The following is a 112,884-nucleotide window of genomic DNA, read 5'->3' as shown; positions in this document are numbered from 1 at the left end:
AGCCCCCGCGCCCAGGATCAGTTCGGAGACTCCCATGTCCAGTCATATTGAGAAACCGGCAAAGGCCGGCGGCTTTTCCTCCCTGCAGTCCACCTTCAAGCAGGTGCTGCGCAGCCAGAAGACCCGGCAGAACATCAAGAACCTGCTGCGGGTCAACCAGACCGACGGCTTCGACTGCCCGGGCTGCGCCTGGGGTGACAACAAGCAGGGGGCCTTCCAGTTTTGCGAGAACGGCGCCAAGGCGGTGGCCTGGGAGTCCACCGGCAAGACGGTGGGGGCGGCCTTCTTTGCCGAGCATTCGGTGCGCCGCCTCTCTACCCAGAGCGACTACTGGCTCGAATACCAGGGCCGTCTGACGGAGCCCCTGCGCTACAACCCGGCCACGGATCATTACGAGCCGGTAAGTTGGGAGCAGGCCTTTGCTATCATCGCCGACAAGCTCAAGAGCCTGGCCAGCCCCGACGAGGTGGAGTTCTACACCTCGGGCCGTGCCAGCAACGAGGCCTCCTACCTCTATCAGCTGTTCGGCCGCCTCTATGGCACCAACAACTTCCCCGACTGCTCCAACATGTGCCACGAGGCGAGCGGGGTGGGGCTCATCCAGTCCGTCGGGGTGGGCAAGGGCACTGTGGTGCTCGATGACTTCGACGCCGCCAAGGCCATCTTCGTCTTCGGCCAGAACCCGGGCACCAACCACCCGCGCATGATGAATGCCCTGCGCAAGGCGGCGCGCCAGGGCTGCCAGATAGTCACCTTCAACAATTTGAAAGAGGTGGCGCTGGAGCGCTTCGCCAGCCCCCAGAGCCCGGCTGAGCTGCTGACCCCGGCGGCCACCCGCATCAGCCACCAGTACCTCACGCCAAAGCTTGGCGGCGACATGGCGGCGATTCGCGGCATGGCGAAATACATCCTGGAAGAGGAGGGGGGCCGCATCGATCTCGCCTTCATCGAGCAGCACACGGCGCACTTTGACGAGTATCTTGCCAAGGTGAAGGCCACCGACTGGGAGCAGATCGAGGCGCAATCCGGGCTCAGCCGGGAGGCGATCACTCAGGCGGCCAGGATCTTCGCCCAGAGCGAGAGCGTGATCAGCTGCTGGGCCATGGGGATCACCCAGCACAAGCACTCGGTCGACACCATTCGCGAAATCGTCAACCTGCACCTGATGTGCGGCCAGATTGGCAAGCCGGGGGCGGGGCTGTGCCCGGTGCGCGGCCACAGCAATGTGCAGGGCAACCGCACCATGGGGATCAACGAGAAACCCAACGCCGCCTTTATCGACCGTCTGGAGCGCCGCTTCCCGGTGGGCCTCAAGCGCACGCCGGGGCACAACGTCTACGAGGCGCTCAAGGCCCTGCACGGCGGCAAGAGCAAGGTGCTCGTCTGCCTTGGGGGCAACCTGGCAGCAGCGGCGCCTGACACCGACTTCACCTATGAGGCGATGCGCAAGAGCGAGCTCAACGTGCAGATCAGCACCAAGCTCAACCGCAGCCATCTGATGGTGTCCCAGGATGCCCTGATCCTGCCCTGCCTCGGCCGCACCGAGCTCGATCTGCAGCGCAGCGGCATCCAGAAGATCACCGTGGAAGATACCTTCAGCATGGTGCACGCCTCCACCGGCATGAACGAGCCGGTCTCGCCGCTCTGCCTGTCCGAGATCGACATAGTCGCGCGCATGGCCGAGGCGACGCTCGGCAGCGAGCGGGTGGACTGGCTGGCCCTGCGGGACGACTACGCCCTGCTGCGTAACCTTATCGCCGAGACCATAGCCGGCTTTGACGACTTCAACCGCCGCATCGAGCAGCCCAGCGGCTTCCACCTGGAGAACAGTGCCGCCCTGCTGCGCTGGAACACCGCAAGCGGGCGCGCCGAGTTTCGGGCGAGCCCCTTGCCGGACTCCATACTGCCCCAGTGCACCAGCCACGCGGAGCAGATGGTGGGCGAGCCCGTGCTGCTGCTCCAGAGCCTGCGTTCCCACGATCAATACAACACCACCATCTACGGCATGGACGATCGCTACCGCGGCATCAAGGGGCGACGCAACGTGGTCTTCATGAATGAGGAGGATGCCCGCAGGCTGGGGCTGGCCGAGGAGCAGCAGGTGGACATGACCGCCATCTGCAACGACGGGCGCGAGCGGGTGGTGCGCGGCTTTAGCGTCATCTTCTACGAGATCCCCAGGGGCAACATCGCCGCCTACTATCCGGAGACCAACCCCTTGGTGGCCATAGAGAGCATAGGGGAGGGTTCCTTCACCCCCACCTCCAAGTCGGTGCCCGTGCTGGTGACCCCAAGCCAGGCACAGGCCGCCAGCCTCGCCGTCAATCTGTAAGCATCCTCGCCCCGAACCCCTGCCCAGGCAGGGGTTTTTTCATGCCCGCTATTCACCAGGACCTCTCGTTTGCCGAAGCTGTACGGCGATTGTATGGCGCACCATCTTGCTGTGGTCGGGGTCGGGGGATGCCGCTATGCTGCGGCCCTCTTCCGGCCCCTGATGCAAGGCGGCCGGCAACCTGAACCCCGACGTGCCTGCCGAGCAGGGTGGCCCAGCGCCGCCGGTTTGCCGTGCGCGATCCTGTGCGGAACCCACACATGCGCAATGCAATCTCCCCCCTGATGGCCAGCCTGGCCTTTATCCTGGCGGCCAGCCCCGCAATGGCGGCGGATCCCGCCAAGGAAGAGGCGCAGACGCGCGGTGACGAGCGAAAGGCAAAGGCGGCCAAGGAGGGCGAGCGTTCCCCCTGGTTGTTCGTGCCCCTGCTGAGCTCCAGCCCCAAGCTGGACACGGCGGCGGGCCTGATGGTGGGTTACCTGCACCAGTTCGATGAGGGCTCGCGCCCCTCCCTGTTCACCCTGTCCGGCAAGTACACCACCTCGGCGTCCCTCATCACCAGCGCCTTCGCCAAGACGTCGTTCGGGGCGGATCACCACCGCATCGTCGGTGGCGTCATCCTCGGCGACATCAACAACAGCTACCAGGATTACCTCGGCACCGGCCGCGCCCTCGAGACCAACGACAACTTCCGCTCCGCCTTCCTGCGCTACCTCTATCGGGTGGAGGGGGACTGGTTCGTCGGCGGCATGGCGGCCTACTCCAACTACGAGGTGCAGGGACAGGATCTGGAGTCGGATCAGATCCTGGACGAGCTGGGGCTGGAGGGGTTCACCTCGGGGGGGCTGGGGCTGGTGGTGCAGCACGACTCCCGGGACAGCGACTTCAGCGCGACCAGGGGCTGGTATTTGAACGTCAACAACCTGGCCTACCGGGAAGGGCTGGGGGGAGAGGGGGACTTTGACATCTATCGGGTCGACTATCGGGGCTACTGGAGTCACGGGGATGGCAATGTGCTCGCCTGGCGCAATCGCAACCAGTTCTCCCACAACGCGCCGAGCGGCTCCTATTCCCCCATCTACCTGCGTGGCTACACCCCGGGGGAGTACCTGGGTCAGCACATGTCGGCGGTGGAGGTCGAGGAGCGCTACCAGCTCGCCGAACGCTGGACCCTCACCGCCTTCGCCGGGGTGGCCTGCCTCTACGGCGACGCCGTGAACGGGGAGTCCCTCGACTGTGGCGACAGCGACAACATCTATCCCGCCTGGGGGGCGGGCGTCCAGTACCTGCTCAAGCCGGAGGCGGGCATAGTCGCCAACCTCGAGTATGCCATGGGCAAGGACGACAACGCGGGCATCTACCTCAAGATGGGCTACAGCTTCTGACGCCGGGCCTCAGGCGCCGGCCACCACCACGCAGTTGCGGCCCCTGTGCTTGGCCTGATAGAGCGCCTTGTCCGCCTGCTTGAGCACGGCACCGAGATCGCTGGCATCCCCCGGCCAGTGGGCGACCCCGAGGGAGATGGTGATGCACCCGGCCTGCTCCATCTCGTGGTTCGCCACCGTCTGCCGCAGTCGTTCGGCGATCCGCTGCGCCTGCACCAGGGAGACCCCGGGCAGTAGCAGCAGGAACTCCTCGCCGCCGCTGCGGCACAGGGCGGCATCGGCGCGCAGATCCCGCTGCATCAGGGTCGCCAGGGCGACGATGACGGCGTCCCCGACGTCGTGGCCGAAGCGGTCGTTGATGGCCTTGAAGTGATCGATATCCAGGGCGATAACCGCCAGCGGCCGGGACTGCGCCTGATAGTCGTCCAGCATCTGCTGCATGGCCCGCCGGTTGAAGAGGCCCGTCATGGGGTCTGTGTGACTGTCGGTGTGAAGCTGGTCAATCTTGGTGTTGAGCAGCCCCAGCCCCTTGAGGATGGCCTGCTTGAGCTGGGCCGCCTCGAAGTACCAGGCGCGGATGCTGGAGATGTTGGAGGCCGCCTCCTGCTGATCCATCAGCCTGGCCCTGTTGGCCAGCTGCCGCAGGGGGCGGGAGATGATGGTGGCCGAGAGCCAGATGATGAAGAGGATGAAGAGGGTGACCGGGATCATCCCCTTCAGGATGTCGAGCATCTGCTCATCCAGCCCGGCCAGGGTGGCGCTGCGGGGACGCTGGGCCACCACTCCCCAGCCCGCACCGGCCACGGGGGCGAAGCCCGCCAGCATCTCGGTTCCCCGGGAGTTGAGCACGGCTTGCGCCCCCTGGCGCCCCTGCAACACCTCGTCCACCACCACATTGTCACCTATCTTCTGGCCGATGCGCTTGGGGTTGGGGTGGTAGATCAGCGTCTTCTGCCGGTCGACCACGTAGAGATAGGAGCCATCCTGGTAGTAGTGCTGGCCCAGCAGGTTGGAGAGCACGCTGGCGGATTCCAGGTAGATGGTCCCGGCGACATAGCCGAGGTAGCGCCTGTCCGTCGAGAACACCGGATAGGAGAGGCTGATGAGGTAGTTGCCCGAAAGGGAGATAAGAGGGTCCGAGATGGTCGGCTGCTGGTTGGCGAGGGTCTGGCGGGCGCTGCGGGAGCTGAGCTTGGCCCCCTTCACCTTCAGGGTCTCGGGGGAGACGGCGACTATGGTGGACTCGGTGTTGACGACGGCCACCGAGTTGAAGGTGTTGGTGCGCTCGCGCAGCTGGGTCACCTCCTGCTCCAGCCCCGCGATGTCGTTGGCCTGCAGCAGCGGCGCCAGCAGGGTGGCGCTGTAGGCAAGCTGCCCCTGGGCCGCATTCAGCATGGCCTCGGCGGAGGCGGCCAGCTTGGTGGCATAGACACGGTTGGCCTCCAGGGTACTGTCGATCAGCAGCTGTCGCTGTGCCTGATGGATGGCGTAGAAGCTGTTGCCGAAGGTGGCCAGCACGCCGAGCACGGCCAGGGCCAGGATGAGGCGATGGAGATCAAACCTCAGCAGCCAGTGAGATAGCATCGGAGAAACGAGTCCTTGTCGGTTGGCGCCGGGCGCCGGAGCCATGGTGCAATTTTACGGGGGCTGGCTGCGCAAAAGCTACCGTTAATGTGGTTCTCGAACGATGCCGCGTCGTGAATGACAGCCATGGCCGCGTCATGTTCCTGCACTGCCCTGATCACCCAGGGCGGTGAGGGCGGGATCACCGAGCTCGGCCACCGTCTGCCAGAAGGGGGCTATGAGGGGGTTATCCCCTCCCGGCGGGCGAATGAGCCCTATGATCCAGCTCGCCTCGGCCTCCTCCAGGGGCAGGGTGATGACGTCCGGGTGCTCTATGGTGGTGGAGGAGGGCACCAGGGTCCAGGCGATGCCCGCCGCCGCGGTGGCGATGCCGGCGGCGAAGTCGTTGACGTACTGGATATCCCCAAACCTCAGCCCGCTCTGGGCCAGGTAGTGCACGAACTGATCGTGGAAGGAGGGGGCCTTGTCCCGCCGCAGTATGGCGAGGGGCTTGTCCAGCAGATCCGAGAGCCCGCTCACCCCCTGGTAGCCGGCGGGCAGCACGGCGACGAAATGGGCGCGCACCACGGGCAGCACCTGCCAGCCCTTGGGGGCGGGCAGGCGGCAGAAGCCGAGATCCAGCCTGCCCTCGGCGAGCGCCAGCAACTGGTGATGGGTGGAGAGATCGTTGAGCTCTATGCCGACCCCGGGGCGGCTGGCCCGAAAACGGGCGATGGCCGCGGGCACCAGCAGCTTGGTGGCGACCCCGAAGCCGATGCGCAGGGTGCCGCCATTGCCCGCCAGCACGTCGCGGGCGGTGCGACCGAGTTGCTCGCTCTGGGCCACCAGGGCGCAGGCATCCCCGTAGAGGGCGCGCCCGAGGGGGGTGAGCCGGGTGCTGCTGGCGTTGCGCTCGAACAGCTCGCCGCCAAATTCCCCCTCCAGCCGCCGTATCTGCTTGCTCAGTGCCGACTGGGTGATGTGCTGGCGCGCCGCCGCCTGACCGAAGTGCAAGACCTCCCCCAGGGTGACGAAGGCCTTCAGATCCCGCAACTCCATCACGACTCCTTCATTCCTGATTGGAATATTGAATGGCAAAAATTGTCATTGGACGGAATTCTAGAACTGTTCGATGCTGATGCCAATTCGTTTTGACCCCGCCCATGCCCCCAAGGGGAGAGGCGGTACCATCCTCAAGCAGCAGGAGACAAGCCAGATGCACCATCCCAAGTTCAACGACTTCCCCGCAGATTTCCTCTGGGGGGCCGCCTCTGCCGCCTATCAGGTGGAAGGGGCTTGGAACGAAGACGGCAAGGGCCCCTCGGTGTGGGATCTCTTCACCAAGTTGCCGGGCAAGACCTTCGAGGGCAGCAACGGGGACGTGGCGGTGGATCACTACCACAGGGTGGAAGAGGACGTGGCGCTGATGGCCGAGATGGGACTCAAGGCCTATCGCTTCTCGGTGAGCTGGCCGCGCATCTTCCCAAGCGGGCGCGGTGAGGTGAACGAGGCGGGGCTCGCCTTCTACGAGCGGCTCATCGACGCCCTGCTGGCGCACGGCATAGAGCCTGTGCTGACCCTCTACCACTGGGACCTGCCCCAGGCGCTGCAGGACGAATACGGCGGCTGGGAAGACAGGCGCATCATCGACGATTTCGAGCACTACTGCGTCACCCTCTATCAGCGCTTCGCCGGCAAGGTGAAGTACTGGGTCTCCCTCAACGAGCAGAACTACAACCTGACCAACGCCTACCAGCTCGGCACCCATCCCCCCGCGGTGCAGGACAGGAAGCGCTTCTTCGCCGCCAACCACATCGCGTTTCTGGCCAACGCCCGGGTGATCAAGGCGTTCCGTCAGCATGTGCCAAACGGCCTCATAGGCCCGAGCTTCGCCTATTCCCCGGCCTATCCGGCCTCCTGCGCCCCGAGCGACATGCTGGCGTTCGAGAATGCCGAGGAGTTCACCAACCTCTGGTGGCTGGATGCCTACTGCTTCGGCCGCTACCCCCAGGCGGCGCTCGCCTACCTGAGAGAAACCGGCGAGGCCCCTGAGATACTGCCAGGGGATCTCGAGCTGCTGCGCGAAGGCACTCCCGACTACATAGGCGTCAACTACTACTACACCCTGACCTTCACCGACAATCCCCTCGGCGGTCAGACCATGCAGCGCATCAACACCACGGGGCAGAAGGGCACAACGCCATCGAGCGGTGTGCCGGGTCTCTACAAGACCACCCCCAACCCGCACCTGGAGACCAGCAACTGGGACTGGGCCATAGATCCCACCGGGATGCGCATCGCCCTGCGCCGCCTCTCGTCCCGCTACGGCCTGCCGCTGATGATCACCGAGAACGGCCTCGGCGAGTTCGACAAGCTGACCGCGGACGGCCGGGTGCAGGATGACTACCGTATCGCCTACCTGCACAGCCACCTGAAAGCCTGCCAGGAGGCGATGCAGGACGGGGTCGAGCTCATCGGCTACTGCGCCTGGTCCTTCACCGACATCCTGAGCTGGCTCAACGGCTACCAGAAGCGCTACGGCTTCGTCTATGTGGAGCGCGACGAGCAGGGGGGCTCCTTGCACCGCATCAAGAAGGAGAGCTTCCACTGGTACAGCCAGGTGATCGCCTCCGGTGGCAAGACGCTGTAAAGCGTTGACTTAAGGCGCGGGCGCATGGCGCCGCTCCAATGCAAAGGCCCCCGAGGGGGCCTTTTTCGTGGCTCTTTCATGGCGGCGTGCAAGCCTGGGGTGCCCATCCTGCCCTAGATAAACATGCCCCCCGAGGCCTCGATGCGCTGGGCGGTGATCCAGCGGTTGTCATCGGAGAGCAGGGCGGCGATGACACCGCCGATGTCGTCGGGCTGGCCGACTCTCCCCAGCGCCGTCTGGCTCGCGAGGAAGGCGTTGACCCCCTTGTCGTCGCGCACCACGCCGCCGCCAAAGTCGGTCTCGATGGCACCCGGGGCCACCACGTTGACGGCGATGCCGCGGGGGCCCAGCTCCTTGGCCAGATAGTGGGTCAGCACCTCCACGCCCCCCTTCATGGCGGCATAGGCGGCGTAACCCGGCATGGCGAAGCGGGTCAGGCCGGTGGAGAGGTTGATGATGCGCCCGCCATCACGGATAAGCGGCAGCAGCTTCTGGGTCAGGAAGAAGGTCCCCTTGAAGTGGATGTTGAGCAGGGTATCGAACTGCTCCTCCGTGGTCTGCTCGAAGCTGGCATGAATGCCGATGCCGGCGTTGTTGACCAGGTAGTCGAACTGCGGCCGTTGCCACTCCCGGGCGAGCAGTTGCTTCACCTCCTCTGCGAAGGCGACAAAGGAGGCGCTCACCCCCACATCCAGCGCCAGGGCATGGGCCTGGACCCCGAGCGCCCTGGCCTCGGCCACCACGGCGGCGGCCTCGTCGGCCTGGCTGCGGTAGGTGATGATGAGATCCACCCCCTTGGCCGCGAGGGCGAGGGCGCTGTGTTTGCCAAGGCCACGGCTGGCGCCTGTGATGAGGGCTATGGGTCTGGTCATGGTGTGACTCCTGTGGGTGGCAAGGGCTCGGTGCGAGCCGACCGGATCACTGTATTGTTCCTTTATTGCCGGATAAATAGCGTGATAATGAAATCACTGTTCCGTTTGAAGAGACAATCAGGTCATGGATCAACTGGATGCGATGAGGTTGTTCGTGCGGGTCGCCGAACTCGAGAGTTTTACCCGCTGCGCCGAGCAACTGGGCATCCCCAAGGCGACCCTCTCCGCCGCCATCCGCCGGCTGGAGGAGCGCATGGGCACCCGGCTCTTGCTGCGCACCACGAGACGGGTGCAGCTCACCACGGATGGCCAGCTCTGCTACGCCAGGTGCCGGGATCTGCTGGCGGACATGGAGGAGTTTGACGGCCTGTTTCGCCAAGGGGGCCAGATCTCGGGGCAGTTGCGGGTAGACATGCCGAGCCGGATGGCGCGCCATCTGGTGATCCCGGCGCTGCCCGCCTTCCTGGCCCAGCACCCCGACTTGCAGCTGATGTTGAGCAGTACGGACAGGCGGGTGGATCTGGTGCGCGATGGCTTCGACTGCGTGGTGCGGGTCGGGGCGCTGGAGCCCTCCAGCCTGGTGGCGCGCCCCCTGGGTCACTATCGCCAGATCAACTGCGCCAGTGCCGCCTACCTGGCCCGTTACGGGGTGCCGCAGACCCTGGCGGATCTGGCCGGGCACCGGCTGGTTCATTATGGGTCGGGGCAGGGACGCAGCGAGCCGGGCTTCGAGTACCAGCAGGCGGATGGCAGCCGCGCCCTCTTGCCGATGGCGGGGGCCCTGATGGTCAACGACAGCGAGACCTACCTGGCGGCGGCGCTGGCGGGGCTTGGCATCATACAGATGCCGAGGGTGGGGGTGGAGGGGCTGCTCGGGCGCGGCGAGCTGATAAGCCTGCTGCCCCGGTGGCAGGCGCCGCCGCTCCCCATCCACGCCCTCTATGCCCATCGCCGCCAGCTGGCGCCCAGGGTCCAGCTCTTCATCCACTGGCTGGCGGACCTGCTCGCCGGGGCCCTGGCCGGGGAGTCAGAGCCGGCTGCGCCTTGAGCGGTATTCGCTGGGGGAGAGGGCGAACGCCTCCTTGAAGAAGCGGGTGAAGCTGCTCTGGTTGGCAAACCCGAGGCGCCCGCCCACCTCCTGCAGCTGCAGCCCGGGATCCTGCAGCAGACGGCAGGCCTCTTCTCTTCTGACCTGCTCCAGCAATCCTGAGAAGTGGCACCCCTCCTCTCGCAGGTGGCGGTTGAGGGTCCAGCGGGTCAGCCTGAGGGCCTCGCAGATCCCCGCCAGCAGGGTGGGGGAGTCGACGCTCTCCTGCCAGAGCCGCTGGCGGATGAGCCCGAGCACCCGCTCCCTGTAGTGGCTGCTCGGGCGCAACTGCAGCATCTGGCCGTCGAGCTCCCCCAGCAGCAAGGGTTGCAGGGGGCCGTTGCAGCCCCCGTGGGCGAGATCGAGCAAGGCCGCGGGGAAGCGCAGCTCAAAGCCTTCTCCCCGTTGCAGCCGATCCCCCAGCCAGGCCCCCAGCTCGCGCCACAGCCTGGGCCGCACCGGGGTGGGCAGCACCAGCCGCCCCTGGCCTGGGTGGTAGAACTGCAGCAGGGCATAGAGGTGGCCGAGGTTGGCCAGGCTGCTCATGGCGATCACGTCCGGGTGTTCGGACTCCGAATGGTAACTGAGCCTGGCTTGTCCCTCTTCCTCCCGCAGCAGTATCCGGTCGCACTCGCCGATGAGGGGGCGGTAGGCGAGGAAGAAGTGCAGGGCCTGGCGCAGGGTGGCGGCGTTGCAGCAGAGGCTCGCCAGCGGCAGGTAGTCGGCGAAGAGCCCCGAGAGCGAAGGGGGCGACCACTTGTGGGCCATGTCCACATGGGGGGCGACCTGGGTCAGCAGCCGGAAGTGGCGCTGGGCGTCGATCCGCCCCTGGGGGAGCAGCAGCTCTTCTCTGGCAATACCGGCACCTTGCAGGAGCTGGGCAGGATCCCGTCCCTGTCTCTGCCAGTGGTTGAGGCAGTGCAGGGCTATCCGGTTGGAGACTGTCTTCACGGCGAAAATCCTTGTCGGCGGTGGCCCACCATCATCCGCCATTGGCCATGAATTGCCGTGAGCCAGGTTCGGCTTCATGTTTCATAAATGTAACCAAGGGTAACCCTGCAACCCTTTTCACACTTTTCGAACGTGCTCCCAACCGGCAATTCCCTGCACCCGCAGGGCAAGTGAGGCGGGCCGATTTTGCATAGAGTGGCCACTCCTACACACACATGGAAGATAACAATAATGACATACCCCCCCTTCGCTCTGACCCGTCTCACCCTGAGCATGGGCGTCCTGCTGCTGGCAGGGTGCAATGGCAACGACTCCAGCCCCAAGCCGGAGCAGCCCGTCCTGGGGCATCGCACCGTCAGCCTGATCGAGCAGGATGGCCTGCAATTCAAGGATCTCGATGGCAGCGGCGCCCTGACCCCCTATGAAGACTGGCGCCTTGGCGCCGCCGAGCGGGCCCGGGATCTGGTGGGCAGGCTCTCCCTGGCCCAGAAGGCGGGCCTGATGATGCACGGTACCCTGGTGCTGGACGCAGACGGGCGGGTCAACCTCACCGCCATGGACAAGATGCTGCGCGAGGATGGCGTCAATACCTTCATCACCCGCATGGCGGGGGATCCGGCGGCCATCGCCGACGACAACAACCGGCTGCAGGCCCTGCTGGAAGGGGTGGGGCTCGGCATTCCCATGACGGTGAGCACGGATCCCCGCAACCACTTCACCCATGATCCCAACGCCACCAGCATAGGCGCCGGGGCCTTCTCCCAGTGGCCCGAGACCCTGGGACTCGCCGCCATCGGCGATGCCGCCCTGGTGCAACGCTTTGGCGACATCGCTCGCCAGGAGTACAGAGCCGTCGGCATTCACGAGGCCCTCTCCCCCCAGGCGGATCTCGCGACCGAGCCGCGCTGGGGCCGCATCAACGGCACCTTCGGTGAAGACAACCTGCTCGCCAAATCCCTGGTCAAGGCCTACATAGAGGGCTTCCAGCAGGGGAGCGACGGCATAGGCAAGGAGAGCGTGGTCACAGTGGTCAAGCACTTCGCCGGGGCCGGTCCCCAGAAAGATGGCCTGGATGCCCACAACCCCTGGGGCAAGGAGCAGGTCTATCCCGGCGGCCAGTTCGCCTATCACCTGGTGCCCTTCGAGGGGGCCTTCGAGGCCAAGGTGGGGGCCGTGATGCCCTATTACGCCCTGCCCGAGGGGCTGACCCATGAAGGCCAGGCCATCGAGGAGGTGGGCTTTGGCTTCAACCGCCAGATCCTCACCGACTTGCTGCGGGGCCACTTCAAGTTCGACGGCGTGGTGCTGAGCGACTGGGGCATAGTCAACGACTGCAACGCCCGCTGCGAGCAGGGGCTGACCCAGGATGAGGTGACGGCGGGCGTCAGCCCCTGGACTGTGCCCTTTGGCATGTCCTGGGGTGTGGAGAAGCTCACCAAGGCCGAGCGCTACGCCAAGGCCATCGACGCCGGGGTGGATCAGTTTGGCGGCGTGGAAGATCCCGCCCCCCTGCTGGCGGCGGTGCAGAGCGGCCTGGTAACCGAGGCGGCCATCACCACCTCGGCCGAGCGGATCCTGGAGCAGAAGTTCGCCCTGGGGCTGTTCGAAAACCCCTATGTGGATACCCAGGCCGCGGTGGCCCTGGTGGGCAAGGCCGAGTTCCAGCAAGCTGCCCAGGCCGCCCAGGCGGCGTCCCATGTGTTGCTGAAGAACGAGGGGGCCTTGTTGCCGCAGAAGGCGGACGGCAAGCGGGTCTACCTGCACAACGTCAATGCCGAGGTGGCCGCGGCCAACGGCTATACCGTGGTGACTGACCTGGCCCAGGCCGATCTCGCCATAGTGCGGGTCAATGCCCCGGGTGAGCAGGATCCCCGCTTCCCGTTTGGCAGCATCCACTTCGGTCAGCTCGGCTTTGCCAGCGCAGATCAGGTGGTGCAGGAGACGGCCCACGAGGGGATCTACCGCGGTGCGGACGAGTACGCCGCCATCCAGGCCGTCGCGCAGGCCGGGGTACCTATGGTGCTCTCCGTCTATCTGGACAGGCCCGCCATCCTGACCGAGGTGGCACCGGCGGCGCAGGTGTTGCTGGCCAACTTCGGGGCCCTGGATCAGGCGCTGTTCGACGTCATCAGCGGCAAGGCCAAGGCCAGCGGCAAGCTGCCCTTCGAGCTGCCCTCCAGCTGGCAGGCGGTGCAAAACCAGCACCCGGACGTGGCGAAGGACTCCGCGAACCCGCTCTACCCCTATGGTGCCGGTCTGGCCTATTGAGGGCGAGCCCGACATCCATGATCACCAAGGCGCCTGCGGGCGCCTTTTCCATTGGCGCCATCGACAATCCCGGTTTGGCGCAAGGGGTCGGCTTGGGCATAATGACGCCCCATCAGGGTTGCCGCGCCTCGCGACCGCGAGAGGCGAGCGCACCCAGCAAGCGCAGAGGAGACAAGATGAAATTTATCGGAGCCCACGTCAGTGCGGCCGGCGGGGTGGAGAACACCATAGCCCGCGCCCAGGCTATCGGGGCCAACGCCTTCGCCCTGTTCACCAAGAACCAGCGCCAGTGGCAGGCGGCGCCACTCTCCGAGGCCAGCATCCGCGCCTTCAAGGCGGCCTGCGACAAGGGGGGCTTTCGCCCCGAGCAGATCCTGCCCCACGACAGCTACCTCATCAACCTGGGCCACCCGGATCCTGACGGCCTGGCCAAGTCCCGGGATGCCTTCCTGGACGAGATCAGGCGCTGCGAGCAGCTCGGGCTCTGCTATCTGAACTTCCACCCCGGCAGCCATCTCAAGCAGATCCCCGAGGCGGCGAGCCTGAAACTCGTGAGCGAGTCCATCAACTGGGCGCTGGAGCGAAGCCAAGGGGTCACGGCGGTGATCGAGAACACCGCCGGCCAGGGCACCAACCTCGGCTGGTCGTTCGAGCACCTGGCCACCCTGATCGAGGGGGTGGAGGACAAGAGCCGGGTCGGGGTCTGCTTCGATACCTGTCACGCCTTCGCCGCCGGTTACGATCTGCGCACCCCCGAGTCCTGCGCCGCCGTGTTCGCCGACTTTGACCGCATCGTGGGCTTTGAGTACCTCAAGGGGATGCATATCAACGGTGCCAAGTGTACCTTCGGTAGTCGGGTCGATCGCCACCACAGCCTGCGGGAGGGGAACTTGGGGGAGGCCGTGTTCCACCACATCATGAACGATCACCGTTTCGACGGCATTCCGCTGATCCTCGAGACCATAGACGAGACGATCTGGAGTGACGAGATACGCTGGCTGCGCAGCCTGGCCAGGGCCTGAGCCGCAGGGCTGCCTGAACAGAGGCCGGTGCCGCGCCTTCCCCCGCCATAAGGGGGAAGGGCATTACCCATACGAGGAGACGAGATGCAATCACAGGGAACAGCGCCACTGCTGCGCTGGGGGATAGCCGGGGCGGGAGCCATCGCCAGGCGTTTTTGCCGCGACGTCAATCAGTACGCCAGGGGCGGGCGCGTGGTGGCGATCGCCGCCCGGGATCAGGGGCGGGCCGACGAGTTCGCCCGTGAGCTGGGGTTGGGGCTGGCCTATGGCAGCTATCAGGCCCTGGCCGAGAGCCCAGAGGTGGAGGCCGTCTATGTGGCGGTGATCCACCCACAGCATGCCGCCCTGATCAGGCAGATGCTGCTGGCGGGCAAGCACGTGCTGGTGGAGAAACCGGCGGTGACCCGGGTGGCGGATTGGGACGCCCTGGTGGCGCTTGCCCATGAGCGCGGCCTGCTGCTGCTCGAAGCCATGAAGGTGATGTGCTTCCCCGCCATGCGCGCCCTGTTGCAGCGGTTGCCTCTGCTGCCCGCGCCTCGCAGCCTGCGCGCGGCGTTCGGCTCGGCCCCGCCTCCGGTCGGCAAGCTGTTCGATCCTGCCCTGGACGGCGGCGCCGCCTGGGATGTGGGGGTCTATCCGCTCTGGCTCTATGCCGCCTTCTGCGAGCGGCTGGGGCTCGCGACCCAGGCCCCCGAGGTGGCGCTCGACAGGGCGCCGGGGGAGGTGGATCTCGCGGCCCGCTTCAGCTTCGGCGGCCCCTTCTCGGCGGAGCTTGGCGCCTCCATCGTCGAGGATCTCGATCGGGATGCCTGGCTCTCGGGGGAGGCGTGGACCCTGGTCATCGAGGGCAAGTGGTGGAATCCCCAGCACATTCGCTGGCAGGGGGACACGCCACCTGCCGCCTGGCCGGCGGACATCTACCTGCCGGTGCAGGGGGGCGGCATGCAGCACGAGGCGGATCACTTCGCCGATTGCCTGCGCCACCGGCTGCTGGACTCCCCCTGGGTGCCCCATGCCCTGACGCGGCGGGTGCTGGGCTGGGTCGAGGCGGGGCTGCACCGGGGGGGCTGATGGCGCCGCAGGCTGCCTCGCAACACCTTCCTTGAACAACAGAGGGCGCCACGGCGCCCTCTGTTTTTGTTTTAGGGTGACCTTAGGCTCAGGGAGCGGGCAGGGTCTGGGCGCGGCAGAAGGCGAGGAAGCGGCGCAGGGCCGCGGAGTGGAACTTCTGCTTGTGCCAGACGAGGGAGAGCTGGCGGGGGAAGGTCTGGCTCGGGGTGAGCGCCACCAGGCGGCCGCTGTGCAGGCGATCGGAGACAGCGAGGCGGGAGATAAAGGAGATGCCGAGCCCCTTCTCCACCGCCAGCATCACCGCCTCCAGGGTGTTGAGCTCGAGCCCCGCCTGCCAGCGCGGCAGCCTGGGCTGGATCTGCTGCTCGAACTGCTCGCGGCTCCCTGACTGGGGCTCGCGCAGTACCCAGGTTTCGCCTGCGAGCAGGCGAAGGGGCAGCTCCAGCTGCCCGGCCAGGGGATGCTGGGGCGGGGCTATGATCAGCATCTCGTCTTCGAGCCAGGGCTCGCTCACCAGATCCGGGTGATGGTTCTCCCCCTCGATGAGGGCCAGATCCAGCTCGAAGTGGGCAAGGGAGTGGCACAACAGGTGGGTGTTGGCGATGGTCACCCTGGGGGCGGATCCCAGCTCCTGGGCGCCCCCCGCCAGCAGACTGGGCAGCAGGTAGTTGCCTATGGTCTGGCTGGCCCCCAGGCGCAGCTGGCCGCTCGGCTCGGCGTCCGGGCCAAACAGCTGCTCTATCTCCTGCATCCGGGTCAGCAGCTCCTCGGCGGCCGGTTGCAGCAGCCGCCCCTCGTTGTTGAGCTGAAGTCTCGGATGCACCCGATCGAACAGCGGGGTGGCAAGCTGGCGCTCCAGCTCCTGCAACGACTGGGAGACGGCCCCCTTGCTGAGGCAGAGCTCGCTGGCCGCGCCTCCCAGGTTGCCGTGGCGGGCTATGGTGGCGAACACCTTGAGTTGTTGCAGGGTCAGCTTCATGTCGTTTGATTTTCCTAAACGCTTAGTTCAATTCATTTAGATATCGTAAACGATAGACCCTCTTTATCCTATGCACATCGTCATCAACAAGAGGGTACCAGTCATGATCGCACGCACCCGTCGCTCCCTTGCCGCCGCCCCGACCCCCATGGCCGGGCTGGCACTGGGGATCGCCAGCCTCGGCTGGTGTTGGGAAAATGCCGGTCAGTTCGATGGCCGCCTGCAACTGCTGGGGGCCGCCATCGCCGCCGTGCTGCTCCTCGTCCTCACCTTCAAGTTCCTGCTGCACCCGCGTCTGCTGTGGCAGGATCTCGCCCACCCCGTGGTGGGCAGCGTGGTGCCCACCTATGCCATGGGGACCATGGTGGTCTCCAAGGCGGTGGGGCTGCTGGCCCCGACCCTGGGCCAGGGGCTCTGGCTGTTTGCGGTGATCATTCACCTGGTGTTCCTCGCCACCTTCGTCTGGCACAGGGCCAAGGCGTTTGAAATTCACCACATGGTGCCGAGCTGGTTCGTGCCGCCGGTGGGGATCATAGTGGCCGACGTCGCCTACCCGGGTGGCCCCTTCGCCGCCCTGGCCAATGGCCTGCTCTGGTTCGGCATGGCCTGCTACGCCCTGATGCTGCCGCTGATGCTCTATCGCCTCATCTTCAGCCACGAGGTGCCGGATGCCGCCAAGCCCACCATCGCCATCCTGGCGGCGCCTGCCAGCCTGTCGCTCGCCGGCTACCTCACCGTGAGCCAGGATCCGTCGCTGCTGCTGGTGGCCGTGCTGCTGGGGATAGCCGTGCTGATGACAGGCATCATCTACCTGGCCTTCATCAAGCTGCTGCGCCTGCCGTTCTCGCCGGGCTATGCCGCCTTCACCTTCCCCCTGGTGATAGGCGCCACCGCCCTGTTCAAGGTGGGTCACCTGCTGTCGCAGTGGCCAGAGGCGGCCCACTATGCGGCGCAGATCAACCAGCTGGCCTATCTGGAGCTCGGTGCGGCGACCCTGATCGTCGGTTATGTGGCGCTGCGCTACCTGATGTTCTTCCTGCCCCTTGGCCAGGGCGGCATGCTGGAGCAGCCCCTGCGCCGCTAAGGTCGCAGCCGGTCTCGACCAAGAGCAGACCCCGCCTGGCGGGGTCTGTTGCATCCGGGGCCGGTACAAAGCATGAGCAGCGCCCACAGCCTGGGGATCAGGGGGCGCTGTCAATCCGTGAAAAGGCTCAAATTGTCGCTCATTCAGGCGATATTAAGGTGGTTTTCACTGGTATTACCTGTCAGGATTGCCGCAATTGCCCACTTCTACTGTTTGATAGTACCCATGTCCTCCCAAGATCCCGTGTTTGACTCCGCATTCCAGACCCGTTTGCTGCACCCGCGTTACTGGGTGAGCTGGCTTGCCCTCGGCGTGCTCGGCGTGCTCGCCTATGTGCCGCCCCGTTGGCGCGACAAGCTGGCCGACGCCCTGGCGCCCCTGGTGCTCAAGGTCTCGAAAAAGCAGGTCTATATCGCCAGAACCAACCTCGCCATCTGCTTCAAGGAGCAGAGCGAGGCAGAGCGGGACGCCATATTGATGACCTCGATCCGGGTCGGCCTCAAGAGCCTGCTGGGGTTTGGCGAGTTCACCGTGCGCAGCCCCGAGTACCTGATGAAGCGCATCCAGGTGAGCGGATGGGAACACATCGAGGCCGAGCAAGCCGCCGGTCGCCCGGTGATCCTGGTGGTGCCCCACAGCTGGCCCATCGATGCGGCGGGCTACTACTTCTCCCAGCGGGGCCTGCCCATGTGCACCATGATGAAGAGCGCCCGCAACCCTGTGTTCGACTGGCACATCAACCGCGAGCGCGCCAAGAATGGCTGCCGCGTCTATGAGCGCAGCGCCGGCATCAAGCCGGTGATCAAGGCGGTGAAATCCGGCCTGAGCTTCTTCTATCTGCCGGATCAGGATCATGGCCGCGAGGCCAGCCTGTTCGTGCCCTTCTTCAAGCATCCCAAGGCGACCCTGCCGGCCCTGCCACGGCTGGTCAAGCTGACCGGTGCCCGCGCCGTGCCCGTGCTGGCCTGCTATGACGAGGCGGCGCACTGCTACCGGCTGGAGATAGAGGCCCCCTTCGCCGACTACCCGAGCGATGATCTGGTGGCCGACACCTGCCGCATGAACGACAGCGTGGAGCGGCAGCTGACCCGTCACCCGGGTCAGTACATGTGGTTCCTCAAGATCTTCGATACCCGCGAGGATCAGGAGGGAGAAGACGGCCTCTACGAAGAGGGGATAAGGCGCATCCGCAAGGGACTCAGCCCCCATTCCTGAACCGCAACTTAATGCGTCTTTATAGGTGGCCCCATGTGGGCCACTTTTTATTTCTAACTAGTCTGATCAGTGACTTGGAAATCCCGCTTGGGGGATCCTGGGTAGAAAAAATTGTCAGGATCACTAAAATGACGGTCTGTTTTGATGATTCGATGGCGACCATGTCCGCACAAGATCCGGTGTTTGACACCTCCTTTCATCTGCGTCTGCTGCACCCCCGTCTGTGGGGCAGCTGGCTGGCGCTTGCCCTGCTCTCCCTGCTGGCCTGGATCCCGGCCAGCTACAGAGACAAGCTGGCCGATGCCCTGGCCCCCCTGCTGCTGCGCTTCTCCAGGAAGCAGGCCTACATCGCCGAGACCAACCTCAAGATCTGTTTCCCCGAACTGGACGCGGCCGGGCGCGAACGGCTGCTGCTCAAGTCCATCCGGGTTGGTCTCAAGACCTTCATGGGTTTTGGCGAGCTCACCTGGCGCAGTCCCGCCTTCCTGAAAGGGCGCATCAAGGTGCGTGGCTGGGAGCATATAGAGGCCGAGCTGGCCGCCGGGCGCCCCATGATCTTCGTGGTGCCCCACACCTGGGCGGTGGACATGATAGGCCGCTACCTGACCGATGAGGGGGTGCCCCTGTGCACCATGATGAAGAGCCCCAAGGATCAGGTGTTCGACTGGTATATCAACCGCGAGCGCAGCAAGGGCGGGCGTGTCTATGAGCGCAGCGTCGGCATCAAGCCCGCCATCAAGGCCCTGCGCAGCGGCGACAGCTTCTTCTATCTGCCGGATCAGGATCATGGCCGGGAGGCGAGCATCTTCGTGCCCTTCTTCGGCCACCCCAAGGCGACCCTGCCGGCCCTGCCCAAGCTGGTCAAGCTGACCGGTGCCCGGGCCGTGCCCATCCTGGCCTGCTATGACGAGGATCTGGGCTGCTATCGGCTCGAGGTGGAGCCGCCGTTCGACCCTTATCCCACCCAGGATCTGGAGGCGGACGTCAACGCCATGAACCGAATGGTGGAGCGCCAGCTTGGCCGCTTCCCCGAGCAGTACATGTGGTTTCTCAAAATTTTCGAGACCCAGGCGGATAACCAAGGGGAGGATGGCCTCTACGAGGAGGGGATCCGGCGCATCCGCCAGGGGTTGCCCCCCGAGCCTTGAACCACAGGGCTCCCTTGCGGGTCGTTTTGACAGCCAGTGAGAGGCGGTTGGGGCAGGGCACACCAGGCCACCCTCGGCAAGGGGCCGGCGGGGGACCAAAGCGGGGCCCTGTCTGGCCTACCGCCACGCAAACAAGGTGCAAATAAGGTGCAAATAAGGTAAAAGGGCGGTCATGAAAATTCCAAATCGAATCCAACCTCTGGTTGATGACGGCCTGGTCGACGATGTCATCAGCCGGCTGATGAGCGGCAAAGAAGCCGACGTCTATGTGGTGCGCTGCGGCGACGAGATCCGCTGCGCCAAAGTCTATAAAGAGGCCTCCAAGCGCAGCTTCAAGCAGGCCGTGGTCTATCAGGAAGGGCGCAAGGTGCGCAACAGTCGCAGTGCCCGCGCCATGGAGAAGGGCTCCAAGTACGGTCGCAAGCAGCACGAAGAGGTGTGGCAGAACACAGAGGTGGATGCCCTGTTCAAGCTGGCCGCCGCCGGCGTGCGGGTGCCCACCCCCTATGTCTGCCTGGATGGCGTCCTGCTGATGGAGCTCATCACAGATGCCGAGGGCAACGTGGCGCCCCGCCTCAACGACGTGGCGCTCTCGGCCGAGCAGGCGCTCATCGATCACGGCAAGGTGATCCGCTACGTGGTGCGCATGCTCTGCGCCGGCCTCATCCACGGGGATCTCTCCGAGTTCAACGTGCTGGTGGATGCAGAGGGCCCCGTCATCATAGATCTGCCCCAGGTGGTGGATGCCGCCGCCAACAACCAGGCCAGGGCCATGCTGGAGCGGGACGTCAACAACATGCGCAACTACTACGGCATCTATGCGCCCGAGCTGCTCAAGACCCGTTATGCTAGGGAGATGTGGGCCCTGTTCGAAGACGGCAAGCTCACCCCGGAATCTGAGCTGACCGGCCTGTTCGAGGAGAGCACCGAGGCCATCGACATCGATGCCGTGCTGCACGAGATCGAGAGCGCGGAAGAGGAGGCGATGGAGCGTCGGGCCCGCATGAAGGCCGAGCAGGAAGAGGAGTTCTGACGAGAGCCCGGATCCTGTCCATGCAAAGAGCGCCCTTGGCGCTCTTTTTCATTGGGGTGGCGGGCCGGTTCAGCGTCCCGTCCGGGGCGGGGCCTTGAGGCGGGGGCCGGGGTAACCCTTGACCTCGCCGAAGCGGGGATGGCCGCTCTCCCAATCCGAGGCTGCGGTGCGAATGGCCTCCGGGCTGAAGCTCACGAAGTTCCACCAGATCTGCAGCGGCTCGGCCAGGGGCTCGCCGCCGATGAGCAGCAGGCGGGTGCCCGGGCCGAGTGTCACCGCCAGCTCCCGGGTGCCCGGTGGCAGATAGAGGAGCTGCTCGGGGGCGAGCGCTTCCCCTGCTATGGTCGCCTCTCCCTGCAAGGGGAAGAGGCCGTGCTCGAAGGCCGGATCCAGCGGCAGCACTATGTGCCCGCCATGGGGCGAGTGCAAGTCCAGCCCGAGGATGGGGGAGAAGCTGAGGGTGGGGGCTTGGCGCCCGGCATGGTCGCCGATGAGCAGGGTCAGGGTGGTCTCGCTCTCCTGCCAGCTGGGCAGCAGGGGGTAGTGATCGAAGCGGGGTTGGGTGTCCTGATTACGCTCAGGCAGCGCTATCCAGAGCTGGGCGGCGTGCAGGTCGGGGTAGCCCGCCAGGGACTCCTCGGTGTGGGCTATGCCACGCCCGGCGGTCATCAGATTGACCTGGCCCGGGCGGATCACCTGCTCGCTGCCGAGGCTGTCACGGTGCAAAATCTCCCCCGCCAGCATCCAGGTGAAGGTCTGCAGGGCGATGTGGGGATGGGGCCCCACGTCCAGCCCGGGGGCGTCGGGGGCGAAGCGGGTCGGCCCTATGTGATCGAGAAAGCACCAGGGGCCTATGGTGCGCCGCTCCTTGACCGGGAGGGCGCGGGCCACCGGGATCCCGCCCACGTCGGTGAGGCGGGAGGAAATGCGTTGCCACTGTTGAGTCATGTCGTGCTCCTTGCTGGGCGGTGATCCTGCTGCATCAGGATAGTGTATCCCTCGCGCTCGCCGAGAGGGGTGGGGGCTAGCGGCGGCGGCCTCCGCCCCCGAAGCTGCGCATGGGGGTGAAGCCAGGCCTTATCGCCGGCCTGACGGTAGGGGCGCGCACCGGGGTGGCCATGGCGCGGGGAAGGTGCGGTCTGGTATCCACCCTAGGCTGGGTCCCGGTGGGCAAGAGGCCGTTATTTGTCTTGGGCAGGGTGGAGGGGATCAAGAGGCCGCCGTCGACCTTGGGCTGTGCCCCTGGGGTCAGCAGGCCGCTCTCGGCCCTGGGGAGAGTGCCCCCCTTGTCATCTAGCGGTGAGTGCGGGCCCTTGTCCGGGTTGCTGACGCTGGGTCTGTTCTGCCGGTTGTCACGCAGGGCCTGTTGCTGCTCCGGCGTCATGGCATTCCAGCGGCCCGCCAGCTCTCCCCGCAGGGCGGCCACATCGGGCTGGCCATGGTTCTCCTGCCAATCCTGATACTTCTCCTTGATCTCCTGTTGGCGCTCAGGATCGAGCCCGCTCCACCACTTCTTGATCAGCTCGTCAAAATCCCCCTGGTTGTCGCAGCACCAGGGGTAGTAGTCATCCCAATAGCCGTAATAGTCGTCGTACCACCAGTAAGAGGCGCCATAGTGACCGCCGTAATAGTCACCAGCGCCAAGCCCCACGCTGGCGCCTGACGAGGAGGTGTTGCTGCAGCCCGCAAGGGCCAGGGCCAGCAGGGGAATGAGGAGGGCGATGCGCATGATGCTCCCGGTGCCACGAAAGGACGCAATGGACGGATGATAACCTGACTATGCACCAATCCGGCCGCGGATGGCAGACCCTGCCCCCATCAGGCGCCGGGGAGCGAGGATTTCCCCGGCATCGAGGGCAGGAGAGGTTGCGTAGATTACACCCTGCTGCGTGGTCCCGCAGGCTAGTAGCCTGCCATCCGGGTCAAATCGTGCCACCTGATAGCGCGACTATTCCGCCTCGGCACAGTCGACCATATAACGGCGCCAGGTGGCATTCGAAACGGGTCGGTTCTGGTTGGTGCTGTATCTTGATGGTGGTGTCGGCCATTTAATCGGCTGCCACTATCGGCAATGCCATGACGCAGGCCTCTCGGCCCAGGTGGGTCAGCAGACGGCGCACATCGTCGAGGCGGATGAGCAGGGTGGCGGTATTGACCAGCGGGTGGCACTGCACCTGCTCGGCCTGCCAGATACGCTCGTCCACCACCAGCTCCACGGCATGCTCGCTATCGCGCACCATGGCGAGCAGGGTGACCGAACCCGGGGTGAGGCCGAGCACTGCCTCGAGCCGTTCGGGGGAGCCAAAGCTCAGCCGCTTGACCCCGAGCCGTGCCGCCAGCGCCTTGAGGTCGACCCGGCTCTCCTCCGGACTCACCATCAGAAACAGCCGCTCGCTCTTCGGATCGCGCAAAAAGAGGTTCTTGGTCTTGGCAGCGGGCAGGTCGGGCAGCAGCCTGCTCGCCTCCTCGCAGGTGAAAACGGGGGGATGATCGATACGCTGGTAGGGGATGGCGAGCCGATCCAGCAGGGAATAGATTGCCACAGTGACTCCTTTCGTCGGCGAAGCGCGGTAATAAAAGGGTTGATGGGGATGACGACGGGATCGAGCTTACCAGTTTGACTCAGGCCCCGCAGCCTAGGGTGACGATTGCGAGCAGGCACTGTATGAACGTACAATAGTCCCATCCCAAGGCCGACCCCTATTGCCCATGACCGCGACCCAGCCCCCCGTTCCCGCCACCCCGCCCCTCGACGGCTTTATCCTGACCCGCCACGGTCGGGACGTGCGCGGCCGCGACGGGCACGCCGCCACCACCGAAATCGTGATGTGGCTCTGGAGTGCCCAGGGGCCGGTGCGGGTGGTGGTGCCAGGGCAGGAGCCGGTCTTCTTCCTGCCACAGAGCCATATGACCGAGGCCGCCGAGCTGTTCAAGGGCGCCGGGGTGAGGGGGCGGTTTCGCCGTCTGCCGATGCACACCTTCGACGGCCGCCCTGTGGTGGGCTGCTATTTTGCCACCCTGAGCGCCTTTCACCGCGCCATCGAGCTGCTGCTCATTCGCGGGCTGGAGCATTTCGAGGCGGATATACGGCTGCCGGAGCGCTTCCTGATGGAGCGCTTCATCACAGCTGGCGTGCGCTTCGATGGCCGGGCGGTGAAGAAGGGGGGCAGGCAGGGCTACTGGGAGGTGAATGAGGCACGCTGCGCCCCCCAGGCGGTGACGCCGATCCTCTCCTGGGTGTCGCTGGACGTGGAGTGCGCCATGGACGGGGCCCTCTTCTCTGTGGGGCTCTATAGCCGTGAGGATGCGCGGGTCATCATGATAGGCACCCCCGAGGCGGATGCCGACAGCTGGGGTACCCAGGTCGAGTGGGTGGCGGACGAGAACGCCTTGCTCGGCGCGCTGGAGAGCTGGTTCCAGCGGCACGACCCGGATCTGGTGATCGGCTGGAACGTGGTGAACTTCGACTTTCGCCTGCTGCTGCGCCGCGCCGAGCTGGGCAAGCGCCGCCTGCGGCTCGGGCGGGGGCGGGAGCTCTGCTTCTGGCGCTCGTCTCGCAACGACCCCCAGACCGGCAACGTCATCATACCGGGGCGCATGGTGCTGGACGGCATCGATACCCTGAAAAGCGCCACCTGGCAGTTTGCCAGCTACAGCCTGGATGCGGTGGCGAGCGAACTGCTCGGTCGCGGCAAGGACATCGAGGATGTGGCCAATCGGGGGGAGAAGATCACCGAGTTGTTCCACTCCGACAAGGAAGCGCTGGCCCGCTACAACCTGGAAGACTGCAAGCTGGTGTGGGAGATCTTCGATTACTGCCACCTCATCCCCTTCGCCATAGAGCGGGCCTCCCTCACCGGTCTGGAGCTCGACAGGGTGGGGGGCTCGGTGGCGGCCTTTACCAACCTCTATCTGCCGCGGCTGCATCGCGGCGGCTACGTGGCCCCCAATCTGCCCGCCGATGGTGGGCTCGCGAGCCCCGGCGGCTATGTGATGGACTCCAAACCCGGTCTCTATCGCCATGTGCTGGTGCTCGATTTCAAGAGCCTCTACCCCAGCATCATCCGCACCTTCTGCATCGATCCCATGGGATTGGTGGAGGGGCTGCAACACCCGGAACAGGCCATTCCCGGCTTTCGCGGCGCCCTGTTCTCCCGCGAGCGGCACTTCCTGCCGGATCTCATCGCCACCCTCTGGGCGGCGCGGGACAGGGCCAAGGCGGCCAGCAACAAGGCGCTCTCCCAGGCCATCAAGATCATCATGAACTCCTTCTACGGCGTGCTGGGCTCGGGGGGCTGCCGCTTCTACGATCCGCGACTTGCCTCATCGATCACCCTGCGCGGTCACAGCATCATGCAGCAGACCCGGGAGTGGATAGAGGCTAAGGGGTTCGAGGTGATCTATGGCGACACCGACTCCACCTTCGTTCACCTGAACAGGGAGACCAGTCCGCAGCAGGCCGAGCAGACAGGCCGCGAGCTGGCCGCCATGATCAACGACAACTGGACGGCACTGATCAGGCGCGAGTTCGATCTGCCCTGTTATCTCGAGATCGAATACGAGACCCACTACCGCCGCTTCCTGATGCCCACCATCCGCGGGCTGGAGAAGGGGAGCAAGAAGCGCTATGCCGGGCTGGTTGGCGGCGAGGGGCAGGCCGGATCTGAGCAGCTGGTGTTCAAGGGGCTCGAATCTGTGCGCACCGACTGGACCATGCTGGCCAAGCAGTTTCAGACCCGGCTCTACGAGCTGGTGTTTCACGACGAAGATCCCAGCGGCTATGTGCGCACCATGGTGGACGAGACCCGTGCCGGCCTGCACGACGATCTGCTCATCTATCGCAAGCGGCTGCGCCAAAAACTCGAGGAGTATCAGAAGAATGTGCCCCCCCATGTGCGGGCGGCGCGGCTGGCGGACGAGGAGAACCTGCGCCGCGGCCAGCCCCAGCGTTATCAGCACAGGGGCACCATCGCCTATCTGATGACCCTCAATGGCCCCGAGCCGCTGGAGTACAGGCGCAGCGCCATCGACTACGAGCACTACATCGACAAGCAGTTGAGGCCCATTGCCGACGCCATACTGCCCTTTATCGGCGAGTCGTTCGACCGGATCTGCGGCCAGCAGCTGGATCTCTTCTAGCGAGCTAGTCCCCACAGCCGGGGGCTGACCCGGATCAGGAGGGTCGGAAGGGCAGGGAGAAGGCGCAATGCAAAAAGCCCGCTCGATGAGCGGGCTTTTCTAATTTGGTGCGTCCTAGTGGATTCGAACCACCGACCCCCACCATGTCAAGGTGATGCTCTAACCAGCTGAGCTAAGGACGCAGGGTGCGCAATGCGGCTTTTTCATTTGCCAGAAGTGGTGGGTTTAATTGGATTCGAACCAACGACCCCTACCATGTCAAGGTAGTGCTCTAACCAACTGAGCTATAAACCCACATCTGTGTTCAATTGTATTAAAACCAACGACATCGCCTACGCCATGTCAAAGTACTGTTCTAACCAACTGAGCTATAAACCCACATCTGGAATATCTGTATTTCTTTCAAACTGAATGGTGCGTCCTAGTGGATTCGAACCACCGACCCCCACCATGTCAAGGTGATGCTCTAACCAGCTGAGCTAAGGACGCATAATCAGTGTTCTGTAATGGTGCGTCCTAGTGGATTCGAACCACCGACCCCCACCATGTCAAGGTGGTGCTCTAACCAGCTGAGCTAAGGACGCATCACAGAAAAAGTGGTGGGTTTAATTGGATTCGAACCAACGACCCCTACCATGTCAAGGTAGTGCTCTAACCAACTGAGCTATAAACCCACTCGATGAAATGAATTCGAACCAAAGACACAATCTTCACCATGCCAAGTTCATGCTCTGACCAACCGAGCGTTAAACCCACTTCAACTACGCCAGCACTGCTGACGTGGTCGGCATACTACCCATGCCCCCCAAGGCTGTCAACAAGGGACATGCACAAAGGAGACTGTTTGCCCAGTTCTTGCGCAGCCTGTTGATTTTGCAGGCGAGCCGCTCGATTGAGCGGCGCTGTGGCGCCCTTTATTGGGCCCGGGAAAGGGTAGTGCAGGCCTCGGGACTCGCGAAGCGACCATAGATGAATCTCAGCCTTGCACCCAGCATCAGGGCCGCGCCGGTGAGGCCGACGATGAAGCCTACCCAGAAGCCCTGGGGCCCCATGCGCGGCACCACCCAGTCGGTCAGCCCCAGGATCATGCCGGTGGGCAGCCCCAGTCCCCAGTAGGCGACTATGGTGACGTAGAAGATGGCCTTGGTGTCCTTGTAGCCACGCAGGGCCGCGGCCGCCACCACCTGCACCGAGTCCGAGACCTGATAGATGGCGGCGAAGAACAACAAGGTAGCCGCGAGGGTGATCACCTGGATGTCATCGGTGTAGATCCCCGCGATATGTTCGCGCAGCAACACCGTCAGGGCGGCGGTACCGGCGGCCACCGCCATGCCCAGCATCAGGCCGGTACGGGCGGCGACGCGGGCGTGCTCCGGCTGGCCTTCCCCTATGCTGTGGCCGACTCTGATAGTCACGCCGACGCCGATGGAGAGCGGCAGCATAAACACCAGGCTGGAGAAGTTCAGGGCTATCTGGTGGCTCGCCACCGTCTCGGCGCCGAAGGGGGCCAGCATCAGGGCCACCACGGTAAACAGGGTCACCTCGCAGAAGATGGCCATGGCGATGGGGAAGCCTAAGCGAAACAGGCGCCAGATCCGGCTGCCGTTGGGGCGCGCGAGCTGGGCGAACAGATTGATCTTCTTGAAGTGGGGGGAGAGCTTCACGTAGGCAATCATCGCCAGCAGCATGGCCCAGAGCACTATGGCGGTGGCCACGCCGCAGCCGACACCGCCGAGCTTGGGCATGCCGAAGTGGCCGTGAATGAAGATGTAGTTGGCGGGGATGTTGACCGCCAGTCCCACGAAGCCAATCACCATGGTGGGCATGGTGTGGGAGAGCCCCTCGCTGAAGTTGCGCAGCACCTGGAACAGCACGAAGGCGGGCAGACCCCACAGGATGGCGTGCAGGTAACCGGCGGTCTTGTCCGCCATCACCGGATCCACGTCCATGAACTGCAGCGCCAGCGGGCTGAAGTAGAGCGCCACCATGGCGATGGGGGTCACCATCAGCGCCAGCCAGAAGCCCTGGTGCACGGCCGGGCGGATCTCGTCCCGCTTGCGGGCCCCGTTGAGCTGGGAAACGATGGGGGTGAGCGCCATGATGATGCCCTGCACCAGCAAGATGATGGGCAGCCAGAAGCTGGAGGCGACCGACACGGCAGCGAGATCCACGGCGCTGACCTGGCCCGCCATCACGGTATCGACGAAGTTCATGGCGATCTGGGCCACCTGGGCCACCAGTATGGGGCTGGCTAGACGAACGAGCTGCTTCGCCTCGGTCCAATAACGTTGCACTGACACCTCCGAGTGGATCAGATAAAAGAGAAAAGAACGGGTAAATGAGAGGGGCTTTTATCTCCTGCCGGGAGGAGACAAAACGCGGGGGTGTCATTCTAGCCTGAAAATCCGCCAACGGGGAAGGTTGGCGGCGCATTTCTACCGGGGATCAGGCGTCCTCGTGATCGCTGATCAGCAGGTTGGCGGCGGCGTAGGCGGCCTGCTCGCGCAGATCTGCGGGCACCCTATCGTCGCTCGCCACGGCGTTGAGCGCCCGTATGCTGGCGGCGATGGCCTGGGGCACATAGCCCTGCTCTCCTGAGCCTATCTGGTTGTAGGCGATGCGAATGGCTTCACAGCATTGATATACCTGCATTTTTGTTTCCTCGTTAAGCCAAGATTGAATGGGCTCACTATAACGATCGGGGCCTGCCTTGTCAGCCGGCATGCTTGTCTTGCACTGTGGCCGGGGGTAACCTGCCGACAATTTTGTTACAGCGTGGAGACGAGACATGTTCACCGGCATAGTACAGGGGACCGCCGAATTGGTGGCCATCGAAGAGCTGCCCAACTTTCGCACCCATGTGATCCGCATGCCGAGCCCGGCCTGGGGCGAGGGGCTGGCACTCGGCGCCTCCGTGGCCCACAACGGCTGCTGCCTGACTGTCACCCGCATCGAGGGGGAACTGGTCAGCTTCGATCTGATGCAGGAGACCCTGCGCCTGACCAACCTCGGCGCGCTGGCTGTCGGGGACAAGGTCAATGTGGAGCGGGCTGCCCGCTTTGGGGACGAGATTGGCGGCCATGCCATGTCCGGCCACATCATGGGCACGGCCGAGGTGAGCGCCGTCATCGACAGCCCCAACAATCGCCAGCTGTGGTACCGCCTTGCCCCCACGCTCATGAAATACGTGCTGACCAAGGGCTACATCGGCATTGACGGCATCAGCCTGACCGTGGGCGAGGTGCGTGGCAATGAGTTCTGCGTCAACCTGATTCCCGAGACCCTGGCCCGTACCAACCTGGGCTGGGTCAAGGCGGGCTGGCAGACCAACATAGAAATCGATCCCCAGACCCAGGCCATAGTCGACACCGTGGAGCGGGTGCTGGCGGCGCGCCAGCCGGTCTGATCCGCCATCTCAAGCAGGGCCCGCAGCAGGGGGCCCTGTTCTCTCCCGTGAATATGAGGCGAGGCTTTCGTCAGGGCAGAACCCATGCCGTCATGGGCCAGTGCCCCGCATCTTCCTGCGGCTGAGCCAAAAAGAAGCCCGTCAAGATGACGGGCTCAAAGGCATGAACAGAAGAACTATGTGGCGGGGATAAACGCCATCCCCAGTGTGGCAGCCAACTCCGTGCTCTGCCGTGGCTGACGGAGCCTGAGCGTCACAGGTTGGCCGAAGGATGAAACCGGGCCTACACTTCTTGTGTCTGGCACATCCATGAGCCGACAACCATCACATAAGAGACAAGGCCCCTTGGCGAACTTCAGGATGATTTGAGGTTCTCCGAGGGGCTTTTCTTTATGAGGGAATGTGCCGCGAAGGGGAGGGGCTCAGGCATCTGGGGAGAAGCAAGTAGGGGATGGGCGGCATGGCGTCGCCCCAGTCCCACTCGCTTGCCTGGTCAGCGAAAGGCAATCAGAACATCTGCTCGTCGTCCGCATCCACAAACAGCTGCAAACAGTCGCGGGCTTCGTCCCGGTGCAGCCGCAGGTGGATCGGATTGCAACAGGCCATGCAGTCCTCGTAGAACTCCTGATCCCCCTGGCTGGCATCCAGCTCGACCCGGGTGTGGTGGCCGCAGTGGGGGCAGACGATGCGCTTGCTGGTGTACTCGATCATGGTGACCTCCTGGGGCCGACTGGCCGCCTCTTTCCCCTGATTCTAGTCGGCAAGAGGCGGCGCAACCGCGAGCAGGCGCACGTTTATGACAGGGATCAGGGGATGCGCCTAGCCCCTAAGCTCTGACCCGGTGCACCACTGGCCCCGTGCGGATTCACCCCACCCAGCGGGCCAGCCTGTCTGCATCCAGTTCGGCCAGCGAACGCAGCTGGTGATCGGCGATGGCGAGACGGGGGTCGCCCACCAGCGCCGGGTCCGGCACTATCAGCGCCTGCATGGACGCCGCCTTGGCCGCCAGCAGGCCGGTGAAGCTGTCCTCGATGGCCAGACAGTGCACAGGTTCGACGCCCAGCTTCTCGGCGGCGTGGATATAGACATCCGGGTGGGGTTTGCCAAAGCGCTCCACCTCGGCGGAGTGGACCGCCATGAAGCGATCCTGGATGCCGAGCTTGCCGAGCACCGCCTCCACCATGGTGAAGGGGGAAGAGGTAGCCAGGCCAATCTTGAGACCACGGGCCTCGATGAGGGAGAGGGCCTCCAGCACCCCCTCCTTGGCCTGACCTTCCTGCAGGATGAGTGCTATCACCTGATCCAGGATGCGCTGCACCACCTCTTCCTGGGTCGGGCCGCTCCAGGGACGCAGGCGATACCAGTGGGCCACCAGCTGATCGATGCGCACCCCTATGGTGGAGTTGCAGTCCTCCTCGGTGTGGAAGTGGCCCAGCTCGGAGAAGACGGCCATCTGGGCCCGTTGCCAAAAGGGTTCCGAGTCGATCAGAACACCATCCATATCGAAGATCACGGCAGTTAACATCTTGTACTCCTGACATAGGTAAAGGGGGGATTATAAGCCCGGCGACTCAATGGAAAAGGGGCAGAAGCCCGCCCCTTGCGTCGGATCACGCAGATAAACGTTTGTTTTTACGCGGCAAAGAATGCGCTCTAGAGGAGCACCTCGACCCGGGCGGCGACCGGCGATCTCGGGCTTGCCAAAGAGACGCAGCTGAGCGCCCGGCACCAGGGCCAGCGCCTCGGCAACCCCCTGATAGCGGATATCCTGGCTGTGGCCATCGCGCAGCACCACGGCGGAGGCACTCGGCCCGAACTGGGTGATGGTGCCGACCGGCAGCCCCAGGATGGCGCGCACGTGCAGGGCGAACTCGGAGAGATCCTGAGAGATCAGGGTCACCATGCCGGTGTCGTGAGGGCGGGGAGAGACCTCGCTGAACCAGACGTCGTCACCCTTGATGAAGAGCTCCACCCCGAACAGGCCATGGCCACCCAGGGCCTCGACCACCTTGGCGGCGACCTCTTTGGCGCGGGCCAGCGCCAGCTCGCTCATGGCCTGGGGTTGCCAGGATTCGCGGTAGTCACCGTCTTCCTGACGATGGCCTATGGGATCGCAGAAGTGGATGCCGTCCACGGCGCGCACGGTGAGCAAGGTTATCTCGTACTCGAAGGGGACGAAACCTTCGACTATCACCTTGCCACGGCCGGCGCGGCCCCCCTCCTGGGCATAGGTCCAGCTCTCGTCCAGCTTGGCAAGATCCCGCAGCAGGCTCTGGCCCTTGCCGGAGGAGCTCATCACGGGTTTCACCACGCAGGGCAGGCCTATGGCCGCGACGGCGGCAACGAACTCCTCCTTGCTCTGGGCGAAGCGGTAGGAGGAGGTGGGGAGGCCGAGCTCTTCGGCGGCGAGCCGGCGGATCCCCTCCCGGTTCATGGTGAGCTGGGTGGCGCGGGCGTTGGGCACGACCCTGACCCCTTCCTGCTCAAGCTCTGCCAGGGTATCGGTGGCGATGGCCTCAATCTCGGGGATGATGAGGTCGGGCTTGACCTCGGCCACCAGGGCGCGCAGGGCGGCGCCATCGAGCATGTCCAGCACCTGGGCGGCGTGGGCGACCTGCATGGCGGGAGCATTGGCGTAGCGGTCGGCGGCGATCACTTCTATGCCAAGGCGTTGCAGCTCGATGGCGACTTCCTTGCCGAGTTCGCCTGAGCCGAGCAGCAGGGCACGGGTGGCGCCGGGGCGGGTGGCGGTTCCAAACATCTGATCTCTCCTGATGTCCATGGTCAGGGTTGCTGACCCGAGTGAGTAAAAAAAGAGGCACGCATGGCGTACCTCAGGAAACGGATTTGTGGGCGCGCTGCTCCAGATGGGTCAGCAGCGTGATGGCGCCTATGATGATGGCGGCGCCGAGCCACAATCGGCCGGGAGGCGCCCAGCCAAACACCAGCCAGCCCGCCAGCACGTTCATGGGCAGCTTGGCAAAGTCAAAGGGCTGCACGAAGGAGGCCTCGGCCACGCTGTAGGCCCGGGCGATGGACATCTGGGCCAGGGCCGACAGCACCCCTGAGACGGCCACCAGCAGCCACTGGGTTTCGCTCGGCCACTGCCATTCGGGCAGGGCCAGCATGGCGTTGAACGGGGTGCTGAAGATGAGCAGGTAGACCACTATGGTGTGGGACGATTCACTCGCCGCCTGATAGCGCACCAGCAGGGAGTAACCGGCCCAGAACAGGGCGGCCGCCACCGGCAGCAGGGAGGCCCAGTTGAAGTCATCGGTCCAGGGAGCCAGGATCAGCATGGCCCCGACAAAGCCCGCCAGGGTGGCCAGAATGCGCGCCCGGCTCACCTGTTCCTTGAGCAGCAAGGCCGACCCTAAGGTGGCGAACAGGGGGGAGGTCATCAAGAGCGCTATGCCCTGCCAGATGGGCACGGGCACCGCCAGGGCCCAGAGCCAGAACTGGATGCCGATGACCGCCAGGGCGACCCGCAGCAAGTGCAGCCGCAGCTGGTTGGTCATCAGGGATTGGCGCAGGCCGTGGCGGATGAGCCAGGGCAGCAGGCAGATCAGGGCGACCAGATACTGGTGAAAGGCGACCTGGGTCGAGGGGAGGCCGAGCTTGAAGCTGACATACTGGCTCAGGCTGTTGACGGCGGCAAAGCAGAGGCCTGCCACCATCATCCAGACGGCGCCGGCAAAGGGGGAGTGCCTGCGGGAGGGTGCCATGGGATCCGGGTCACTTAAAAAAAGTGCGGCGGATCATAACGGCAATCGTTTGTTCTGCCAAGGCCGGGGTGCTTGCTGAGTACCTCGCTGGCGACTAAGCGTACAAGCATCAAAATATTTGAATAACTTGAGCATCTATTTTCGCTATCCGCCTTGAACCTCAATCTTTATAGTGACCTCCATCGACAGCACAGCTGTTCAACCGACAACCAAATGGAGTTTCACCATGGCCAATATCCTCGTTCTCAAGTCCAGCATCCTGGGCCAGTATTCCCAATCCAACGCCCTGATCGACGGCTACCTGGCCGAGCGCCAGGGTGACAGCGTCACCGTGCGTGATCTGGCAACCCTGAACCTGCCGGTGCTCGACGGCGAGCTGGCCATGGGCCTGCGCGGCGGTGAGAACCTGAACGAGCGTCAGCTGGCCGTGCTGGCCCAGTCCGACGAGCTGGTGGCCGAGCTCAAGGCGAGTGATCTGGTGATCATCGCGGCCCCCATGTACAACTTCAACATCCCGACCCAGCTGAAGAACTGGATCGATCTGGTGGCCCGTGCCGGCGTGACCTTCCGCTACACCGAGACCGGCCCGGTCGGCCTGGTGGAGAACACCCGCGCCCTGGTGGTCAGCCCCCGCGGCGGCCTGCACCTGGGTAATCCTACCGATCTGGTGACCCCTTACATGCGCACCGTGCTGGGCTTTATCGGCATCAACGAGGTGGACTTCATCTACGCCGAGGGCATGGGCATGGGTCCCGAGGCGCAGGCCAAGGGCATAGAGCAGGCCAAGGAGCAGCTGGAAACCCTGGCATACTGATGCCGTGACGCTTGCCTGCTCACCCAGGTCCAGAAACAACAACGCAGCCATCAGGCTGCGTTGTTGTTTTCAGATGGCGGGGACGCCAGTCTTCAATCCCAGATGAAGCGACGGCAGCCGCTGCCGACCAGCAGGCAGACCGCCACCAGGGATCCCAGCAGCAGGCTGCTGAGCCACTGCTCCGTACTCTGGGGCAGATGAGGGGAGAAGAGGCCGATCGTGAAGAGGGCGCTGATGATGATCAGGCTGGTCTGTCGGGTCAGGATCATGGTGTCGTCCTTGGCTGATGGTGAGCGAATTAAGGCTAACCGCCGTCTGTGACAGCCTGATGTATCCATACCTCAGGCCCAGGGTCCAGCGGGGTTGCCTCTCACCTTAGCAGTTTTTGCCGCCACGGCCAGCGCCACGAGACAGCTTGTGATCCGGATCCCTATCTGAACTGCTTTTGATCAGGCTGGTAGTGGAAATCGCCGCCGGCCAGCCGCGCAGTCAGGGCCTCCTTGTCGAGATCCTGCGCCCGGCAGAGATCGTCCAGATCGGCGTAATGATCACGAAGCTGCATGTTGACCAGGCTCAGCAGCATGTTGATGTCCATGGTGGCAAAGCGGGTCAGTGTCATGATTGTTGCTCGCTGTCCAGCAGGTGGAGTTGTTCTATGGCGTCGCTCACGCTTTGCAGGTGCAGCCGTATGCTCTGGCGCGCCTCTGCAGGCAGATAGTCGGTGAGGGTGTGCTGCCAGCTGCCCGCTTCGGTCTTGAGCTGCTGGAACAGGGTGAGCCCCGCCGGGGTGAAGGAGACCAGACTGATGCGCTTGTCCTGTGCGCTGCTCTCGGTGAACAGTATGCCCTTCTCCACCAGACGGTGGATCTCGCGGGAGATCCGCACCTTGTCCATCCCGCTCGCCTCCACCAGCTCTTTCTGGCTGATGGGGTAGTGGGGGCCAAGCACCATCATCAGGCGCCATTGGGGCACCGTCAGCTGGTACCGCTGCTGGTAAAACTGTTCAAAGGTATCGCGCACCATTTCAGCGGCATGGACCAGCTGATAGGGGGGATAGTGCGCGAGCAGCTCTATGATCTTCGACATATGACATCCTGCTGTGGCGGCTGCATCGGGTGCAGTTTCTCTTGATACTTTGACCTTGATGATACGTAACACAAGGGCATTTGTCTGAACGGGCACCAGAAAAATGTGCGTTTGCGCACGTGTTGCGTCACGGATCCGGCAACCAGGGTCTCAACTGGCCTTGCTGTTTACACTTTTACGCAGCCAGATCAAGGCATTATGAGCAAGCCAGGCCTCGCGGCTCTGGAGCGCATAGAGCGCGGCCTCGTCGCGGCTCCCCCCCTGCCAGTGGCGGGGCTCCTGCTTGGGCAGCCTGCGCTGGCCCAGCAGGGTGGCGGGCACATGGGGGTTGGCGCCAAGGGCGGCGGCCAGATGGGGCTGCGCCGCCAGCTCGCCTTGGGTGGCAAACACCATCAGCGCCTTGTTGTAGCGCAGCCAGCAGGAGGCTTCATTGAAGCGCACCAGCAGGCCCTGCAGGGCGGCCCAGTCCCCTTGCCAGGCATAGAGGCTGGAGAGAGGGTGACGACAGCCAGGCTCGTCGGCCTGACAAAGGTCGAGCAGGGCCAGGTATGCCTGGCGGGCCTGCTCCTGCTGCCCCAGTCGCAGCAGGCAATCGGCCCGGCCCGCCTGGGCCGCGATCAGTGGGCGGGCCTCGGGGGAGCTCCAGCCGCGGCCTGCGTGTTGTTGCCAGAAGGCCTCGTCGAACAGGGGGCTGGCATCGGCGATGATGCGGTCAAACCAGGAGAGGCGGGCGAGGGGATCGCGGCACTGCGCCGCCTGCTCGAACCATTGCTGCCACTGGCGGGTCTGTTCGTTGTCGGGAAGCGGTTCTTCTTCATGCCGTGCCCCATCCTGATCCAGGGTCAGCAGAAGGTTGAGGGCCGTCTTCATCTGCTGGCGCTGCCGCTTGCAAAAATCCAGGAAGGGCAGCTCGCTGGCCGCGGCCTGATGCAGCATCTGGGCCATGGGCCTGTCACGGAACAGGCAGAGTTCGGCCACCAGGCTGAAGCGGTACCGGGTGGTGGTATCGTTCAGATCCGTCGGCGTGGGCCAGCGGGCCACCCCCTGACTGAAGCCGTAACTCCACTGGCCGAGGGGGTGGCTCTGCTCGAATACCTGCTCCGGGGTCTCGTTAGAGAGCCGGCACTGGCTCGGCAAGACCAGCTGGGCGTCGTCGGCCTGGGCCTCCAGCTCGGCGATCAGGTGATGCAGCGCCTCGGCACTCTTCTCGTCAAGCTCGGCGTCACGGGGCAGCAACCCGGCCAGGGGATCTTGCCAGTCAGGGGCGATCGGCCCCGTCAGACGGGCGCAGAGAAAGCCGTGCAGGGCCGGGTAACTCATGTCCTGCTGGCTGTGGCTCTGGATCCATTGATTGAGATGACGGGTACGAGTGGCTGGGTTCATCGACGCTTCCTCTGGATTTGACGGCCGCGAAGTCTACCTAAAAGTGGGGTTATTTGCAGCCAAGGGGCGACCGAGTGCTGCTAATATCGCCAATACAGGGCCACCCCGAGGTGAAAATCCTGTGGGGGGACGGGCAAGGGACTAGGTCCTGTCACGGCTCTGGGGTAACATGCGCGCCTGCATGAAAAAACCTGAGCCCTTGTCCTCCCTCAGCCGACGACAGGGGCGATGCGCATTATTACGGGCCATGAACTGCAGGCCCATCCAGATATTGAAAGAAGAGATCACCATGTTACAGATTGGCAAGATGAACACCCTCACCGTAGTCGAGCTCGAAGATCGTGGCGCCTGGCTGGCCGCGGGGGAATATGGCGAGCTGCTGTTGCCCAAGCGTCAACTGCCGGAAGGCGTCGCCGAAGATGGCGAGGTGTCCGTCTTTCTCTATCTGGACGCAGATTGCGAGCCGGTGATCACCACCGACAAGCCCTTTGCCATGGTGGGTGACATCGTCGGCCTCAAGGTGGTCAACGCCAACAAGATCGGCGCCTTCCTCGACTGGGGCATGAAAAAGGATCTGTTCGTGCCAAGCCGCGAGCAGAACAAGCCGATGCAGGTGGGCCATGTCTACCTGGTGCACCTGATGCTGGACAACGAGGGACGCATGGTGGGCACCAGCCGCCTCGAGCGCTTCCTGCGCGTCGATCCCCCCTTCAAGGCCGGTGACGAAGTCACTGCACTGCCCGGGGAACACACCCCCCTCGGCATCAAGGCCGTGGTCAACGGTCAGTACTCCGGCATGCTGTTCAAGAACGAGGTGTTCGGCCGCTTGATGACGGGCCGACCGCTGACCGCCTGGGTCAAGCAGGTCCGTGAGGATGGCAAGCTGGACCTGACCCTGCAAAAACCGGGGCAGGATCGGATGGATGATGCCGGCGGCCGTATTCTCACCCGCTTGCAGAAGCAGGGCGGCAGTCTGGCGGTGGGGGACAAGAGCGAACCCGAGCTCATCTACAAGATGTTCAATATGAGCAAGGGCACCTTCAAGAAGGCCATAGGCGGGCTCTACAAGCAGGGCAAGATCGTCATCGAAGACAACAGCATCACGCTGGTTGCAACAGAGACCAGCTCGGCCCAGGACGGCGAATAAGGTGCCGAGTCCCTGCATCGGCGACTGCCGGGCCAAGGATGGACTCTGCCTCGGTTGCGGGCGCACCCTGACCGAGATAGGCCAGTGGTCCGCCATGGACAGCGAGGCCCAGCTGGCCCGCATGGCCGAGCTGGATGGCACGCGCAGCACCCATCAGTGCCCGGGATGCGGCGAGCCGGCGTTTTGCGCCGTCTCCGCCGGTGAACCCATAGAGCGCTGCTGGTGCAGCCAGCTGCCCTCCTTGCCCATGAGCGAGGCGAGCGCCTGCTGGTGCCGCCGCTGTCTGGCCAAGGCCATAGCGGCTCGCCCCTGAAGGGGTAAACCGCAGAGACGAAAAAGGCGCCAGGGGCGCCTTTTCTTATGCCTGTTGCTGGCGGTGCCAGCGGACATGGACCTCGTGTTCGCTCTGATCCCGGGGCAGCAGGAAGGTGGCGTAGATCACCTCGAACTCCTCCTGATGATCCAGCAAGCCGACCCACACCTCGGCCCAACGCTCCATGTCGACCGGCACGCCGAGCTCGGTCGACCAGTCGGCGTTGGGCAGGGTCGCCTCGACGGCGCCACGCTGCTCGAATTCGAGAGTGATGTCGACGATTTGTTCGGGGGCCAGCATGTCGGCGGCCTGCTCCAGAAACTGATCATAGGCCCACTCGACCAGCTGATCCGGGCTACGTTGTTCCATGAAATCACTCCAGATACGTCCAGGTTCGCCACTTTAACAATTATTGGGGATGGCGGCCAGCGCGTGAGGCTGGCAACCCGTGCTGTCAAATGGCCGAAACAGGGGATAAGGTTAACAGAGCCGCCGCCATCGGGCGGCATGATGAGGCATCTGGGCAGCATGAAGCGACGACAGTACAGGCGGCAGATCAAGCGGCGACGGGAGACCTGGTGGTGGCACTATTTGCCGTTGCACCGGGAGGTCATCGGCGGCCATCTGGGGCCGGCCTCCGACCCCGTCGACGAACCTAGCCGGCCTCGTGCACCCGGTTCAGGGTGACCTGGCCGAGCTGACTCATCTGGCGGCGGATCCAGGCCGAGCGCTGCTGCACATAGGGCGAGGGGGGCTTGACCCGGTAGCGCCAGGGATTGGGCAGGGCGGCGGCCAGCAAGGAGGCCTCGTAGCGGGTCAGGCGCGACGCCGGTTTGCCGAAGTAGTGCCTGGCGGCGGCCTCGGCGCCATAGATGCCGGGCCCGAACTCTACTATATTCAGATACACCTCGAGGATACGGGACTTGTCCCAGCCCAGCTCCATCAGCAGGGTGAACCAGGCCTCTATCCCCTTGCGCAGCAAGCTGCGATCGCTCCACATGAAGAGATTCTTCGCCGTCTGCTGGCTCAGGGTACTGGCCCCGCGCACCCGCCGGCTTTGCTGGTTGTGTTTGAGGGCCGAGCTGATGGCATCCATGTCGAAGCCGTTATGATCGGCGAAGCGCTGATCCTCGGCGGCGATCACCGCCAGTTGCAACTCCCGCGAGATACGCTCGAGGGGCACCCAGTCGTGCCTGACCTCGGCCACCTTGGCGGGGGGAAACAGCGCCCGCTCGAGGCGCCAGGTCCACATGGGGGGATCGATGAAGCGCAGCAGCGCCACCGAGACGATGGAGCTGACCAGCGCCGCCAGCAGCAGCTTGCCGAGCCAGCCCAGCAGGCGCCGCCAGCGCGTCGGTCTCACGGGCTCAGGCTCTGAGTCCCACTCATAGTGACCGGGATCGTCGGGATCCGGAATTATTGGGGCAGCCATTCGATGTGGCAAAACTTCTCGTCGACACGGCGGGAGAGCAGCATGCGGGCGAACAGGTGCTCATACTCTTGCTCGGCATTGCCAAGGCCAACCCAGATTTCGGCGTACTCGGCATCGCTCACGGCAAACCCCACGTCCGCTTCCCAGTCATCGGCGGGGTCGGTCTCCGCCAGCAGACCCCGATCGTTGAAGGCCTGGTTGAACAGGGCTATCTCCTGCTCGGGCAGGTTGTCCGAGGCCAGCTCCATGAAGAGTTCGAGGGCGGTATCGAGCAGTTCCTCGACGCTGTGCATTTCGTCATTCAAAGACATAAGACCTGTATTCCAGATGAGGGGGAGAGGGCCCGTCGGCAGGGCCGAGGGGGCGGGCAGTATTCTAGCTGGCCCCGCACGCCTTGGCGAGATGCCTCTGCGCCAGGCAATAAAAAACCGGATCCTGCTACAGGATCCGGTCTTCATTGAGGGAAGGGGTCACGCATGGGGCGTCAGCTCATCCCTTCTTGTCATCGGCGAAGGTGATGTTGAGCTCCAGTACCGACAGCTCGTCACTCTTCTTATCGAGCTGGACGGTGATCTTGTCCGGATCGATCTGCACATACTTGCGGATCACGTCGAGGAGATCCTGCTTGAGCTGGGGCAGGTAATCCGGCCCCCCTCTTGAAGAACGCTCGTGCGCGACTATGATCTGCAACCGCTCTTTGGCCAGTTGTGCGGTGTTTTGTTTCTTGTTGGAACGAAAATAATCCAATAATGACATGTTTAACTCCCGAACAGTCGGCTAAAGAAGCCCTTCTTTTCTTCTTCCAGAAAACGAAAATCCTTGGTGTCACCCAGCAGGCGGGCAACGGCGTCCTCATAGGCCTGACCGGCATCGGACTCCTTGTCCAGAATGACCGGCTCCCCCGAGTTGGAGGCGCGCAGCACCGCCTGGGACTCCGGGATCACTCCGAGCAGTTTGATGGCCAGGATCTCCTGCACATCCTGCACGCTCAGCATGTCGCCACGGCTGACGCGAGTCGGGCAGTAGCGGGTCAGCAACAGGTGCTCCTTGATGGGGTCTTCCCCGCGCTCGGCGCGGCGGGACTTGGAGGCCAGGATGCCAAGGATGCGATCCGAGTCACGCACGGAAGAGACTTCCGGGTTGGTGGTGACGATGGCCTCGTCGGCGAAATAGAGCGCCATCAGGGCCCCCGCCTCGATGCCGGCCGGGGAGTCGCAGACGATGTAATCGAACTTCATCTCCGCCAGCTGATCCAGGATCTTCTCGACCCCTTCGCGGGTCAGGGCGTCCTTGTCCCGGGTCTGGGAGGCAGGCAGGATGAACAGATTCTCGGAACGCTTGTCCTTGATGAGGGCCTGGTTGAGGTTGGCCTCACCGTTGATCACATTGACGAAGTCATACACCACGCGCCGCTCGCAGCCCATGATGAGATCCAGGTTTCGCAGGCCAATGTCAAAATCGATGACCACTGTCTTGTGGCCACGCTGGGCCAAGCCGGTGCTCAGGGCCGCGCTGGTTGTGGTCTTGCCAACGCCACCTTTGCCCGATGTAACGACTATGATTCGCGCCATTCTCGCTTCCTTGTAACTCTATTTGATGCGGTCTATTCGGAGTTGTTCGTTGTCCAGCCGGATATGGACTGGCTCTTGTATCAGGCCTGCCGGCAGTGCATCGCTGAGCTGGAAGGTGCCCGCGATGGAGAGCAGCTCGGCCTGCAATTGCTGGCAATAAATGCGGGCAAGGGGATTGCCCTTGGCCCCCGCGATGGCACGGCCACGCAGGGCGCCATAAATATGGATGCTGTCGTCGGCGATGACTTCGGCCCCCGGACTGACCGAGCCCAGCACCACCAGCGAGGTGCCGGCAGCATAGATCTGCTGGCCGGAGCGCACCGGCCCGACGTGGACCTTGGTCGGCTCCAGGGTCTGAACCGGGGCGACCTGGGCCACCTCCACGGGTTCAGGTGCTGGCGCTGGCGCCGGTGCCACAGGCTCGGCCTTGCGGCTCTTGCCCGACACCATGACGGCCAGCCCGGCCGCCTTGGCCGCCGTCTTCATCGCCTCATCCCGCGCCCCCGTGATGCCGACCAGCACGAAATCTTCCGACTCGACCAGCTCCCTGAGCTGCTCGAAATCGGGGATATCGCTGAGGCGTTCCACATTGAGGACGAGGGGGGCACAATTAAAAAACTGGGGAGCCTGCGCGACCTTGGCCTCCAGCAGTTGTCGGATCCGGTCCGGATTGCCATCGCTGAGATGCAACACAGAAATAGTGAAGGTGGTCCCTTTCAATTCGTTATCGCGTTCAACCATGAATCTTCCCCGAACCGAGACGGTAATACGTTATTGTTATTCAATTCCTGATGTTATAGTTTGCCACCACCAGAGGCAATGAACCCGTCGGATTATATCAATTTCCATGTTGTGTGCAGTCTATAAAAGTCGCAAAAAAGCCGAGACCTATCTCTTTATTGAAAGAAGAGAGGACTTTTCCCGTGTGCCAGAGGCACTGATGAGTACCTTCGGACGCCCCGAGCTGGTCTTGATGACCAAGCTGGACCCGGCCAAGCCCCTGGGGATCGCCTCCACCGAGCGGGTGATGGCGGCCTTGCAGAGCCAGGGTTTCTATCTGCAGGTGCCGCCGCCACCGGAAAATTTGCTGGAGCAGCACAAGGCACAATTAAAAGGCTCCCGCTGATGCAGGGGAGGCTGGCACTGTTATTGTTGAGCGCACTATTAAGTGCACCCCTGGAGGCCAGCGTCGATTTTGACCATTATGTGACGAGTCTCAAACAGCAAGCCCTGGCGGCCGGCATCCAGCCTGCGACGGTAACGGCCGCTTTTGCCGATATTCGCCTCATAGAGGCGGCCATCAAGCACGACAAAAATCAGCCGGAATTCAAACTGACCCTGGATTCCTATATTCCCCGTGCCGTGCCCCAATGGAAAGTCAAGCAAGCCCGCGCCTTATATCGCCAGCATCTGCCGCTGCTCACGAAAATAGGCGATGAATATGGGGTGCAGCCCCGTTTTATTGTCGCCTTGTGGGGCATAGAAACCAATTTCGGCAAACTCACCGGTAATTTCCCGCTGGTCTCCTCCCTGGCGACCCTGGCCTGGGAAGGGCGACGGGAAGCCTTCTTCAAGGATCAGCTGTTCGATGCCCTGCGCATCATAGAGCAGGGGCACGTGAGCCCCGCCGCCTTCAAGGGCTCCTGGGCGGGGGCCATGGGGCAGGTGCAGTTCATGCCCTCGTCCTTCCTCAAGTACGCGGTCGATCAGGACGGGGATGGCAGGAAGGATCTGTGGGGCAATCTGGCGGATGTGTTTGGATCGGCAGCCAATTATCTGCATCAGAACGGCTGGCGAGAGGATCAGACCTGGGGACGGCGGGTGAGGGTGCCCGACGCCCTCAAGCCCGCCCTGTTTGGCCTGGAGCAGCGCAAGCCGCTTCAGGCCTGGCAGGCGCTCGGGGTGCGGCAACTGGATGGCTCACTGCTGCCCAACGTCGAGATGCAGGCCTCCCTCATCCGGCCCGATGACGTCCATGGCCGCAGTTATCTTGCCTATGACAATTACCGGGTGCTGCGCCACTGGAACCGCTCCCCCTATTTCGTGGTGGCGGTTGGCACCCTTGCGGATCGGATAGTGGAATAAAAGTGGAATAGAAGAGCGGAGCAAGTGCGGGATAAAAGTGGGATAAGAGCGGAATAAGATGGTGAGGGGGTCGCCGAATAAGATAGCAAATTCATCCCTCCCCACTTTGCCCCCTGACGGATGAATTGCCCCCTTTCCTCTTTATTCTTCATGTCAGTGCCTCTGCCCCTGAAAAAAAGGCAGAAAAAAGGCGGGAATCTCTCCCGCCTTTTTTGCATCTGCTGTCTGCCGCTTATTCGCAGGCAACCTGCATCACCTTGATGGCCAGGCCACCGCGGGAGGTTTCACGGTACTTGGAGTCCATGTCCTTGCCGGTGATGTACATGGTCTCGATGACCTTGTCCAGGGAAACACGGGGCTTGGAGGTACGACGCAGGGCCATGCGGGAGGAGTTGACCGCCTTCATGGCGGCGATGGCGTTGCGCTCGATGCAGGGCACCTGTACCTGACCGGCGACCGGATCGCAGGTCAGACCCAGGTTGTGCTCCATGCCGATCTCGGCCGCTTCACACACCTGCTCCGGGCTGCCGCCCATGAGTTCGGTCAGGCCAGCGGCGGCCATGGAGCAGGAGACACCCACTTCACCCTGGCAACCCACTTCGGCACCCGAGATGGAGGCGTTCATCTTGTAGAGCATGCCGACGGCGGCGGCGGCCAGGTAGAAGCGGGTATATTCGTCGCGGCCGACCGGCTGGATGAACTTGTCGTAGTAGGCCAGCACGGCCGGGATGATGCCCGCGGCGCCGTTGGTCGGGGCGGTGACGACGCGGCCACCGGCGGCATTCTCTTCACTCACCGCGAGAGCGAACATGTTGACCCAGTCAACGATGCTCATGGGGTCGTTGGAGAGATGCTCGTTGGTGGTCAGCTGACGGTAGAGGGGAGCGGCACGGCGCGGCACCCGCAGCGGGCCTGCCAGGACACCCTCGGTGCGGCAGCCGCGCTCTATCCCTTCACGCATGGTGGTCCAGATCTTGCCGAGCTTCTTGTAGATCTCTTCCGGGGTGTTGAAGCACTTCTCGTTTTCCAGCATCAGGGCGGAGATGGAGAGACCGGTCTGGCCGCAGTGGGCGAGCAGCTCGGCGGCGCTCTTGAAGGGGTAGTTGACGGTCATGTCGCCGCTGTCGGCCTTGCCGAAACTCTCTTCATCGACGATGAAGCCACCGCCGATGGAGTAATAGGTCTTGCTGTAGATGGCCTCGTCTTCGATGAAGGCGGTCAGCTTCATGCCGTTCTCGTGCAGGGGCAGGGCCTCGTCATGGAACACCATGGCGCCTTTCGGGAAGCTGACGGTGTGGCAGTGCAGGCCTATGGGCAGACGACCGGTCTGCTCGACCCGGGAGATGAATTCAGGAATGCCGTCGATGTCGACATTTTCCGGCAGGTTGCCGGCCAGCCCCATGATGATGGCGGTGTCGGTGTGGTGGCCTTTGCCGGTCCAGGAGAGGGAGCCATAGACGTCAACCTGGATCCGGGTGATGTCACGGATCTTGCCGCTAGCACGCAGATCATCCACGAACTGTTTGGCTGCTTTCATCGGGCCGACAGTGTGGGAAGAGGAGGGGCCAACACCGATTTTGAAGATATCAAAAACGCTGATCATGTAACAATTACCTCAGGGTAGAAGGGGGCGCCATGCCCGCTCGCAGAAAGGGTGATCCATGGGACGGGTCTGTCGTCACAAAGGCCAGGGAACCAGATAACCGCAGTGTAACGGCTTCCTGCCTAAAAAAAGTTGAAATAGATCTATTTTTGTTGAATTCACGGCGCGAGTATAAAATTTATTTTGATGGTTATCCATTTTGTTAAGCGCAAGGCAAACGTTTTGCGAAAAAATACCCGGCCAGGCCGGGTATCTGAGGGTCATCTGAGGTCGTTTTACCCAGGCTTAACATTCGGTGATGTTGACGGCGAGGCCGCCGCGGGCTGTCTCCTTGTACTTGGTCTTCATGTCGTTGCCGGTTTCCCACATGGTCCTGATCACCTTGTCCAGGGAGACCTTGTGCTCGCCTGTGCCACGCAGGGCCAGGCGGGCGGCGTTGATCGCCTTGACCGCCCCCATGGCGTTGCGCTCTATGCAGGGCACCTGCACCAGGCCGCCGATGGGATCGCAGGTCAAACCCAGGTTGTGTTCCATGCCGATCTCGGCGGCGTTCTCGACCACGGCCGGACTGCCGCCAAGCAGCTCGGCCAGGGCGCCGGCGGCCATGGAGCAGGCGACCCCCACTTCTCCCTGACAGCCCACCTCGGCCCCCGACAGGGAGGCGTTCTTCTTATATAAGATGCCGATGGCGGCGGCGGTGAGGAAGTACTGCATCAGCAGCTCGTCATCCACCTTGCGCACGAAGCGATCGTAATAGTGCAGCACGGCGGGGATGATGCCGGCGGCGCCGTTGGTGGGGGCTGTCACCACCCGGCCACCAGCGGCATTCTCCTCGTTGACGGCCAGGGCAAACAGGTCCACCCACTCCATCACCATCAGGGGATCCTTGTTGAAGTTGGTCTCGCCACAGAGCTGGCGATAGAGGGCAGGGGCGCGGCGCTTCACCTTGAGCCCCCCCGGCAACACCCCCTCGCTCCTGCAACCGCGCTCGACACAACCCTGCATCGCCTGCCAGATCTTGCGCAGGCCCGCCTTTATCTCGGCTTCGCTGCGAAACACCTTCTCATTGGCCAGCATCAGTCCCGAGATGGAGAGGCCGCTCTCCTGGCAGTGGGCCAGCAGCTGGGCCCCGCTCTCGAAGGGGTAGGGGACGGGGTGGGCGGCATCGAAGCGGGCGGCCTCTTCCCGGGCGTTGGCGAAGTGGCTCTCCTCTATGATGAAGCCGCCACCGATGGAGTAGTAGGTCTGCTCAAACAGCAGGCTGTCGCCCGCGAAGGCGCGCAGTGTCATGCCGTTGGAGTGGGCGGGCAGGGTCTTGCGCCGATTGAAGATGATGGCACCGACGCGGGGGAACTGGCTCGGTTGCTCCCCTCCCAGCCGCAGGGTCTGGCTGTGTTCTACCTGATCGAGGAAGGCGGGGATGGCCTCGATGTCCACGGATTCGGGTTCAAAGCCGGCCAGCCCCAGGATGATGGCCTTGCCGGTACCATGCCCCTTGCCGGTCTGGCCGAGGGAGCCGTAGCACTCGACCACGACGCGCTCGGTGCGGGAGAGAAGTGCGCTCTGCTTGAGGGTGCGCACGAAGGCGCAGGCTGCCCGCATCGGCCCCACTGTGTGGGAGGAGGAGGGACCAATCCCGATGGAAAACAGGTCGAAGACACTGATCATGACGTACTCCGATTATGGATTTCGTCTAAACATTGTAAATTTTTTGTAGTCGATGAAAAGGGGGGAAGCAACAGCCTGTGATGGCGGTGTGGAAATGGGGCAAAACAGGGGGATCAGGGGCGCCAGGAGGAGCGGATCTGCATCTCATGGCCCCCCTGAGGGGCTATCAGTCGAGGAACTCGCACAGGTAGGCGGTGGCTGTCTTCACTTCCAGCTTGAAGGAGGAGTGACCGGCCACGTCGAAGGACTCGCCCTGATGGTAGCTGTGCCACTCGTCTTCATCGGCCAGCTGGATGCGAAGGACACCCTTGACCACCGTCATCCGCTCCGGGGCGGCGGTGTTGAACTGGTAATCACCCGCTTCCATCACGCCGACCGTGGCTTTCTCGCCTTTTTGCTCGAAACCGATAGATTTAACATTTCCGTCAAAATATTCGTTAACTTTCAGCATCTTTTCTTCCCTGTATGCACGTTTGCAAAGCCAAAGTAGCACATTATTTTGGCGATTGTCATGGTGAAATAGGGGAAAAACGGTGAGTTTCTTGTGGGTCTCAACTTTGTGAAAAATCATAAAAATTCGTTTCGTTCAGGGATCACGATGTTAAACGGGTAATAAATATGAGATAAAGCGCGCCGCCAGAGCAATGGAGAGGATTTGACGCTCTGGGTGGTCATTTACGCTGCAACAGTGTGAGTAATTGCTTAATAAAGGAACATTCTGTGTTGACAAAAGGATTAATTAAAAATATCGGCTTCCAGGTCGTGGTTGCCATGATCCTGGGGGCGCTGGTGGGTGCCCTCATGGGTGAGCAGGCGACCGTCTTCGCACCCTTGGGTACGCTCTTCATCCAGCTGATCAAGATGCTGGTGATCCCGCTGGTGGCGGTCGCCATCCTGTCCGGGGCCGCCAATCTGGGGGCCAGCCCGGCCGCGGGCAAGATAGGGGTGACCACGCTCGCCTTCTTCCTCGGTACCTCCGCCCTGGCGGTGCTGCTGGCGCTGGTGATGGGTCAAATCTTCAAGCCCGGTGTCGGGGTCGATTTCGGCTCCACCGCCGCCATGTTTGCCGGTGACTACGCCGACAAGGGCGCCCTGCCAGACGCCGTGGCCACCCTGCTTGGGATGATCCCGACCAATGTGTTCAGCGCCCTGAACGAGGCGAACATACTGCAGATCCTGGTGTTCTGCATGTTCCTCGGCATAGCGCTGGCCAAGCAGCCCCGCGAGCGCGCCAAGCCGCTGGTGGATGGCCTCAACACCCTGGTGGACGCCTTCGTCTGGATGATCAACAAGGTGATGCTGATTGCCCCCATCGGGGTCTTCGGCCTGATGGCCGATGCCATCGGCACCTATGGCTTCGACGTGCTGACCCTGGTGCTCAAGCTGTTCGTGGTCTATGTCGCCGCCATCCTCATCTTCGGCTTCGTGGTCTACCCGATGCTGATCGCCTTCTTCTCCAACACGCCGGTGCGCAAGTACTTCTCGGCGATGAAGAAGCCGCAGATAGTGGCCTTCTCCACTGCCTCGTCCATGGCGACCCTGCCGGTCAACATGGAGACCTGCGAGCACGATCTGAAGGTGACCAACGCCACCGCCTCCTTCGTGCTGCCGCTGGGTGCCACCATCAACATGAGCGGCAACGCCATCTATTACGGTCTGGTGGCCATCTTCTTCGCCCAGGTCTACAACATCGATCTCAGCATGGGTGCCTGGGCGGCCATCATAGTCACCTCGACCCTGGGTGCCATCGGCCAGGCCGGCGTGCCGGGCCCGAGCTTCCTGGTGGTGGCCGTGCTGCTGGCGGCTGGCATCCCCATCGAGGGGCTGCCGCTGCTGTTCGCGCTGGATCGCCTGTTCGACATGATACGTACCGCCCTCAACATCACCGGCGATGCGGCCTGCGCCATCATAGTCGATCGCTACAGCCCGGATTACGATCCGAACCGCTGGAGCAAGGAAGCCTGAGACCAGGCTCACTGCCATGAATGACAAGAGGGAGGCGCAAGCCTCCCTCTTTTTATTGTCCTCGGACCGGCATGGTCGTTCTTCCCTTGCCCATTCAGGGGGTCAGCTGGCCCAGCGCCTGCCGACAGCGCTGCTCGGCGGCCTCCAGCTCCAGCAAGACCATCTGGATGTCTTCCAGCTGCTGCTGCAGGGTCTCCCGCTTGTCGGCCACCAGCCCCAGCATGGTCTGCAACTGGGAGCGGCTGCTCTTGTCTGCGTCATAGAGATCGAACAGCTCGCGGATGTCCGCGAGGCTGAAGCCCAGCCGTTTGCCACGCAGGGTCAGCTTGAGGCGCACCCTGTCCTGACGACTGTAGATCCGGGTCTGCCCCTGGCGCGTCGGGTTCAGCAGACCCTGATCCTCGTAGAATCGGATACTGCGGGTGGTCACATCGAATTCACGGGCCAGCTCGCTGATGCTGAAGGTCCGGGCGTCATCCTTGGATTTGGTCATAGGGCTGTCTTGGCTGTCATCTGGTTGTCAATGCAGGCTGGCACCTTACCCAAACGTCAACTTCCCCGCAAGTCTTGTTCCGGGGACGGCGGCGGCATATGTTATCCCAATGTAACAAGGAGAGTGCGATTGATGGATATAGTGATTGTGGCGGCCAAACGTACCCCCATGGGGGCCTTTCAAGGGGCCCTGAGTGCCCTGAGTGCGCCCGAGCTTGGCGCCTGCGCCATCCGCGCCGCCCTGGCGGCAGCCGGGATAGACGCAACTCGGGTCGATGAGGTCTATCTGGGCAATGTGCTGAGCGCCGGGGTCGGGCAGGCACCGGCCCGTCAGGCGGCGCTCAAGGCCGGGCTGCCGGACAGCGTGCCCTGCACCACCATCAACAAGGTGTGCGGCTCCGGCATGAAGGCGGTGATGCTGGCGGCAGACGGGCTGCGGCTCGGGGAGGTGGATGTGGTGGTGGCGGGCGGCATGGAGAGCATGAGCCGGGCCCCCTATCTGCTGGACAAGGCGCGCAGCGGTTTTCGCATGGGCCATCAGAGCGTGCTGGATCACATGTTCCTCGACGGTTTGCAGGATGCCTACGAGGGGCACCTGATGGGCCACTACGCCCAGCTGAGCGCGGACAGGGCCGGGCTGACCCGGGCCGACATGGATGCCTTCGCCATCGCCTCCCTGGAGCGGGCCCTGGCGGCGCAGCGAAGCGGCGCCTTCGGGGCAGAGCTGGCGCCCGTGATGGCGGCAGACACCCTGCTGCTGGCCGATGACGAGCAACCGGGCAAGGCCAGGCCCGACAAGATACCGACCCTGAAACCGGCCTTCAGCAAGACGGGCACCATCACGGCGGCCAATGCCAGCTCCATCTCGGACGGGGCGGCGGCACTGGTGCTGATGCGGGCCGAGACCGCCGAGCGCCTGGGTTTGCCCGTGCTGGCCAGGGTGGTGGGATACCAGAGCCATGCCGCCCTGCCGGCGGAGTTTACCAGTGCCCCCGTGGGGGCCATCGACAAGCTGCTGGCCCGGGTGGGCTGGTCGGTGGAGGAGGTGGACCTGTTCGAGGTGAACGAGGCCTTCGCCATGGTGAGCATGCTGGCCATGGCGGGGTGCCAGATCCCCCATCACAAGCTGAACGTGAACGGGGGCGCCTGCGCCCTGGGTCATCCCCTCGGCGCCAGCGGTGCCCGCATCCTGGTCACTCTGATCCATGCCCTGCAGGCGCGGGGCCTGCGGCGAGGGGTGGCGAGCCTCTGCATCGGCGGCGGGGAGGCGACCGCCATGGCCATCGAACTGGGCTGAGGTGTCGCACCCAAGGCGCTTGCCGATAAATGCACAACGTCCCTCATGCAGGGACGTTGTCATTTTCGGGGGGGATAGGTGAACGCGGGGAGTGGGTTCAGTCCGTCCCTTCCATGGCCTGGAGCTGCTGATTGACCCAGGTGGTGGCGGCCAGATAGAGGTGGCTGACCTTCTCTTCATTGAGCCCCAGGCGGGCGGTGCTGGCGGCGATCCGCTGCCAGTTGGCCTTCTCGTAGTCTTCACAAAACGCGAGGTAGAACCCCAGATTGCCCTTGCGCTCCAGCAGGGCGGCGCGGATCTCGGCGGTCAGGGGTATGGTGCCGAGCAGCTGAGCCAGCGGTTGCCCCATCAGCACGTCCAGCAGGGAGAAGAGCCCGGTGATGAAGGCTTGCTGCGCCTGCTGGGTGGGGGCATGGGTCTGTGCCAGCAGCTCGCAGAAGCGGGCCCGGATGAGGGACATCTGGTAGAGCTCGGCACTCTTGTCGTGACCGGCGCTGGTGGCGGCGATCAGGGCCACGAAACGCTTGAGCTGGGCGTGCCCCAGGGAGCTGGCGGCCTGGCGAAACGAGGCGATGGGCTGGGGAAAGCGCTTGAGGTGGTTGACGTAGCGCAGCAGCTTGAGGGAGAGGGAGAGATCCTGGTTGAGCAGCTGCTCTATCTTGTCCAGATCCGGCTCGGCCTGATTGACCACTTTCAGCAGCTGCATCACCACCAGCTGGGTCGGGGGCATGGTGGTTTGCTGCACCATCTGGGGCCGGCTGAAGAAGAAGCCCTGGAACAACTCGACCCCGAGCCCCTTCATCCGTTCAAACTCGTCCTTGTCCTCCACCTTTTCGGCGAGGTAGGTGAGCGGCAGGTGGCTATGGGTCAGCATGAACTTTTCTATGCTGGCGAGCGGTGTGGCCCGCAGATCGAACTTGATGATGTGGATATAGGGCAGGAACCTGTCCCAGGCCGGGACCAGGGTGAAGTCATCCAGCGCCAGCCGATAGCCCAGCCCGTGGAGCTGGATCACCTTGTCCAGCAGGGCATCGTCGGGCTCGGCATCTTCCAGTATCTCGATCACCACCTTGTCCTGGGGCAGGCATTCGGCCAGACCGTCCAGCAGCAGGGAGTGAGGAAAGTTGATGAAACAGGGGTGGCCGCCAAGCAGCTGATCGATGTTCTGTTGCAGGAATTGCTCCGTCACCAGCCGGGAGGTGGCCAACTGGGCGGAGATGGGGGGAAACACATTATCCAGGCTGTCGCGAAACAGCAGCTCATAGGCATGGGTCTTCAATTCCCGATCCAGGATGGGCTGCCTTGCTACATAGGAATACATGCATTTCTCCAGCATGGGTGAAGGCTTGATTCTATGGTGAAGCGGATCACTATGCCAGTGCCGACCGGGTCGAAAGGGTCAGCAACTGGCATAGTATTGCCAGGGGTGGCGGGATCAGAAGAAGTAGTTGAGCTGCAGGCCGGCCAGCCAGGCGTCCCCTTCCGAGGTGCCCTGGAAGGTGGAGGTGGTTTGCGCTATCCCGGGTCTGAGCTGCATGGTTTCGTTCACCTCGACCTTCTTGCCGTCGATCAGGGTCAGCCCCAGATCCAGCGACAGGTTGCGGTCTATCTGGTAACCCACACCGGCGCTGTACCATATCCGATCCGAGTCCGGGATGGAGATGGTGCGGCGATCGGCGGGGACAGGGCTGCGATCATAGGCCAGGCCGGAGCGAAGCTGCCACTTCGGAGCCAGCTGATAGGTCAGGCCGAGGGCGTAGCGCCAGCTGTCTTCCCAGTGCTCGTCCTTGATGTGCATGGTGCCATGCTGATCGAGCTCGGATTCGAGCTGCACGAATTTGCTCCAGTTGGTCCAGTTGATGCTCGAATGCAGCGCCAGGGCCGGGGTCAGCTGATGGAACAGGGCCAGCTCCGCGGTGGCGGGCAGGGGCAGATCCAGGGTGCCGGTGTCGGTGAAGGTGCGGCCCAGCAGATCGGTGCCGACGGCATCCCCGGAGAGAGTCAGGTTGACGTCATGGCGATAGGAGAGGCCGATGCGGGTGGCAGGGGACAGCTCCAGCAGGGTGCCGAGATGCCAGCCAAGGGCCCAGCCATCCCCCTTGAGGTGCTTGGCAATCTTGTTGTTGGAGGGGAAGGTGCCCCCCACTTCCCCTTCGCCATGGATGGCGGAGAGGCCGGCGCCGATCGACCAGTGCCGGTTGATGCGATAGGCCAGGGAGGCACCGAGATCCACCGTCTTGATGTCGGAGACGTTGCCGAAGTGACCGGCGTTGTAGTTGTCCGGCATCTGGACGCCGAGGCCATAGTAGGAGGTGGCCGCCAGCCCCAGCCACCACTGATCATTCAGGGGCAGGATGAGATAGGCGTTGGGCACCCAGGCACCGTCCGCGATGTCGTTGGCGCTCGCATCCAGGGTTACCGGGCCCTGGGTGGTGGGGACCCGGGTCACCCCCTCGATGTTGACGTCAGGCTGGATATGAATGACGCCGCCGGAGAAGGCGGTGCGTTCGAAACGGGTCATGGCGGCGGCGTTACGGGCGAGCACGCTGGCGTTGTCGGCGATGGCTGCCTCCCCGGCGAAGGCGCGACCCATGCCGGTGGCCGATTGCTCCGCCAGCTGGAAACCGGCCGCCAGGACCTGACCAGGCAGCAAGATCAGGGCGATAAGGGAGGGCTTGATGGTCGACTGCATTGCTTTTCCTCGGGATGAACTGAGGGTTCATTCTGTGATTCGGTTGGGGGCGGGATTTTATATGGTATGACCAGCAAGGCAACGGGGGCGGGGACCGAGAGGGCAAAACGGGATTAAATGCTGGAGGTATCGCCTCTAACAGTTTGATAAAAAACAAAAAGAGTACAGCTGTTTGCTACAGCTGTGCGCTGAGATGGGGATGTCGCATAAAAAAAGAGCGCCCGGAGGCGCTCTGTTTGATCGCGATGAAATCAGAATTTCATGTTGAACTGGGCGGATGCCAGCAAGGCGTTGCCGTGGGAGGTGCCCTTCCAGCGTACCGGATCGGTATGGCTGGTCAGACCTTCGTTCACGTCCACTTCCTTGCCGTCCAGGTAGGCCATGCCGAAATCGACGCTCATGTCCTGATCGATGTGGTAGGTGGCGCCGGCGCTGTACCAGACACGGTCGGAGTCAGGAATGCTCAGGCTGCGGTATTCCGGCTCGATCGGGCTGTTGTCGTAGGCGAAGCCGATGCGGGCTTCCCAGGACGGGTTGACGTACCAGGTACCACCGATGGCGTAGCGGGCGGAATCCTTGAACTTCTCGTCTTTTTGCAGGCAGATCCCACCGGCGCAGGAGTTGCTGGTGGCCTTGAGCTCCTGGAAGGCGCTCCAGTCGGTCCAGTTGACGGAGTAGTGCACCGCGAACTGCTGGTTCAGACGGTGGTAACCGGCGAACTCGGCCTGGGCAGGCAGATCCAGTTTCAGGTTGCCATCGACGGTCTTGTAACCTGAGGTCAGCCCCTTGAAGTCGCCGTCAAAGCTCAGGTCTACCTGGGAGCGGTAGGTCAGGGCCAGGCGGTTGTTGTCGTTGATCTCGTACAGGGCGCCGACGTTCCAGCCAAAGCCCCAGGTGTCACCCTTGAGGTGAGCGATGGCGGTGTCGCTGTTGTGCGGCACGCCGGTTTTGGCGGTCAGGCCAGGTGCCAGGGCACCGGCATAGCGGTTCAGCTCGGCCTGGGCATAGACGGCATTGACACCGGCACCCACGCTGAAGTTGGAGTTGATGCGGTAGGCGATGTTGGGGTTGATGTTGAAGGTCAACAGCTCGGTATCACCGGCACCGGCACCGGCCGGGAAGGTCTTGGAGTACTCGGTGGCCAGACCGTAGTTGGAGAAGAGGCCAATCCCCCAGGCCCACTGATCGTTCAGGGGCTGGATGAAGTAGGTGGCCGGCACGAAGGCATCGGGGGCGATGTCGCTCTCGCTGGAAGAGGCCAGCTTGGCCGGGCCGGCATAGATGTCACCCGCGACATCCACGTCGGGCTTGATATAGGTACCGGAAACAGACAGTGCCATCTTGTCGAAGGTGGTCATGGCGGCCGGGTTGCGGGACAGCACGGACGCGTTGTCGGCGATGGCGGCTTCACCGGCATAGGCGCGGCCCAGACCGGAGGCCGAGTGTTCGTTCAGCTGGAACGCGGCGGCGAAGGTCTGAGTGCTGGCCAGGGTGACGGCCGCGGCGATCAGGCTTTTCTTGAAAAAGGCAGTTGTCATAGTGTTCTCTCTTTGTAAGCAGATTTTCTGTCGATATCAGGGCTCTTTGGCCGCTATAGACGACAAGATCTGTTGTTATGTCAGCTTCTTCCCATTCACTTCTGGCGTGATTCTATGGATCTGGTAGGAGGTAAGAAATCAGACCAGTGACAGCAGAATACATAAAAGTTTCCATTGTGTTAATCATTTGTTTTAACTTGCCGTTTAAATAGTCTGTTTTATCTATTATTGGATAAATAACACACAATGAGTTCCTTTTGAATCGTTCAAAAAAAAGTATAAAAATGTGACTTCAGGTGGGTATCAGGCGGGAAGTTGTCGGGATTCTGAGATGAACAGGCAGACAACGACCGTGTCTGCCTGTGATATGGAAGTGACCGGGGCCCGGTCAGCCCCAGTCAAGATCTGTTAAATGGACCAGTGCAAACGTGACTCAAGCTGCTGGGCAACCGGGGCCAGTGACTCCTGCATGTCTCCAATCAGCACCATGTTTGCCCCCTTGAGCGGGAGTATCTCCCCCTTGAGGGTGCCGTCTGCAAAATCGGGCTGGATAGTGAGTGGCACATGCTTGGGCACCAGGAACAGGGTGACCGGGCCCATCTTGCCCTGGATCACCATGTGCAGAGCCGGCCCCTGATAAAAGGCACAGTGATTGACATAGGTGATCTTCATGCCGGGCATGTCCATCAGGGTGGCGCCATATTTTTCCATCTTGGCGTTGATGGTCTGCAGGCTCACCTTCTCATCCACCCCCTGGATGAAGGGCTCCTCCCCATAGACATGGGCCATAGCTACCTGGGCCAGCGACAGCGGCTCCGATGCCGGTGGCCAGCTGATCCAGCGGGTACTCATGCCGAGCAGGAAGGCGACCGATGCCGCGATGGCGAGGGAGCGCCAGCCGGTGCTTTTGGCCGGGGAGGGTAGTGGCACCACCACATCGTCACTCGCTTCCATCGCCTGGCGGAGCAAGATCCGCTCGGCGAGACCGGCGGGCACCTCGACCTCCATCGCCCGTTGCAGGCTGCGATCGAGCTGCTTCATCTCGTCCAGGTGCTTGCGATTGGCGACAGACGCCTCTGCTGCGGCGAGGAAGGCAGGATCCCTGTCCGAGGGATGGGTGATGGCCCGGCGGCGAAATTCAAGCTCATCCATTGGTGTGACCTCTCTGTTGTACCGCAGCCTCCATGGCCTCTTTGATCTGGTTGCGAGCCCGGAACAGCCGCGTCATGACGGTGTTCTTGTTCAGGCCGAGCTGGGCGGCGATCTCCTCGCCGCTGAACCCCCCCAGCACCTGCAACAGCAGGGGCTCCTGATACTCGGCGGGCAGGCGGGCTATGTGGCGCCTAAGCCACTCGTGCTCCATCTCCTGCTCGCTGTGCAGCGCATCCTGATCGCTTTGGGGATGCTCGTCGAGATCGATGAGATCGAACTGCTTGCGCTCGAAGCGCCGGGCATTTTCCCGCCGCAATATGGTGATGAGCCAGGCCTTGGCGGCCTTGTCATCTATCAGGGAGTCGATCGCCTTCCAGGCCCGCAGGAAGGTCTCCTGCACCAGATCCTCGGCGACTTGCGGATCCCGGCACAGCCAGTAGGCGTAGCGGTAGATGTCCCCGTGCAGGGCATGCACCAGGGCCTCGTATTTCGTTTGTTTGTCTGCCATATCCCCATAGACCGGGGTAGCAGAGGGATCCTTTCCCGTTCCCGCCTTTTTTTTTCTAAAAAAACCTAACGTCATGAATGCGATTCCTTTTTCATGAGTGGTTTGCCGCAGGCGTCAAGGACGTGCCCACGCCAGTTTTCTGAGGACATAGGCTATCGCAAAAGTCTCCCTGGCGCACAGCGCCAGGGCCAGCCCCTGCCAATCGACACCCTGGCCGGCGGCGCTGGGGGCGCCAAAACAGGCCCTGTCCAGATCATCGAGTCGCGTGCCCATGGCGGGATCGCCATGGCAGGGCAGGCTGGCCAGGTGCTGGCAAGGCTGCCCCCAGCGAAGCCCAGCCCAGGCCAGCAAGGCCCACCTGGCCAGATCAGGCTCCCGGGCCGCCAGGGCCCGTTGCAGCCGATAGAAGGCGAGCCAGCGCGGCCCGCCTTGCAATAGGGCGCGCAGCAGCAGTGCCCACAGCACCCAGGGGAGGCTCTCTGCGCCGGGCGCTTTGGCGGGATCGGAAGGGGCGGCGTCGCCCTCGATGTGCAGCGTCTGCGCTGGCAGGCGGGCCTGCTCGATGCGCCCGGTACTGGTGTTGAACCAGGATAGGGTCACGGCGGGCAGGGTATAGCTGCCCGCGGCTTCAGCGGTCAGGGCCTGGCGCCACTGGCGTTCGAAGCGCAGCGCCCCCTTGGCCACGAAACGCTCCTGCTGCTGCTCGCCGTCCGGTTTCATCGAAAGGCCCTGCGGCAATGCCGGGGCCGGGATCTGTGGCAGGCGGTTGCCATCTCCCCCCTCCATCACCAGGGTGAGGGTGCGGATCACCGGCTCCCCGACTCTGGCCCCCCTGTCCGGACTGAACTGCTGGCGCAGGACCAGGCTGCTCGCCACCGGCTCAACCGGTGCCTTGTCCACCTTGACGAAGAGGGTGGCCGCCCTGGCGGAGAGCAGATCCCCTGCGTCGCTTTGCATGGCGGTGTCCGGGTCCTGGGGCAATCGACCCTGGAATCGGGGGGACTCCAGAGGGTGCAGCCCGGGCTCCCTGGCCTGCAGCAGCCATTTGCGGATCAAACGCCCTGGCATGCCGGGGCTGGCGGGGGACTCCCAGCGATCGTCGCCGAGGCGGCGTATGGTGAAGCCTTGACCGAGGGGCTCGCTGAGGTTGGGGGCCTCCATGTTGGCGGGCAGCCAGAGGCTCAGCTCATAGATGAAGGGTTGCCCCGGATAAAGGGGGCCCTGATGCAGCACCCTGGCCTGCAGCTCCACGGGGGAGACACGCGTCTCGGGTTGTTGCGTCAGGGTGCCCGTCTGGGGGCGCGTCGGAATAGGCAGCGCGGGTGTCTGCTCGGCGCCTAGGGTCAGGGGCGGTACCTGGCGGGGGCTGGTCTCCAGCAGGTGAAGCGGGATCTGCCAGCGGATCAGGTTGCTCACCTGGGTGTTGACGCGGCTGATGCTGACTCGACCCACCGCAAACTGGCGCAGTAGGGGGAGCAGGCTGAGCTCGTCCCCCTTGAGCTCCCCGTCGGCTTCGATGACGAGCAGCCAGTCGCGATCGCTTTCCCCCGCCAGCAGCTCGGCGCGAGGGGGGGCGGCCTGCGCCTGGGTGACCAGCAGCATGGCGAGCAGCCACCCGCCGCTTGGCCCTTTCATCAACTGGATGAGTGAACGCAGCCAGGGGATCACCAGGGCTCCTCCACCTTGAGAAGGGGACGGCGCTCGGCCTCCTTGCGCAGCCGTTGCTCCAGCAAGAGCACGGGAGGCGCCGGGGGGCGGGGGTTGTCCGAGGCGGCAGAAGGCTCGGGTGGCTCGCCGGTTTCGGGCGGCTGGGGAGCAGGGGTCGCCTGTGGGGGGCTGGCCCGCAGCAGTGCCAGGTTATGGAGGGCATCCTGATGCCCGGGCTCCCGCTTTAGGGCGGCCAGGTAGGCCTGCTCGGCCCCCTTGAGATCCCCGAGCCACACCAGCGCATTGCCCCTGTTGTAGTGGGCGGTGGTCGTGTCGGCGCGGCCATAGGCGGCGACGGCCCTGGCATAGTCACCGGCCCTGTACCAGGCATTGCCCTGCCAGACGGGATCCTGGAAGGCGCGGGCCGCCTCCTGATAGCGCCCCTGGGAGAAGGCTTGCCAACCCGGCGCCTCATGGGCGGGCCACCAGGGGGCGGGCGCCGCCTGCAGGGGGAGCGGGGGGAAGATCACCACCATGAGCAGCAGCAACCAGTGCGCGCCTATGCGGGCCAGCAGCGCCAGGGGTAGCAGAGGGAGCAGCAACCAGGGGCCGAGATCGAGGGACTGGGTCCCGGTCTGGGTCTGGCTCATGGGCAGGGGGGCAAAGGAGGGGAGCCCGGCCTGCAGCCATTGCAGCCTTCCCCCTGTGCTGGCCGCGAGATCCGCCATGGCGGCACCGTCCGGTGCCGGTAGAGTCTGCCCCAGGGCGCTGCCGAGTTGCCACCCCTCGGCGGAGGGCGGGGGCAGCACAGCGCGCTCGCCGGCATTGGCCAGCAGTATGTCGAGTCGGGGGGAGGACGCCTGCGGGCAGAAGAGGTTATCCAGGCAGGGCCAGAGGGCGGCGATGCGCGCCATCTGGCTGTCAGATAGGCCGTCTGTGATGAGCAGCAGGCGCGCCTGCTGGCCCGGGGGGATCTGCGTCAAGGCCAGTGCCACGGCCCGCTCCGGCGCGCTGCCCTGAAGCGGCATGATGGCCGGGCGCAAGTCCGGCAGCAGCAGCGAGATGGCCTGATGATCCCGGGTGGGGGGCATGGCGAGGTAGGCATCCCCGGCAAACAGGATGAGTCCGAGGGGATGGGGCTCCTGCCGGGCCGCCGCTTCGGCCAGCATGTCCTGAAGCAGCAGGCGCACCCGGGTCGCCCGATCCGGGGGAAGATCCTTGGCCTGCATGGAGCTTGAGAGATCCAGCAACCAGATGTCGAGGGCAGGGCTGCTGACGGTCTGGCTCTGCTGGCGCAGGGCGGGGCCCGTGAGTGCCAGGATCACCGGCAATGTGGCCAGCCAGAGCCAGGGGATGGCCCGGCCCCGGGCCGGCAACAGATAGGCCTGCATGGCGGGGGCCAGCAAGGGGCGCTGCCGACGGCGGCGCCACCCCTGCCACAGCCAGGGTAACAGGGCCAGCAGCCAGAGCGGGCGCAGCAGCATCAGCTCCATGATGACGATCCCTTTAGCCACTTATTCATGGGGCGGCTCCGGATCTTCTCTGCCCGTTCGCCGCACCGGCCAGCGCAGTCGTACCGGCCACACCAGCAGCAGCCAGGCCAGCGCCAGGGGCCAGGGGTAGAGCTCATGGTGGGGACGATAGAGGGTCTGCGGGCGGGCGGCAGGCTCCAGGGTGTCTATGGCCTGATTGATGGCCGAGAGATCGGACTGGCTGCGGGCACGAAAATAGCGGCCATGGCCAAGCTCGGCCAGTTGCTGCAACAAGGGCTCATCCAGCTCGGCGCTGGGGTCTGCCCCTCCCAGGGGGGAGGCAAAGGTGTCGGGATCGGCCCCCACCCCCAGGGTATAGAGGCGGATGCCCGCGGCGGCGGCCCGCCTGGCCTCGGTCAGGGGCTCTGCGTTGCCCGCGGTGTTGCGTCCATCGGTGATCAGCAGCAGGGCGGTGGGACGGGCGGGGTCGGCGTGCTGGCGGGCCAGCAGTATGGCCTCGCCGAGCGCAGTGGTGCGCCCCACCAGATCGAAATCGAGCTCGCGGGTCAGTGCCAGCAGGGCCTGGGTCTCCTGGGTCAGGGGGGAGAGCAGGTAGGCGTGATCCGCAAAGACGATGAGGGCGATGCGATCGTCTGGGCGCTCACCGATGAGGTGCGTTATCTGCTGGCGCACCGCAGAGAGGCGATCGCGCTGCTCCCCCTCATCCAGCATGTCCTGAGTGCGCATGCTGTCGGAGAGATCCACCGCCAGGATGAGATCCCGGCTGGCCTGGTAGTGAATGAGGGGAGCCTCCTGCCACTGGGGGCGGCACAGGGCCAGCACCAGGGCGCACCAGCACAGGGCCATGCGCCACAACGGCTGCCCGGCCTGGGGCAGCAGCAGGGGGAAGCCGGCATGGGCCAGCCTCGCGCGACTCGCGCGGGAGAGCGGGGGCAGGCCGAAGCGCACCAGCAGCGGCAATGCCAGGGCGAGGGCAAACCAGGGCCAGGCGAGGATCATCTGGCCCCTCCGCCGCGCGGGCGGCGCCACAGCACAGGGCGCGCCATCCAGCGCGGTGCACTGACGCAGCGGCGCCCCCAGTTGAGGTAGGCAAGGCGCAGCCGCGCCCGCTGCGCCCCATCCGGCGCGTCTGAGCCATAGAGCCAGCCCGGCCACTGGCGGGCGAACTCGCCAAAATGGCAGCCCCCCCGGCGGTCGAGCCAGGCGAGCCACTCATCCCCTTGCAGGGTACGGGCCTCTGGCCAGCGGGCGATGGCCGCCTCTCTCAGGGCAGCGTGCAGGGCAGGCGCCAGATCGGCGGCCTGCCAGTCTATCTGGCGTGCCCAGCGGCGCTGACGCCACAGGGTGTTTATCGTGGCCCCGATCAGCCAGGCGGCGAGCAGGGCGATCATCAGCCAGCCCCAGGCCAGCAGACGGGGATCGCTCGCGCTCTCCAGGGGCGGGCCCGGATGGATGTCGCGAAGCTGTCCCTGGATCTCCTGAAGCCGCGTCAGCGAGGAGATCTCCCCAGGCGGGTGCTGGAGAGGGGCGCTTTGGGCTGCGCTCAGAACAGACGGCATCCAGCCTCCTGCCACTGGCGTTGCAGGGGCAAACCGTTGTCGAGGCGGTAGAGGCGCTGCACCAGGGGTAACAGCTGCTGCTGGCAGGCGTCGGCTTGCTGCCTTGCCGCTTCCTGGTAGCGCCAGCGAAAGAGGGTCTGTCCGGCATCGAGCCAGCCGCTGCGCTTGCCCGATTGCACCGCCAGTTGCCCCTGCTCGGGCAGGGCCGCTTCCAGGGGATCCCGGATCTGCCAATAGTGGATGTCGTGGCGCTGGCCGAGGCGTTGCAACTGCTGGCTGAGCCCCTGATCAAGGGGCTGATGGTGGCTGATCAGTGTCAGTCTGGCGCCATGGGGCAGGCTGAGGCGCGCCAGGGTCTGGGCCAGGGAGTTGGCCAGGGGGGCGCGATCCAGCCCCGCCTCATAGTGGTGACAGAGTGCCTCCAGCAGGGGGATCAGGGAGTCACGCTGAGTTTCGTGTCGGGTCTCGATCCCGTGGCAGATCAGGGTGTTTGCCTGCTTCTCCCCCTGCCAGAGTAGGGCGGCGGCGAGCTCGCAGCCGAGGCGGGCCTTGAGCTGGGGGCCTGAACCGAAATACATGGCGGGGGAGAGGTCCAGCAGCAGCCAGTGGGCCTGCTCCTGCTCCTCGCCATACAGCCGGGTGTGGGGGCGCCCGAGGCGGGCGGTGACCCGCCAGTCGATGTGGCGCACTTCGTCCCCGGCCTGATAGAGGCGCAGCTCACGAAAATTCAGGCCCGGCTGTCGCCCGAGCCGTCCTTGACGTGCCTGGTGGATGCGCGCCTGCTGACCCTGTCTCGCCCACAGCCGGATGGCCAGCAACTGGGCCAGGGGCAGGGCGATATCGGGATGGGCGCGGGGATCAGCGGATCTGGTCATGGGCGCCGATCATCAGGGGCATGGGATAAGGTCCAGCAGGCGAGCGATCAGAGTGTCGTTGTCGAGATTGTCCGCCAGGGCCTGATAGCTGGGGATTAAGCGGTGGCGATGAACGGCTGGCTATCAGGGACATGGGATAAGATCCAGCAGGCGGGCAATCAGGGTGTCGTTGTCGAGGTTGTCCGCCAGGGCCTGATAGCTGGGGATTAAACGGTGGCGATGAACGGCGGGCTGTCAGGGACATGGAATAAGATCCAGCAGGCGAGCGATCAGGGTGTCGTTGTCGAGGTTGTCCGCCAGGGCCTGATAACTGGGAATGAGGCGATGACGCAGCACGGCCGGGGCCAGTTGCTGGATATCCTCCGGCAGCACAAAATCCCGCCCGGCGAGCCAGGCCCGGGCGCGGGCGGCGCGGGCCAGGCCTATGCTGGCCCTGGGGCTGGCGCCCACCGCAATGAGGGGCTCCAGCTCGGGGCAGAGGCCGCTACCGGGGCGGGTGGCACAGATAAGTTGCACCAGATAGTGCTCGAGCCGGGTCTGCATCTGCACCGCCTGCACCGCGCTGCGGGCCGAGAGCAGGGCGGCCTGGCTCAGGGTTAGGGGGGGCGGTGGCAGTTGCTCGCCTCCGGCGTTGAGCTGCAAGATGGCCAGCTCCATGGCGGGGCTGGGGTAATCCACCATGAGTTTCAGCAGGAAGCGATCGAGCTGGGCCTCCGGCAGGGGATAGGTCCCCTCTTGTTCTATGGGGTTCTGGGTCGCCGCCACCATAAAGAGCGGCGGCAGGCGCCAGCTCTTCTTGCCCACGGTGATCTGCTGCTCGGCCATGGCCTCCAGCAGGGCAGACTGCACCTTGGCCGGGGCCCGGTTTATCTCGTCCGCCAGCACCAGGTGGTTGAACAATGGGCCGGGCTGGAACACGAAGCTGGCATCCTGGGGGTGAAACACCTCGCTGCCGGTGAGATCGGCAGGGAGCAGGTCTGGGGTGAACTGGATGCGGGCGAAGCGCCCCTCGACGGCGCCGGCCAGCGCCTTGACGGCCCGGGTCTTGGCAAGGCCGGGGGCCCCCTCGATCAACACATGTCCTTCACATAGCAGGGCGATCAGCAGCCCCTCGATGAGGGAGCCCTGTCCCAGGATCTGACTGCCAAGATAGTCCCCAAGCGCTCTGAATTCGGCCGCTGCCATGTAATGAACCCGTTGTTTTCATAGAAGTTGATCTTTTTATACTCCAGTTGGCCCCCAAGGGCGAGGGAGGGTGGCAAGATGGCGGCAATTTAGTTTCAATCAGCTGTATGAAAGTTGTGAGTGGATTGTTAAGATGTGGCGCAATGAGGTCAGACCTCTTCCTTTTAATCTTCTCGTTTAACCAAGGAGCCAGGATGAAACAGCCATTGAAACTGACGACTCGCCAGGGCGAACGGATTGCCGTCGTGGCGGGTCTGCGAACCCCCTTTGCCAAGCAGGCCACGGCCTTCCACGGCGTGCCTGCGGTGGATCTCGGCAAACTGGTGGTGAGCGAGATGCTCGCCCGCACCGATCTCGATCCCAAGCTCATCGACCAGCTGGTGTTCGGCCAGGTGGTCCAGATGCCGGAAGCACCCAACATAGCTCGCGAGATAGTGCTCGGCACCGGCATGAGTGTCAGCACCGATGCCTATAGCGTGTCGCGCGCCTGCGCCACCAGTTTCCAGGCGGTGGCCAATGTCACCGAATCCATCATGGCCGGCACTGTCGACATCGCCATCGCAGGCGGTGCCGACTCCTCCTCCGTGCTCCCCATAGGGGTGAGCAAGACCCTGGCCCGCGCCCTAGTGGATCTCAACAAGGCGCGCAATCTGCAGCAGCGTTTCAATATTCTGCGGCGTCTGCGCTTGAAAGACTTGATGCCGGTGCCGCCCGCGGTGGCCGAGTACTCCACCGGCCTCTCCATGGGACAGACCGCCGAGCAGATGGCCAAGAGCCACCAGATCAGCCGCGAGGCGCAGGACGCCCTGGCGCACCGCTCCCACACCCTGGCGGCCCAGGCCTGGGCCGAGGGCAAGCTCAGTGGCGAGGTGTTCACCGCCCACGTGCCCCCCTACAAGTCGCCGCTGGAGCGGGACAACAACATCCGTGAAAGCTCCGATCTGGCGAGCTACGCCAAACTCAAGCCGGTGTTTGACCGGCTGCATGGCTCGGTCACCGCCGCCAACGCCACCCCGCTCACCGACGGCGCCGCCGCCGTGCTGCTGATGCGCGAAGGGCGGGCGAAAGAGTTGGGGCTGGAGCCGCTGGGCTACATCCGCAGCTTCGCGTTTTCCGCCATCGACGTCTGGCAGGACATGCTGATGGGCCCCTCCTATGCCACGCCGCTGGCGCTGGACCGCGCCGGCATCACGCTGGCCGATCTGACCCTCATCGACATGCACGAAGCCTTTGCCGCCCAGACCCTGGCCAACCTCAAGATGTTTGCCAGTGCCGAATTCGCCCGCGACAAACTGGGCCGGGATCAGGCCATCGGCGAGGTGGACATGGACAAGTTCAACGTCCTCGGCGGCTCCCTGGCCTATGGCCACCCCTTTGCCGCCACAGGGGCGCGCATGATCACCCAGACCCTGCATGAGCTGCGGCGTCGGGGTGGGGGACTGGGGCTCAACACCGCCTGTGCGGCGGGTGGGCTGGGTGTGGCCATGGTGCTGGAGGTTGAATGATGAGCGCTAAGACTTTTTCACTGGATATTCGCAAAGACGGCATCGGCATCCTCACCATGGATGTGCCCGGTGAGAGCATGAACACCCTCAAGGCCGCCTTCGCAGACGAGATCCGCTCCGTGCTGGCCGAGATAAAGGGGAACCGCGATCTGATCGGTCTGGTGATCGCCTCCGGCAAGAAGGACTCCTTCATCGCCGGGGCCGACATCAGCATGCTGGCCGCCTGCACCAGTGCCCGTGACGCCGAGACGCTGTCGCGGGAAGGGCAGGTGGTCTTCGCCGAGATCGAGGCGCTGACCATACCCGTCATCGCCGCCATTCACGGCCCCTGCCTGGGTGGCGGGCTGGAGCTGGCGCTCGCCTGCCATGGCCGGGTTGTGACCGAACACGGCAAAACCGTGCTGGGGCTGCCGGAAGTGCAGCTCGGCCTGCTGCCGGGCTCCGGCGGTACCCAGCGTCTGCCGCGCCTCATCGGGGTGGCCAAGGCGCTGGATCTGATGCTGACCGGCAAGCAGGTCAGGGCCAAGCAGGCCAAAAAACTGGGACTGGTGGACGATGTGGTGCCCCCTTCCATACTGCTGGAGGCCGCCATCAAGCTGGCCAAGAAGGGCAAGCCCCGCCATACCCTGAAGCGGGATCTGCAGGGCAAGGTGCTGGAGACCAATGCCCTGGGTCGCAAGGTGCTGTTCGATCAGGCCCGCAAAGGGGTCAAGGCCAAGACCCGTGGCAACTACCCGGCCCCTGAGCGGATCCTCGAGGTGGTGCGCATCGGCGTGGAGGAGGGGATGCAGGCCGGCCTAGCCGCCGAGTCCCGCCACTTCGGCGAGCTGGTGATGACGGCGGAATCCGCCGCCCTGCGCTCAATTTTCTTCGCCACCACAGAGATGAAGAAAGAGGTCAGCTACCAGGGGGCAGAGCCGCGCAAGGTGGCCCATGCCGCCGTGCTGGGCGGTGGCCTGATGGGGGGCGGCATCGCCTTCGTCACCGCCACCAAGGCCGGGGTACCGGTGCGGATCAAGGACGTAGGGAGCGCCGGAATAGGCAACGCCATGCGCTACAGCTATGACCTGCTGGCCAGGAAGCTCAAGCGCCGGCAACTGCTGCGCAGCGAGCTGGAGAAGCAGATGAGCCTGCTCACCGGCACCCTGGACTACGCCGGTTTCCACCGGGTGGACATGGTGGTGGAGGCGGTATTCGAGGATCTCGCCCTCAAGCACCAGATGGTGGCGGATGTGGAGCGCGAGTGCGGTGAACACACCGTCTTTGCCTCCAACACCTCCTCCCTGCCCATCCACCAGATAGCGGCCAATGCCGCCCATCCGGAGCGGGTGGTGGGGCTGCACTACTTCAGCCCGGTGAACAAGATGCCGCTGGCCGAAATCATCCCCCATGGGGGCACCAGCCCCGAGACGGTGGCCACCACCCTGGCCTTCGCCCGCGCCCAGGGCAAGACGCCTATCGTGGTCAAAGACGAGGCCGGTTTCTACGTGAACCGCATCCTGGCCCCCTACATGAACGAGGCGGCGCGCCTGGTGCTGGAAGGGGAGCCGGTGGAGGTGCTGGACAGCGCCTTGCTGGACTTCGGCTTCCCGGTCGGCCCCATCACCTTGCTCGATGAGGTCGGCATAGACGTGGGGGCCAAGATCTCCCCCATCCTCGAGAAAGAGCTCGGCGGCGAGCAGTTCCAGGCTCCCAAGGCCTTTGACAAGCTGCTGCAAAACGATCGCAAGGGGCGCAAGAACGGCAAGGGCTTCTACCTCTACGGCAAGGCGGCGCCGCGCAACCGCCTCACCGGCAAAGAGGGCAAGAAGACGGTGGACGAGAGCGTCTATGCCGTGCTCGGGGTCAAGGTATCGCCCAAGCTGGCCCGCCAGGAGATCGCCGAGCGCTGCGTGCTGCTGATGCTCAACGAAGCGGCCATGGCGCTCGACAGCGGCGTGGTGGCCTCGCCCCGTGACGGCGACATCGGCGCCATCTTCGGCATCGGCTTCCCGCCCTTCCTCGGCGGCCCCTTCCGCTACATGGACAGCCTCGGCATCGATCATTTGGTGGGGCGCCTCGAGCACTACCAGAAGCGTCACGGCGATAGGTTCGCCCCCTGCGCACGCCTCAAGGCGATGGCGGCGGAGCAAGCGCGCTTCTACTGAGCCGCGCTTCTACTGATCAGTGGCGAGCAGCCTAGAAAGCACGCGAGGCGACCCCGGGGTCGCCTCGCTTTTTTTGTCTGACCGGGGGCAGGGAAGGGGAGAACGCTCGCCCCCATGGGCAAAAAAGCGGCGCATCAGGGGCCAAATCATTGATCTGGCGCAAACTGGTGCCCCATTTATTACTTTGGTGGCATAGGACTCAGGCGCCGGTTGAGGTCAAATAGCCTTATCAGGAACGGGGACTACCCCGTCACCAAAGGGACACCCATTTCACTGGATGAAGGACACACTATGAGTCTGCTTGAACAAACCATCTGGAACATATTGGGATACGGGGCCATGCCCTTTATCTTCCTGAGCGGCTTCGTGGCCGTGGCAGTGACCTGCTGCCTGCTGCTCAATGCCTTCGGGGTCAAGTCCGCCGAGAAGTGAGTCACTCTCGTTAATGCCGCCAAATGCCAGTCTTCGGACTGGCATTTGTTTTATGTGTTTTTTAACGCATTTATCCAGGCCAAGGCGGGGAAAACTGTGGTCAATATGGTCGAACCCGGCGGCCATTTTGATTACACTGGCGCCCGGCATGTCCGCCCCTTTCTCTTCTATCAGGTGTTCACGATTTCTATGGCGCTCAAGGCAACCATCTTCAAGGCCCAGATCAGCTTGTCTGACATGGATCGCAATCTCTATCAGGACTACTCCCTCACCCTGGCCCGTCACCCCTCCGAGACTGACGAGCGGATGATGATCCGGCTGGCGGCCTTTGCCTGGCACGCCGCCGAGCGACTGGAGTTCACCAAGGGACTCTCGGCGGATGACGAGCCCGAGCTCTGGCGCAAGAACTATTCCGACGAGATCGAGCTCTGGATTGAACTCGGCCAGCCCGACGAGAAGCGCCTCAAGAAGGCGTGCAACCGCTCCCGCCAGGTGGTGCTTTATCTCTACGGTGGCCGTGGCACCAGCGTCTGGTGGAAACAGAACCAGGGCAAGCTCGGCCTGCATGACAACCTGACCGTGATCGAGCTCTCCGACAGCCAGACCCTGCCCCTGACCGCCATGGTCGAGCGCACCATGCAGCTCACCTGCACCATCTCGGACGGCCAGCTCTGGGTCAGCAACGGCACCCTGGAGGTCACCCTTGACCCTGTTGTGCTGATGGGCCGTGCCGCCCGCGAACTCTAAGACGGACTCCCCATGCTCAGTGCACTGCTCGATATCGTCATCCCGGTGTTTGCGGTGGCGGGCCTCGGCGCCCTCTACGGGCGGCTGCGCGGGGGAGCCGAACTCGGTTACATCAACCGGGCCAACATAGAACTCTTCTCCCCGGCGCTGGTCTTCTCGGCGCTGGTGAAATACCCGCTGGATCTGGCGGCCCATCTGTCGCTCATCGCGGCCGGTGCCCTGGTGATACTGCTGCCGGGCTTGCTGCTCTCCCTGCTCAAACTCAAGGGCATAGAGAGAGCGGCGCTGATCTTGCCCGCCATGTTTCGCAACACAGGCAACCTCGGCATCCCGCTGATGGTGCTGGCCTTTGGCGAGCAGCAGCTCGGCGCCATCGTCATCCTCTTCGTACTCTCCAACCTGCTTCACTTCTCGGTGGGTATGTTCATCCTCTCGGCCAATGCCTCGCGCTGGCTCTGGCTGCGCAGCCCCATGCTGTGGGCGGCTCTGGCGGGGCTGCTGGTGGCCAATCTGCAGATCCCGCTGCCGGACTATCTGGTGACCAGCGCCTCCCTGCTCGGCCAGATAGCTGTGCCCCTGATGCTCTTTGCCCTCGGCATCCGCCTGATGGAAGGGGAGCTGGACCATCTGGGGCTGGCGCTCAAGTGCAACCTGCTTTATTTGCTGGCGGGGGGCATCTCCCTTGGGATTGCCGTCTGGCTGCTGCCCCTGGATCCTGCCTGGATCCCGCTCCTGATGCTCTCGGTGGCGCTGCCCCCGGCGGTGCTCAATTACATGCTCTGTGAGCAGTACCAGTGCCAGCCCGACAAGGTGGCCAGCATAGTGCTCGGCGGCAATGCGCTCTCTGTGCTGGTGATCCCGCTGGCGGTCTGGCTGGCGCTCCATCTGGGGGGCTGACCCGTTTCTATCTTCCCCTTAAAGGACGCCCGATGGCGTCCTTTTTATTTCTATCTCGAATGTCCGATTAATCTTCGCTAATCGAGCCTACGGTATCCCGACGAAGGTTTGACGATGAGTAGGGGGGCAAGCAGCGGGGAGAACAACAACTTCCTAATTATCATGAAGCGCAGATTTCTGACATCCAAATTAATTGAATAGGTATTTTAACCAATTAATATTGCCTTATTGAGAATGACCCTTCTATTACGTGAAAAATCCAAGCTTTAATTTCATCTGCGATTGGCGAAATGAACATGATCTCTATTCCACTTATCATGAGATCGCGCAGAACCTTTTTTTCACTAAAGGTGATTATAAGGCCGGTTCTTCGTAGTCTTACAAGTAGTGCTACGGTCATTTCTCGCTCTAATCTGGTATTGTCAATTAGATAATCTACTTGATGATCACTTGGTATAGCGAGTTGTTGATCCATGTGGCCATGGTCTCGCTCGTAGTTATACAAATGGTAAAGTATTGTTAACTCTCTTTCTGAAAGCTCGTTAACGATTGATAAAGTCTCTTGATAAGCGTCGGGCTCTTTATTTATTCGGCCAGAATTGCTGCCTTGTATGAACAGATTGAGCAGAAAGTCAAATTTACATTGAGAAGATGCTTTTATAAGTGCGCTCTCTGTTGCTAAGTATGCAGATATAAACTCATCTGATTGGAGTTGATGCGAATCTACATGCAGCAGCCCCTTACTAAGAGCATCAAGTATTTTTTCACGCTTCTTCTGCTTATATATATTTATTCCCGTAGTAGCGAAAAATCTAACAATTGGTGTAGATGGGTCAATATTTGTAATGTCCATATAATTCCATGTTCACTAGGGTGGTAGCTTGGATGAACAAAGCGTAATTGAACGCTCATGTTCTTCCTGTGACATGTCTCTGTAATCTGCAATAAATCCACTAATTCGACCACTTCTTTACCATGGGGTTACTCTGATTCTTTCAGGAATGCACCATGGCCACTCCTACCCACCTCAAACTCGCATTGGCTCTGGTGGCCAAGTCAGAGTCTATGAAGATATGGCCACCCTGCTTATTTATTGGCGGCCGCTTGCTCGTGGCCGCTTCTGCGTAGCTGGGTATAGAGGCCGATCCCGGCCAGCAGGCCGACGAGCGCCAGCAACAGCCAGATGGCGGTGGTGGGGCGGCTGCCCGCATCCCCCAGCATAAAACCGATCAGCAGGTTGCCAAAGAGCGCCATGCAGCCCCCGGCGCTGGCATAGAAGCCGTAGTAGCTGGCGAGCTGGTCGGGGGGCGCGTAGCGTGGCAACTGGGCGGCAAAGAGCGGGAAGCAGAGGATGGAGCCCAAGGATAGCAGGGCCACCTGCGCCAATACCCCCGCCGTTGGCCAGGGGGCCAGCAGGGGGAGGGCCAGATAGCTGAGCCCCATCAGGCCGATACCGAGCCCCATGGCGAGCGGTACCCCCAGGCGGCGCTCCACCAGGCGCGATGCCGGCAGCTGAAGCAGGACGCCGATCACCGCCGAGAGGGTGAAGACGCCGCCGAGCAGCTGGGTGGCATCCGGCAGGCTCTGGATATGGGCGGGCAGGGCCAGATAGAGCTGGTGGAACAGGATCTGGTAGCTGCCCGCCAGCAGGGTGAACATCATGAAGGGGCGCTGGCGCAAAATGGTGCCCCACTGGCGCAAGATGGCGCCGCGCGGGCTCTGGTTGGCCACCGGGCGTTTGGGCAGCACCCGATACTGCAGCACCCCGAGCAGGGCGAACAGGGTGGCGGCCAGCAGCCCGGTCAGGGCATAGCTCTGCTGGGTCAAGGTGAGACCGACCAGGGGGCCGAGCAGCATGCCCGCCTGGCTGGCGAGATTGTGCAGGGCGAAGGCGCGCTGACGCTGGCTCGGGGTGCCGCATTCGCTCGCCAGATAGGCCTGGGCGCAGGGGGTGAAGAGGGCCCCGGCAAAGCCGGTGAGGGCCGCCGCCAGCAGCAGTATGGGCAGGGATTCGGCCCAGCCCAGCAGCAGGAAGCCGACCGATCGTACCAGGCAACCCCAGACGATGGCGGGGTGATAGCCGATGCGATCACCGAGCGTCCCCCCTAAGAGGAAAAGCCCCTGCTGGCTGAAGACCCGCATCCCCATGACCAGGCCGCAGGCCCAGCCGGCAAGGCCAAGTCCGCTGCCCATGTGCTGGGCGAGGAAGGGCAGCATCATGTAGAAGCCGAGGTTGAACGCCAGACCATTGATGATGAGCAGGCGGGCGGCCGGGCTCATGCCCTGCCAGTCCCGCCAGTAGGAGGCGCCGTTCATCTTGCGTGCACCCGGGTGCCTGTTGCGGGCCATACCGCAGGCGGCGTTATGGGAAGTCTCGTCATCATTGTCTTCGCAGGGTACGAAGGAAGGGGATGCCGCTCTGATCGTGGCTTATCTGCACCGGCACCTGATAGAGGCGCTCGATGAGATCGGCGTCGAGCACCTGGGCGGGGGGGCCGAAGGCTTGCAGATGGCCCCCCGCCAGCACGATCAGCTGATCGGCAAACTGGGCCGCCAGGTTGAGATCGTGCAGCACCACCAGGGTGATCCACTGCTGCTCCCGGGTCTGCTGGCAGAGGTGTTCCATCAGTTGCATCTGGTGGTGAAGGTCCAGGGCGCTGACCGGCTCGTCCAGCATCATGATGCGGGGGTCGCGCAGCAGCACCTGGGCGAACAGCACCATCTGCCGCTGGCCGCCGCTTAAGGAGTAGAGGGGGCGATCCGCCAGATGGGCGATGCCAAGGGCCTGCAGGGCGCGACCGGCGGCCAGTATGTCCTCGTCCGCGAGGCGCATGGAGAGGCTGTCGAGGCGCCCCAGCACCACCACCTCGATGACGCTCAAATCCAGCTCCAACTGGATGTTCTGGGGCATGTAGCCAAATTGCTGGCGCCACTTGGCTTGGGTCATCTGGCGGGCACTCTGGCCCCCCAGGCGGATGTCGCCGGCGGCCGGGGTCAGTTCCCCAAAGAGGGCGCGCAGCAGCGAGGTCTTGCCGGTCCCGTTCGGGCCGATGATCACATGGACCTGACCCGGATGCAGGGTGAGGTCGAGCTCCCGCAGCAGGGTCTGCTGGCCGAGGGAGAGGGAGAGTCGGGATATTTCAAGCACGTTTACGCCCCCTGCCGAGGATCAGCCAGATGAAGAAGGGCACGCCAATGAGCGCAGTGACTATGCCGATGGGAAAGAGGGCCCCCGGAATGATGGACTTGGAGAGCACCGAGGCCGCCGAGAGCATGCAGGCGCCGCACAGGGCGGACAGCGGGATCAGGAAGCGCTGATCTTCCCCCACCAGCATGCGGGCTATGTGGGGAGCCACCAGGCCGACGAAGCCGATGATGCCGACGAAGCTGGTGGCGGTGGCGGTGAGCAGGGCGACCAGGATCAGGGTCTTCATGCGCAGCCTGTCCACGTTGACCCCGAGACTCCGGGCACGGGCTTCCCCCAGACGCAGGCTGGTAAGGGCCCAGGCGTCCCGGTAGATGAGCAGGGTGCAGATCAGGGTGACGGCGGCGGTGATGATCAGGGCATCCCAGGTGGTGCGCATCAGGCTGCCAAACAGCCAGAACATGATCTGCTGGTTGAGCTCGGGGGAGGAGAGGAACTGCAGCAGGGAGAGCAGGGACTGGAACAGGAACAGCAGGGCTATGCCCGCCAGGATCAGGGTCTGGCTGCTGATGTTGCGCATCATGGCCAGACCAAACAAGAGGCTGGCGGCAAACATGCACAAAATGAAGGCGCCGGCCGGAATGGCAATCAGTGGCGGCAGCCCGAGACCGCCGGTATAGAGCGCCAGTGCGGCGCCGAGCCCGGCCGCGGCCGCGAGCCCTAGCGTGTAGGGGCTGGCCAGGGGGTTATCCAGCAGGGTCTGCATCTGCACGCCGCCAAGGCCGAGGGAGGCGCCGACCACCAGGGCCATCAGGGCGATGGGCAGGCGCATATCAAAGACGATGGTGCGAGTCATGGAGTCCGCCTGGGCGGGGGAGAGCAGGGCATCGATCACTTCCCCAAGGGGCAGCAGGGAGGGGCCTGTGGCGATGTCGAGCACCAGGGTAATGCACAGCACCAGGGTGAGCAGCGCCAGCCAGTGCCAGCGGCGGCGCTCCCGTTGTCGCTGGCGGGTGAGGGTCTGCTGCAGGGCAGCCAAATCATTCATGATAACCATCCTGAAACGGGCGCTCTCAAGGGGCGCCCGCAAGGGTTGAAGAGGGATGACGAAGAGGGACTTTCCTGACTCGGGTCGGAAAAGTCCGGCCCGTCAGGTTCAACCTGCCATTACTTGATACCCAGCATAAAGGTGCCCTGGGGACGAATGGGCAGATAGCTGCGGTAGAAGCCCTGATAGGTGGCCAGGGGATCGAGATCCTCGAACAAGTCCGGGTAGAGCGCCTTGGCCATGAACTCGATGAGGGCGGCATCCATGATGCTGCGGGTGGCGCCGTGGTAGACGGCGTAGAGGCGACCCTGCTGCACGGCGGGCAACTCGCTCCAGCCCGGACGGGCAGCAAAGCCCTGCAGGCGCTGGCGCACCGTCTCGGCCGAAATATCCTGACCGACCTGCATCGCCTCTGCGCTGCTCACGCTCTCGTAGCCCGCCATCAGGATCACCTCGGGTTTGCTCGCCAGCAGTTGCTCCGGGTGTATGGGGCCCCAGCGTTCGACGAAGGGGGCCGCGACGTTGTCACCGCCGGCCAGCAGAGCCATGGCGCCCCACATGTCCTTGCCATAGGTGTAGCTGTACTCGGCCGGGCCCTTGTCCCCCAGCTCGATGTAGACGCGGGGCGGCTGGCGCTTCGCCTGGGCAACCCGGGAAGTGATGGTGTCAATCCTGGCCTTGTATTCGTCGGCCATCTTCTGGGCACGTGCCTCCTGACCGGTCACCTTGCCAAGCAGCAGGGTGCTCGCCATGTGGCGGGCCAGGGTCTGGGCGTTGTAATCCACCACCACCACCGGAATGCCAGCCTGCTCGAGGCGCGGCAGATCCGGGGCCAGGGCCTCGTATTGCCACTGGGCCAGGATCACCAGATCGGGTTTGACCGCCAGGGTCTTCTCGATGGAGAAGCTCTGATCCTGCACGTTGCCAAGGTCGGGCACCTTGGCCAGTTGCGGCAGGCTGGCCACATAGAGGGACCAGATGGCGGGGCGGGACTTGACGAACCAGCCACGGGACATGCCCACCAGGCGATCGGCGCCCCCTTCACCGGCCACGGCCAGATAATCCTCGGGATAGAAACCGAGCACTATGCGGCTCGCAGGCAGGCTCAGTGAGACCTTGCGGCCCATCACATCTTCCACTTCAACGGGGGCGGCGGCCTGTGCCATCCAGCTCATCAGAGCGAGCTGACCAAGCAGCAGCAACTTTGCCAGGGGGTGACGAAACATCTTGTGAAACCTCGGGGGGATAGGGCCTAAAAAAAGAAGTGAGAACTATTGCTATTCGTGAGCCGAAAAGCAATGGCCGTCTGCATACTCCCCCCTCTTTTTTAGGGCCTGACCGTCTAGCCCCAGTCAGTCAGGATAAAATCCTGTTTCATTTGGCATCGTTTTCACTGTGGCCATGGGATTTTCCTGCCGACGAGGGGGAATATTGGCTCGCCAACCTTGCGGCGATTTATCCCGGCGCTTCTCCCTGGTTGCCGTTATTTCCCCATCCTTGTACCGACCGGCTTGCCAAGGCCGCCGTGCCCCCCATGGCCGCCCTCGGCCGCACCCTGCCAAGATGCGGATTGGTATCCCTGTGTCAGAGTCTGTCATCCCCTTGTGCGCCGAGACGACACAGAGGCGGCAGAACATATCGGCAGACCCGTCGCCCCGCCTTCGGGAGAGAAATAACCTGCCCATACGGGTATTGCTCGTCACCTGCACGCAACAATTTGTTGGCATTGTTAGCCAGCTCCCAGCGACTCCGCCGCTAAGGGGGCAGAGTAGGCGCGATCTTGGCCGCTGGCCGAGTTCGACAGTAACAAGGTGCTGCGGCCCGCCTTGCGCGGGGCGCCAATAACATAATCTGCCCATAAAAAAAGGAAACTGACCATGTCAGGAAGACACTCTCTGGTGGCGCTCGCGGTCGGGCTGGCGCTCTCAGGACAGGCACAGGCGCAACTGCTGATCAGCGAATACCTGGAAGGCTCTGGCAACAACAAGGCGGTGGAGCTGAGCAACCTCGGCTCGGATCCCGTCGATCTCGCCCAATACCGGTTGGCGCTCTATGCCAACGGCAAACCCCTCACCGATGCCCCCACCAACAGCCTGGCGCTGCAAGGCACCCTGGCCCCGGGGGCCAGCCTGGTGCTGGCCAATCCCTCCGCCAGCGGCGAGATCCTGGCCAAGGCCAATCAGACCAGCGGCAACCTGGTGTTCAACGGCGACGATGCCTTGGTGCTCTATCGCGGCAGCGAGATTGCAGACAGCTTAGGCCAGGTGGGGGTGGATCCCGGCACGGCCTGGGTCTCGGGTAGCGTCTCGACTCTGGACATGACACTGCGCCGCAAGGCCACCGTCACCACGGGCCGCACTGATGCGACCGGCCCCTTCGATCCGGCGCTGGAGTATGTGGCGGCCCCCAAGGATGACGCCAGCGGCCTGGGTTGCAGCGGCGATGCTCCCTGCGACGGCACCCAGCCACCCGCTTTCGTCTGCCCGGTCGATCAGCTGGTGCCCGTGCCCGCCATTCAGGGCCCGGGCAGCAGCAGCCCCCTGGTGCCGGCCGGCAAGTTTGAATCGGAGCAGGCCTATGCCACCCGCGGCGTGGTGACCCAGGTGGTGAGCGGCCTCTACAAGGGCTTCTTCATTCAGGACGCGCAGGGGGACGGGGATCCGGCGACTTCGGATGGCCTCTTCATCCACAGCACCCAGGCCAACGGCGCCCTGGTGCCGGGGGCCGAGGTGTGCGTCTCGGGCAAGGTCAAAGAGTATTTCAACCAGACCCAGCTCAGTGCCGATCAGCTGGTGATAACCCAGCCGGTGGGGGCCTTGCTGCCGGCGGTGGATCTGGTGCCTGTGGGAGGCGAGAGCCTGAGCCAGCTGCTGGAGCGCCACGAGGGGATGCAGGTGCGGCTGGTGCCGGAATCCAGCCTGGTGGTGACCCGCAACTTCAGCTTCGATTACGACGGCAAGCGCAACAACCTGGTGCTGGCCTATGGCGCGCCCCTTATCAAGTCGACCCAGAAGTTTGCCGCCCTGAGCCAGGAGGCGAGCGACTGGGCCCTGCGCAACCAGCAAAACCAGCTGGTGGTAGAGACGGACGCCAAGGCGCCGGACGGCGTGCTGCCCTGGTATCCCGGCTTCAACGCAGAGGATGGTTACCTGCGTATCGGCGACAGGCTCAACGGGCTGGAGGGGGCGCTCGGCTACTCCTACAACCTGTTCCGGCTGGTGGCCAGCAACCGCATCGACAGCAGCGACATAGATCACAGCGGCTGGGACAGGGTAGAGACGCCGGAGCTCGCCGAGGCGGGGGATCTGCGGGTCGCGAGTTTCAACGTGCTCAACTTCTTCACCACAGTGGTGGGCGGGGATGCCAACCCCACCGGCAGCAACAGAGGCGCCCTGACGGTGCCTGAGTTCGAGCTGCAGCGCACCAAGATCGTCAGCGCCATCACCCGCCTCAACGCGGACGTGGTGGGGCTGATGGAGATAGAGAACAACGGCTACGGCGACAACTCCGCCATCGCCAATCTGGTGGCGGCCCTCAACGCCGCCCAGCCGGACGAGGCGGATCACTACGCCTGGGTGGCTTCCCCCGATGGCCAGCCCATAGGTACAGATGCCATTACCGTGGGCCTCATCTACAGACCCGCCAGCGTGACGCCGCAAGGGGCCGCCAGCCTCATAGTGCTGCCGGTGCAGCAGGCCGAGGCCCAGGACGCCAGCGGCAAACCGGTGGCCATCAACCAGGGCATGCGCGAGTCGCTGCTGCAGCGCTTCAGCTCTCCCAAGGGGGATGCGCCCCTGACCCTGGTGATCAACCACCTCAAGTCCAAGGGCTCTGCCTGCTTCGAGGATTACCCCGACTACGTGACCGCCGACCCGCTGGACGGTCAGGGGCACTGCAACGCCCTGCGGGTCTCCGCCGCCAGGGTGCTGGGGGAGCGTCTCAAGGGGGTGAGCGGGGATCTGCTGCTCATCGGGGATCTGAACGCCTACGGCATGGAGGATCCCATCCGGGTGCTGACTGACTATGATCCGGCCGCCCAAACGCGCCAGATCCTGAGCGCCTCCTTCACCACGCTGGCGGGCCAGCCTTATGAGGAGAGCGGCAGCGCCCTCGGCAAGGGCTATGGCCTCATCAACCTCAACACCCGCTTCCACGGCACCGACACCTACTCCTACAGCTACGAGGGGGAGCTCGGCAACCTGGATCACGCCCTGGCCAATCCGAGCCTCGCGGCCAAAGTGATCGGCATAGAGGATTGGCACATCAACTCCGCCGAGAGCAACTTCTTCGAGTACGGCAGCAAGTACAGCGGCCAGCTGGCGAAATCCGAGGGGCCCTTCAGCGCCTCGGATCACGATCCCGTGCTGGTGGCCATTCAGTACCCGCTGCCGCCCGCCGGAGTCTTGAGCCTGGAGAGCGCCGCCGCCAGCGTGGAGGAGGGCAGCACTCTCACGCTGTCCGTGGCGCGCCGGGACGGGAGCCATGGGGAGGCTAGCGTCAGTTACCGCGTCGCCTACGGCAGCGCCGATGCCAAGGACGTGGCACCACTCACCGGCTCCCTGAACTGGGCGGCTGGCCAGAGCGACAGCCAGACCATCAGCATTCCGGTGAAGAGTGACACCCTGCACGAGGGGGATGAGACCTTCACCCTGGAGCTGTTTGATGCAAGCGGCGCGGCCCTGGGTGAGCAACACCAGACCCTGGTGACCATCAAGGACAAGCTGGCGCCCTCCACCATAGCCCTGGCGAGCGCCAGCATGACGGTGAACGAGGGCCAGTGGTTTGCCGAGATAGCCGTGGTGCGCAGCGGCGATCTCAGCAAGCCCGCCCGTGCCACCTTGAGCCTTGAGGGGATCACGGCGCGCTGGGGGCTGGATTTCCTGCCCTGGTTCGGCCAGTCGGTGAGCTGGGCCGCGGGCGAGGGGGGCAGCAAGTCCATCAAGGTGCTGATCCTGGACGACTGGTTCGTGGAGTCCACCGAGCAGTTCAGCGTCAACCTCGAGAAGCTGAAAGGGGCCCAGCCGGGGGCGGTGCAGCAGACCCGGGTCGACATCCAGGACAACGACAAGCCCTGGTGGCCCTTCGGTCGCCACTGATGACAGTGAGCATACAGATGACACAAGGGGCCCGTGGGCCCCTTCTTGCTGGTTGGCGTTTTGGCCTGCTTACTAGCGCAGAGAGCGGGCAGCGCTTCGCCCATGAAAAAGGCCCACCGCGTCGGGTGGGCCTTCTCCATGGCGGGGCGCTCCTAACGGAGTATCAACCCTGCGCGTTGCTCAGTACCAGCTTGCCATCCTTGACCGGAATGGTGGTGCCGGGTTTTTGTTCCATTCGCACTACCCCTTCCTGACCGGCGAGGCGGTAGGTGACGTCATAGCCCAGGGTGCGGGTACTGCTGTCCTGCACCGTCTTGCAGCGCTGCTCCGTGGTGGTGTAGGTGTCCCCCGCCTGCATGTTGCCCTGCACCTGGTTGCCGGCATAGCCACCGGCGGCGGCCCCGGCGACGGTGGCGACCTTCTTGCCGCTGCCGCCACCGAACTGGTGGCCCACCACGCCCCCGAGGGCCGCACCGACCACTGTGCCCAGGATCTTGTGTTCATCCTGCACCGGCTTGCGGTGGGTGACGGTGACGTTGCGGCACTCCTGGCGCGGCGTCTTGATGGTCTCGGTCACCGGTTTGCTGGCCAGCACCTCGGCAAACTGGGGCTCTGATGAAAACAGGGATCCGCTGGCGGCGGCCGACAATGCCAGTGCAGAGGCCACACCGATCCCGATACCTGCCAACATGGATGTGTTCATCTCTTCTCTCCTTACAGTGATTGCCCTTGGGGCCTGGGCTCATTCTTGGCATTTTTGCCCCCGGGCTCAAGGCAATGGCCCTTCGGGTGCGACAGAGGCTGGCTGCGCCAAAAACGGCCCCGGCAAGGGAGCGTCTGTGATTGGCGACAAAAGGTGGGGCGATGGCGTCGCGAGAGTCTGGGGCAGGGGGCGCAGCCCCTTAAGACGTTTCGCTAATACCTGGGCGTGCGCCCCCTTGGTACCCTCGTCGGGTATAAGGATCCGCCGCCTGCCAAGTACCTTGTGCGCCGTGATCCGCGAGACGCCCCCCGCTTTGTGCCCATATGAGGAAGGAACCCGATGACAAAGCCGCACATCTACGAGACTGGCCTTGGCAAGACGCCCGCCAATTTCGAGGCCCTGACCCCCTTGAGCTTTCTGGCCCGGGCGGCTCGGGTCTATCCCGACTACCCGGCCCTGATCCACGGCCCCCTGCGCCAGAGCTGGGCCCAGACCGAGGTACGCTGTCGCCAGCTCGCCTCGGCCCTGCGCCGGCACGGCATCGGCGAGGGGGATACGGTTTCCATCGTCGCCCCCAATGTCCCGGCCATGTTCGAGGCCCACTTCGGGGTACCCATGAGCGGCGCCGTGCTCAACACCATCAACACCCGGCTCGATGCCGAGTCCATGGCCTTCATCTTCCAGCATGCCCAGAGCAGGGTGGTGCTGGTGGACAGGGAGTTTGGCGCCCTGGTGCGCAAGGCGCTCTCTCTCATTGACAGCCAGCCTCTGGTCATCGCCATCGACGATCCCCTCTATCTGGAGGGGGAGCTGGTCGGCGAACTGACCTACGAGGACTTTATTGCCGGGGGCAACGGCGACGAGCCCGGCTGGCTGCCGGCGGACGAGTGGCAGGCGATTTCGCTCAACTACACCTCGGGCACCACGGGCAACCCCAAGGGGGTGGTCTATCACCATCGCGGCGCCCACCTCAATGCGGTCAACAACGTGCTCTCCTGGGAGCTGCCCAAGCACCCCGTCTATCTGTGGACGCTGCCGATGTTCCACTGCAACGGCTGGTGCTTCCCCTGGACCCTGGCGGCCACCGCGGGGGTGAGCGTCTGCCTGCGCCATGTGCAGGCGGGCGCCATCTATGAGGCGCTGCACGAACACAGGGTGACGCATTTTTGCGCCGCCCCCATAGTGCTCAACATGTTGAACAACGCCGATCCGGCCCTGAAACTGGGGCTCGATCACCCCATCAAGGCGATGACGGCGGGGGCGGCGCCACCCGCCACCGTGATTGCCGGCATGGAGGCCATGGGGATAGCCGTGACCCATGTCTATGGCCTCACCGAGACCTATGGCCCCTGCGTGGTGTGCGAGCCCCAGCGCAGCTGGCAGGGGCAGGATGCCACTGCGCTCTCCCGGCTCAAGGCGCGCCAGGGGGTGGCCTCTCCATTGCAGGGAGAGATGCGGGTAGCCAACCCCGTCAGCGGCGAGCCTGTGCCCCAGGATGGCAAGACCCTGGGGGAGATCTTCCTGCGCGGCAACATCGTCATGAAGGGCTACCTCAAGAACCCGGCGGCCAGCGAAGAGGCGATGGCGGAGGGCTGGTTTCGAAGCGGGGATCTGGCGGTCTGGCACCCGGATGGCTACGTGGAGATCAAGGACAGATCGAAGGACATCATCATCTCGGGCGGGGAGAACATCTCCAGCCTGGAGGTGGAGGACGTGCTCTATCGCCACCCGGACGTGGACGAGGCCGCGGTGATCGCCATGGCGGACGAGAAGTGGGGGGAGGTGCCCTGCGCCTTCGTGAAGCTCAAGGAGGGCCGTGTGCTCAGCCAGGCGGAGCTGATCGCCTTCTGCCGCGAGCAGATGGCCCACTTCAAGGCCCCCAAGCGCATCATCTTCACCCCCCTGCCCAAGACCTCCACCGGCAAGGTGCAAAAGTTCATGTTGCGCAAGCAGCTGGAGTGATCCCGTCGAAGGGGATGCGGACGGGCATCTGAGGGCAGTTCATCTCCTGTGGTCATGTGGATGTGTCGCTGGACAGTCCAGGTCAACGGTGTTGAATAATCCATGTCAACGCCGTTGACTTGCATGGAGGACATACCTAAAATCGCTCATCATGACGACTTGGAAAGGGAAGGAAATATGATCAAGGATGCTGTGACCGAGGGGGGGGTGAAATTGAGTGGTGCTGACACAACCAAAGCCTTGATCCTGGATGTTGCCCGACAACTTTTCTCTTCAACCGGCTACAGAGCGACGTCGCTCAGGGCCATCGCAAAGGAAGTCGGGGTCGATCCCGCATTGCTCATCCGCTATTTCGGCTCCAAGGAGGAGCTTTTTCTCGAAGCGCTGGCCATCAGCGACTTTTGTGAAAAAGCACTCACAGGTTCATTGGATGGCATGGGATACCGTATCGTTCTTGAGCTGATCTCCGGCGATATCAAAAATAAAATGAGTTCCTATGTGTCGTTAGTTCAGGCCTCTGACAGCGAGACCATAAGAACCCGTTTACAGGATGTCGTTAGAACTCGATTCGTTGAGAAACTTGCTCAACGTTTGCCGGGGCAGGATGCTGAGTTGAGAGCACACCTTATTTCTGCCCAGACGGGGGGGCTTATCAATTCATTGGCCGTTATTCAGCACGAAACACTGCTGGCAACGCCAATCGATATTATTGCCGAGCATTATGGCGCAGCGATACAGCTCTTGATCGATGGCAAGCCAGCCTGATAACGATTTATTGAGATTGGATTGCTGCTTTAAGCAATATTGATATCACCAGCTTTTGATGTGAAGCTTTTTTAAACCCATTTAAAACAGGCGGTTTCGCTGTGTCAAACTACCTCCTGGTTGATGAAACCAAGTGGGAGCGTGCACTCCATTGCAATATTTTCAAGAATTTCAGCAATCCACTCTATGGCGTTACCGTTGAGCTGGATGTGACGAAATTTATAAACAAAATTCGCAAGCTGGAGACATCATTCACCTTTGCCATGATATTCGTCACGGCCAGGTGTGCAAATGAAATAGAGGCATTTCGCTACCGATTCTTGGATGGGCGCGTGGTGCTATACGATCAAATCAATACTGTGTTTACTTACCTTGACAAGGAAACAGAGTTATTCAAGGTTGTTGACGCCCCATTGACGGATAGGCTGCAGGCCTATGTGTTGGCGGCGCAGCAGGCCGCGCTTGCACAACAGGCGTATTTTACAGCGCCAGCGGGAGGCAATGTTTTTCAATTTTCACCGCTACCTTGGTTCTCATATACGCAACTGTCTCATACATTCTCCGGAGACAAAGAAAACGCCATCCCTCTTTTCAATTGGGGAAAGTATTCCGAGAGAGAGAGTCGTGTCATGCTGCCTTTTTCCGTGCAGGTGCATCACTCCTTTGTTGATGGCATTCATATCGGCAGGTTTCTCGAAAAACTGCAAGCAGCACTCAATGAAGACAGAGCGTGAATGACAGAATTATCGCAATAAGGCTCAATATGAAAGATAGAATAGATGACGGCATCGCCGAGTATTACCAAGAAGAGTTCAATGGTCTCAAGTTTGCCGACACCCATATCTACGCAAAAGTATTTGAAGACTGTGTCTTTGTTAATTGCTCCTTCAATGGTGCCCATTTTCAACGTTGCAAGTTCGTTGATTGCGTCTTCAAAAATTCAGATCTGAGCAACCTCCGCGTTGATAGCAGCCGATTTTTAGCCGTGCTTTACGAAGAGTGTAAAATTATCGGGGTTGACTGGACTAAAGCCGAGTGGTCACGATTTGTGGTACCTGGTCAGCTCATGTTCAAAAAATCTATATTAAATGACTCCTCGTTCTTTGGTCTTAAATTACCTGGGATGATCATGGAGGAGTGCAAGGTAAGGGCAGCGGACTTCAGAGGTGGCGACTTCAGCAAATCCGACTTCTCATACTCGGATTTTACTGAAAGCATGTTCGGCAATACCAACCTGAACGGTACTGATTTCAGGGAGGCGACAAATTACCGTATCGATGTGCGGGACAATCACCTGAAAGGGACTAAATTCACACGACTTGAGGCAATCCATTTGCTGGATGGTTTTGGATTCGAGCTGTTTGATTGAAAGCCAAATGCCAGTCAATGGCTTGTGCCGTGAATATTTTTTTAATCATGCGTAGCAATCATCCCGGGCAGAACCATTATTTGACTGTAAGGTCTTGCTCGGATTTAAAAGGGAGGAATAACGCCTCCCTCTTGTTTATTTTTAATATCGCAAAAACTCACCCCTTTAACTGGTCGAGGCAAGCCGGGTGAGCCGTCGGATATCAATACACCGATCATTTGTGATGCCGCTCATGAGGGCGTTGCACCACGTCTTGCAGGGCCCGGCCTTTCGTTCTGCGAAGGCCTGTTGCAAGTTCAACAGGCTCACTGTTTGCTGGGGAAGAGATGGCGGGTCTGTCATACCCTAGCCTATCAGCGGGGAGGATTGGCGCCCCTGATACGTTTGTGCAGTGCCTCCCACAGGCCGGTGATGAAGTAGTAAAGTCCCCCTGCTTCACTGGCCTTGGTGTACTCGGCGAGCGGCTCTATCATGCCGCTCTTGAACTTGTCGAGCGCCTCTTTCTCGTTGGCTGCATCGATATAATCCCCCACCACCTCGAAGCCCTGCTCCAGCAGCTGTGACTTTTCAGGTAAAAAAGAGGGGGAAGACATCAGCAAGAAGGTGACGCTGGCGGGATCCTGTCCCTGACGGAAGAACTGGTATTTGCTCATAGGGCCTCTGGGGGTGAACTGTGCCCCTGCATTATCCATGGGGGCTTTCCCGCCGGACAGGCCCCATTTGCGACATCCCAAGGGGCCTTTATTCAGGTCGGCTTCAGTCAGCGCCTTGGTGGTTTGCCCTTGCCAAACAGCCGGGGGGCATTAAGCAGGGTATAAACGAAGAGGCTTATGGTGCTGGGGCCGCCATAGGGGCGGCTGGGATCGGCCATGTTGAGCTGATGGGATTCGGCCGCTTTGCGGGCATCAGGGGCCAGTATGGGTTCGCCTATGACCTCGAACCCCTGCGCCAGCAAAACGGCCTTGTCTGCCAGGAAGCTGGCCGACGCCATGTCGAGCAAGGTGAAGGCGGCGGGCGCCTCCGGGGTGGAGAAAACCTGAAATTTGTTCATAGCGCCTGGGGAGGTGAAGGGGGTTCGCCATTATCGCCGCCGGCCCTGGGATGAGCGACTCCCTGTTCAGGGGGGGCAAGCCTTGGTATTCCGGCCCGATCAGGGGAACGGAGCTAATCCCCGAGAAATAGGCTTGAAAGGCGTTGATCCTCCCACGAGGAGGGGGGTGACGCTGGTGCATAAAAAACGGGCCCATCAGGGCCCGTTTTGTCTAATTACAAAGACTACTTGTTGTGGCGCTCATGGAGGCGTTGCACCACATCCTTCAGACCCAGCCCCTCGTTTTGCAGCAGCACCGTCAGGTGGTAGAGCAGGTCAGCGGATTCGTTGATGAGCTCTTCTCTGTCTTTCGCCATGGCGGCCAGGGCTACTTCCACCCCCTCTTCACCCACCTTCTGGGCGATGCGCTTGGTACCCTTGCCGTAGAGGCTGGCGGTGTAGCTGGTAGCCGGGTCCGCCCCCTTGCGCGAGGCCAGGATCTGCTCGAGCTCTGCCAGGAAACCGAGCGGCGGCAGCGGATGACCGTCGAAGCAGGAAGGGGTGCCCAGGTGGCAGGTGGGGCCGACCGGATCGGCGGCGACCAGCAAGGAGTCCTGATCGCAGTCGGTGCTGATGGCCACGAGTTTGAGCACATGGCCCGAGCTCTCACCCTTGGTCCAGAGGCGCTGCTTGCTGCGACTGAAGAAGGTGACCTGGCCGGTGGCCTGGGTCTTCTCCAGGGCTTCGCGGGTCATGAAGCCCTGCATCAGCACCTCGCCGCTCACGGCATGCTGGACGATGGCGGGGATCATGCCGTCACATTTTGCCCAATCGAGGCGGTCGATGAGGGTGGGATCAATCAAGGGATTATTCACGGATGGCGACTCCTTCGTTTTTCAGCCAGCGTTTCAATTCGGGAATGGGGATAAGGCCCTTGTGGAATACGGAGGCCGCCAGGGCCCCGTCCACGTCGGCCTGGGTAAAAGCATCGAGGAAATGGACCATGGTGCCGGCGCCGCCGGAGGCAATCAGCGGCACCTTGCAGACGGCTCGTACCAGCTTGAGCTGCTCGAGATCATAGCCCTGGCGCATGCCGTCCTGGTTCATCACGTTCAGCACGATTTCGCCAGCGCCGCGCTTTTGCACCTCCTTGACCCACTCCAGGGTGGTCCAGCTGGTGGTGAGGGTGCGGCTCTCGTCACCGGTGAACTGCTTGACCTGATACTGGCCGCTCGCCGCATCGAAGTAGGAGTCGATGCCGACCACCACGCACTGCACGCCGAAGCGTTCCGCCAGTCGGGTGATCAGGGTGGGATCGGCCAGGGCCGGGGAGTTGATGGAGACCTTGTCGGCACCAAACTCCAGGATCTGGCGGGCATCTTCGACGCTCTTGATACCGCCGGCGACGCAGAAGGGGATGTCGATGACCTCGGCCACCCGGCTCACCCAGCTCTTGTCCACCACGCGGGCGTCGCTCGAGGCGGTGATGTCATAGAACACCAGCTCGTCGGCACCCTCCTCGGCGTAGCGGCGGGCCAGCTCGACTATGCCGCCCATCACCTCGTGGTTGCGAAACTGCACGCCCTTGACCACAACGCCATCTTTGACGTCAAGGCAGGGGATAATACGCTTTGACAACATGCTCATTGCTCCATGTAAAGCACAGTTAAAAAAACTTCGTTCTGCCGGTGACGCAGGATCAGGCGGCGGACGGAAAAGCGGTTGGCATGCTTTCTCTGCTGGATCCTGAGCGGGAAACGGCGCGCTCTTCGGGCGGCGCGGCCCAGGGGGAACCAACACTATATGCATGACTTTATTCAGTGATTCAACCCTTTGTCTCCTTTCGCCTGGCCCGGGGGCAGCGAAGGGCCATCGGGCAGGGGGGAGATAACGTCAGTTGGGGGCTCATCTGCTTCCACGCATTGGCGAAGGGTGAGCAGGGCACCGTCGAAGTTGAATGCCTTCAACTGCCTGGCCAGGGTCTCGCTGCGTGGCCCCAGCATGAGCCGCAAGGGGGCGGCATACTGCTCGAACAGCGGGATCACGGCGGTATCGCTTTGCGCCAGCAGCGTCTCCATCTGGTGTCGCAGATCCCGTTGCCACTGGCTGCCAAGGGGGATGAGCTCCGCCGCAGGGACGGGCGCTTCCTCCCCCAATCGTTCGCGCAGGGCAACCAAGGCCCCGGCGATGGCCGTCATCAGGGCGGGCTGTTCAAGGCCATCCTCCGCGAGCCTCTGTTCCAGCTGCAGGCACTGCTGCGCGAGGTCCGTCATCCCAAGGGTGCTCGCGACCCCGCGCAAGGTGTGAACCAGTCGGGTGGCGGTCACACTGTCACCCGTTTGCAGATGGTGGCCGAGCAGGGCCATGTCCTGGTGATGCTCGCTGGCGAAGTGGCGCAGCAAGGCAAGGTATTTTTCCTGATTGCCCTGCAGTGCCGCCAACCCCTGTTGCAGATCCAGCCCGGGGAAGCCATGCAGGGGGGCGAGGGGGCCTGCCTGCATGTCGCGGGGCAGGTCCTGCTCATCGGGCTCCACCATCCCGTTGCTGGGCAGCCAGCGCTGCAGCGCCTCAAACAGCTTGGCGGGGGTGACAGGCTTGGCGATGAAGTCGTTCATGCCGGCCGATTCGCTCGCCTGCCTGTCTTCCTCGAAGGCGCTTGCCGTCAGGGCCAGTATGGGGATCCGCTCCCGGCCGGGCAGGGCGCGGATGGCGCGGGTGGCGCTGTAGCCATCCATCAGCGGCATCTGTATGTCCATCAGGATGAGATCGTAGGGATGCTGGCGGACGCGCTCCAGCGCCTCCTGACCATTGACGGCGGTCTCGATGACCAGGCCGCTGTGGCAAAGCAGCTCCAACACCACCTCGCGGTTGATGGCGTTGTCCTCCACCAGCAGCACCCGGGCCCTGTGGGGGAAGAAGGTCTGCGCCAGGCTCTGCGCAGGCGGGAGCGGTTGCGGCGCCTCCCCCTGACCCGCCGAGAGGGCGGCGGTGAACCAGAAACAGCTGCCCTGGCCAAGGGTGCTGTTGACGCCAGCCTCTCCTCCCATCAGGGCGGCAAGCCGACTGGTGATCGCGAGCCCGAGGCCTGTACCGCCGTATTTGCGGGTGGTGGATACATCGGCCTGCTCGAAGGCCTGGAACAGCTTCTCGCACTGCTCCGGGCTGATGCCGATGCCGGTATCTTCCACCTCGAAGCGCAGCAGGTAGCCGCCGGCAAGCGGACGGGCCACCCGAACCCGCAGGGTGACCGCGCCCTGCTCGGTAAACTTGATGGCATTGGCGGCGTAGTTGAGCAGTGCCTGGCGCAGGCGGGTGATGTCACCATGGACCCAGGTGGGCGAGTCTCCCATGTCGACCATGAGGCTGAGGCCCTTGGCGCGGGCCTGCTCGCTCATCAGGGCGCTGACGTTGTCCAGCATGGCGGTGAGGGAGAAGTCGCCTTGCTCCAGCGCCATCTTGCCCGCATCTATCTTGGAGAGATCCAGGATGTCATTGATGATGGTGAGCAGGTGCTGGGCGGCATTGTCGATCTTCTCCAGCCGCTCGTGCTGGGTGCTGTCCGAGGTGTCGCGCTTGAGCAGATACGTCAACCCCAGGATGGCGTTCATGGGCGTGCGGATCTCGTGGCTCATGTTGGCCAGGAAGGCGCTCTTGGCGCGGTTGGCACTCTCGGCGCGCTGATGGGCCTGGGCCAGTTGCAGGGTGCGCTCGTTGACCATCTCCTCCAGGTGGTAACGGTACTGATCCAGCTCCTCGCCGAGCTGTTTCTTCTCTGTGATGTCGGCCTGTACCGCCACATAGTGGGTCACTCCCCCGTTCTCCTGGCGAATGGGGGAGATGGCCGCCAGCACCTGATAGTGTGAGCCGTCCTTGCGCCGGTTGACGAACTCGCCGTGCCAGCGCTGGCCGCGCTTGATGGCATCCCACAGGGCGATATAGGTGGCTCTGGGGGTGAGGCCTGAACGCAGCAGTGAGGGAGTCTGACCGATGACCTCGTCCTGCCGGTAGCCGCTGATGGCCAGGAAGGCCGCGTTGACATATTCGATGCGGGCCCGGGTGTCCGTGATGAAGACGCCATCCGGGCTCTGCTCGAGAGCCAGGGAGAGCTGCCTCAGCTGTTGCTCGGCCTGCTTGCGCTCTGTGATGTCAAGATGGATGCCGAGCAGACGCAGGGGGCGCTGCCAGGCATCCCGATAGACGCTGCCCTTGCTCACCAGCCAGCATAGGTCACCGTTTGGCAGCAGGATCCGGAACTCGATTTCGAAGGGCTTGTCACTGACCGACAGTTCGGACAGCAAGGCGTCGATACGGGGCTTGTCCTCCGGGTGCAGGCAAGCCTGCCAGGCGTGAAAGGTCGTGAGTTGTTCGGCGTGGCGGCCATAGAGGCGGGCGCATTCCGGGGAGAAGAAGAGGTGATCATTGACCATGTCCCACTCCCAGATCCCGACGTGGGCGCCCTCCTGGGCCATCAGCAGCCGTTGCTCGCTCTCGCGCAGGGCGCTGCTGATGGACTCGGCTCGGACCCGGGCACTGATGGCATCGTCCATCAGGTTCAGTGCCGCCAGGCGGGCGCGCCGCTGGGTATCGAGCGCCACCTGCTGATTGTGCAGCAACTGCTGCTCCGCCAGCTTGCGCTCCGTGATGTCCTGCACAGTGCCATAGAGCTCGACGACATTGCCGTCCCCGTCCCGCAAGGCGGCCCCACGGGCGGTGACCCAGACGGGGTTCCCCTGCTCGTTGATGACGCCGGCATCGCATTCATAGGGTTGCCCGTTGCGCAGGCAGCGCTCGACGGCCTGGGCTAGGGTGTGCCAGCCCTCCTGGGTGAAGTATTTTTTCACCTCGGGATAGACGGCAGGGGGGAGGGCGGGATCACGGCCGTAGATGCGGTAGATCTCCGGGGACCAGAAGTGGCTGTCGTCGCTGACACGCCAGCGCCAGTTGCCGATCTTGGCCAGCCGCTGGGATTCTCGCAGTATCCCCTCGTTGCGGCGCAGGGCCTCTTCAGTCTCCTTGTTCTGCTGATTGTCCTCGATGATGGAGATGAAGTAATCGGGCTCTCCCTCGAGATCCCTGACCAGGGCCACCGTCAGTGTCGTCCAGATGATCTCGCCCCCCTTGCGCAGATAGCGCTTCTCCAGGGTGTAGTGGGGCAGCTCCCCTGCCAGCATCCTGGTGACGTAGTGCTGATCGATGAAGAGATCGTCCGGGTGGGTGATCTGCTGGAAGCTCATGCCCATGAGCTCATCGGCACTGTAGCCCAGCATGTCGCACAGGCGCTGATTGACCCTCAGCCAACCCCCATCGGGGGCGACCAGGGCGATGCCGACTGCCGCCTGCTCGAAGGTGACCTGGAAGCGGTTTTCGCTCTGTTGCAGGCGGGATTGGGTGCTGATCAGTTCCTGCCAGCGCTGGATCTCCCGGGCGCGGGAGTGGTGGATGGCGGCGCTGAGCAGACTGACGAGCACGCCGTTGGCGATCAGGAGTCCCCACTGCACCAGATCCTGACCGGCCGCCACTGTCAGCTCATGGATCGGGGGCAGCAGGAAATAGGTGGTGACCAGGGCAGTGATCAGGGTGCAGAGCAGGCCTGGCAGCAAGCCCCCCAGCAGGGCGCAGATGATGATGGGCAGCATGAAGAGCACCAGCAACGGCCGCTCGCCAAAGGCGATGGGCAGCTGGACCCGGATCTGCAACATCAGGACGGGCAGCAGCAGGGCCAGCAGGCAGACGCCCCAGCGTTGGGTGGCTGGGCGGACGTGCCACAGTTGCGGTCGGTTCATCATGGGTGCTCCTCCGGCGGCATGGGGGCCTGGGGGTAGGGCGGCGGTAGCCCGAGCTGGCGTGAGAGTTCATTGATCTGGTGCTTGAGGGTCAGCATGGCGAGCTCCCTGTCCACCATCACCTTGTTGAAACGCTCCAGCTCCTCGTTTTGCTGGCGCAGCTCCATGGCCTGGCGGGTCAGAGCCTGCTCGACCTGCTCCCGCTCGGTGACATCGAGCAAGAGCCCGAGCACGGCGGGCTGGCCGCGATAGTCGACACGCCGCCCGTACAGCTCCACCTCCAGGGTCTGGCTGCCGTGGTGCAGGGCGCTGAAGCGGGCATGGATGTCGCCACCCTCCTGCTCGCAGCGCAGCACCAGCTCGGCCACCCGTTCGCTGTCCTCTGGGCTTGCCAAGGCGTGCAGTGGACCGACGCCGAGCAGGGCGCCGGGGGAGTCATAGCCAAACAGGTGGGCAAAACAGGGGTTGATGTAGCAGAGTCTGCCCTGCTGGATGATGTAGATGCCGGCAAGGGATTGCTCCACCAGGGCGCGAAACAGTCCCTCCCGCTCCCGCAAATCTGCCTCGGCACGCTTGAAGCCCGTGATGTCGCGGGAGATACCGAAGATGCCGATCACCTGACCGTCGTTATCCTGCAGCGGCCCCTTGGTGGCGAGGAATACCCGATCGCCGCAGGGCAGGGTGAGATACTCCTCCTCGGTTTGTACCTGATTGTTTTCTATCACCTGGCGGCCGGCGGCCATCAGCATCCGGGCCTGATCGGGGGGAAAGATGGCCAGGTCATCCTGGCCCAGCATCTCGGCGGCCGGCTTGCCCACGAACTGGCTGGCGGCGCGATTGAACAGTATGTATTTGCCCTCTCTGTCCTTGGCGAAGATGGCATCCTCCGAGCTGTCGGCGATGGCGGAGAGCAGTTGCAACGCTTGCAGCCTTTGTGCCTGGGAGTGGCGGACCTGTTCGGTCATCAGCAGTCGGGTGTGCTGGCGCAGCAATATGATGCCGGCGTTGGTGACGAAGAGTACCAGCAGGCTGATGAGACCGATCCAGATGCTCTCCTTGAAGCTGGCCTGGTTGAGCTCGGCCTTGTCTATCTTGGCCAGCAGATACCAGTCCGTGCCCTCGACCGGATAGACGACGCCAAAGGCCGCCATGTCGCGATAATCCTTGCCAGAGAGCACCCTGGGCCCTCGTTGCCCGGCATCCAGACGCAGATACTGGGCCGCCAGCAAGGTGTCGTGATGGAGCGGAAGGTGCAGGCGAAGGGCCGAGTCGGGGCGGTAACGTAGGTCGCTCAGATACTGCACCTGATCTGCGCGCTGGCGAAACAGCGTGGCTTCACCACTGCTGTCGGGGATGGGCCAGGGTTTGAGGATCTGGTTTATCCAGTGGCTGCCGCTTATCTGCAGCACTATGACGGGCGCCGGCCCCGCCGCCGTGGTCAGAGGCGCCACGAAGTCGAGCCTGGGCTGGCCCAGCTCATCCAGATAGGGTCCGACCCTGAGTACCTTGCCCGCGGTCACCCGGGCCAGGGCGCCGCGCAATGTGGCATTCATGACGCCCGCCCCCGGGGTCTGCCACAGGGTCTGGCCAGCCGGGTCGAAGAGGGCCGCGCCATCGAATCCTTCTGCCGAGATGAACTCGACCAGCCGCGTCAGCCGTTGTGCCTGTTCATCGGACGGCTTGGTTCTCTGCCTGGAAGGTGAGAGATCCCCATAGCGCGGGTTGTCGATGATCTGGCGCAGATCCTGCTCCCGATTGCCCAGCCACTCTGTGATGCGTCGGCTCTTGAGATCGGCGATGGTTTCGAGCCGGGCGACCTCCTTGTCACGGGTCAGCCCGATGTTCTGGGCGATGGCCATGGCAGTCAGGGCCAGAATGAGGCTGTTGAGCAGCAGTATGGGCAGCCACTGGCGCCCGGAGAGCCGGGGGCTTGCCGTGGATTGATTGATGCGGCGGCGCAGCATGGTATAGAGCATGAGCGCTGTGATGAGGATAAACAGCCAGCCCTTGATGGTGCTGGCCAGGGCGAACTGGGCCGGAGTGCTGAAGAGCCACTCCACCGCCTTGTCCGAGAGCAGGATCCACAGGCTCGCCACGGCGGCATAGGTGAGCACGACGTTGAGCACATGGGCTCGGGTCAGGGGAGGCTGTTCAGCCATGGGCGACCTCGGCGTCATCCTGATAACGCTCGGCTATGGTGACGAACTGTTCGAAATGGCTGTCGAAGGCCGCCACCACGTCCGGGTCAAAATGCTGGCCGCTGCCAGAGAGGATCAGGGTGCGCGCCTCCTCATAGGACATGGCTGGCTTGTAGACCCGGACGCTGATGAGGGCGTCAAACACATCCGCCAGCGCCATCAACCTGGCCGAGAGAGGAATGGCGTCGCCACAGAGGCCGTCCGGGTAGCCGCTGCCGTCCCACTTCTCGTGGTGCCAGTGAGCTATCTCCTTGGCCAGGGTGAGGAAGGCCAATGGCTGCTCCATATCCCGCTCGGCCTCCTCGATGGCATCGCTGCCGAGCTTGGCGTGGGTGCGCATGATCTGCCACTCCTCGGGGGTCAGCTTGCCTGGCTTGAGCAGAATATGGTCGGGAATGCCGACCTTGCCGATGTCGTGCAGAGGGGCGGAGCGGCTCAGCAGATCGATGTAATCCGGCGACAGTGTCTCGGCAAAGCGGGGGTGACCGGCAAGGGCGCTCGCCAGCAGCCGTACATAGGCCTGGGTGCGCAGGATGTGATTGCCGGTCTCGGGATCGCGGATCTCCGCCAGATGGGCCAGCGCCCGGATGGAGACCTGCTGGATCAGATCGTTTTCGGTCATCCGGCGAGCGACCTCGGCCTCCAGGGCCGCATTCTGATCGTGCAGACCATCCCGGGCCTGCTTGGCCTCCAGCTGGGTGCGCACCCGCGCCTGGACGATGACAGGCTTGATGGGTTTGGTGATGTAGTCGACGGCCCCGAGCGACAGGCCGAACTCCTCGCTCTGGGGATCGGCGAGGGCGGTGAGCAGTACCACGGGAATGCGGTGGGTCTCGGGGTTGGTGCGCAGCTGTCTGAGTACCTCATAGCCGTCCATGCCGGGCATCATCACGTCCAGCAGGATGAGATCCGGTCTCGTCTTGCCACTGGCAATGCGCAGGCACTTCTCCCCGCTCTGGGCGGCGAGCACCCTATAGGTGGGTGAGAGCAATTCGGTCAGCACCATCAGGTTCTCGGGAGAGTCATCGACGATGAGGATGGTGGCACAGTGAGATGTGAACATAAGCCTTCCGTGACGTTATCTCGATGAGTCCGAGTATAGAGTCAATTGCTTCCAGATTATAAGGGCTTGCCGCTGCGCCCTCAGAAGAAGAGGTGCCTGTTCCGGCGCTGATGGCCGGACAGGCACCTTAGGGATCACCGGGTGATCCCGTGGTCATTCATCCCAGCAGGCGATGGCCTGCTTCACGTTGAACTTGCCCTCGAGGAGCGCGCGGCCGAGGATGACCCCCTTGACGCCGGTGTCCTTGAGCGCCTCTATGTCGGCCAGGCCGCCGATGCCGCCTGAGGCCTGAAACGCCACGCTGGGGTAGCGGGCGCAGAGATCCCGGTAAAGCTCGACGTTGCTGCCCGAGAGGGTCCCATCCCGGCTGATGTCGGTGCAGAGCACGTGCTTGAGCCCGGCGGGGAGGAAGCGCTCGATCAGCGCCTCAAGGCTCACACCGCTGTTCTCCTGCCAACCTGCCACCGCAATCTGGCGATTGCCCTGGGTATCGATATTGACGTCCAGCGCCAGCACTATGCGCTCGGGGCCGTACTTTTCCATCCAGCTAGCCACCAGATCCGGGGACTTGACGGCGGTGGAGCCGACCACTACCCGGTTGGCGCCGGCGGCCAAGAGGTCTGCCACGTCCTGCTCGCTGCGCACCCCGCCGCCCACCTGTACCGGCGCCTGGGTTACGGCGAGCAGCTCGGTGATGAGGGCGAGCTGGCGCGCCTTGGCATCCTTGGCACCGTCCAGATCCACCAGGTGAAGCTGCTCCGCCCCCTGGGCAACATAGTCGTCGAAGCGGGCCTGGGGGCTGCTGCTGTATGCGGTCTTCTGGCCGTAGTCCCCCTGATAGAGTCGGACTACCTGGCCATTGATGAGGTCAATTGCGGGAATGATCATCCTTGTTACAGCTCCAGAAAGTTTTGCAGTAAACGGGCACCGGCACTCCCTGAGCGTTCCGGGTGGAATTGGGCGCCGAAGAAGTTGTCACGGCCGACGATGGCGGTGAAGGGCTGACCATAGTCGCAGCTGGCGAGGGTCGCCTCCGTCACCTCCAGGGCGTAGGAGTGGACGAAGTAGAAGTAGCTGCCGCTTCGGATCCCTCTCAGCAACGGGTGGGTCTCATCGTGCTCAATCTGGTTCCAGCCCATGTGGGGCAGGCGCAGATTGCCCACCTCCATCAGCCGGATCCTGCCAGGCACTATGCCGAGGCCCTCGATCAAGCCCTCATCCGATCCGTCACTGCCACTCATGGTCTCCTCGGAGGCCTGTGCCAGCATCTGCATGCCGAGACAAAAGCCCAGCAGGGGCTGCTTGGCGGCGCGAATAAGGGGCACCAGTCCCCGTTCGTTGAGGTTTTTCATGGCGGCCACCGCAGTGCCCACCCCGGGCAGGATCAGCTTGTCTGCCTGCTCGATGTCGGCGGCCTGGCAGGAGACCTGCGGCGCCGCGCCGAGACGCTCGAACGCCATCCGCACCGAGGCGAGGTTCGCACAGCCCGTATCGATGATGACGAGGTTTTGCTTACTCAAACCCATCACAGCACCCCCTTGCTGGAGGGGAGTTCGCTCCCTTCCACCCGGATGGCCTGACGCAGTGCGCGGCCAAAGCCCTTGAACAGCGCCTCCACCTGGTGGTGGGTGTTGCCGCTGCCGACCTTCATCTGCAGGGTGATGGCCATGGCGTCCGAGAGGGAGCGGAAGAAGTGGGGCACCATCTCGGTGGCCATCTCGCCCACGCTGTCGCGGCCAAAGCCGCTCGGGCAGTCGAACACGAAGTAGGGGCGGCCGCTCAAATCCAGCGCCGTGGCCACGTCCAGCTCGGTGAGGGAGGGGGTATCGGTGGTATGGCGCGGGCGGCCATCGATCACCGCCTGCACCTCGTCCATCGCCAGCACGAAGCCGAAGCGACCTATGCCGCGCTTGTTGCCAAGGGCCTGGCGCAGGGCCTGACCCAGGGCCAGCCCCACATCTTCCACCGTGTGGTGATCGTCGATGTGCAGATCGCCGCTGACTTTCAGCTTGAGGCGGAACCCGGCGTGGGTGGCTATCTGATCCAGCATGTGATCGAAGAAGCCGATGCCGGTGGCAATCTGGTTGCCGCCGCTCTTGTCCAAGTCCACCGCCACTTGGATGCGGGTCTCCTTGGTGTAGCGCTCCACCTCGGCCACACGCCCCTTGGAGAGCAGCTGATCACGGATGGCAAGCCAGTCGTGATCCTGCGGCTGGTAGCGAATGCCGCGGATGCCCATGTTCTCGGCAAGTTGCAGATCTGTCTGTCTGTCGCCAATCACGAAGGAGTTGGCAAAGTCGATACGACCCGAGGCGAGGTACTCCTTCACCAACCCGAGGTTCGGCTTGCGGCAGCTGCAACCGTCGGTGGGGAAGTGGGGGCAGATCAGCACCTGCTCCCAGTTCACCCCTTGGGATTCAAAGAGGTGCATCATCAGATCCTGAGGGGGCTGGAAGTTCTCCAGCGGCAGGCTGGCAGTGCCCAGCCCATCCTGGTTGGTCACCATCACCAGCACATAGCCGGCGGCCTGCAGCTCGCGCAGCACCGGGATCACCATGGGCTCGAAGCGCAGCTTGGCGAGGCTGTCCACCTGCTTGTCGGTCACCGGCTCTTCTATCAAGGTGCCGTCACGGTCGATAAACAAAAACGGGGTCTTCATCTGGCTACTTCCTTATACGCTGGCGGCAGACGGGTTGCTGGCTGAGGGGGTGCTGTTCGATAGATCGCGCAGCACGGTGAGGACGGCGTCCATCTCCCCCTGATAGCCGATGGTGATGCGGATGCTGTTGTCCAGGCCCGGCTTGCTGGAAAAATCACGCAAGATGATGCCGGCGGCCTTCATGGCGGCAAAGACGGCGGCGCCATCGGTGAAGCGCACCAGCACGAAGTTGCCCTTGTCCTCGAACACCTCTTTCACGCAGGCAAGCCGAAGCAGCTCGGCCTTGATGAGGGCCTTCTGCTTGTTGAGCTCCTGTACCCGCTCCTGCATCAGCGCCAGTCCCATGGGGGAGAGGGCCTGGGCCGCTATCTGGGCGATGGGCTCGGGGATGGGGTAGGGGGCTATCACCTTGGCCAGCATGGCGATCACCTCGGGATTGCCCAAGGTAAAGCCGCAGCGGATGCCCGCCAGGGCAAAGGCCTTGGAGAGGGTGCGAGTCACCACCAGATTGGGGTATTGGTCCAGCAGATCCACCACTGAGCCTTCCGGGCAGAACTCGATGTAGGCCTCGTCCACCACCACGATGGCGCGCTCCCGGGCCTTCTCCAGCAGGGCGATGAGCCCCTTGCGGCCCACCAGATCCCCGGTGGGGTTGTTGGGGGAGCAGAGGAACACCAGTTTCACGTCGGAGAGGCGATCCGCGATGGCGGGCCAGTCCGGCTGACGGCTGGCGGTGAGTGGCTGCTCGACGATGCCGACGCCGCAGGTCTCGGCGCTGATGGCGTACATGCCGTAGGTGGGGGGGCAGATGAGGATCTGATCTTCCCCCGCCTCGCAGAAGGTGCGGATCAGCAGCTCTATGGCCTCGTCGGCGCCGCGGCTCACCAGCACCTGGCTCGGATTGACCCCGGCGTAGGCGGCGTAGCCGTTGACCACCTCGGCCGGCTGGCACTCGGGGTAGCGATTGAGGCGGTTGCCCTCGATGGTGAAGGGGTAGGCCAGCGGCGCCTCGTTGGCGTTGAGCCAGACATGACCCTGACCACCGATGCGACGGGCGGATTGATAGGGGGTGAGGGCCCGCACCACGCGGCGAGCCAGATTGGCGATGCTCATGACAAATCCTTCTGCTGCTGGCTTGAAAGTGCGTTCAATCTGAGGGTGACTGCGTTTTTATGGGCATCCAGCCCTTCCGCATCGGCGATGCGCTGGACTATGGGGCCAAGGCCCTGGATCCCCTCGATACTCAGCTCCTGCACCGTGTAGCGGCGCTGGTAATCCGCGAGCCCGAGGCTGGAGCAGGTGCGGGCATAGCCGTAGGTGGGCAGGGTGTGGTTGGTGCCGCTGGCGTAATCGCCGACCGACTCGGGCGTCCAGGATCCCAAGAAGATGGAGCCGGCGTTCTCGAGTCTGTCCAGCAGATCGCGAGGTGCTTGGGTCTGCACTATCAGGTGCTCCGGCGCATAGGCGTTGGAGATGGCGCAGGCCTCGTCCAGATTGTCGCAGAGGATCACCAGGCTGCTGCCGAGCGCCTGGGCGGCGATGTCGCGGCGGCTGAGCTGGGCCAACTGGCCCTTGATCTCGCCTGCGATGGCGTCGGCCAGCAGCGGCGAGGTGGTCACCAGCACCACCTGGCTGTCGGGGCCGTGCTCGGCCTGGGAGAGCAGATCCGCTGCCACGAAGGCAGGATTGGCGCTCTCGTCGGCAATCACCAGCACCTCGGAGGGGCCGGCAGGCATGTCGATGGCGGCGCCGCGCCAGTCCCGGGAGACCTGCCCCTTGGCTTCGGTCACGTAGGCGTTGCCCGGGCCGAAGATCTTGTCCACCTTGGGAATGCTCTGGGTGCCGTAGGCCATGGCGGCGATGGCCTGGGCGCCGCCGATGGCGAACACCTTCTCGACGCCGCAGGCGCGGGCGGCAAACAGTATCTCGTCGCTGGCCGGCGACGGGGTGCAGAGCACCACCTCGCGGCAACCGGCGATGCCTGCCGGAATGGCCAGCATCATCACTGTGGAGGGGAGCGGCGCGCTGCCCCCCGGCACATAGAGGCCGACCCGGCTGATGGGCTGGGTGCGCAGCTCGCACACCACCCCGGGCTGGGTCTCCACCCGCACCACGGGTTGCGCTTGCGCGGCGTGGAAGGTACGAATGTTGGCAATCGCCGCTTCGATGGCACCCTTGATGTCGTCATCCAGCCGCGTGCAGGCAGCTTCAATTTCGTCCTCGCTGACGCGCAGCTGTTCGCGGGGGGCGCGCTCGAAGCGCAGGCCGAGTTCCCGCAGGGCGTCGTCGCCCCGGCTGCGCACGGCGCCAATGATCTCCTTGACCACGGCACCTATGTCCGCCTCGTCATTGAGCGCCGGCCGGGTCAGCACGTCGGCCTGTTGGGCGGGGGAGAGGGTCTTCCAGATCAGGGTCTGCATGGTGTCCCTTCCTTATTCCATCATCTTTTCGATGGGTAGCACCAGGATGGAGCTGGCGCCGAGGGCCTTGAGCTGCTCCATGGTCTCCCAGAACAGGGTCTCGCTGGAGACGACGTGCAGCGCCACCTGATTGGTGTCACCGGCCAGCTGCATTATGGTGGGGCGCTCAGCGCCCGGCAGCAGATCCGTGATGGCATCGAGCTTGTCCTTGGGGGCGTGCAGCATGATGTACTTGCTCTCGCGAGCCTGCTGCATCCCCTGGATGCGTGGCAGCAGCTTGTCGATGAGCTTCTGCTTGGCATCAGACAAGGGGTTGGGGGCCTGCACCAGTACCGCCTTGGAGCGGTAGATCACTTCCACCTCTTTCAGGCCGTTGGCTTCCAGGGTCGCGCCGGTGGAGACCAGATCGCAGATGGCATCGGCCAAGCCTGCGCGAGGCGCCACTTCCACCGAGCCGCCCAGCATCACGCTCTTGAAATTCAACCCCTTCTCGTCGAAGAAGCGCTTGAGCAGCCCGGGGTAGGAGGTGGCGATGCGCTTGCCTGCCAGACTTTGTGGCCCTGTGTAGGTGACGTCTTCCGGCACCGCCAGGGAGAGGCGGCAGCCACCGAAGTCGAGCTGCTTGAGGGTCTTGACCTGATAGGGCAGATCCTGGGAGGCGCGAATGAGCTGCACCTCTTCCAGTACGTTCTCGCCTATGATGCCAAGGTCGACCACCCCTTCCATCACCAGCCCCGGGATGTCGTCATCACGCACCCGCAGTATGTCGATGGGCATGTTCTCCACATGGGCGATAAGGCGCTGTTCCCTTAAGTTAATTTTGAGGCCGCAGCTCTTGAACAGGGCCTGGGAGTCCTGGCTCAGGCGACCGGATTTTTGCATGGCGATGCGCAGACGTTGTGTTTCCATTGCTCGATTTCCTTCTAGTCAAAAACGAAAAAACCCTCGGAAGTGTGTGCTTCCGAGGGTTCATGAATCTTGCGGTCCTTTTGGAAGTCACCAGTTAAGTGTCTTCCAGCAGTCAACCTCCTGAAAGACTAGTCGGGATGATGATGGTGATGATGAGTCTTCAGCAGGGTGAACTTCATGTAATCAATCCTTTACAAATAAGATGTCGTAGTTGACGCCTGATTTAAACTACCTGCCTTGACAGAAAATGCAACCTGAAATTGTGATTTGCCCGATTAAAGTGGAGAAAACGGTTTTCTGGTCGATAACTAATCAAGATAGCCTGAGGAGTGATCACCATGCCCAGCCAGGACCTGTTATTCCCCATCTTGCCGCGCGCGCCGTCGACCCCGAGCCCCGACGACATCAAGCGGGAGGTGACCCAAATCAGCCAGAAGCATCAGTTGCGCAAGATTGGCACTGACAACGGCGGCGGCGCCCAGCAGTACCAGCAGGGGCATCACCCGGCCAAGCGTGATCAGCCTAAGGCGCAGGAAGATGATCACAAGCCGGATCCGGACCATCAGATCGATCTCTTCGTCTGAACGCATTATCAGTCCCGCTTTCGCCACGCTTTTGGCATAATGGCCGCTTTTGCGCGGGACCCTCCTTTGACCATCCAGACCCTGTTCAAGCCAGATGGCCCTCTGGCCAGCCACATCGAGGGCTTCAAGGCCCGTGCGCCGCAACTGGAGATGGCCGAAGCGGTGGCGCGCGCCATCAAGAGCGGCGGCCGCCTGCTGGTGGAGGCGGGCACCGGCACCGGCAAGACTTACGCCTATCTGGTGCCGGCGCTGGAGTCCGGCAAGCGGGTGGTGATAAGCACTGGCTCCAAGAACCTGCAGGAGCAGCTCTTCTACCGGGACCTCCCCACCATCACAGGCGCGCTCTCCTACACCCCGCCGGTGGCCCTGCTCAAGGGGCGCAGCAACTACCTGTGCATCGAGCGGATGAACCGCCTCTTGAGCGAATCCCACCTGCAAAAGCCCGAGATCCTCAGCGATCTGGTCAAGGTGAAGTCCTGGTCCACCGCCACCGACAACGGCGATGTGGGTGACATTCCGGGGCTGCAGGAGAACGCCGAGATCCTCGCCCACGTCACCAGCACCAACGACAACTGCCTCGGCCGCGACTGCCCCTATTACGACGACTGCCATCTGGTGGTGGCTCGGCGACGGGCCATGGATGCCCAGGTGGTGGTGATCAATCATCACCTCTTCTTCGCCGATATGGCGGTGAAAGATACCGGATTTGGCGAGCTGGTGCCCGAATCGCAAGTCTATGTGTTCGACGAGGCGCACCAGTTGCCGGAGATCGCCACCAACTACTTCGGCAAGTCGGTGGGCAGCCGCACCATCCTGGATCTGGCACAGGACATCCAGCTCGCCTATAGAGCCGAGGCCCACGACATGGGGCAGCTTGGCAAGGCGGCGGACAGGCTCTCCATCGCCAGCCAGGACTTGCGCCTCGCCTTCGGGATAGACGGGGGGCGCGGCAATACCCGCGATATCCTGCGCCAGTCGCTCTGGGGCCAGGCCCTGGCCCGTCTCAACGACGCCATCGGGCTCTGCTACGAGGTGCTCAAACTCGCGCTCGGGCGCGGTGAACAGCTGGATCACGCCTTCGAGCGAGTCTGCGAGCTGCGCACTCGCCTTGGTGAGGTGTTGGCGGTGAACCAGACAGGTTTCTCCTACTGGTACGACTGCTCCCGGCTGCACTTCTCCCTCAATCTCACCCCGCTGTCGGTGGCCGAGCGATTTGGCGCCGAGGTGCAAAAGCCCGAGGTGGCCTGGATCTTTACCTCAGCCACCCTGACGGTGGACAACCGTTTCGATCACTTCAAGGCGGAGCTGGGGCTCGCCGGCAGCGCCGAGCTTATCCTCGACAGCCCCTTTGACTATACGGAGCAGGCGCGACTGTGCGTGCCGCGCTTCCTGCCGGAGCCCAATGCCTTCGGGCGGGGGGAACAGCTGGCCAATCTGATGATCCCCCTCATCAACAAGACGCCGGGGGGGTGTTTTTTCCTCTGCACCAGCCATCAGGTGATGCGGCAGGTGGCCGAGGTGTTGCGCCGGGAGATAGGCCGCACCGTGCTCTTGCAGGGGGAGGACAACAAGCAGCGGCTGCTCAAGACCTTCGTGGAGAATGGCCGCGCCGTGCTGGTGGCTACCAGCAGTTTCTGGGAGGGGATAGACGTGCGAGGGGCGGCATTGTCCTGTGTTATCATCGACAAGCTGCCGTTTGCGAGCCCGGACGACCCGCTGCTCAAGGCGCGGGTGGATGATTGCAAGCTCAAGGGGGGGGATCCCTTCGCCGAGCTCCAGCTGCCCAAGGCGGTGATTGCCTTGAAACAGGGGGTGGGGCGGCTCATTCGTGATCGCAGTGATCACGGCGTGCTGGTCATCTGTGATCCGCGCGTGGTCAACAAGCCCTATGGCGCCACCTTTATCAAGAGTCTGCCCGCCATTCCTCGCACCCGGGAGTTAGAGTCGTTGGGGAGTTTCTTTGACCGGGGCGAATGAGTCTGCCGGTTATTTCCCAGAACGCGGAAGCTGGCGACCCTGGGAAGTTTTGTCTAGCGGGGCGCTTGAGCCTGACAGGCCGCGTACCCGGTGCACTCTGCATTCGGCCTGCGATGCTGGCGGGTGGCTAGCGATTGACTGATTTGCCATGTTAAGAAAACGGGTGAGCAGATCCCGCTTGCACGTTATGTCATTGACTGATTTATAGAGATTGGAACCCATGACCGAGTTGAAGATCCTGGCCGTTGATACCGCCACCGAAGCCTGCTCCGCCGCCCTGCTGGTGGGCGACAAGCTGTTCTCCCGTTGGGAAGAGGCGCCGCGGGATCACACCCAAAAAATCCTGCCCATGGTTCAGGCTGTGTTAGACGAGGCCGGTCTATCGTTGGCTGAGCTCGACGCCATCGCCTTTGGGCGTGGACCGGGCTCCTTTACCGGCGTGCGCATCGGGATCAGCGTGGCCCAGGGGCTCGCCTTTGGCGCCGGCGTGCCGCTCATCGGCATCTCCACCCTGGCTGCCATTGCCCAGGGGGCTCATCGTCTCGACGGCGCCGAGCGGGTGTTGACCGCCATAGATGCGCGGATGAACGAGGTCTATTTTGGCCACTACGAGCTGTGTGATGGCCGCATGCAGCTGGTGGGGGAGGAAGTGGTGAGCGATCCCGCCGCCCTGATTGAAGCGCGCGGCAAGCTGGCGGGCAGCCTGAGCTGCGTCGGGACCGGCTTTGAAACCTATGGCGAGACGCTGAACGCCCTGGCCGACGAACTGGCGGTGAGTCAGGTGCGCTTCCCGGCGGCGGTCGACATGTTGCCGCTCGCGCGTGCCGCCTGGCTGGCGGGGGAGGCGGTGGCTGTGGAGCAGGCCACACCGGTATATCTGCGCGACAAGGTGACCTGGAAAAAGCTGCCCGGTCGCGAGTGACATCCAACGGCGAGCCGCGACTCGACGCCAGTCAGTGAAGGCGGACGGCGCGGACAAGGAGAGGCAAATGATGAAACGCGTGATCATGCTGGGCCTGACGGGGCTGCTGCTAGTCGGCTGCAGCTCGGTGCCCAAGGAGCTGGCCTATGAGCCGGAAAGCCAGCTGGTGGCCTATCAACCTGCCCTGCAGGGGATGGAGGGCAAGCCCGCGCGCTGGAGCGGCGTCATCTCGGCGGTGCACAACGAGCAGGATCAGAGCGTCATCGAGGTGGTCTACCTGCCGCTCAAAGCCAACGGCGTGCCGACCCAGACGGAACAGAGCCCGGGGCGTTTTCTGGCCGTCATGAAGGGTTTTGTGGATCCGACGCTCTATGCCAAGGGACGCAGCCTGACGGTGCTCGGCACCCTGGACAAACCGGTGGACAGCCAGATAGGGGATCACAAGTATCGTTTCTCTGTGCTCAAGGTCACCGCCAGCAAGCTGTGGCCGCCGGTGAAGGAGGTGGAGATCCGCTACATGGACCCCTACTTCTACGACCCCTTCTATGATCCCTTCTGGCCAAGACGCCACTACTCCCGCTGGTGATGATGGAAGAGCGCTTCCTCACCCTGGCCGACGGACGGCGCATCGCCCTGCTGGATAACGGCCGGCAGGGCAAGCCCCTGGTCATTGCCCTGCACGGCTGGCTCGACAACGGCGCCAGCTTCCTGCCCCTTGCCCCCCATCTCGCTGAGTGCCACCTGGTCTGCGTCGATCTGCCGGGACACGGTCATTCGGATCACAAAGCCACCCCCTATGTCTTCGTCGACTGGCTCGACGATCTGCACCAGATTGCCCAGGCTGCGGGCTGGCAGCGCTTCATCCTGCTCGGCCACTCTCTCGGGGCCCTGATCGCCAGCGCCTATGCCGGTGTCTTCCCCGAGCAGATAGTGCGGCTCATCCTGCTGGAGGGGCTAGGGCCGCTCAGCCAACCCGATGAGGAGGTACCCGCCCAGCTGCGGCGGGCCATTCTCAATCGCAGCCGCACTCGCGAGCGAGCGTCCAGTGGGTTTGCCTCCCTCGACGAGGCGGTGGCGGCCCGCTGCAAGGTGGCGGATATCTCCCCGGCGGCGGCGCGCCTTATCTGCGAGCGGCAGCTGATGGCGCGGGAAGGGCGGCTGCATTGGCGCAGCGATCCCCGTTTGCGGGATCTCTCGCCCATGCGCATGAGCGAAGGCCAGGCCCAGGCGCTGATCCGGGCCATCGCCTGCCCTGTGCTCTTCATCCGTGGCGAGCAGGGGTTCCCGGCCCTGATCCAGCAGTGGCAGCAGCGAGCCGACGTCTTCAGGCAGATAGAAATGGCAGTGGTAGAGGGAAATCATCATTTTCATATGGATAATCCATCGAAAACCGCCGTTTATATCGAAAATTTCTGTCAGATCCGGTAGGATCGCCGGCTTTGAATCATGTCAGGTTTGCTTTCTCCCTCACACTTCTCGTTGTTAATTTGCTGTTAATCGATGTTGCCTTATGTAACTATGTGCGACATTAGAGCATGAGCTTAAAACAACTGATTGAAATGGATGTGACAGGGACGGAGGCAACACAGTGAGCGCACAGGTGCTAGTTATGCAGGAGAAGTTCGTGGAAAGAGTCTGGCTGAAGCGTTATCCAGAAGGGGTGCCCGCCGAGATCAATCCAGACCAATACGGCTCCCTGGTCGAGATGTTTGAAGAGTCGGTGACCCAGTTTGCCGACCAGCCCGCCTTCGTCAACATGGGGCAGACCATTACCTATCGCCGGCTGGAAGAGCAGTCCCGTGCCTTTGCCGCCTACCTGCAAAACGAGCTCAAGCTCGGCAAGGGCGACAGGGTGGCGGTGATGATGCCAAACCTGCTGCAATACCCCATCGCCGTGTTCGGCATACTGCGGGCCGGCATGACGGTGGTCAACGTCAACCCCCTCTATACCCCGCGCGAGCTGGAGCACCAGCTCAAAGACTCCGGCGCCAAGGCCATCGTCATCGTCTCCAACTTCGCCCATACCCTGGAAAAAGTGGTGCACGACACCCCGGTCAAGCACGTGATCCTCACCCGCATGGGGGACAACCTCGGCCTGGCCAAGGGCTCCCTGGTCAACTTCGTGGTCAAGTACGTCAAGAAGCTGGTGCCCAAATACAACCTCCCGCACGCCAGCACCATGCGCCAGGCGCTGGCCAAGGGGCGCTACCTGCAGTACATCAAGCCCGAAATCAGTAACCAGGACATCGCCTTCCTGCAATACACAGGCGGCACCACGGGCCTCTCCAAGGGGGCCATGCTGACTCACCGCAACATGATTGCGAACGTGGAGCAGTGCCTCGGTGTCTATGGTCCCGTGCTGGAGCGGGGCAAGGAGTTCGTGGTCACGGCGCTGCCGCTCTACCACGTCTTCGCCCTGACGGTGAACTGCCTGCTGTTCATGCGCCTGGGTGGCTACAACCTGCTCATCAGCAATCCCCGCGACATCCCGGGCTTTGTCAAAGAGATCAAGAAGTACCCCTTCACCTGCATCACAGGGGTCAACACCCTGTTCAATGCCCTGGTCAACAACGGCGAGTTCCAGAGCATGGACTTCTCCCGCCTGAAGCTCACCATAGGCGGTGGCATGGCGGTGCAGCGTGCGGTGGCCGAGCAGTGGAAGGCGCTGACCCATACCCCGCTGCTGGAAGGCTATGGCCTGACCGAGTGTTCACCCCTGGTGAGCGTCTGCCCCTACGATCTGGTGGATTACAACGGCTCCATCGGTCTGCCGGTCTGCTCCACCGAGATCCGGCTGGTGGATGACAAGGGGCAGGTTATCACCGAGCTGGGCGCCCCCGGCGAGATGCAGGTGCGCGGCCCCCAGGTGATGACGGGCTACTGGCAGCGTCCCGAGGCGACCGCCGAGGTGATGCAGGATGGCTGGCTCTGCACCGGTGACATCGCCGTGTGCGACGAGCAGGGCTTCTTCAAGATCGTCGATCGCAAGAAGGACATGATCCTGGTCTCCGGCTTCAACGTCTATCCGAACGAGATTGAAGACGTGGTGGCGCTCCATCCCAAGGTGCTGGAAGTGGCCGCCGTCGGCGTGCCCAACCCGGTTTCCGGCGAGCTGGTGAAAATCTTCGTGGTCAAGAAAGATGCAAAGCTGGCGGAGGACGAGATAATTGCCCACTGCCGCAAACATCTGACTGCCTATAAGGTGCCGAAACTGGTAGAATTTCGCGACGAACTTCCCAAGACCAATGTGGGCAAGATCCTTAGGCGCGTGTTGCGCGACGAGGAGATTGCCAAGCAGTAACCGGCATGCACTGCTCTGCAGTCAAGCGCTGTCGTTATGCAAAACCGTGGGTCATGCCACGGTTTTTTCTTTCTGGGTCCCGACCAACGTGCAGGCAAAGATGCAATATCAACTCATTTCACAGCAAGCCGAACTGGAGCAGTATCTCGCTTCCCTGGCCGACGTTCCCCTGGCCATAGATACCGAATTCGTTCGCACCCGTACCTACTATCCCCAGCTCGGTCTGTTCCAGATCTATGACGGCGAGCGCCTCGCCCTGCTGGATCCCCTGACCCTGGATCTTTCGGGGCTGTGGCAGCGGCTCGGCCGGGCGGGGCAGATCGCCATACTGCACGCCTCGGGTGAAGATCTGGAGCTCATCCAGCATCAGGCGGGCCACCTGCCCAACCAGATGCACGACACCCAGCTCGCGACGGCATTTCTGGGTTACGGCGTCTCGGTCGGCTTCGGCGCCCTGGTCAAGGAGTTCCTCGGCGTGGAGCTGGAAAAGGATCAGGCCCGCACCGACTGGCTGGCCCGTCCCCTGACTGCGCGCCAGCTCGAGTACGCGGCGGCGGATGTCTTCTACCTGATGCCCCTCTACGAGAAGGTGATGGCCAGGCTGCATGAGAGCGGCAAGTTTGCCTGGTTCGAGCAGGAGTGCCAGAACCACTCCGCCCGCAAGACCCAGGGCAGCGATCCCCGTCAGGCCTACCTCGAGATCATCAACGCCTGGCAGCTGGGTCGGCGCGAACTGGCTATTCTGCGCGAGCTTGCCGCCTGGCGCCAGCAAGAGGCGGTGCGCCGGGATCTGGCTCTGAACTTCGTGGTCAAGGAGCTGCACCTGTTCAAGGTGGCGGAGCGTCGGCCCACTTCATTGCGGGATCTCAATGAGCTGGGGCTGGCCCCCATCGAGATCAAGATCCACGGCAAGCGGATGCTGGACATAGTCGCGGCGGCCCAGCAGAGCGACCCCGAAGGCTGGCCCGAGCCCATTCGTCGACTGGTGGATTACCCCCAGTACAAGGCCGAGCTCAAACGCATCAAGGCCATGGTGGAAGAGAAGGCCAAGGCCAGCAACATCCCGCCTGAGCTGGTTGCCAGCAAGAAGATCATCCACCAGTACTTCACCTGGAGCTGGCGGATGAGCGCCGAGGAGCGCGCACGCGCCGACAAGCCCATGCTGCTGCAAGGCTGGCGTCATGAGCTGGTGGGGCATCTGCTGGCCCAGTAACCGGACCATCCCGACCTCGTGGGTCGGAACGCAGTACCTGAAGAAGGGGAGTCAATGACTTCCCTTTTTTGTGTCCGTTGCAGTCCGGCCAGCCGGGCGAACAGGCATGAGCGCCCCTGGCGCCGGGGATCACCTATGGCGGGTAAAGGAAGCGGGGAGAGGAGTCACAGATAAATGGCGGGCACTGAGGGTGCCCCCATCAGAGTTCGTGGGCGTGGAATCCCTTGCGATAACGGGTTTCGCAGCGCGGGCAGCGTTGCAGGCTGGGATCCTGATCCAGCTGATCGATGGCAAGCGGCTCCTCGCAATCGGAGCAGAGGCCATAGAGACCCAGTTCCATCTGGCAGAGCGCGGCGTCGAGGCGTTTCAGCCGTGCCACGCTCAGCTCCACCTTGGGCAAGTCGAGGCGACTGGTCAGATCCACCAGTTGATCCCGCTCGCAGCTTCCCACTTTTTGGGCCCAGTCGTCACGACGACAGGCCTTGAGCTGAGCAATCAGCTCTTCTCTTGTTTGCGCCCAATCGGTCAGCAGGCGCTCACGCCATTCGGCCAACCGGGCTTGCGTCACTTCACACACAACAGCCCCCAAAGACGAGTGATAAAACTCGACCAGTATAGGGAAACCCGCGGCTTATCAAGATGACATGAGTCAAGTTAACCGTGCTTTGACGCGTTTTTCCGGCTGGTGTCGCGGCTTGCCGGTGATCACATGGAGCACCCCCACCACCAGGCAGACGACGCCGACCAGGGTACTCATGGGAGGCATGGTGCCGCGTAGCATGAAGGCGTAGAGCAGTCCCGCTAGCGTCTCGAACACGATGAGTGGTCCCACCAGCACGGTCGGCAGGCGCTGGCTTGCCTCGTTCCAGCACAGGGTGCCGAGCCAGGAGCAAAAGAGCCCCACCACCCCCATCAGCAGCACGAAGCGCAGGGGCGTCGGCCCGAAGGGCAGGGGAAAGTCCGGTGCGCTCAGGGCGAGATGACCGAGACTGCCGAGGTAGGCAATGAGCGCCACCGGCAGGGTCACCAGCCCCTGAGCGGTGGCCCAGACGGCCGGGCTGCGGTCCGGGTGCTCGCGCAGCCAGCGGGCATTGCGCAGGGGATACCAGGTCCAGCACAACACGGCGACCACCGCCAGGACGAACCCGAACAGCTGCTCGGTGCGTGCCTCTGTCTGCCAGGTCAACTCGGCACGGTTGACCAGATAGAGGCCGACCCCCATCAGCAGCAGGGCCGGGTAGAGACGGACGCGGGAGAGGCGGCCGTCCCGTGCGCCATAGAGGCGGTTGGCGGCCAGGGCCGTCACCACCGGCAGGGTGCCGATGATCATGGCCGCCAGCGGTGAGCCGATGCGCAAGATGGCTCCCGACAGGCAGAAGTAGTAGATGAGATTCCCCACCAGGGTGAGGGTGAGTGCCTCGCGCCAGTCGCTGGCCGAGAGGGCCGCCAGGCGTTTGCGGGCCTGCCAGGCGAGCGGCAGCACTATGAGGCCGAAGGCGAGGTAGCGGCCGCTGGCGAGCAGGGCGGGGGGATAGCCGTCCACCAGCAGGGGGGCGACGAAGATGAGCCCCCACATCAGGCCGGCCAGCAGGGCAAACAAGACTCCGATCAACATTTTCCACATCCGGTAAAGAAGAAGGAGGCCAGCCTAGCAGGGGGGTAAGGGCGGCGTATTGAACCAGATTGCGCTTTAGCGGCCAGCCTGTACCTGTTTCTGGTAGCGCACCGGGGTGGTGCCATAGCGGCGCAGGAAGGCGCGGTTGAGGTGCGACTGATCGGCCAGACCACAGGCGGCGGCCACCTCGGCGGCGGGCAGGCCGGCGGCCAGCCACCCCTTGGCCCGCTGCAGGCGGATGGCCATCAACATCTGCTGGGGGGTGACGTGAAAGCGGGCCTTGAAGCTGCGCTGGAAGTGGTAGGGACTGAGGCTCACCGCCCCCGCCAGCTCGGTCAGGGTAATGGAGCGGGCGAAGTAGGCCTGCATATAGTCGATGGCGCGGCCCAGAGGGTGGGCTGCTTCGCGCGGTGCCGCCAGGGCCCGGGCATGGGGGCGCAGGGTCTCGCACACGCCCAGCAGCAGGCCGTCGGCGGCGAGCTCGCTGTCGCAGTGCCAGAGGGCGTCCAGGGCCGCCTGCAGGACGGGGGCGGTGCGCGGGTCGCTTCGCACGGCTTCGGCGAAATACCAGCCGCGCTCGCCGCTGATGGCCTCGAGCCGATCGGCGGGCAGGTAGAGCATGCGATAGCGCCACCCCTGCTCGCAGGCCGCCTCGCCCGTGTGCAGCTCATCGGGGTTCATCAGCACTAGGCTGCCGGGGCCTGCCAGGAGCTGGCTGCCACGATAGCGGAAACGCTCGGCACCACACTCGATGACACCGAGGCCAAACCCCTCGTGGCTATGGGGATCGAAGATGTGGTGCTGGATGTGGGCGCGATAGAGCTCGGTCGCAGGCTGCCCCGGCAGGGCGCGAAAATCGGCCCTGTCGTGCTGGTGGGTAAAGTTGACCGGTACTCCCTGCATCCTGACCTCCTGTCATTGAGCCTTCATCATAGGGTGCCGCGCTGCGGCGGCCAAGACTAGGCCCGTGCGGCGCACTCGCGCTCGAGGGCTGTACGGATCTCGTCTGCGGTCTTGATGGTGCGGATGCGGCGAAACAGCTCATCGGCCTGGGGGTATTCCCGCACTATGTAGGAGAACCACTGCTTGATGCGGCTGGGGTAGTAGTCGGCCTTGTCGCTCGCCAGATCCTGCTCGGTGTAGCTCACCATCAGTTGCAACACCTCGGCCCAGCTCATGTGGGCGCATCCCGTCTTCATCACGTTGGCCAGATTGGGCAGGGAGATGGCGCCGCGGCCCACCATGAGGGCGTCGCAGCCGGAGACGCTGGCGCAGGCGAGGGCATCCTTGTGATCCCAGATCTCGCCATTGGCGGTCACCGGAATGGGCAGGGCGCGGCGGATGAGATCCACGTATTCCCAGTGCGCCGGCGCCTTGTAGCCTTCGCGCTTGGTGCGGGCATGGACTGCGAGCTCGTTGGCGCCCCCCTGGAAGACCGCCTGGGCGTTGTCCATATAGAGCTCCTTGTCATCGTAACCCAGGCGGATCTTGGCGCTCACCGGCAGGTGGGCAGGGACGGCTTCGCGCACCGCCTTGACGATGCGATAGACGGTCTCTGGCTCCTTGAGCAGCACTGCGCCCCCCTTGCTCTTGTTGACCGTGGGGGCGGGGCAGCCGAAGTTGAGATCGACCCCGGGGGAGCCGAGCTCGATGGCGCGCACCGCATTCTCTGCCAGCCAATCGGGGTGCTGGCCCAGCAGTTGCACCCGCACCGGGGTGCCGGCACGGGTCTTGCCATCTTGCTTGAGTTCGGGGCAGAGGCGATAGAACACCTTGGCGGGCAGCAGCTGATCGACGACCCGGATGAACTCGCTGACACAGAGGTCGTAATCGTTGACGGAGGTGAGAACCTCCCGCATCAGGTGATCCAGCACCCCCTGCATGGGGGCCAAAATAACGCGCATAGCTGCTTCCGAAGACAAGGGGAGAAAAAAGAGCGCAGATTGTAGTGGCAATGGGCGGCGTTGTCAGCCGTCTGCCCACTCGATGGGCCTAATCGACTGCCGCCGCGTGGACCAGGCTGTCAGCTTCCGGGCCAACTCTGTTAGGCTAAAGGCAGAGATGCATTCAGAGGAGTACCCATGAAACGCTGGTGTCTGATGGCCCTGGGCTGGCTTGCCTTCGCCACCGGGATAGTCGGGATAGTCCTGCCCCTGCTGCCAACCACCCCCTTCATGTTGCTGGCGGCAGCCCTCTTTGCCCGCTCGTCACCCCGTTTTCACCGCTGGCTGCTGGCGCACCCCTGGTTCGGGCCCCCCATCCATGACTGGCAGCAATATCGCGGCATTCGGCGCCATGCCCGGCGCCGTGCCATCGTCTTCATCCTGCTCTCCTTCTCGGTGTCGCTGCTGGTGGTGCCACTGCCCTGGGTGAGGCTGCTGCTGGTTGTCATAATGGTGATCCTGCTCACCTGGTTAATGCGTCTGCCGGTGCTGGAGCCAGTTGCAATGGAGAAGTGAAATCCCTAAGCTATTGCGGCAATAATGCTATGGAGTCGGCCTGTCATTTTTTGCATGACGGGCCTTTTTATTGCCCGCTGGCGGGCAGCGCAAGAGACGCCACGCCTGGGCTCAAAAATAAGCGGTCAAATAATGAATCCGGATACCCTGAAGTTTATCGAAGCGAGCATCAAGACCATTCCCGACTATCCGAAGCCGGGCATACTGTTTCGCGACATCACCAGCCTGATCGAAAACGCCGAGGCCTTCAAGGCCACCATAGATCTGCTGGCCGAGCATTATCGTGATCAAGGGATCACCAAGATCGTCGGCACCGAGGCTCGCGGTTTCATCTTCGGCGCCCCCGTGGCCTTTGCCATGGGACTGGGCTTCGTGCCGGTTCGCAAACCGGGCAAGCTGCCCCGCGCCATCATCGAAGAGTCCTATGCCCTCGAGTACGGCACCGACACCCTGCAACTGCACACCGACGCCATAGTGCCCGGTGACAAGGTGCTGGTGGTGGACGATCTGCTGGCAACCGGCGGCACCGTCGATGCCACCGTCAAGCTCATTCGCCGCGCCGGCGGTGAAGTGGCCGATGCGGCCTTCATCATCTCCCTGCCGTCGCTGGGTGGTGATGCCCGCCTGACCGCCGCTGGCGTCAAGGTGGTCTCGCTGGTGGAACTCGCGGGCGAGTAAGACCCCTCTGGCTGGCGGGCCTCGTCAACCCGCCAATGCCCCGAACCGGTGCCTGAATGGGCACCGGTTTGAAATTCAAGCGATCCCTCCCACGGCGGCCGATAGCCCATACAGCCCGCCCTCCATTTGTGTTAGCATCCTGCCTCAATGCCTCGTTTTCCAGCATCGAGATCTATGAGCTATCAGGTTCTGGCGCGTAAATGGCGCCCCCATACGTTTGAACAAGTGGTTGGCCAGCAACATGTGCTGACCGCCTTGACCAATGCCCTGGATCAGGGACGGCTGCATCACGCCTACCTGCTGAGCGGCACCCGCGGGGTCGGCAAGACCACCATAGCCCGCATCCTGGCCAAGAGCCTCAACTGCGAGCAGGGGATCAGCAGCCACCCGTGCGGCGTATGCGACACCTGCCGCGAGATCGATCAGGGCAACTTCGTCGATCTGCTGGAGATCGATGCGGCCTCGCGCACCAAGGTGGAAGACACCCGGGAGCTGCTCGACAACGTGCAGTACCGCCCGGCCCGCGGCCGCTTCAAGGTCTACCTCATCGATGAGGTGCACATGCTGTCGCGCCACAGCTTCAATGCGCTGCTCAAAACCCTGGAAGAGCCGCCCCCCTATGTGAAGTTCCTGCTGGCCACCACGGATCCGCAGAAGCTCCCGATCACCATCTTGTCCCGCTGCCTGCAGTTCCACCTCAAAAGCCTGGATCAGAGCCAGATCGCCAAGCAGCTCGAATGGGTGCTGGATCAGGAAGGTCAGCCGTTCGAGCCCCGTGCCCTGCTGGCCCTGGCCAAGGCCGCCGATGGCAGCATGCGCGATGCCCTGAGCCTGACGGATCAGGCGCTGGCCCACGGCAACGGCAGCGTGCGTCTGGAGAGCGTGCTGACCATGCTGGGCACCCTCGACCACCACCACCTGCACCAGTTGCTGGAGGCCATACTGCGCCAGGATGCCCCGGCCACCATGGCCAAGATCACCGAAATCGCCACCCTGGGGCCGGACTTCGATCAGCTCCACGCCGAGCTGGAAGCCTTGCTCCATCGCGTCGCCATGGCCCAGCTGCTCCCTGCCAGCGTGCAGGAGCAGGGAGCGGATGCGGATGCCCTGTTGCAACTGGCGGGGGCCATGAGCCCGGAAGAGGTGCAGCTCTGCTACCAGATAGTGCTGGGGGGGCGCAAGGACTTGCCCTGGGCGCCCGATGGCCGCACCGCGCTGGAGATGACCTGCCTGCGGATGCTGGCCTTCTCGCCGCGCCGCGAGGCGGTGCATCCCGCCAATCTGAGCGCCTTGCCCGTCTCCATGGGCGCGCTGCCCGGGGCGGGGAGGGAGGCCGTATTGACCCTGCCGGGAAAGCCGTCAGGGGCTGAGCCAGCCCCGCATCAGGCCGCGATAACGGCCAGCACGGCCGCGCCCACAGCCCTGACGCCGACAGCGCCGCTCTTGGCGGTGCAGGCCGATGAACCGGCTTCCGGCGACGATGAATCGAACGCGACTCTCTTTGCCGAGCAGCATGAGCTGCTAGAAGAGGCGCAGCGGATGGGGTACGAGGCGCAGCCGATGCAGCCTGAGCTTCAGACTGGTGGCGCGCCCCAGGCGCAGGAAGCACAGCCCCTTGAATCCGAGCAGCCTGTCTCCTCCCATGAGGAGGCCCTGCCGACGGCGGCTCCTGCCATAGCCCCTGAACCCGAGGCAGCCCCCTCGGCGGCTTCCAGCATGCAGAGCCTGCTGGGCAAGCGCAATCTGCTGCGCAGCAGGCTGCGGGGCGACGCCGGGGCGGCGACCAGCTCTGTGCCCCCCAGGGCGACGCCGAGCAAACCGG

102 protein-coding genes, 5 tRNA genes, 3 pseudogenes and 1 other annotated feature (2 of these 111 cut by a window edge) are annotated in these 112,884 nt (G+C 63.3%); of the genes and pseudogenes, 41 read left to right on the top strand and 69 right to left on the bottom strand.

What is annotated here, in order from left to right; all coding sequences use genetic code 11:
* The 3 genes from fdhD to AB5Y91_RS10005 form a co-directional block, all read left to right on the top strand.
* Positions 1-51: the 3' portion of a formate dehydrogenase accessory sulfurtransferase FdhD gene (gene fdhD, locus AB5Y91_RS10015; protein WP_368169680.1), read on the top strand. 735 nt of this gene lie to the left of the window's left edge; the window shows 51 of its 786 coding nt (coding positions 736-786); the start codon falls outside the window, past its left edge; its stop codon occupies positions 49-51.
* Positions 35-2,332 carry an FdhF/YdeP family oxidoreductase gene (locus tag AB5Y91_RS10010; protein ID WP_368169679.1) on the top strand — a complete coding sequence of 766 codons (2,298 nt, stop codon included), beginning with the start codon at positions 35-37 and terminating at the stop codon, positions 2,330-2,332. Before fdhD ends, AB5Y91_RS10010 begins: the two co-directional genes overlap by 17 nt.
* 260 nt (positions 2,333-2,592) lie before the next feature.
* On the top strand, positions 2,593-3,717 hold the full coding sequence (locus AB5Y91_RS10005) for a hypothetical protein (protein ID WP_240453172.1): 1,125 nt from the start codon (positions 2,593-2,595) through the stop codon (positions 3,715-3,717).
* A gap of 9 nt (positions 3,718-3,726) precedes the next feature.
* On the opposite strand, the gene AB5Y91_RS10000 is transcribed toward AB5Y91_RS10005, so the two are convergent.
* Together AB5Y91_RS10000 and AB5Y91_RS09995 are read right to left on the bottom strand one after the other, a co-directional pair.
* Positions 3,727-5,301, bottom strand: a complete 1,575-nt coding sequence (locus AB5Y91_RS10000; RefSeq protein WP_368169678.1) for a sensor domain-containing diguanylate cyclase — start codon at positions 5,299-5,301, stop codon at positions 3,727-3,729.
* Between the two features lie 135 nt (positions 5,302-5,436).
* Positions 5,437-6,339, bottom strand: coding sequence for a LysR family transcriptional regulator (locus tag AB5Y91_RS09995; RefSeq protein ID WP_368169677.1), 903 nt, complete (start codon positions 6,337-6,339; stop codon positions 5,437-5,439).
* Between the two features lie 157 nt (positions 6,340-6,496).
* Here AB5Y91_RS09995 and AB5Y91_RS09990 point away from each other — a divergent pair, with 157 nt between their 5' ends.
* On the top strand, positions 6,497-7,930 hold the full coding sequence (locus AB5Y91_RS09990; protein ID WP_368169748.1) for a glycoside hydrolase family 1 protein: 1,434 nt from the start codon (positions 6,497-6,499) through the stop codon (positions 7,928-7,930).
* A gap of 113 nt (positions 7,931-8,043) precedes the next feature.
* Here AB5Y91_RS09990 and AB5Y91_RS09985 read toward each other — a convergent pair whose 3' ends face one another.
* Entirely contained in the window at positions 8,044-8,802 is a 759-nt protein-coding gene (locus AB5Y91_RS09985) for an SDR family NAD(P)-dependent oxidoreductase (protein WP_163148180.1), read from the bottom strand.
* A 124-nt stretch (positions 8,803-8,926) separates the two neighbouring features.
* Here AB5Y91_RS09985 and AB5Y91_RS09980 point away from each other — a divergent pair, with 124 nt between their 5' ends.
* Positions 8,927-9,850, top strand: a complete 924-nt coding sequence (locus AB5Y91_RS09980) for a LysR family transcriptional regulator (protein ID WP_168235029.1) — start codon at positions 8,927-8,929, stop codon at positions 9,848-9,850.
* On the opposite strand, the gene AB5Y91_RS09975 is transcribed toward AB5Y91_RS09980, so the two are convergent.
* Positions 9,830-10,840: a helix-turn-helix domain-containing protein gene (locus AB5Y91_RS09975; protein ID WP_368169676.1), complete on the bottom strand. Its 1,011-nt coding sequence runs from the start codon at positions 10,838-10,840 to the stop codon at positions 9,830-9,832. The two genes, AB5Y91_RS09980 and AB5Y91_RS09975, sit on opposite strands and share 21 nt — an antisense overlap.
* A gap of 231 nt (positions 10,841-11,071) precedes the next feature.
* On the opposite strand from AB5Y91_RS09975, the gene AB5Y91_RS09970 reads away from it, so the two are divergent.
* From AB5Y91_RS09970 to AB5Y91_RS09960, 3 genes are all read left to right on the top strand, one after another.
* Positions 11,072-13,108 (top strand): glycoside hydrolase family 3 protein, encoded by a 2,037-nt coding sequence (locus AB5Y91_RS09970; RefSeq protein ID WP_368169675.1) that lies wholly within the window; start codon positions 11,072-11,074, stop codon positions 13,106-13,108.
* A gap of 176 nt (positions 13,109-13,284) precedes the next feature.
* Positions 13,285-14,130 carry a deoxyribonuclease IV gene (nfo, locus tag AB5Y91_RS09965; RefSeq protein ID WP_368169674.1) on the top strand — a complete coding sequence of 282 codons (846 nt, stop codon included), beginning with the start codon at positions 13,285-13,287 and terminating at the stop codon, positions 14,128-14,130.
* Between the two features lie 84 nt (positions 14,131-14,214).
* Entirely contained in the window at positions 14,215-15,201 is a 987-nt protein-coding gene (locus AB5Y91_RS09960; RefSeq protein WP_262110109.1) for a Gfo/Idh/MocA family protein, read from the top strand.
* 88 nt (positions 15,202-15,289) lie between these two features.
* Here the strand turns inward: AB5Y91_RS09960 and AB5Y91_RS09955 are convergent, their stop codons facing one another.
* Entirely contained in the window at positions 15,290-16,180 is an 891-nt protein-coding gene (locus AB5Y91_RS09955) for a LysR substrate-binding domain-containing protein (protein ID WP_106886883.1), read from the bottom strand.
* A 103-nt stretch (positions 16,181-16,283) separates the two neighbouring features.
* Here AB5Y91_RS09955 and AB5Y91_RS09950 point away from each other — a divergent pair, with 103 nt between their 5' ends.
* The 4 genes from AB5Y91_RS09950 (at position 16,284) to AB5Y91_RS09935 (ending at position 20,660) form a co-directional block, all read left to right on the top strand.
* Entirely contained in the window at positions 16,284-17,264 is a 981-nt protein-coding gene (locus AB5Y91_RS09950; RefSeq protein WP_163148174.1) for a TDT family transporter, read from the top strand.
* A 225-nt stretch (positions 17,265-17,489) separates the two neighbouring features.
* Complete coding sequence (gene lpxM, locus AB5Y91_RS09945) at positions 17,490-18,479, top strand: lauroyl-Kdo(2)-lipid IV(A) myristoyltransferase (RefSeq protein ID WP_368169673.1); 990 nt, start codon at positions 17,490-17,492, stop codon at positions 18,477-18,479.
* Positions 18,480-18,631: 152 nt separating this feature from the next.
* Positions 18,632-19,627: a lauroyl-Kdo(2)-lipid IV(A) myristoyltransferase gene (locus AB5Y91_RS09940; protein WP_163148241.1), complete on the top strand. Its 996-nt coding sequence runs from the start codon at positions 18,632-18,634 to the stop codon at positions 19,625-19,627.
* A gap of 172 nt (positions 19,628-19,799) precedes the next feature.
* Positions 19,800-20,660, top strand: a complete 861-nt coding sequence (locus AB5Y91_RS09935) for a PA4780 family RIO1-like protein kinase (protein ID WP_106886881.1) — start codon at positions 19,800-19,802, stop codon at positions 20,658-20,660.
* A gap of 69 nt (positions 20,661-20,729) precedes the next feature.
* Here the strand turns inward: AB5Y91_RS09935 and AB5Y91_RS09930 are convergent, their stop codons facing one another.
* The 3 genes from AB5Y91_RS09930 to AB5Y91_RS09920 form a co-directional block, all read right to left on the bottom strand.
* Complete coding sequence (locus tag AB5Y91_RS09930) at positions 20,730-21,608, bottom strand: pirin family protein (RefSeq protein WP_368169672.1); 879 nt, start codon at positions 21,606-21,608, stop codon at positions 20,730-20,732.
* Positions 21,609-21,684: 76 nt separating this feature from the next.
* On the bottom strand, positions 21,685-22,389 hold the full coding sequence (locus AB5Y91_RS09925) for a hypothetical protein (RefSeq protein WP_368169671.1): 705 nt from the start codon (positions 22,387-22,389) through the stop codon (positions 21,685-21,687).
* A 319-nt stretch (positions 22,390-22,708) separates the two neighbouring features.
* Positions 22,709-23,203, bottom strand: coding sequence for a prolyl-tRNA synthetase associated domain-containing protein (locus tag AB5Y91_RS09920; protein WP_368169670.1), 495 nt, complete (start codon positions 23,201-23,203; stop codon positions 22,709-22,711).
* A 166-nt stretch (positions 23,204-23,369) separates the two neighbouring features.
* Between AB5Y91_RS09920 and AB5Y91_RS09915 the strand changes: the two genes are divergently transcribed.
* The gene (locus AB5Y91_RS09915) at positions 23,370-25,799 is read left to right on the top strand and encodes a DNA polymerase II (RefSeq protein WP_368169669.1); all 2,430 of its coding nucleotides are present in this window, start codon (positions 23,370-23,372) and stop codon (positions 25,797-25,799) included.
* Positions 25,800-25,904: 105 nt separating this feature from the next.
* On the opposite strand, the gene AB5Y91_RS09910 is transcribed toward AB5Y91_RS09915, so the two are convergent.
* From AB5Y91_RS09910 to AB5Y91_RS09880, 7 genes are all read right to left on the bottom strand, one after another.
* Positions 25,905-25,981: transfer RNA gene (locus AB5Y91_RS09910), tRNA-Val, on the bottom strand.
* Positions 25,982-26,016: 35 nt separating this feature from the next.
* A tRNA-Val gene (locus AB5Y91_RS09905) sits at positions 26,017-26,093 on the bottom strand.
* 118 nt (positions 26,094-26,211) lie between these two features.
* A tRNA-Val gene (locus AB5Y91_RS09900) sits at positions 26,212-26,288 on the bottom strand.
* Positions 26,289-26,306: 18 nt separating this feature from the next.
* Positions 26,307-26,383: transfer RNA gene (locus tag AB5Y91_RS09895), tRNA-Val, on the bottom strand.
* 13 nt (positions 26,384-26,396) lie between these two features.
* Positions 26,397-26,473 (bottom strand) — tRNA-Val (locus AB5Y91_RS09890).
* Positions 26,474-26,713: 240 nt separating this feature from the next.
* Complete coding sequence (locus AB5Y91_RS09885) at positions 26,714-28,093, bottom strand: MATE family efflux transporter (protein WP_106886877.1); 1,380 nt, start codon at positions 28,091-28,093, stop codon at positions 26,714-26,716.
* A 151-nt stretch (positions 28,094-28,244) separates the two neighbouring features.
* On the bottom strand, positions 28,245-28,451 hold the full coding sequence (locus AB5Y91_RS09880; RefSeq protein ID WP_005324956.1) for a YaeP family protein: 207 nt from the start codon (positions 28,449-28,451) through the stop codon (positions 28,245-28,247).
* A 136-nt stretch (positions 28,452-28,587) separates the two neighbouring features.
* Between AB5Y91_RS09880 and AB5Y91_RS09875 the strand changes: the two genes are divergently transcribed.
* Positions 28,588-29,205 (top strand): riboflavin synthase subunit alpha, encoded by a 618-nt coding sequence (locus tag AB5Y91_RS09875; RefSeq protein ID WP_368169668.1) that lies wholly within the window; start codon positions 28,588-28,590, stop codon positions 29,203-29,205.
* A 507-nt stretch (positions 29,206-29,712) separates the two neighbouring features.
* On the opposite strand, the gene AB5Y91_RS09870 is transcribed toward AB5Y91_RS09875, so the two are convergent.
* The 4 genes and pseudogenes from AB5Y91_RS09870 to AB5Y91_RS09855 all read right to left on the bottom strand — a co-directional run bounded on the left by AB5Y91_RS09870 (position 29,713) and on the right by AB5Y91_RS09855 (position 32,930).
* Positions 29,713-29,916 carry a CPXCG motif-containing cysteine-rich protein gene (locus AB5Y91_RS09870; protein WP_005301298.1) on the bottom strand — a complete coding sequence of 68 codons (204 nt, stop codon included), beginning with the start codon at positions 29,914-29,916 and terminating at the stop codon, positions 29,713-29,715.
* Positions 29,917-30,070: 154 nt separating this feature from the next.
* A complete protein-coding gene (gene hxpB / locus AB5Y91_RS09865) occupies positions 30,071-30,730 on the bottom strand; it encodes a hexitol phosphatase HxpB (protein ID WP_368169667.1) in 660 nt (219 codons plus the stop codon).
* A 150-nt stretch (positions 30,731-30,880) separates the two neighbouring features.
* Positions 30,881-31,966, bottom strand: a pseudogene (gene purT / locus AB5Y91_RS09860) (formate-dependent phosphoribosylglycinamide formyltransferase); the annotation flags it as partial.
* Between the two features lie 73 nt (positions 31,967-32,039).
* Entirely contained in the window at positions 32,040-32,930 is an 891-nt protein-coding gene (locus AB5Y91_RS09855) for a DMT family transporter (protein ID WP_368169666.1), read from the bottom strand.
* 226 nt (positions 32,931-33,156) lie between these two features.
* On the opposite strand from AB5Y91_RS09855, the gene AB5Y91_RS09850 reads away from it, so the two are divergent.
* Positions 33,157-33,744 carry an FMN-dependent NADH-azoreductase gene (locus tag AB5Y91_RS09850; protein WP_025326879.1) on the top strand — a complete coding sequence of 196 codons (588 nt, stop codon included), beginning with the start codon at positions 33,157-33,159 and terminating at the stop codon, positions 33,742-33,744.
* Between the two features lie 92 nt (positions 33,745-33,836).
* Here AB5Y91_RS09850 and AB5Y91_RS09845 read toward each other — a convergent pair whose 3' ends face one another.
* From AB5Y91_RS09845 to AB5Y91_RS09830, 4 genes are all read right to left on the bottom strand, one after another.
* Complete coding sequence (locus tag AB5Y91_RS09845) at positions 33,837-34,013, bottom strand: hypothetical protein (protein ID WP_163137691.1); 177 nt, start codon at positions 34,011-34,013, stop codon at positions 33,837-33,839.
* A gap of 161 nt (positions 34,014-34,174) precedes the next feature.
* Positions 34,175-34,363 (bottom strand): DUF4250 domain-containing protein, encoded by a 189-nt coding sequence (locus AB5Y91_RS09840; RefSeq protein WP_106886871.1) that lies wholly within the window; start codon positions 34,361-34,363, stop codon positions 34,175-34,177.
* A complete protein-coding gene (locus AB5Y91_RS09835) occupies positions 34,360-34,830 on the bottom strand; it encodes a MarR family winged helix-turn-helix transcriptional regulator (protein WP_005331665.1) in 471 nt (156 codons plus the stop codon). The genes AB5Y91_RS09840 and AB5Y91_RS09835 overlap by 4 nt, the downstream gene beginning before the upstream one ends.
* A 150-nt stretch (positions 34,831-34,980) precedes the next feature.
* Positions 34,981-36,213 (bottom strand): UPF0149 family protein, encoded by a 1,233-nt coding sequence (locus tag AB5Y91_RS09830; RefSeq protein ID WP_368169665.1) that lies wholly within the window; start codon positions 36,211-36,213, stop codon positions 34,981-34,983.
* 271 nt (positions 36,214-36,484) lie between these two features.
* Between AB5Y91_RS09830 and AB5Y91_RS09825 the strand changes: the two genes are divergently transcribed.
* The gene (locus AB5Y91_RS09825) at positions 36,485-37,360 is read left to right on the top strand and encodes a S1 RNA-binding domain-containing protein (RefSeq protein ID WP_368169664.1); all 876 of its coding nucleotides are present in this window, start codon (positions 36,485-36,487) and stop codon (positions 37,358-37,360) included.
* 1 nt (position 37,361) lies between these two features.
* Positions 37,362-37,673 carry a DUF1289 domain-containing protein gene (locus AB5Y91_RS09820; RefSeq protein WP_005331684.1) on the top strand — a complete coding sequence of 104 codons (312 nt, stop codon included), beginning with the start codon at positions 37,362-37,364 and terminating at the stop codon, positions 37,671-37,673.
* Positions 37,674-37,718: 45 nt separating this feature from the next.
* Here AB5Y91_RS09820 and AB5Y91_RS09815 read toward each other — a convergent pair whose 3' ends face one another.
* The 6 genes from AB5Y91_RS09815 to minC all read right to left on the bottom strand — a co-directional run bounded on the left by AB5Y91_RS09815 (position 37,719) and on the right by minC (position 41,417).
* Positions 37,719-38,042: an HI1450 family dsDNA-mimic protein gene (locus AB5Y91_RS09815; protein WP_005331685.1), complete on the bottom strand. Its 324-nt coding sequence runs from the start codon at positions 38,040-38,042 to the stop codon at positions 37,719-37,721.
* Between the two features lie 286 nt (positions 38,043-38,328).
* Positions 38,329-39,036, bottom strand: coding sequence for a monofunctional biosynthetic peptidoglycan transglycosylase (gene mtgA / locus AB5Y91_RS09810; RefSeq protein ID WP_368169747.1), 708 nt, complete (start codon positions 39,034-39,036; stop codon positions 38,329-38,331).
* 53 nt (positions 39,037-39,089) lie between these two features.
* Entirely contained in the window at positions 39,090-39,416 is a 327-nt protein-coding gene (locus tag AB5Y91_RS09805; RefSeq protein WP_041205707.1) for an HI1450 family dsDNA-mimic protein, read from the bottom strand.
* Between the two features lie 178 nt (positions 39,417-39,594).
* Positions 39,595-39,861, bottom strand: a complete 267-nt coding sequence (minE, locus tag AB5Y91_RS09800; RefSeq protein WP_005311265.1) for a cell division topological specificity factor MinE — start codon at positions 39,859-39,861, stop codon at positions 39,595-39,597.
* A gap of 2 nt (positions 39,862-39,863) precedes the next feature.
* Positions 39,864-40,676 carry a septum site-determining protein MinD gene (gene minD / locus AB5Y91_RS09795; protein WP_098984135.1) on the bottom strand — a complete coding sequence of 271 codons (813 nt, stop codon included), beginning with the start codon at positions 40,674-40,676 and terminating at the stop codon, positions 39,864-39,866.
* A gap of 18 nt (positions 40,677-40,694) precedes the next feature.
* A complete protein-coding gene (gene minC, locus AB5Y91_RS09790; RefSeq protein WP_368169663.1) occupies positions 40,695-41,417 on the bottom strand; it encodes a septum site-determining protein MinC in 723 nt (240 codons plus the stop codon).
* A 106-nt stretch (positions 41,418-41,523) separates the two neighbouring features.
* On the opposite strand from minC, the gene AB5Y91_RS09785 reads away from it, so the two are divergent.
* Positions 41,524-41,802 (top strand): YcgL domain-containing protein, encoded by a 279-nt coding sequence (locus AB5Y91_RS09785; protein ID WP_106886864.1) that lies wholly within the window; start codon positions 41,524-41,526, stop codon positions 41,800-41,802.
* A complete protein-coding gene (locus AB5Y91_RS09780) occupies positions 41,802-42,761 on the top strand; it encodes a lytic transglycosylase domain-containing protein (protein ID WP_368169662.1) in 960 nt (319 codons plus the stop codon). The genes AB5Y91_RS09785 and AB5Y91_RS09780 overlap by 1 nt, the downstream gene beginning before the upstream one ends.
* Positions 42,762-42,993: 232 nt before the next feature.
* Here AB5Y91_RS09780 and AB5Y91_RS09775 read toward each other — a convergent pair whose 3' ends face one another.
* The 3 genes from AB5Y91_RS09775 to AB5Y91_RS09765 form a co-directional block, all read right to left on the bottom strand.
* Complete coding sequence (locus AB5Y91_RS09775; RefSeq protein ID WP_025326890.1) at positions 42,994-44,364, bottom strand: L-serine ammonia-lyase; 1,371 nt, start codon at positions 44,362-44,364, stop codon at positions 42,994-42,996.
* A gap of 285 nt (positions 44,365-44,649) precedes the next feature.
* Positions 44,650-46,032 (bottom strand): L-serine ammonia-lyase, encoded by a 1,383-nt coding sequence (locus AB5Y91_RS09770; RefSeq protein WP_368169661.1) that lies wholly within the window; start codon positions 46,030-46,032, stop codon positions 44,650-44,652.
* Positions 46,033-46,198: 166 nt separating this feature from the next.
* Positions 46,199-46,483: a pyrimidine/purine nucleoside phosphorylase gene (locus AB5Y91_RS09765; protein ID WP_162520159.1), complete on the bottom strand. Its 285-nt coding sequence runs from the start codon at positions 46,481-46,483 to the stop codon at positions 46,199-46,201.
* 269 nt (positions 46,484-46,752) lie between these two features.
* Here AB5Y91_RS09765 and AB5Y91_RS09760 point away from each other — a divergent pair, with 269 nt between their 5' ends.
* Positions 46,753-47,997, top strand: coding sequence for a dicarboxylate/amino acid:cation symporter (locus AB5Y91_RS09760; protein ID WP_289982719.1), 1,245 nt, complete (start codon positions 46,753-46,755; stop codon positions 47,995-47,997).
* Positions 47,998-48,091: 94 nt separating this feature from the next.
* On the opposite strand, the gene AB5Y91_RS09755 is transcribed toward AB5Y91_RS09760, so the two are convergent.
* Positions 48,092-48,490 carry a MerR family DNA-binding transcriptional regulator gene (locus tag AB5Y91_RS09755; protein ID WP_005325128.1) on the bottom strand — a complete coding sequence of 133 codons (399 nt, stop codon included), beginning with the start codon at positions 48,488-48,490 and terminating at the stop codon, positions 48,092-48,094.
* A 132-nt stretch (positions 48,491-48,622) separates the two neighbouring features.
* On the opposite strand from AB5Y91_RS09755, the gene AB5Y91_RS09750 reads away from it, so the two are divergent.
* A complete protein-coding gene (locus AB5Y91_RS09750) occupies positions 48,623-49,786 on the top strand; it encodes an acetyl-CoA C-acyltransferase (protein ID WP_368169660.1) in 1,164 nt (387 codons plus the stop codon).
* Positions 49,787-49,883: 97 nt separating this feature from the next.
* Here the strand turns inward: AB5Y91_RS09750 and AB5Y91_RS09745 are convergent, their stop codons facing one another.
* From AB5Y91_RS09745 to AB5Y91_RS09685, 13 genes and pseudogenes are all read right to left on the bottom strand, one after another.
* The gene (locus AB5Y91_RS09745) at positions 49,884-51,107 is read right to left on the bottom strand and encodes an EAL and HDOD domain-containing protein (protein WP_368169659.1); all 1,224 of its coding nucleotides are present in this window, start codon (positions 51,105-51,107) and stop codon (positions 49,884-49,886) included.
* Between the two features lie 114 nt (positions 51,108-51,221).
* The gene (locus tag AB5Y91_RS09740) at positions 51,222-52,478 is read right to left on the bottom strand and encodes an OmpP1/FadL family transporter (RefSeq protein ID WP_368169658.1); all 1,257 of its coding nucleotides are present in this window, start codon (positions 52,476-52,478) and stop codon (positions 51,222-51,224) included.
* A gap of 251 nt (positions 52,479-52,729) precedes the next feature.
* A complete protein-coding gene (locus AB5Y91_RS09735) occupies positions 52,730-54,016 on the bottom strand; it encodes an outer membrane protein transport protein (protein WP_106886857.1) in 1,287 nt (428 codons plus the stop codon).
* A 408-nt stretch (positions 54,017-54,424) separates the two neighbouring features.
* Positions 54,425-55,168: a DUF3379 domain-containing protein gene (locus tag AB5Y91_RS09730; RefSeq protein ID WP_005325140.1), complete on the bottom strand. Its 744-nt coding sequence runs from the start codon at positions 55,166-55,168 to the stop codon at positions 54,425-54,427.
* On the bottom strand, positions 55,161-55,751 hold the full coding sequence (locus AB5Y91_RS09725; RefSeq protein ID WP_106886855.1) for a sigma-70 family RNA polymerase sigma factor: 591 nt from the start codon (positions 55,749-55,751) through the stop codon (positions 55,161-55,163). The genes AB5Y91_RS09730 and AB5Y91_RS09725 overlap by 8 nt, the downstream gene beginning before the upstream one ends.
* A gap of 39 nt (positions 55,752-55,790) precedes the next feature.
* Entirely contained in the window at positions 55,791-57,311 is a 1,521-nt protein-coding gene (locus AB5Y91_RS09720; RefSeq protein WP_368169746.1) for a hypothetical protein, read from the bottom strand.
* A 29-nt stretch (positions 57,312-57,340) separates the two neighbouring features.
* Positions 57,341-58,816 (bottom strand): tetratricopeptide repeat protein, encoded by a 1,476-nt coding sequence (locus AB5Y91_RS09715; protein WP_368169745.1) that lies wholly within the window; start codon positions 58,814-58,816, stop codon positions 57,341-57,343.
* 21 nt (positions 58,817-58,837) lie between these two features.
* Positions 58,838-59,815, bottom strand: a complete 978-nt coding sequence (locus AB5Y91_RS09710) for a VWA domain-containing protein (RefSeq protein ID WP_368169657.1) — start codon at positions 59,813-59,815, stop codon at positions 58,838-58,840.
* Entirely contained in the window at positions 59,812-60,375 is a 564-nt protein-coding gene (locus AB5Y91_RS09705) for a DUF4381 domain-containing protein (protein WP_368169656.1), read from the bottom strand. Before AB5Y91_RS09705 ends, AB5Y91_RS09710 begins: the two co-directional genes overlap by 4 nt.
* Positions 60,360-61,250: a DUF58 domain-containing protein gene (locus AB5Y91_RS09700; RefSeq protein ID WP_368169655.1), complete on the bottom strand. Its 891-nt coding sequence runs from the start codon at positions 61,248-61,250 to the stop codon at positions 60,360-60,362. The genes AB5Y91_RS09705 and AB5Y91_RS09700 overlap by 16 nt, the downstream gene beginning before the upstream one ends.
* Positions 61,251-61,262: 12 nt before the next feature.
* Positions 61,263-61,370, bottom strand: a pseudogene (locus AB5Y91_RS09695) (AAA family ATPase); the annotation flags it as partial.
* 3 nt (positions 61,371-61,373) lie between these two features.
* Positions 61,374-61,481 (bottom strand): annotated as a pseudogene (locus AB5Y91_RS09690) (AAA family ATPase); the annotation flags it as partial.
* A gap of 3 nt (positions 61,482-61,484) precedes the next feature.
* Entirely contained in the window at positions 61,485-62,435 is a 951-nt protein-coding gene (locus tag AB5Y91_RS09685) for an AAA family ATPase (RefSeq protein WP_368169654.1), read from the bottom strand.
* A gap of 194 nt (positions 62,436-62,629) precedes the next feature.
* Here AB5Y91_RS09685 and fadI point away from each other — a divergent pair, with 194 nt between their 5' ends.
* The 5 genes from fadI to AB5Y91_RS09660 all read left to right on the top strand — a co-directional run bounded on the left by fadI (position 62,630) and on the right by AB5Y91_RS09660 (position 68,163).
* Positions 62,630-63,940, top strand: coding sequence for an acetyl-CoA C-acyltransferase FadI (gene fadI / locus AB5Y91_RS09680; RefSeq protein ID WP_005325159.1), 1,311 nt, complete (start codon positions 62,630-62,632; stop codon positions 63,938-63,940).
* Complete coding sequence (fadJ, locus tag AB5Y91_RS09675) at positions 63,940-66,087, top strand: fatty acid oxidation complex subunit alpha FadJ (protein WP_368169744.1); 2,148 nt, start codon at positions 63,940-63,942, stop codon at positions 66,085-66,087. Before fadI ends, fadJ begins: the two co-directional genes overlap by 1 nt.
* 291 nt (positions 66,088-66,378) lie before the next feature.
* Positions 66,379-66,519 carry a TIGR02808 family protein gene (locus tag AB5Y91_RS09670; RefSeq protein ID WP_005325161.1) on the top strand — a complete coding sequence of 47 codons (141 nt, stop codon included), beginning with the start codon at positions 66,379-66,381 and terminating at the stop codon, positions 66,517-66,519.
* A gap of 189 nt (positions 66,520-66,708) precedes the next feature.
* Entirely contained in the window at positions 66,709-67,266 is a 558-nt protein-coding gene (locus tag AB5Y91_RS09665) for a YaeQ family protein (RefSeq protein ID WP_042648052.1), read from the top strand.
* A gap of 12 nt (positions 67,267-67,278) precedes the next feature.
* Positions 67,279-68,163: an AEC family transporter gene (locus tag AB5Y91_RS09660; protein WP_368169653.1), complete on the top strand. Its 885-nt coding sequence runs from the start codon at positions 67,279-67,281 to the stop codon at positions 68,161-68,163.
* A gap of 214 nt (positions 68,164-68,377) precedes the next feature.
* Here AB5Y91_RS09660 and AB5Y91_RS09655 read toward each other — a convergent pair whose 3' ends face one another.
* The 5 genes from AB5Y91_RS09655 to AB5Y91_RS09635 form a co-directional block, all read right to left on the bottom strand.
* Complete coding sequence (locus AB5Y91_RS09655; protein ID WP_368169652.1) at positions 68,378-69,016, bottom strand: hypothetical protein; 639 nt, start codon at positions 69,014-69,016, stop codon at positions 68,378-68,380.
* Between the two features lie 233 nt (positions 69,017-69,249).
* Complete coding sequence (locus AB5Y91_RS09650; RefSeq protein ID WP_368169651.1) at positions 69,250-70,479, bottom strand: MFS transporter; 1,230 nt, start codon at positions 70,477-70,479, stop codon at positions 69,250-69,252.
* A gap of 64 nt (positions 70,480-70,543) precedes the next feature.
* Positions 70,544-71,311, bottom strand: coding sequence for an ABC transporter ATP-binding protein (locus tag AB5Y91_RS09645; protein WP_368169650.1), 768 nt, complete (start codon positions 71,309-71,311; stop codon positions 70,544-70,546).
* Positions 71,304-72,356, bottom strand: a complete 1,053-nt coding sequence (locus AB5Y91_RS09640) for an iron ABC transporter permease (RefSeq protein WP_139746157.1) — start codon at positions 72,354-72,356, stop codon at positions 71,304-71,306. The genes AB5Y91_RS09645 and AB5Y91_RS09640 overlap by 8 nt, the downstream gene beginning before the upstream one ends.
* A 119-nt stretch (positions 72,357-72,475) precedes the next feature.
* Positions 72,476-73,582, bottom strand: coding sequence for an ABC transporter substrate-binding protein (locus AB5Y91_RS09635; RefSeq protein WP_368169649.1), 1,107 nt, complete (start codon positions 73,580-73,582; stop codon positions 72,476-72,478).
* Positions 73,583-74,233: 651 nt separating this feature from the next.
* On the opposite strand from AB5Y91_RS09635, the gene AB5Y91_RS09630 reads away from it, so the two are divergent.
* Positions 74,234-77,452, top strand: a complete 3,219-nt coding sequence (locus tag AB5Y91_RS09630) for an ExeM/NucH family extracellular endonuclease (protein WP_368169648.1) — start codon at positions 74,234-74,236, stop codon at positions 77,450-77,452.
* A 163-nt stretch (positions 77,453-77,615) separates the two neighbouring features.
* Here the strand turns inward: AB5Y91_RS09630 and AB5Y91_RS09625 are convergent, their stop codons facing one another.
* Positions 77,616-78,155, bottom strand: a complete 540-nt coding sequence (locus AB5Y91_RS09625) for a glycine zipper 2TM domain-containing protein (protein WP_111910563.1) — start codon at positions 78,153-78,155, stop codon at positions 77,616-77,618.
* Positions 78,156-78,494: 339 nt separating this feature from the next.
* On the opposite strand from AB5Y91_RS09625, the gene AB5Y91_RS09620 reads away from it, so the two are divergent.
* From AB5Y91_RS09620 to AB5Y91_RS09605, 4 genes are all read left to right on the top strand, one after another.
* Complete coding sequence (locus AB5Y91_RS09620) at positions 78,495-80,117, top strand: acyl-CoA synthetase (RefSeq protein ID WP_163154914.1); 1,623 nt, start codon at positions 78,495-78,497, stop codon at positions 80,115-80,117.
* A 177-nt stretch (positions 80,118-80,294) separates the two neighbouring features.
* Positions 80,295-80,882 carry a TetR family transcriptional regulator gene (locus AB5Y91_RS09615; protein WP_368169647.1) on the top strand — a complete coding sequence of 196 codons (588 nt, stop codon included), beginning with the start codon at positions 80,295-80,297 and terminating at the stop codon, positions 80,880-80,882.
* Positions 80,883-80,983: 101 nt separating this feature from the next.
* Entirely contained in the window at positions 80,984-81,616 is a 633-nt protein-coding gene (locus AB5Y91_RS09610; RefSeq protein ID WP_368169646.1) for a CatA-like O-acetyltransferase, read from the top strand.
* Positions 81,613-82,251 (top strand): pentapeptide repeat-containing protein, encoded by a 639-nt coding sequence (locus tag AB5Y91_RS09605; protein ID WP_163154908.1) that lies wholly within the window; start codon positions 81,613-81,615, stop codon positions 82,249-82,251. Before AB5Y91_RS09610 ends, AB5Y91_RS09605 begins: the two co-directional genes overlap by 4 nt.
* A 353-nt stretch (positions 82,252-82,604) precedes the next feature.
* On the opposite strand, the gene AB5Y91_RS09600 is transcribed toward AB5Y91_RS09605, so the two are convergent.
* From AB5Y91_RS09600 to hisG, 13 genes are all read right to left on the bottom strand, one after another.
* The gene (locus AB5Y91_RS09600) at positions 82,605-82,904 is read right to left on the bottom strand and encodes a hypothetical protein (protein ID WP_139746331.1); all 300 of its coding nucleotides are present in this window, start codon (positions 82,902-82,904) and stop codon (positions 82,605-82,607) included.
* Between the two features lie 107 nt (positions 82,905-83,011).
* On the bottom strand, positions 83,012-83,302 hold the full coding sequence (locus AB5Y91_RS09595; RefSeq protein WP_368169645.1) for a hypothetical protein: 291 nt from the start codon (positions 83,300-83,302) through the stop codon (positions 83,012-83,014).
* Between the two features lie 224 nt (positions 83,303-83,526).
* Positions 83,527-84,156 carry a bifunctional phosphoribosyl-AMP cyclohydrolase/phosphoribosyl-ATP diphosphatase HisIE gene (gene hisIE / locus AB5Y91_RS09590; protein WP_163154902.1) on the bottom strand — a complete coding sequence of 210 codons (630 nt, stop codon included), beginning with the start codon at positions 84,154-84,156 and terminating at the stop codon, positions 83,527-83,529.
* Positions 84,149-84,922, bottom strand: coding sequence for an imidazole glycerol phosphate synthase subunit HisF (gene hisF, locus AB5Y91_RS09585; RefSeq protein WP_163154900.1), 774 nt, complete (start codon positions 84,920-84,922; stop codon positions 84,149-84,151). The genes hisIE and hisF overlap by 8 nt, the downstream gene beginning before the upstream one ends.
* A gap of 176 nt (positions 84,923-85,098) precedes the next feature.
* A complete protein-coding gene (locus tag AB5Y91_RS09580; RefSeq protein WP_368169644.1) occupies positions 85,099-89,067 on the bottom strand; it encodes a PAS domain S-box protein in 3,969 nt (1,322 codons plus the stop codon).
* Complete coding sequence (locus AB5Y91_RS09575) at positions 89,064-91,223, bottom strand: PAS domain S-box protein (protein WP_368169643.1); 2,160 nt, start codon at positions 91,221-91,223, stop codon at positions 89,064-89,066. Before AB5Y91_RS09575 ends, AB5Y91_RS09580 begins: the two co-directional genes overlap by 4 nt.
* The gene (locus AB5Y91_RS09570) at positions 91,216-92,325 is read right to left on the bottom strand and encodes a two-component system response regulator (RefSeq protein WP_106886828.1); all 1,110 of its coding nucleotides are present in this window, start codon (positions 92,323-92,325) and stop codon (positions 91,216-91,218) included. Before AB5Y91_RS09570 ends, AB5Y91_RS09575 begins: the two co-directional genes overlap by 8 nt.
* Positions 92,326-92,478: 153 nt before the next feature.
* On the bottom strand, positions 92,479-93,213 hold the full coding sequence (gene hisA, locus AB5Y91_RS09565; RefSeq protein WP_368169642.1) for a 1-(5-phosphoribosyl)-5-[(5-phosphoribosylamino)methylideneamino]imidazole-4-carboxamide isomerase: 735 nt from the start codon (positions 93,211-93,213) through the stop codon (positions 92,479-92,481).
* A 5-nt stretch (positions 93,214-93,218) separates the two neighbouring features.
* On the bottom strand, positions 93,219-93,851 hold the full coding sequence (hisH, locus tag AB5Y91_RS09560; protein ID WP_368169641.1) for an imidazole glycerol phosphate synthase subunit HisH: 633 nt from the start codon (positions 93,849-93,851) through the stop codon (positions 93,219-93,221).
* A complete protein-coding gene (gene hisB, locus AB5Y91_RS09555; RefSeq protein ID WP_234690043.1) occupies positions 93,851-94,984 on the bottom strand; it encodes a bifunctional histidinol-phosphatase/imidazoleglycerol-phosphate dehydratase HisB in 1,134 nt (377 codons plus the stop codon). The genes hisH and hisB overlap by 1 nt, the downstream gene beginning before the upstream one ends.
* Before the next feature lie 12 nt (positions 94,985-94,996).
* Positions 94,997-96,097 (bottom strand): histidinol-phosphate transaminase, encoded by a 1,101-nt coding sequence (gene hisC, locus AB5Y91_RS09550; protein WP_368169640.1) that lies wholly within the window; start codon positions 96,095-96,097, stop codon positions 94,997-94,999.
* Positions 96,094-97,404, bottom strand: a complete 1,311-nt coding sequence (hisD, locus tag AB5Y91_RS09545; RefSeq protein WP_368169639.1) for a histidinol dehydrogenase — start codon at positions 97,402-97,404, stop codon at positions 96,094-96,096. Before hisD ends, hisC begins: the two co-directional genes overlap by 4 nt.
* Positions 97,405-97,416: 12 nt before the next feature.
* Positions 97,417-98,313 carry an ATP phosphoribosyltransferase gene (gene hisG, locus AB5Y91_RS09540; RefSeq protein ID WP_171276138.1) on the bottom strand — a complete coding sequence of 299 codons (897 nt, stop codon included), beginning with the start codon at positions 98,311-98,313 and terminating at the stop codon, positions 97,417-97,419.
* 28 nt (positions 98,314-98,341) lie between these two features.
* Positions 98,342-98,466 (bottom strand) — a sequence feature (His leader region).
* A gap of 185 nt (positions 98,467-98,651) precedes the next feature.
* On the opposite strand from hisG, the gene AB5Y91_RS09535 reads away from it, so the two are divergent.
* From AB5Y91_RS09535 to rnd, 7 genes are all read left to right on the top strand, one after another.
* Complete coding sequence (locus AB5Y91_RS09535) at positions 98,652-98,897, top strand: hypothetical protein (RefSeq protein WP_106886821.1); 246 nt, start codon at positions 98,652-98,654, stop codon at positions 98,895-98,897.
* Positions 98,898-98,963: 66 nt separating this feature from the next.
* On the top strand, positions 98,964-100,874 hold the full coding sequence (locus AB5Y91_RS09530; protein ID WP_368169638.1) for an ATP-dependent DNA helicase: 1,911 nt from the start codon (positions 98,964-98,966) through the stop codon (positions 100,872-100,874).
* A 220-nt stretch (positions 100,875-101,094) separates the two neighbouring features.
* On the top strand, positions 101,095-101,796 hold the full coding sequence (gene tsaB / locus AB5Y91_RS09525; RefSeq protein WP_368169637.1) for a tRNA (adenosine(37)-N6)-threonylcarbamoyltransferase complex dimerization subunit type 1 TsaB: 702 nt from the start codon (positions 101,095-101,097) through the stop codon (positions 101,794-101,796).
* Positions 101,797-101,863: 67 nt separating this feature from the next.
* The gene (locus AB5Y91_RS09520) at positions 101,864-102,382 is read left to right on the top strand and encodes a Slp family lipoprotein (RefSeq protein WP_368169636.1); all 519 of its coding nucleotides are present in this window, start codon (positions 101,864-101,866) and stop codon (positions 102,380-102,382) included.
* Entirely contained in the window at positions 102,382-103,224 is an 843-nt protein-coding gene (locus tag AB5Y91_RS09515) for an alpha/beta fold hydrolase (RefSeq protein ID WP_368169635.1), read from the top strand. Before AB5Y91_RS09520 ends, AB5Y91_RS09515 begins: the two co-directional genes overlap by 1 nt.
* Positions 103,225-103,420: 196 nt before the next feature.
* A complete protein-coding gene (fadD, locus tag AB5Y91_RS09510; protein WP_111910673.1) occupies positions 103,421-105,097 on the top strand; it encodes a long-chain-fatty-acid--CoA ligase FadD in 1,677 nt (558 codons plus the stop codon).
* A gap of 100 nt (positions 105,098-105,197) precedes the next feature.
* Positions 105,198-106,310 (top strand): ribonuclease D, encoded by a 1,113-nt coding sequence (rnd, locus tag AB5Y91_RS09505; RefSeq protein WP_025326940.1) that lies wholly within the window; start codon positions 105,198-105,200, stop codon positions 106,308-106,310.
* A 199-nt stretch (positions 106,311-106,509) separates the two neighbouring features.
* On the opposite strand, the gene AB5Y91_RS09500 is transcribed toward rnd, so the two are convergent.
* From AB5Y91_RS09500 to dusC, 4 genes are all read right to left on the bottom strand, one after another.
* Complete coding sequence (locus tag AB5Y91_RS09500; protein WP_111910584.1) at positions 106,510-106,878, bottom strand: conjugal transfer protein TraR; 369 nt, start codon at positions 106,876-106,878, stop codon at positions 106,510-106,512.
* A gap of 81 nt (positions 106,879-106,959) precedes the next feature.
* Positions 106,960-107,925 (bottom strand): DMT family transporter, encoded by a 966-nt coding sequence (locus AB5Y91_RS09495; RefSeq protein ID WP_368169634.1) that lies wholly within the window; start codon positions 107,923-107,925, stop codon positions 106,960-106,962.
* Positions 107,926-108,000: 75 nt separating this feature from the next.
* The gene (locus tag AB5Y91_RS09490) at positions 108,001-108,828 is read right to left on the bottom strand and encodes an AraC family ligand binding domain-containing protein (RefSeq protein WP_368169633.1); all 828 of its coding nucleotides are present in this window, start codon (positions 108,826-108,828) and stop codon (positions 108,001-108,003) included.
* 56 nt (positions 108,829-108,884) lie between these two features.
* The gene (dusC, locus tag AB5Y91_RS09485) at positions 108,885-109,829 is read right to left on the bottom strand and encodes a tRNA dihydrouridine(16) synthase DusC (protein WP_368169632.1); all 945 of its coding nucleotides are present in this window, start codon (positions 109,827-109,829) and stop codon (positions 108,885-108,887) included.
* Positions 109,830-110,006: 177 nt separating this feature from the next.
* Here dusC and AB5Y91_RS09480 point away from each other — a divergent pair, with 177 nt between their 5' ends.
* From AB5Y91_RS09480 to dnaX, 3 genes are all read left to right on the top strand, one after another.
* Complete coding sequence (locus AB5Y91_RS09480; protein ID WP_106886813.1) at positions 110,007-110,384, top strand: YbaN family protein; 378 nt, start codon at positions 110,007-110,009, stop codon at positions 110,382-110,384.
* Between the two features lie 132 nt (positions 110,385-110,516).
* On the top strand, positions 110,517-111,062 hold the full coding sequence (gene apt / locus AB5Y91_RS09475) for an adenine phosphoribosyltransferase (RefSeq protein ID WP_042650168.1): 546 nt from the start codon (positions 110,517-110,519) through the stop codon (positions 111,060-111,062).
* A gap of 174 nt (positions 111,063-111,236) precedes the next feature.
* Positions 111,237-112,884: the 5' portion of a DNA polymerase III subunit gamma/tau gene (dnaX, locus tag AB5Y91_RS09470; protein WP_368169631.1), read on the top strand. Its footprint extends 893 nt past the window's final position; only the first 1,648 of its 2,541 coding nucleotides appear in the window; its start codon is at positions 111,237-111,239; the stop codon falls past the right edge of the window.

This window comes from Aeromonas sp. R4-3 (genome assembly GCF_040908275.1).
GTDB lineage: Bacteria > Pseudomonadota > Gammaproteobacteria > Enterobacterales > Aeromonadaceae > Aeromonas > Aeromonas rivipollensis.
This window is presented reverse-complemented; position numbering and strand designations above follow the sequence as displayed.

Coding starts and splice junctions, on each gene's coding strand:
- AB5Y91_RS09855 (WP_368169666.1), bottom strand. CDS start 32,930: ATGGCACCCTCCCGCAGGCACTCCCCCTTTGCCGGCGCCGTCTGGATG.
- AB5Y91_RS09640 (WP_139746157.1), bottom strand. CDS start 72,356: ATGAATGATTTGGCTGCCCTGCAGCAGACCCTCACCCGCCAGCGACAA.
- AB5Y91_RS10000 (WP_368169678.1), bottom strand. CDS start 5,301: ATGCTATCTCACTGGCTGCTGAGGTTTGATCTCCATCGCCTCATCCTG.
- hisC (WP_368169640.1), bottom strand. CDS start 96,097: ATGAGCATCGCCAATCTGGCTCGCCGCGTGGTGCGGGCCCTCACCCCC.
- minD (WP_098984135.1), bottom strand. CDS start 40,676: ATGGCGCGAATCATAGTCGTTACATCGGGCAAAGGTGGCGTTGGCAAG.
- AB5Y91_RS09985 (WP_163148180.1), bottom strand. CDS start 8,802: ATGACCAGACCCATAGCCCTCATCACAGGCGCCAGCCGTGGCCTTGGC.
- AB5Y91_RS10005 (WP_240453172.1), top strand. CDS start 2,593: ATGCGCAATGCAATCTCCCCCCTGATGGCCAGCCTGGCCTTTATCCTG.
- AB5Y91_RS09765 (WP_162520159.1), bottom strand. CDS start 46,483: ATGCTGAAAGTTAACGAATATTTTGACGGAAATGTTAAATCTATCGGT.
- tsaB (WP_368169637.1), top strand. CDS start 101,095: ATGACCGAGTTGAAGATCCTGGCCGTTGATACCGCCACCGAAGCCTGC.
- AB5Y91_RS09995 (WP_368169677.1), bottom strand. CDS start 6,339: ATGGAGTTGCGGGATCTGAAGGCCTTCGTCACCCTGGGGGAGGTCTTG.
- AB5Y91_RS09665 (WP_042648052.1), top strand. CDS start 66,709: ATGGCGCTCAAGGCAACCATCTTCAAGGCCCAGATCAGCTTGTCTGAC.
- hisD (WP_368169639.1), bottom strand. CDS start 97,404: ATGCAGACCCTGATCTGGAAGACCCTCTCCCCCGCCCAACAGGCCGAC.
- AB5Y91_RS09705 (WP_368169656.1), bottom strand. CDS start 60,375: ATGCCGTCTGTTCTGAGCGCAGCCCAAAGCGCCCCTCTCCAGCACCCG.
- AB5Y91_RS09815 (WP_005331685.1), bottom strand. CDS start 38,042: ATGGAACAACGTAGCCCGGATCAGCTGGTCGAGTGGGCCTATGATCAG.
- AB5Y91_RS09630 (WP_368169648.1), top strand. CDS start 74,234: ATGTCAGGAAGACACTCTCTGGTGGCGCTCGCGGTCGGGCTGGCGCTC.
- AB5Y91_RS09755 (WP_005325128.1), bottom strand. CDS start 48,490: ATGACCAAATCCAAGGATGACGCCCGGACCTTCAGCATCAGCGAGCTG.
- AB5Y91_RS09685 (WP_368169654.1), bottom strand. CDS start 62,435: ATGGCAGCGGCCGAATTCAGAGCGCTTGGGGACTATCTTGGCAGTCAG.
- AB5Y91_RS09655 (WP_368169652.1), bottom strand. CDS start 69,016: ATGGACATTACAAATATTGACCCATCTACACCAATTGTTAGATTTTTC.
- AB5Y91_RS09490 (WP_368169633.1), bottom strand. CDS start 108,828: ATGCAGGGAGTACCGGTCAACTTTACCCACCAGCACGACAGGGCCGAT.
- lpxM (WP_368169673.1), top strand. CDS start 17,490: ATGTCCTCCCAAGATCCCGTGTTTGACTCCGCATTCCAGACCCGTTTG.
- AB5Y91_RS09650 (WP_368169651.1), bottom strand. CDS start 70,479: ATGAACGGCGCCTCCTACTGGCGGGACTGGCAGGGCATGAGCCCGGCC.
- AB5Y91_RS09805 (WP_041205707.1), bottom strand. CDS start 39,416: ATGTCTTTGAATGACGAAATGCACAGCGTCGAGGAACTGCTCGATACC.
- dusC (WP_368169632.1), bottom strand. CDS start 109,829: ATGCGCGTTATTTTGGCCCCCATGCAGGGGGTGCTGGATCACCTGATG.
- AB5Y91_RS09520 (WP_368169636.1), top strand. CDS start 101,864: ATGATGAAACGCGTGATCATGCTGGGCCTGACGGGGCTGCTGCTAGTC.
- fadI (WP_005325159.1), top strand. CDS start 62,630: ATGAAACAGCCATTGAAACTGACGACTCGCCAGGGCGAACGGATTGCC.
- AB5Y91_RS09980 (WP_168235029.1), top strand. CDS start 8,927: ATGGATCAACTGGATGCGATGAGGTTGTTCGTGCGGGTCGCCGAACTC.
- AB5Y91_RS09870 (WP_005301298.1), bottom strand. CDS start 29,916: ATGATCGAGTACACCAGCAAGCGCATCGTCTGCCCCCACTGCGGCCAC.
- AB5Y91_RS09620 (WP_163154914.1), top strand. CDS start 78,495: ATGACAAAGCCGCACATCTACGAGACTGGCCTTGGCAAGACGCCCGCC.
- AB5Y91_RS09775 (WP_025326890.1), bottom strand. CDS start 44,364: ATGATCAGCGTTTTTGATATCTTCAAAATCGGTGTTGGCCCCTCCTCT.
- AB5Y91_RS09750 (WP_368169660.1), top strand. CDS start 48,623: ATGGATATAGTGATTGTGGCGGCCAAACGTACCCCCATGGGGGCCTTT.
- AB5Y91_RS09925 (WP_368169671.1), bottom strand. CDS start 22,389: ATGCGCATCGCCCTCCTCATTCCCCTGCTGGCCCTGGCCCTTGCGGGC.
- AB5Y91_RS09780 (WP_368169662.1), top strand. CDS start 41,802: ATGCAGGGGAGGCTGGCACTGTTATTGTTGAGCGCACTATTAAGTGCA.
- AB5Y91_RS09845 (WP_163137691.1), bottom strand. CDS start 34,013: ATGATCCTGACCCGACAGACCAGCCTGATCATCATCAGCGCCCTCTTC.
- AB5Y91_RS09600 (WP_139746331.1), bottom strand. CDS start 82,904: ATGAGCAAATACCAGTTCTTCCGTCAGGGACAGGATCCCGCCAGCGTC.
- AB5Y91_RS10010 (WP_368169679.1), top strand. CDS start 35: ATGTCCAGTCATATTGAGAAACCGGCAAAGGCCGGCGGCTTTTCCTCC.
- AB5Y91_RS09915 (WP_368169669.1), top strand. CDS start 23,370: ATGACCGCGACCCAGCCCCCCGTTCCCGCCACCCCGCCCCTCGACGGC.
- AB5Y91_RS09570 (WP_106886828.1), bottom strand. CDS start 92,325: ATGTTCACATCTCACTGTGCCACCATCCTCATCGTCGATGACTCTCCC.
- AB5Y91_RS09830 (WP_368169665.1), bottom strand. CDS start 36,213: ATGAACCCAGCCACTCGTACCCGTCATCTCAATCAATGGATCCAGAGC.
- hisH (WP_368169641.1), bottom strand. CDS start 93,851: ATGGGTTTGAGTAAGCAAAACCTCGTCATCATCGATACGGGCTGTGCG.
- AB5Y91_RS09850 (WP_025326879.1), top strand. CDS start 33,157: ATGGCCAATATCCTCGTTCTCAAGTCCAGCATCCTGGGCCAGTATTCC.
- AB5Y91_RS09575 (WP_368169643.1), bottom strand. CDS start 91,223: ATGGCTGAACAGCCTCCCCTGACCCGAGCCCATGTGCTCAACGTCGTG.
- AB5Y91_RS09495 (WP_368169634.1), bottom strand. CDS start 107,925: ATGTTGATCGGAGTCTTGTTTGCCCTGCTGGCCGGCCTGATGTGGGGG.
- AB5Y91_RS09770 (WP_368169661.1), bottom strand. CDS start 46,032: ATGATCAGTGTCTTCGACCTGTTTTCCATCGGGATTGGTCCCTCCTCC.
- AB5Y91_RS09730 (WP_005325140.1), bottom strand. CDS start 55,168: ATGGATGAGCTTGAATTTCGCCGCCGGGCCATCACCCATCCCTCGGAC.
- AB5Y91_RS09735 (WP_106886857.1), bottom strand. CDS start 54,016: ATGACAACTGCCTTTTTCAAGAAAAGCCTGATCGCCGCGGCCGTCACC.
- AB5Y91_RS09715 (WP_368169745.1), bottom strand. CDS start 58,816: ATGGAGCTGATGCTGCTGCGCCCGCTCTGGCTGCTGGCCCTGTTACCC.
- AB5Y91_RS09515 (WP_368169635.1), top strand. CDS start 102,382: ATGATGGAAGAGCGCTTCCTCACCCTGGCCGACGGACGGCGCATCGCC.
- AB5Y91_RS09930 (WP_368169672.1), bottom strand. CDS start 21,608: ATGACTCAACAGTGGCAACGCATTTCCTCCCGCCTCACCGACGTGGGC.
- AB5Y91_RS09725 (WP_106886855.1), bottom strand. CDS start 55,751: ATGACGTTAGGTTTTTTTAGAAAAAAAAAGGCGGGAACGGGAAAGGAT.
- rnd (WP_025326940.1), top strand. CDS start 105,198: ATGCAATATCAACTCATTTCACAGCAAGCCGAACTGGAGCAGTATCTC.
- hxpB (WP_368169667.1), bottom strand. CDS start 30,730: ATGTTAACTGCCGTGATCTTCGATATGGATGGTGTTCTGATCGACTCG.
- AB5Y91_RS09635 (WP_368169649.1), bottom strand. CDS start 73,582: ATGTTTCGTCACCCCCTGGCAAAGTTGCTGCTGCTTGGTCAGCTCGCT.
- AB5Y91_RS09625 (WP_111910563.1), bottom strand. CDS start 78,155: ATGAACACATCCATGTTGGCAGGTATCGGGATCGGTGTGGCCTCTGCA.
- AB5Y91_RS09955 (WP_106886883.1), bottom strand. CDS start 16,180: ATGAAGCTGACCCTGCAACAACTCAAGGTGTTCGCCACCATAGCCCGC.
- AB5Y91_RS09670 (WP_005325161.1), top strand. CDS start 66,379: ATGAGTCTGCTTGAACAAACCATCTGGAACATATTGGGATACGGGGCC.
- AB5Y91_RS09880 (WP_005324956.1), bottom strand. CDS start 28,451: ATGCAGGTATATCAATGCTGTGAAGCCATTCGCATCGCCTACAACCAG.
- hisF (WP_163154900.1), bottom strand. CDS start 84,922: ATGTTGTCAAAGCGTATTATCCCCTGCCTTGACGTCAAAGATGGCGTT.
- AB5Y91_RS09990 (WP_368169748.1), top strand. CDS start 6,497: ATGCACCATCCCAAGTTCAACGACTTCCCCGCAGATTTCCTCTGGGGG.
- apt (WP_042650168.1), top strand. CDS start 110,517: ATGAATCCGGATACCCTGAAGTTTATCGAAGCGAGCATCAAGACCATT.
- AB5Y91_RS09615 (WP_368169647.1), top strand. CDS start 80,295: ATGATCAAGGATGCTGTGACCGAGGGGGGGGTGAAATTGAGTGGTGCT.
- AB5Y91_RS09940 (WP_163148241.1), top strand. CDS start 18,632: ATGGCGACCATGTCCGCACAAGATCCGGTGTTTGACACCTCCTTTCAT.
- AB5Y91_RS09660 (WP_368169653.1), top strand. CDS start 67,279: ATGCTCAGTGCACTGCTCGATATCGTCATCCCGGTGTTTGCGGTGGCG.
- minE (WP_005311265.1), bottom strand. CDS start 39,861: ATGTCATTATTGGATTATTTTCGTTCCAACAAGAAACAAAACACCGCA.
- nfo (WP_368169674.1), top strand. CDS start 13,285: ATGAAATTTATCGGAGCCCACGTCAGTGCGGCCGGCGGGGTGGAGAAC.
- AB5Y91_RS09745 (WP_368169659.1), bottom strand. CDS start 51,107: ATGTATTCCTATGTAGCAAGGCAGCCCATCCTGGATCGGGAATTGAAG.
- hisA (WP_368169642.1), bottom strand. CDS start 93,213: ATGATCATTCCCGCAATTGACCTCATCAATGGCCAGGTAGTCCGACTC.
- AB5Y91_RS09710 (WP_368169657.1), bottom strand. CDS start 59,815: ATGATCCTCGCCTGGCCCTGGTTTGCCCTCGCCCTGGCATTGCCGCTG.
- AB5Y91_RS09785 (WP_106886864.1), top strand. CDS start 41,524: ATGTTGTGTGCAGTCTATAAAAGTCGCAAAAAAGCCGAGACCTATCTC.
- hisG (WP_171276138.1), bottom strand. CDS start 98,313: ATGGAAACACAACGTCTGCGCATCGCCATGCAAAAATCCGGTCGCCTG.
- AB5Y91_RS09580 (WP_368169644.1), bottom strand. CDS start 89,067: ATGATGAACCGACCGCAACTGTGGCACGTCCGCCCAGCCACCCAACGC.
- AB5Y91_RS09960 (WP_262110109.1), top strand. CDS start 14,215: ATGCAATCACAGGGAACAGCGCCACTGCTGCGCTGGGGGATAGCCGGG.
- AB5Y91_RS09720 (WP_368169746.1), bottom strand. CDS start 57,311: ATGAAAGGGCCAAGCGGCGGGTGGCTGCTCGCCATGCTGCTGGTCACC.
- AB5Y91_RS09595 (WP_368169645.1), bottom strand. CDS start 83,302: ATGAACAAATTTCAGGTTTTCTCCACCCCGGAGGCGCCCGCCGCCTTC.
- AB5Y91_RS09700 (WP_368169655.1), bottom strand. CDS start 61,250: ATGACCAGATCCGCTGATCCCCGCGCCCATCCCGATATCGCCCTGCCC.
- AB5Y91_RS09875 (WP_368169668.1), top strand. CDS start 28,588: ATGTTCACCGGCATAGTACAGGGGACCGCCGAATTGGTGGCCATCGAA.
- AB5Y91_RS09740 (WP_368169658.1), bottom strand. CDS start 52,478: ATGCAGTCGACCATCAAGCCCTCCCTTATCGCCCTGATCTTGCTGCCT.
- hisB (WP_234690043.1), bottom strand. CDS start 94,984: ATGAAGACCCCGTTTTTGTTTATCGACCGTGACGGCACCTTGATAGAA.
- AB5Y91_RS09970 (WP_368169675.1), top strand. CDS start 11,072: ATGACATACCCCCCCTTCGCTCTGACCCGTCTCACCCTGAGCATGGGC.
- fadJ (WP_368169744.1), top strand. CDS start 63,940: ATGAGCGCTAAGACTTTTTCACTGGATATTCGCAAAGACGGCATCGGC.
- AB5Y91_RS09935 (WP_106886881.1), top strand. CDS start 19,800: ATGAAAATTCCAAATCGAATCCAACCTCTGGTTGATGACGGCCTGGTC.
- minC (WP_368169663.1), bottom strand. CDS start 41,417: ATGGTTGAACGCGATAACGAATTGAAAGGGACCACCTTCACTATTTCT.
- AB5Y91_RS09950 (WP_163148174.1), top strand. CDS start 16,284: ATGATCGCACGCACCCGTCGCTCCCTTGCCGCCGCCCCGACCCCCATG.
- AB5Y91_RS09535 (WP_106886821.1), top strand. CDS start 98,652: ATGCCCAGCCAGGACCTGTTATTCCCCATCTTGCCGCGCGCGCCGTCG.
- AB5Y91_RS09835 (WP_005331665.1), bottom strand. CDS start 34,830: ATGTCGAAGATCATAGAGCTGCTCGCGCACTATCCCCCCTATCAGCTG.
- AB5Y91_RS09840 (WP_106886871.1), bottom strand. CDS start 34,363: ATGACACTGACCCGCTTTGCCACCATGGACATCAACATGCTGCTGAGC.
- AB5Y91_RS09480 (WP_106886813.1), top strand. CDS start 110,007: ATGAAACGCTGGTGTCTGATGGCCCTGGGCTGGCTTGCCTTCGCCACC.